Origin of the sequence: Pseudomonas sp. J380 (genome assembly GCF_009827115.1) — a bacterium.
Classification (GTDB): Bacteria; Pseudomonadota; Gammaproteobacteria; order Pseudomonadales; family Pseudomonadaceae; genus Aquipseudomonas; species Aquipseudomonas paracarnis.
Map to the genome: position 1 here is coordinate 1,775,916 of NZ_CP043060.1, position 115,343 is coordinate 1,891,258.

Here is a 115,343-nt window from a genome sequence, read left to right on the forward strand (position 1 = left end):
CCTCGACCCCGCCGGTCATGCCGATGGGTGTCACGTTGATCAGCATCTGTGGCCGCAGGCTGCCCAGATCCGCCTGCCACTGATACCCCAGGTTCCTGGCCAATGCCTGGCCCGCCACCTCATTACGCGCCACGATCACGCCATTGGCGTACCCTCCGTCACGCAAGGCGCTGGCGACCGCCTTGGCCATGCCGCCGCTTCCGCGCAGGGCGAAGCTGGAGTCCTTGGGCACCGCGTGTTTTTTCAGCAATTGCTCGATGGCGATGTAGTCGGTGTTGTAAGCCTTGAGGTAGCCGTTGGTGTTGACGATGGTGTTCAGGGAGTCGATGGCTTGAACCGAATCGTCGAGTTCGTCCATCAAGGCAATGGCGGCCTCCTTGAACGGCATGGACACCCCGCAACCCCGCACACCCAGGGCTCGGATACCGCCGATCGCGCCGGGCAAGTCCTGGCTGCTGAAGGCTTTATAGTAAAAATTCAGACCCAGCTGTTCATACAGGTGGTTATGAAAACGCAGGCCAAAGTTCCCAGGGCGCGCCGACAGCGACATGCACAGTTGGGTGTCCTTGTTGGGGTGCATCTGCATGGATAACTCCTTGAAGTAAGCAAATCGGTACAGACCTTACACAACCTTTACCCATTGGCCGTGCTGTTTTCTCGAAATACGTTGTCTTAAAAGTATCCCCGCGACAATCCTTGAGTCTATTGATTGCAGACCACAAGCGCAGGGGCTAACCGAGGAAAGACCATCATGCGTAAACTCCCCAGGATCGCCTTGCTTATCGGCGCACTCGCGATGGCCGGCCAAGCCTCCGCCCACGGTGGTGGTTGGGGTGGCCCGGCCGTGTTCGGTGCGCTTGTCGGCGCAGCGGTAGTCGGCTCTGTGGTTGCCAGCCAACCGCGTGAGGTGTACGTGCAACAACCGGTGTATGTGCAGCCGCAGCCGGTGTATGCCGCTCCGCCGCCGGTCTACTACGCGCCACCGCCACCGGTGTATGTGCAACAGCAGGTTTACTATCGCCCGGCGCCCGTCTACTACGGCCCACCGCGCGGTTATTATGGGCCGCCTCGCGGCTACTACGGCCCGCCCCACGGCTACTACCGCCATGGTTGGTAAGTTTTAATCCGTTGACAGCCACAGGCCTCGCCCACACGCGGGGCCTTTTTTTGCCTGGGAAGTCCGGATTAATCCTGCCAGTGTCGCTGTGAGAACAACGTACGAGCAGCAATCCCACATGATAAGCGTCAAATATCCTCTTGATCGATGACGGGCTGCGCTGTCATGTTTGCGTCACAAAACAGTCGCACTATCGACCCAGTCCAACCAATAACAATTAAGGACGATTGACCATGCCCACACAAAACCCGCACCGCACCGCCGGCCTTTGCACCTCCAGCAAGGTCTACAGCGCCTTGACTGAACTCAAGCACCTTGAAGGCCATCGCAGCGCCAAGTTCCTCGCATTGCTGGCAGAAAACCTGGTGCGCAAGGGCCTGCTCAGTGAGCACGAAGTGGTGAACATGCTCGACCAGGTGGTGGACTAACGCCTGACGTTGATGTCGACTATCGAGCCAGGTGATTTTTCCCAGGCACCGGCAAACCGTAAGGTGACCTCCATAACGTTTGGAGGTACTTATGCCCACTATTCAAATCATGTCCGTCATCGGCAGCGCCGTCCCCGCCCCTCTGCGCAAACTGGGCTTGCTCGCCTGCTGGTACGTTGTGCGCGATGGCGAGCCGATCAGCGGCCCGCTCACTTCGTTATCCGATGCCGAAACACAGCGCCGAATGGCAACCGACTTCAGGCTCGAGGCCTGAAAGCTAAGGCAATGGCAACTTGACCCGCGGCTTGGTTTCGACGAACAACGCCCAGCACGACATGAACAACGCTGCCACCAGCGGCCCGATGACAAAGCCGTTAAGGCCGAACACCGACAGGCCGCCCAAGGTCGAGATCAGGATCAGGTAGTCCGGCATCTTGGTGTCCTTGCCCACCAGGATCGGGCGCAGCACGTTGTCCACCAGGCCAATCACGAACACCCCGAACAGCCCCAGCACCACGCCCTGCCAGATCGAACCGCTCAACAGGAAATAAACCGCCACCGGCCCCCAGACCAGCCCGGCACCCACCGCTGGCAGTAGTGACAGGAACGCCATCAGCACGGCCCAGAGCAAGGCACTCGGGATGTCCAGGAACCAGAAGATCAAGCCTCCCAGCGCACCTTGGGTCACAGCCACCAGCACGTTGCCCTTGACCGTGGCGCGCACCACGCGGTTGAACTTGAGCTGCAGGCGACGCTTTTGCGGCTCGGCCAACGGTACTGCCGTGCGCACCTTGCGTACCAGTTCCGGGCCATCGCGTAGCAGGAAAAACAGCAGGTACAGCATGATGAAAAAGCTCACCAGGAAATCAAACGTACCCTGGCCGAAGCTGAACGCCTGAGAGGCAAAGAACTGACTGCCCTGCATCGCGCCCTTGACGACCTTTTCCCGCAGCCCTTCAAGGTTGCCCATGCCGAAACGGTCGAGCAGCTGCTGGAAATACGGCGGTAAAACGTTCTTGAATTGCTCGATATAACCCGCTACGTCGAGTTTGCCGCTCTCGATGTTTTTGTAGAGCGTGGCCCCCTCTTGCACCAGCAAAGCACTGGTGATGATCACCGGCAGAATCGCGATCACCAGGCACACCATCAAGGTGGTCAGGGAGGTCAGGTTGCGGTTCCAGCTAAAACGTTGCTGCAGGCGGCGCTGCATCGGCGCAAAGATAATGCCCAGGATCACCGCCCAGAACACCGCACCGTAGAACGGCAGCAATATCCAGATAAAAGCCACGGTGACCAAGGCCAGTAGCAGCAACAGGGTTTTGAATTGCAGGTTGGTTTGATTCATGTCCGGTCCATGTCAGAAAAACAGGGCCGATGGCGGCCCTGTTGCTTAGTCCGCAGCCAAACGTGGGAGTGCCCTTGTTTATCGAACAAGCATAGATCGCGTTATTTAGACCTGGGTCAATATCCCGTTATCGCTCCAGCACTACCCTCGCGCCTTTTTGCGACCCACACCCATGCGCCCGATAACTGCCCCCGAACTGCTCGCTCCCGCCGGCACCCTGAAAAACATGCGCTACGCCTTCGCCTACGGTGCCGACGCGGTCTACGCCGGCCAGCCGCGCTACAGCCTGCGGGTGCGCAATAACGAGTTCGACCACGCCAACCTGGCCCTCGGCATCCAGGAAGCCCATGACCTGGGCAAGCGCTTCTACGTGGTGGTGAACATTGCGCCGCACAACGCCAAGCTCAAGACCTTCCTCAAGGACCTGGCGCCCGTGATCGCCATGGGCCCGGATGCGCTGATCATGTCCGATCCTGGGCTGATCATGCTGGTGCGCCAGCACTTCCCGCAGATGCCGATCCACCTGTCGGTGCAGGCCAATACGGTGAATTGGGCCAGCGTGGCGTTCTGGCAGCAACAAGGCATTTGCAGGGTGATTCTGTCGCGGGAGCTGTCTCTGGAAGAGATTGGCGAAATCCGCCAGCAGGTGCCGACGATGGAGTTGGAGGTGTTTGTACATGGCGCCTTGTGCATGGCCTATTCCGGGCGGTGTCTGCTGTCGGGCTATATGAACAAACGCGATGCCAACCAGGGTACTTGCACCAATGCCTGCCGCTGGAAATACCAGGCCACGCCGGCCGTGGAGAATGCCACTGGCGATATCGTCCATGAATATCAACCCACATTGGGCATCGGCACACCCACCGATAAGGTGTTCCTGCTACAAGAGGCCAATCGCCCCGATGACCCCATGCCCGCTTTCGAAGACGAACACGGAACCTACATCATGAACGCCAAGGACCTGCGGGCCGTGCAGCATGTGGAGCGCCTGGCACAGATGGGCGTGCATTCGTTGAAGATCGAAGGCCGCACCAAGTCCCACTTCTACTGCGCGCGCACCACCCAGGTGTACCGCCAGGCCATCGATGACGCAGTGGCCGGCCGGGCGTTTGACCGCGGCTTGATGACCAACCTCGAGTCCCTGGCCCAGCGTGGCTACACCGAAGGTTTCCTGCGCCGCCACGTGCACGATGAATACCAGAACTACCAGAACGGCAGCTCGGTTTCCGAGCGCCAGCAGTTTGTCGGGGAGCTGACCGGCGAGCGCCGTGGCGCGTTGGCCGAGGTGAAGGTGAAGAATCGCTTTGTGCTGGGCGACCACCTGGAGTTGATGACGCCCGCCGGCAATTTTCATTTTGACTTGCCGAGCCTGCATAACGCCAAGGGCGAAAGCATTGAGGTGGCGCCGGGGGACGGGCATACGGTGTATGTGCCGATTCCGGCGCAGATGGACCTGCGTTTTGGCCTGCTGATGCGCGACGTTTAAACCCTGCCGTGGGTTGGATGGATCAGATCCTGAACTGGCCTACCAACTGCCCGAGGCGCTGGCCCAGATCTGCCAGGCTGCGAGACGTCTGAGCGCCCAACTGGGTTTCGTCCGCCACGCTGTCCACCGCTACGGCAATCTGATGCACGCTGCGGTTGATCTCTTCCGCCACGGCGGTCTGCTCTTCCGCGGCGCTGGCAATCTGGGCGTTCATTGAGTTGATGGTGCCAATCAGTTGCGCCATGGTGTCCAGGGACGCGCCGGCCTGGTTGGCCTGGGCCGAGGTGCCGTCGCCGGCATCGCTGGAGCGGCGCATAGCGTCCACGGCCGCCTCGGTGCCTTTTTGCAGGCGATCGATCATGCCCTGGATTTCCTGGGTGCTGGTTTGGGTGCGACTGGCCAGGGCACGCACTTCATCGGCGACCACGGCAAAGCCACGCCCAGCCTCCCCGGCCCGTGCGGCCTCGATGGCAGCGTTGAGCGCCAGCAGGTTGGTTTGCTCGGCGATAGAGCGGATCACGCCGAGCACACTGACGATTGACGACACATCCTGCTGCAGGCTGTCCAGGGACACGCCGCTGCTGCGAATGTCGTTCACCAGCGCATGGATCTGCGCGATGCTGCCGTCCACCACCCGCTTGGCGGCCTGGCCTTCGGCGTCGGTCTGCTGCGCAGCGACGGCCGCGCCTTGGGCACTGCGTGCCACTTCGTGGGCCGCCGAGGACATCTGGTTGATCGCGGTGGCCACCTGGTCGGTCTCGTGGCGCTGGCGTTCCATGGCCTGTTCAGAGCGCTGGGCCTGGTCGGACACCTGGCTCACCAGCCCGGTGAGTTGGGCGGTCATGTCGGTGATCTGGCGCACCAGGCCGTGGATTTTATCGACAAAGCGGTTGAATGCACCGGCCAGGTCGCCGAGTTCATCCTGGCTGGTAATGGCCAGACGGCGGGTCAGGTCGCCTTCACCCGCGGCGATGTCATCGAGGTTGGCCTTCATCAGGTGCAGCGGGCGCAGGATGGTATTGGCCAGCAGCATGCCCACGGCGGCGATCACCAGCAACACCACCACGGCCACGCCGAGGATGCTCAACAGTACGCCTTGCATGCGCTTCTCGACTTTTGCCTGCACCACCGCCACTTGGGCGTCGATGCCATCGAGGTTCACCGAGGTGCCGATCACCATGTCCCACTTGGGCAGATACTCGGTATAGCCGAGCTTGGGCACCAGCTCGGTCTGGCCGGGCTGGGTCGAGCTGTATTGCAGGTAGTGGGTGCCGTCCTTGCCGACCTTGACCAGGTCGCGGTTGACGTAGACGCCGTTGGGGTCGCGGTTGTCCTTGAAGCTTTTGCCCACGCCGTCCGGGCTGTTGCCCTTGAACAGGCGGATGGTTTCGGAGTCGTAGCCGAAGAAATAGCCGTCTTTGCCGTAGCTGGTATTGGATAACAACTTGACCACCTGCGCCCGCGCCGCGCTGTCGCCGGGGGCTGCCGCGTCGTAGAGCGGCTTGATGGTGGTCATGGCCACCTCGACATAACTTTGCAGGGTGGCCTTGGCGTCGTTGAGCAGGCGCTGACGGGTTTCATCCACCTCGTTGCGGGCCTGGCCCTGCAGAATCCACACGGTGGTCAGGCTGATGACCACGGCAAACAACAACACCGGCACGACAGCAAGGGCCAGGACTTTGGCCTTCAAACTCAGACGCATGGCTTTTCTCTCTTGTTAGTGGCGACTTGAGAGGTTAACGGCCATGTGAGCGATTACTGTAGGAGCGAGCTTGTGTGGCGAGGCAGCTTGCTGCCGCTGGGGTGCGCAGCGCCCGCACGCTTTTTTGGGGCTGCTTCGCAGCCCAGCGGGAGCAAGCTCCCTCGCCACAGAGGTTCTCGCCTGGATCAGAGCGTCATCGCGGCCAGCCAGCCGAACGCCAGCAGCGGCAGGTTGTAGTGCAGGAAGGTCGGCACCACGGTGTCCCAGATATGGTGGTGCTGGCCGTCGATGTTCAGGCCGGAGGTGGGGCCTAGGGTGGAGTCCGAGGCAGGCGAACCGGCGTCGCCCAAGGCACCGGCGGTACCAACGATGCACACGATGGCCACCGGGCTGAAGCCCAACTGCACACACAGCGGCACGAAAATCGCCGCGAGGATCGGCACCGTGGAAAACGACGAGCCGATGCCCATGGTCACCAACAACCCCACCAGCAGCATCAACAACGCGCCGACGCCCCGGCTATGGCCGATGAACGCCGCCGAAGTTTGCACCAGCGAGTTCACGTCACCGGTGGCCTTGAGCACTTCGGCAAAACCTGAGGACGCGATCATGATGAAGCCGATCATCGCCATCATTTTCATGCCTTCGGTGAACAGGTCATCGGTGTCGCGCCAGCGCACGATGCCCGACACCGAGAAGATCAGGAACCCGGCCAGGGCGCCGATGATCATCGAGTCCAGCCACAACTGGATGATGAACGCCGAGGCAATTGCCAGGCCGGCCACCAGCAGGGTCAGCGGGTTGTACTGCACCGCCACTTGCTCGACACGTTCGATTTTCTTCAGGTCGTACACACGCTTTTTGCGGTAGCTGATCAGCACCGCCACCAGCAGGCCGACCACCATGCCCAGCGCCGGCAGGCCCATGGCGTGGGTGACGTTGACCCCGCTGATATCCACCCCGCTCTTGGCGACGTTGGCCAGCAGGATCTGATTGAGGAAGATATTGCCAAAGCCCACCGGCAGAAACATGTACGGGGTGATCAGGCCGAAGGTCATCACGCAGGCGATCAGGCGACGGTCCAGTTGCAGCTTGGTCAGTACATACAGCAGCGGCGGTACCAGCAGCGGAATAAACGCAATGTGGATCGGCAAGATGTTCTGCGAGGCAATCGCCACCACCCACAACAGGCCGATCAGCAGCCATTTGACGTGGTTGCCACCGCTGGCGTCCTGGCGGTCCACCAGCAGCAAGGCTTTGTCCGCCAGCGCATGGGCCAGGCCGGACTTGGCAATCGCCACGGCGAAAGCACCGAGCAATGCGTAGGACAAGGCCACGGTTGCGCCGCCGCCCAGCCCGCCGTTGAAGGCCTTGAGCGTGGCCTCGATACCCAGGCCACCGGTCAAGCCGCCCACCAGGGCGCCGACGATAATGGCGATGACCACATGCACGCGGGACAGGCTGAGTACCAGCATGGTGCCGACCGCGGCGATGACTGCGTTAATCATGGTTACCTCAAGCAGAAACAAAAAAGACAGGCATGCCCGCGCGCGGCCCATGGGAACAGCTGCCGGCGTGCAGGCTTGAAAGAGGTCTTATTAGAGGGCGCGCACTTTGCAGGAGCTGGGCTGCCATGTCAAAAACTGTGGTGAGGCAAAGCCCTCTGCACAGATAAAGAATTACCGGCACTGGCCGATACGCTGTCTCTATGTGCTTTCAGGTAAGGATGTCCCGATGTCGCTCAGGCAGCTCTCCATTCAATGGAAAATCACCCTGCTGGCGGGCCTCTGCCTGCTGGGGATCGTGACCCTGCTGGTGGGTCTGTCGCTGTATCGCATGGCGCAGAGCTCGCAGCAGGTCAAGGCGTCCAGCATGCAGATGCTCGACGAAGCTGCCCAGTCGCGCATCGAGGCCCAAGGCGAAGTGCAAGCGCTGGGCATTCGCCAGCAGTTCATGGATGCTTACCAGTACGGCCATGGCTTTTCCCGCCAGGTGTTGTTTTTGCGCGAGCAGGCCGAGAAGCGCTTTCTCGATGCCTTCGACACCCGTGAAGACCTGACGCGCCAGGTCAAGGCCGCCCTGCAGGCCAACCCCGACCTGCTCGGCCTGTCCCTGGTGTTCGAAGCCAATGCGCTGGACGGCAAGGACGAACTGTTCGCCAATCAGGCGGAACTGGGCAGCAATGACAAAGGCCGTTTCGCGCTGTACTGGTCGCAACCGACACCGGGGAAAATCACCTCGATGGCGCTGCCCGAGAGCGACATGGCCGACACCTCCATCGGCCCCAGCGGCGAAAAGGCCAACGCCTGGTTCACCTGCCCGCGCACGACTCTCAAGCCCTGCGTGATCGAGCCCTACTTCTATGTGATCGACGGCCAGAACGTGCTGATGACCAGCATCGTGTTCCCGCTGATGGTCAATGGCAAAGTCATCGCCTCGCTGTCGGTGGATATCAACCTCAACAGCCTGCAGGCGGTCAGCCAACAGGCCAGCCAGAAACTGTACGACGGCCAGACCCAGGTCAGCATCCTCAGCGCCACTGGCTTATTGGCTGGCTACAGCCCGGATGCCAGCAAACTCAGCCAACGCCTGGAGCAGGTCGACCCGGCCAGCGGCGCACAGCTGACCAGTGCCTTGGCCAGCAGTACCCAGACCCGCAGCCTGCGCACCGACCACCAACTCAAGGTACTGGCGCCTTTTGCGCCGATTCCCGGCGGTAAGGCGTGGGGCGTATTGCTGGATGTACCTGAAAAAGTCCTGGTCGCCCCCGCCGAAGCGCTGAAAAACCAGCTGGACGCCGACAACGCCAAAGGCACCCTGCTGGAACTGGGCCTGGGCCTGCTGGCCGCCGTGGTCGGCTTGATCCTGGTGTGGCTGATGGCACGCAGCGTGACCCGGCCAATCCTCGGCGTGGCGCACATGCTTGAGGATATCGCCAGCGGCGAAGGCGACCTGACCCGGCGCCTGGCCTATGCCAAACAGGACGAGCTGGGCCAATTGGCCGGCTGGTTCAACCGTTTCCTCGACAAGCTGCAGCCGATCATTGCCGAGGTCAAACGCTCGGTGCAGGACGCTCGCGGCACCGCCGACCAGTCCGCCGCTATTGCCACGCAAACCAGCGCCGGCATGGAGCAGCAGTACCGTCAGGTTGATCAGGTGGCCACCGCATCCCACGAAATGAGCGCCACCGCTCAGGATGTGGCTCGCAGCGCCGCCCAGGCGGCCCAAGCCGCCCGAGATGCCGACCAGGCGACTCGCCAAGGCTTGACGGTTATCGACCGCACCACCGCCAACATTGGCGAGCTCGCCGCCGACATGAGCACCGCTATGACCCAAGTTGAAGGCTTGGCCGCCAACAGCGAACAGATCGGCTCGGTGCTCGAAGTGATTCGCGGCATCGCCGAGCAGACCAACCTGTTGGCGCTCAACGCCGCCATCGAAGCCGCTCGCGCCGGTGAAGCCGGCCGCGGTTTTGCCGTGGTCGCCGACGAAGTGCGCAACCTGGCACGGCGCACCCAGGAATCGGTGGAAGAAACCCGCCTGGTGATCGAACAATTGCAAACCGGTACCAGCGACGTGGTCGGCTCCATGGGCAACAGCTATCGCCAGGCCCAGGGCAGTGTCGAACAGGTCGGCCAGGCCGTCACCGCCTTGCGCCAGATTGGCGATGCGGTCACGGTGATCAGCGACATGAACCTGCAAATCGCCAGCGCCGCGGAAGAGCAAAGCGCCGTGGCCGAAGAGATCAACAGCAACGTGGCGACCATTCGCGATGTGACCGAATCGTTGTCGGAGCAGGCCAATGAATCGGCGCGGGTCAGCCAGGCGTTGAACAGCCTGGCGAACCAGCAGCAGGGGTTGATGGATCAGTTTCGGGTCTGAATGTAGCTAGGCTTTTCTGTGGGGGTCGGGCTTGCCCCAATGCCAGTCCGTTAAGGGCTTTTTGTAGGAGCGAGCTTGCTCGCGAAAAACTCACAGGCGCGGCGTTCATTCAGGATGCCCGCGTTATCGTTGACGTTTTTCGCGAGCAAGCTCGCTCCTACAGTAGGCGATGCAAACACCTCGGTATTTCAGGTAAACCGAGTCGATGCTATCGCAGGCAAGCCAGCTCCCACATTTTGAGCAGCGGTGTGCCAGTGTCAGCGGCGTGGCAACTGGATCAATACCTTGAGCCCACCCAGCTCACTCTCCTGCAGTTGCAACACCCCACCCCACACCTCGACAATGTCGCGCACGATCCCCAAACCCAGGCCATGGCCAACCCTTTGCTCATCCAGGCGTGCGCCACGGCTGAACACTTGGTCGCGCTGGGCCTCGGGAATGCCGGGGCCGTCGTCTTCCACCGCCAGCCGATAGCCCTGGGGCGTCTCGCTGACGCTCAGGCGTACCTCGGCGTCCGCCCATTTACAGGCGTTGTCCAACAGATTGCCCAGCAGTTCCAGCAGGTCTTCACGGTCCCAGGGCAGTTGCAGGCCCGGCGCCACCTGATAGCTGAGGTCCAGGTGTTCGCCGTGGATCATGCGCAGGGTGGCCAGTAAACCGGGCAGCTCTTGTTCACAGTCAAACAACGCGCCCGGCAAGGCATCGCCCGCCAGGCGCGCACGGTTGAGTTCACGGTTGAGGCGCTGCTGCACCTGCTCCAATTGCTCGCGCAGCAACTGGCTCAGTTGCGGATGATCCTTGAGGGCGTCACTGGAGGCGGCGCTCAACAACACTGCCAGCGGGGTTTTCAGCGCATGCCCCAGGTTGCCGAGGGCGTTGCGGGAGCGCTTGAGGCTGTCTTCGGTGTGCGCCAACAGGTGGTTGATCTGCGCCACCAGGGGCTCCAGCTCAAGCGGCACTTGAGTGTCGAGTTGCGAGCGCTGGCCTTGTTGCAGTTGGGCGATCTGGTTGCGTGCGGTCTCCAGGGGGCGCAGGGCACGGCGCACGGTGACCCGTTGCAGGATCAGCACCAACAGCAGCGCCGCCAGCCCCATCACCAGGCCGACCTGGCGCATCAGGCGAAAGCTTTCGCGCACAGGCGTGTAGTCCTGGGCCACGCTGATGGAAATCGATTGGCCGAAGCGCTTGTAGTCCGAGCGCAGCACCAACAGTTGCTGGCCTTCGGGCCCCAGTTGCAGGTTGCCCTTGAGCCCCGCCACCGGGAGCCGGGGCAGTTCCTGGTCCCACAATGAACGGGAGCGCCAATGCACATCGGCAAAGTCGATACGAAAGTAATGCCCGGAAAACGGCCGCTGGTACGCCGGCGACAGGCGTTGCTCATCCAACTGCACGCCGTTGGGCCCACGCACCAGCGCCACCAGCAGATTTTCGCTGTCGTTGCGCAAGCCCGCTTCAAGGTAGCGTTGCAAACCCGCCTCGAACAACCACAGGCTGGTTTGCGCCAGCACCACGCCGACAATCACCATCACGCTGATCAACCCCAGGCTCAAGCGCCGCTGGATCGACCTCATGCCGGGGTGGCGCCGAAACGGTAGCCCTGGCCACGCCGGGTCTCGATCACGCTGCGGCCCAATTTGCGCCTTAGATGGTTGACGTGCACCTCCAGCACATTGGAGTCGCGCTCGGTCTCGCCGTCATACAAGTGTTCGGCCAGGTGGCTTTTGGACAGGATCTGTTCGGGATGCAGCATGAAATAGCGCAACAAACGAAACTCGGCAGCCGTCAGCTGGATCTCGGCGCCGTCACGTAGCACGCACTGGCGCCCTTCATCCAGATGCAGGCCGGCAGCTTGCAGGGTGGGCTGGTTCGTCTGGCCATGGGAGCGGCGCAGCAGCGACTGGATGCGCAGGTACAGCTCTTCGGGGTGAAAGGGTTTGCTCAGGTAATCATCGGCGCCGGCCTTGAGCCCTTCGATACGCTCGGCCCAGGAATCGCGGGCCGTGAGGATCAGCACTGGTATGGCCAACGAGGCGGCGCGCCATTGCGCCAGCACTTCAAGCCCGGGTAAACCGGGCAGGCCAAGGTCAAGGATGATCAAGTCATACGGCTCGCTGCGTCCTTGATACACGGCGTCGCGGCCATCGGCCAGCCAGTCGACCGCGTAGCCCTGGCGCTGCAGGCCGGCCATCAGTTCGTCGGCCAGGGGCACGTTGTCTTCCACCAGGAGCAGGCGCATCAGTCTTCCTCATCTTTGATCAGGTCGCCATTGGTGGCATCCAGCTTGATCTCGCGCACCACGCCCTCGGTGGTCACCAGTTCCACTTCATAGGCGTATTGCCCGTGTTTCTTTTCCAGTTCGGCTTCCAGCAGCCGTGAGCCGGGGTATCGCGCCATGGCCTGCTGCAACAGCTGTTCCAATGGCAGGATGACGCCTTGTTGGCGCAGGGCCAGGGCTTCGTCCTGATTGAGGTCGCGGGCCTCGAGGCTGGAACAAAACACCATGAGCACCAGCGCCACGCGACTGCCGACGCGTAAATTTACCTTCATTACGTATCCTGATGATTCTTGAGAACCTGCCCGGTGAGCGCGTTCAATTCAACATCCCATTCAATGCCGTCGGTATCTCGTAGCTCGACTTCATAGACGTACTTGCCGTATTCCTCATCCAGATCGGTGTCCAGCAGCGTCGAACCAGGGTGAAGGGCCAGGGCCGTGGCTTCCAACTGATCGAAAGCGACAATTGTAACAGTGGCCGGCACGATCAGTGGCTTGTCGGGGTCCACGGCGGCGGCCGGGGTCGCCGTAACGAGGATGATAGCGGCGGCGCCCAGGGCAGTGAGGCGCTTCATGATAAGTCTCCGTTACATGATGTTTTCCTACATCGGCCACCGTACGCCCTGCAACTTAACTGAAACTGAATTGCCACCATGGCAATTCCAGTCAAGCCATTTTTCCCACTGCCTGCGAGATTTCCTATACTGCCCCGCTCGCCTCAACAGAGACCGGTATGACAGCCATCCATATCAAGTTCCCGGCCTTGACCCTCAAGGCCGGTAAACGCGCCATCACCCGCATCCGCGAGCAGGGCCTTGCGCCTGCCGACGTCGGTATCCTCCCCGGCGCGGCTGGCGGCCCCAAGGCCCTGGGTATCCAAGGGCTCGACCTGGCGCTGTTCGGTGATTGGTTGCCCCGTGCGCCGCGCGAGCGTGCGCTGATCGGCGCGTCCATTGGCTCCTGGCGGTTTGCCAGCGCCTGCCTGCCCGACCCGGTGCAAGGTTTGCTCGACTTGGGCCGGCTGTACAACGAGCAGCGCTTTGCCAAAGGCGTGACCATGGCGCAAGTCAGCCAGAGCTGCCAACGCATGCTCGACGACCTGCTGGCCGGGCGCGATGCGCGGGTGCTGGACAACCCCGACTATCGGCTGAACATCATGGTGGTCAAGAGCCACGGTTTGCTCGCCGATGACCACCGTGGGCGGCTGGGGCTGGGCCTGTCATCGGTGATTGCCGATAACCTGCGGGGCCGCGCACGGCTGTCGCGGCATTTCGAGCGGCTGATCATCCACGACCCGCGTCAGGCGCCTCCGGTACACCCCCTGAAGGATTTCCCCTCGCGCTTTCTCACCCTGGACGTGGGCAACCTGCGCCAGGCGTTGCTCGCGTCCGGGTCGATCCCCATGGTCATGCAAGGCGTACGCGACCTGCCTGGGGCCGGGGCCGGCACCTACCGCGACGGCGGCCTGCTGGACTACCACCTCGACCTGCCCTACCACGGCGATGACATCGTGCTGTACCCGCATTTTACTGACCGGGTCATCCCCGGCTGGTTCGACAAGGGCCTGCCATGGCGGCGCAGCAACCAGCAGGGCTTGCAGGATGTGTTACTGCTGGCGCCGTCCAGGGACTACCTGGCCCGCCTGCCCCACGGCAAGCTGCCAGACCGCAGCGACTTCAAGCGTTTCATGGGCGATGATCCAGGCCGCAACAAATATTGGCAAACTGCCATGAGCGAGAGCCAACGACTGGGGGATGAGTTTTTGGCATTGGCGGATAACGGCAAGCTCGGCGACCGTTTGCTCGCCCTTTAAGTGTAGGAGCGAGCTTGCTCGCGAAGGTCGTCAACGATAACGCAGGGTGCCTGGATTAACGCGGCGCCCTTGGGTTTTTCGCGAGCAAGCTTGCTCCTACAACATGAGGGGCGGTATGCGCAGAGGTTGATCAAACTGTTAAACTCGCCGCCTGCCAGACACCTGACCGAGCTGAAAACACTGTGGAAATCTTCAAAGAGTTTACCTTCGAATCCGCCCATCGCCTGCCCCACGTACCGGAAGGCCACAAATGCGGGCGTCTGCACGGGCACTCGTTCAAGGTGGCCATCCACCTGAGCGGCGATCTGGATCCCCATACCGGCTGGATTCGCGACTTCTCGGAGATCAAGGCGATTTTCAAGCCGCTCTATGAACGCCTCGACCACAACTACCTCAATGACATTCCCGGCCTGGAAAACCCCACCAGCGAAGTGCTGGCCAAGTGGATCTGGAATGAACTGAAACTCTTGCTGCCGGAACTCAGTGCGATCCGTATCCACGAGACGTGCACCAGTGGGTGCATTTATCGCGGCGAGTAAGTGATCGAGTGTTGAAAAGACCACCTGCGGGGAATGTCACTGTGGCGAGGGAGCTTGCTCCCGCTGGGTCGCGAAGCGGCCCCAAAAGATGGGACTGCTACGCAGCCCAACGGGAGCAAGCTCCCTCGCCACAGGTCACTGTTTGTTCGCTCTAGCTCTTAATTGGCTGGCATTGCCAACTGTAGGTGTTTTTTTTCGAAGCGGCGGGCTGATCCATTAGGAAAACCCGCACAGACGCCGATCGACTGAGCCAGTTTGGCTCACCGCTGCACTGCTTTTGCTCTGATTGGGAGGAGGCGGCCTTATAAAGGGCTTACTCCGTCAGCGCATACCTGCCTGCACCTGCATTGGCACGCAGGATGCACACGACCTGGGTCACCACTCAGGGAGCAGCCCCCATGACGCAACAAGACCCCGGCAACGACTACCCTCTCAGCGAAGTCCCCTTGCACGCGCGCAAGGGTCTGGCCTCTACGGCCATGGTGTTGCTGGGGTTCACCTTTTTTACCGCGACCATGTTCGCCGGCGGCAAGCTGGGGGTGGCGTTCAGCTTCATCGACATGCTCGGCGTCGTGGCCCTGGGTAACCTGTTGTTGGGTATCTACGCCGCAGGCTTGGGTTACATCGCGTTCAAGAGCGGCTTGAACTCGGTGTTGATGGGGCGTTTCTGCTTTGGCGAAGTGGGCAGCAAGCTCAGTGACTTGATCCTCGGTTTTACCCAGATCGGCTGGTATGCCTGGGGCACGGCCACGGCTGCGGTGGTATTGGGCAAGTATTTCCAATTGAGCCAGGGCAGTGTGCTGGGGCTGATGGTGATATTTGGCTTACTGTTCTGCGCCACCGCCTATGTGGGGTATCGCGGCTTGGAAATCCTGTCCTACATCGCGGTGCCGGCCATGGGGCTCCTGTTGCTGCTGTCGATGTGGGTCGCCACCGTAAAGGTCGGCGGGCTGGAGGGGCTGCTGGCGGTGGTGCCCAGCGCTGAGCTGGACTTGTCCACCGCCATCACCCTGGTGTTCGGGACCTTTGTCAGCGGGGCAACCCAGGCCACCAACTGGACGAGGTTTTCGCGCTCGGCCAAGGTTGCGGTGCTGGCCAGCCTGATCGGTTTTTTTGTCGGCAATGGTTTGATGGTGCTGATCGGGGCCTATGGCGCCATCGTCTATCAGCAACCGGATGTAGTGGAAGTCTTGCTGCTGCAAGGTTTCGCCACGGCGGCGATGGCGATGTTGCTGCTCAATATCTGGAGCACCCAGGACAACACCATCTACAACTTCGCCGTCGCCGGTTGCAACCTGCTGCGTACCCAGCGTCGCAAGAGCGTGACCCTGGCCGGCGCGGTGATCGGCACCCTGCTCGCCTTGTTCGGCATGTACGACCTGTTGGTGCCGTACCTGATCCTGCTGGGCACGGTCATCCCGCCGATAGGAGGCGTGATCATGGCGGACTTCTTCTATCGCTATCGCGGCCAATATCCGCGCTTGGCAGAGGCTCACTTACCGGCATTCAATTGGCCAGGTCTGATCGCGTATGGAGTGGGTACCGTGGTCGCGTTCAACTCGCCGTGGGTCGCGCCGTTGGTGGGAATTTTTGCCGCATCGCTGACCTATGTGCTGCTCAGCGCCATACTACGCGCCATGACCGCCTGGACATCGGTATCGTCCTGAGGATCTGGCGGCTGTCTGCCTGATTTTTTAGCCAAGAGGAACTTGCCCATGCACATCATCAATGCCCGCCTGCGCAACCGTGAAGGCCTGCATGATCTGCACCTGGAAAATGGCCGGATCGCCAGCATCACTGCGCAAACCGGAGCGCCCACACTGATGGCCGGCGACTTGGACGCCGCCGGCAACCTGGTCATACCGCCCTTTGTCGAGCCCCACATCCACCTCGACGCCACCCTCACCGCCGGCGAGCCGCGCTGGAACATGAGCGGTACGCTGTTTGAAGGCATCGAGTGCTGGGGCGAACGCAAGGCCACCATTACTCTGGAAGACACCAAGGCCCGGGCCAAAAAAACCATTCAGGCGCTCGCCGCCCATGGCATCCAGCATGTGCGCACCCATGTCGACGTCACCGACCCGGACCTCACCGCACTCAAGGCCCTGCTGGAGGTACGTGAAGAGAGTACCCACCTGATCGACCTGCAAATCGTCGCCTTCCCCCAGGAAGGCATCGAGTCCTTCCGCAATGGTCGCGAGTTGATGGAAGAAGCCATTCGCCTGGGTGCCGATGTGATCGGTGGCATCCCCCACTTCGAATACACCCGCGACCAAGGCGTGAGTTCGGTGAAGTTCCTCATGGATCTGGCCGAGCGTACTGGCTGCCTGGTGGACGTGCACTGTGACGAAACCGATGACCCCCACTCACGCTTTCTCGAAGTCCTCGCGGAAGAAGCCCGCAGCCGCGACATGGGTGCCCGCGTGACCGCCAGCCATACCACCGCCATGGGTTCCTACGACAATGCTTACTGCGCCAAGCTGTTTCGCCTGCTAGGACACTCCGGCATCAGCTTTGTCTCGTGCCCCACCGAAAGCATCCACCTGCAGGGCCGCTTCGACAACTTCCCGAAACGCCGTGGTGTCACCCGTGTGAACGAACTGCTTGAGGCCGGCATGAACGTGTGTTTCGGCCAGGATTCCATCGTCGATCCCTGGTACCCGCTGGGTAACGGCAACATTCTGCGAGTACTGGAGGCCGGTCTGCACATCTGTCATATGCTCGGTTACCGCAATTTGCAAAACGCCCTGGACCTGGTCACCGACAACAGTGCCAAAGCCATGAGCCTGGGCGATCGTTATGGGTTGCAAGCAGGTCGCCCGGCCAACCTGCTGATACTGTCGGCCGACAGCGACTACGAAGTCATACGTAGCCAGGGCCTGCCGTTGTACTCGATTCGCAACGGCAAGGTACTGATGAAACGGCAACCGGCACAGGTAGAGTTTATGTAACCGCGTGGGTTAGACGACTGAGTCGATGTCCAACGTTTGCACCCGTACCTGTTCATCGTGGGAAGGCGGCGGAACGCTGGTGAATTGGGCCGGCTCACGATTCTCACGATGGCGGAACCAACGCTTGAGGCTCGCTTGCAGATGTGCAGAAGAGGCATGGCTGCCGTAGACATCGCGGGCTTGCAGGCGACGCCAGCGCAGGCTTGCCAAGCGCTCGCGGCTGGTGTGCAAACGGTCGATCTCTGCGTTCAAGGCATCGGTAGGTTCATGGCTACGATCATTGGCAGGGCGCCGCAGAGCAAGCTCACGCCGCTTGGCCCGTAGTTGCTCGCGCATGTCTTCAAAGGCCCGGTCGAGCAGCTCGAATTCCCTCTGGGTCACCAACGAGCCCTCACTCTCCAGGGTTTGTTGCCAGCGGCGCAATGTCGCCCACGCCGCGGGGATGTAGCTGGTGGTCATGAAGTGCTGGTCGGCTTGAAACAGCTGCCTCAGCACATTATCGCGGTCGGGCATGTCGCCCTGCAGTTGCAATGCGCGGTTGCAACCCGCTTCTTGGAGGGATTCACAGCCAGGTTTCCATAACACCGAAGAATGGCTGCCATCCGGGAGCGTGATCGGCATGAAATGATATTGCTCGCCATGATGCCGATAGGGGTTGCCGCCCACGCGCACCAGCCCTGCGGCGAACAACAGGCCACCGGGTACGGGATTGCTGAATAGCGTGATGGCCCCGGGAATCCAGAGCTTGGCGGTGGTATTCATCCAGGGCGCCGGGACGCTGGGGACAGGGTCGTTGTGGTTGACGATGCGGTGGTGGACCAGGGAAGAGGCACCGGCGGTAAATTCAGAGTCGGCGGCGCGGGGGGCGCCGTAGGTGTAGAGAAGGACGTTGTAATGGGCATCCTGGGCTCGGCGCAGCCCTTCGGCCAACAGCAATGCAATGGCGCCTCCAAGGCTGTGGCCGCAAATTACGATGCGCTGGCCCACATGAAACTGATCAAGGTATTGCAATACGAAATCACGCATAGCCCGGTAGGCCTGGTAAAAACCACCGTGCGCTTTTCCAACGCCGTCGTCGAAAGACACCTGATGGGCGTCGGCGTCGCGTAATACGTCGGCACGGCTGACCGTTCCTCGCACAGAAATCAGGATGATCTGATCGTGGTGAGTGATGAAGGCCTGGGTATCAGTGCCAAATTTTTCATCATCGAAAAAGTGCAGACGTGCGGGATGCTCCTGCTCTTCGTTTCGTTCCGGGCGATTTTGGGGATACAACACGGGATCGAACGGCAGGATTTCGAAGCGTTGGGAGTAAGGAATATCTTCGTAGATCGGGTAAAAACGGTGTGATTGCTTCGGATCAATTCGCCAGGCTTCGTGATACACCGAAAGCTGTTCAGCGAATAAATTTCCAACGCTCGGATCCAACGGAAACCGGACTTCGTCTAATGGTTTTTCGGCGGGGGCCTGTCCAAAATCGCAGTAACTCAACGCAGCAAACAATGCCAGTTGGTATAGGTTAAGGGCGCAGAAGCCGTCTTCGGTGGATAAGATGGGGCGTAAGGCCCGTAGTGGTCGCACTTCCAGAACGGTGTGCTTGTTGGGGAACAGTACGATACCCACCAATGAAGGCTGAGGCGGGCCGAAGCCCAGATCGGCCAACATTTTCAGTGCATGGCGCTTGGGAGAGTGGACTCGAGGCGTTGTCGGAGGCAAATGGGCAACATGACGAACTAAATCTCTAACTTCGACTTGATAAAATCTGTTGGGTTGATGTTGAGCGGGATTGGCTTCAATACGACGTCCATCGACCGAAGCAAATCTGGTTTGCTCAGCACGAACTTGAAGCTCGGTGATAGGTAGCTGATAAGTCGGCCGCATCATTAACCGACGATATGGCTGCTCGGTTCCTGAATACAGATCGTCAAAAACGAGGACTACGGGACCGCTGTAAATATCTTTTAGCTTGACGAATCCTTCCCCGTTCAATCTACCTTTGTACTCTCGTCCAGCGCTGTCGCGGACCGTATACGACAGGCCAGCGTACGTCGCCCCAACTCCAGTTTCATCGACCAAGCAAAAACTCACCCATTGCCCTCGCAATGAACAAGCTGGCGTGCTGTCACTGAAAAAGGGTCGCTTCCTTGCGTCCAAATACATGGCTTACTCCTTATTACTCACACGATGGATAAATATTACAAATGCGGCCATCCGGCATTTTTATCGGTTTAAAGTCGGTGGTATTGCCGTTGCAATAAGCGTCCCGATCGGCAAAGTTTTTACCCCTACATCGCTTCCATCCACCTGGAACATTTATCCAATTATCGCCAAAGGCAGGTCGTTCCTCATCAGTCAAATTCAACACAACCTTAAGCTTTCTTCCCGACAGTTGATCTCTTTGTACAACGCCCCCTACCCGCGACTCTTGCAAGTTTCCCATCGAATCCAATGAATTGCAGATCAGGAGTTTTCTAATCGCATGCAAAGGCCCTACCGTCCGAAAGTGCCACTTACATTGCCCAAGTATTTCCTGCACACCCGAGTCGGGCATACCAGGCAGGTCGGCCTCCAAACGGTCTCGAATGGAAATACTCCCGAAATTCCCGCCCACATCCGTACTCCGTGTCCCCCACTTCGCATAGAAGTCAAATTCCACACTGCGCAGGACCAACGGACATCCTTCTACCGTTTCAGTCAGTGGCAACTCATAACTCACACTGCTCGCCACAGGCTTGTAGTCTGTAAAAAAGACTTTCCGCTCAGGTCTTTTGCCTCGCCGCCGAGGCAAGGTGCAAGTCTCACCCGTTGCGGGCCGGTAGTTGGCAGCCGTTTTAAGTTCAAATTGCGCTGGCAAATCCACCTCCAATGTAAAACGCTCCACCGTCCTCCCCGTACACCCCGAAAGCCACGCAGCCGCAACAACCAGCAACACCCACCCTATCCACCTATTCACCTTTCCCTACCTCCCTGCGCCACTGCTCCACCACTCGTTCAAAATGCTCCCCTGGCGCCTCGCCGGCCCTCGGCTGCCAATGGATAACACTGCTTCGGGTCGCCTCTGCCAAACGACGCACCACCAGAAATTCGAGCTTCTCCGGCTCCCGCCATTGCCAAGCGCGCGCCTGCGCCAGTACCTGGGCCAGCCAAATCCTTGGGTCTTGGAATTCGACCAATGCCGCCAGGTCTTCACTGTGTTCCGCCAACAGGTAACGCAGGATATTGGCGTTCAGGATGGCTTCGGCCTGGGGATTGGGTGTATCGAGCCAAGGCGGGAGCCGAGGCGCTGGGTAATCGCCCGGTGCAGGGTTTTCGTGATGGCACCAATGGCCTTCGTGCCAATAGCACACACTGATCAGCGGCCCGAGGTAGACCGGCCAATGCTCTTTGGCCAGATAGGCCAGGGCGCGGGCCAAGGTGCGGTTGTCGTGAATGCGGTAAAGCGCCTGCTGGCCCTCCGGCCCTGTCAGGAGCCTTTCGCGCCAATGGCGCGCCACATCCGTCAAGTCGGTAGCCGACAAGCTCGCGAGCCACCCCCAGTTTGACTCGGGGTGTTGCAACAGATCAGCCAGGGCGGGTTCATTGATCTGCTCAAGCAAGAGGATGATCGGGCCAGAACTCGCCAGCTCCGCCGCGGCGGTATCGCTATAGAGATTGCAATAGTGCGACGGGGCGCAACCTGCCAATAGAGGCTGGCGAGCCTCGTGGCCACCTTCCACTATCAGGCACAATCGGTGCCCGTTCTGCAGCTGTTGGGCCATCCAACGACGGGGCAAGCTGTCCATCAAGCCGCCCTCTGCGTGATATCGCACAGGCCTTCGCGACAGCGCTCGCACAGGGGGCAAAAGTCCGCGTCAAGTTGCCTGGCCAAGTCCATGACGACGCTTTGCACTGCCGACAACTGCGCGCCAGCGAACAAAGCCGGGCTCGCCGAACTGTTTGCGACCGACGAACCGGCCTGGGTAAGGGGCCTGCTGCTTGAGATACTGCCCGCTTGCATCACCAAGTGTTCCCCGCCAGCCATCAAGCTCAGTTGCGCACCGGCCTCAATGACCAGGCTGGCACCGGCCTTGAGGTGAACCCGCTGCCCAGCTTCGAACACCAGGCTCTGGCCAACGCGAGTCAGGCTATCGCCCTCTACCTCCAGGCGACTGTCATGACCCACCCGTTGTTCCAAGTCACGCTGGGCGTGCAGGTAGATGAGTTCTTCGCCGCGTCGATCTTCAACGTGCAGCTCGTTAGCCCCTCCGCCATCCGGTGAGCTGCGGCTACGCAGCACGCTGCGTGTCTTGTGCTGCGGCAAGGGATAGGCTGGCAGGTTTGATGCATTGGGCAGGCAACCCATGACGAGAGGGTGATCCGGGTCGCCCTCCAGAAAGCTGACCAGCACTTCCATGCCTACCCGTGGAATCACCATGGCACCAAACCCGTCCCCCGCCCAACCGGACGCCACGCGCAGCCAGCAACTGCTCGCCCCCTCGCGGTTGTCCACACGATCCCAATGAAAGCGCACCCTCACCCGACCATAGGCATCGCAATGCACGTCTTCGCCCGCAGGCCCGGTTACCGTCGCGGTCTGGCTGCCACTGATCGTTGGCCTGGGATGCTTGAGGGCCGGTCGATGCACTGCACGCCAGGGTGTCGCGGTGAATCGGTTGCGATAGCCCTGGAATCCACTGGCTTCAACCATCGACTCCTCCAACACCTGCGGCTGGTAACCCTCATGACGCACCGAAGTCAGCAGCCATAAATCGTTGCAGAGTGGGTCGGGGTGATCACATAGCTCAAGGAAGTGACCACTGCGCAATGCCGGCTGATCGCTCTTGCCCAACACCCTGTGGCGATCACGCTCGTGACGCTCCAGGCCGCGTCGCGCCAGCTGCGCGCCGCGCGCATGCCCCTTAAAACCGGCAGGGTAGGCATAGTCTTCCAAAGTTTGCGCCTGCACGGCACCGGCCTCTTTTTGCAGACGAAATGAAGGGTGCTCGAAGTCATAGTCACGACGTACAGTGCGCCGGCTGCGCGTCTCCAATCGCAGGTCGAAGCGCTGTACAACATGGCTCTGGAGCGCCGGATCAGGCGACGAACAATACCGCTGCACCGACAACCGTCGAAATACTGTCTGATCATCACCGAACACCAGCAGATGATTGTCCACGCTGTGACGAAAGTGATAGTGGATGCCCTCCTCTTCACACAGCCGCTGGATAAAATGCAGGTCGGACTCCCTGTACTGCACGCAAAACGCGCGTGGCGGATACACCACCGGCCCGAGTTCAAAGGCATAGGCGTCAGAGAAGATGCCGTGGTGTTCGAGGACCGTCGCAATGATCTGCGGTACGCTGCGCTGCTGGAAAATCCGCTGGTCGCAACGATGGGCAAGGGATGCCAGGCGTGGAGCCAGCGTGATGTGATAACGGGTGAGTCGCGCACCGGGATCGTCCCGACCGATGGCGTAGACGTACCCATGCAGGCCCTGCCCTGCTTCCCCGAAGTCCAGATAGGCGGGTTTATGAAGCAATGCCTCCAGGTCAAGAGAAGGATCTTCGCTGACTAACTGCACCTGTATGAAGTAAGGTTGATCGAGGGCTTCGCTGCCTTTGAACGCTACTACCTGAAGATCTGTATTTATTTCTGAAAGGATCAATTTGAAACATGACGAAAGAAACTTGTTAACCATCCTTTGTTACCCGCCATCAACTTTTCGATTGAACGACTCTCTTTCGCCAACGCCAACTGGATTGGAAAAAAAGCACCTGAACATGCTCAAGCTTAGCGATTTCAGGCGATTTTCGGCCCGCACCGAATAAAAAAGAAGTTTCGTACAACGAGGATGGAAGTGTCTTTTTACAAAATATTAATACTTTCCATAACAAACAGAAAACGCGGACTGTTGCTTGTCTATTTACAACTAAGCTTTAAGGAAACGACTGACACTAATTCAAGGCACCTGCTGTTCCGAGATCTACATAATTAGTCGCGCCGTCCCGAAAAGACTCACACTCAGCACATTTCCAGACTCGGTCTGCAATCGCACTGGCGCCGTGCCACCCGGCATCACCACCGTTACGTCGTCACCCTCAATCCAACCCGCGCGCCATGCCGCGCATGCTACTGCGCTGGCGCTGGTCCCCGAAGACGCCGTAGGCCCCTCTCCTCGCTCAAATACGCGCGCGATGACTCGATTGCCAGCGTCTCGAGCAACCCATTGCAGGTTGACCCCGCCAACACAGAGTTGCCCGCACCCTGCCGGCGGTGCAAAAGCGATGGCCTTCAACCGATTGAAAAGTGCCAACTGGTGCATCGTGTCATTAACCGGCAACGCCGACACATGCTCAACCAGCGTCACACAATGAGGGTTGCCTATCCGGACAAATTGGCTGTTTCCCCATTGCGCATTGATCGACGCCAATGCCGCCACGCGGCTGAATTCATGATGTGCCGCGACCACAGGGCTCACACCGACCGCCCCCACCGCCAAGGGGCCAAACTCGGGCCTGCCCAATGCCAGCCAGAAGCCTGGCACCTGTTCATGCTTCGCCGGCTCGACATAGGTGATCACGGGCGATACCGCATCCGGCTTGTCGTGATACACCCGCAACTCGCTACCGTGCACCATTAACCCCTGGTCGGTTAACGCCTGGGCAAAAATGGTCAGGCCATTACCACTGCGTTCGGCAAGAGAACTGTCGGTATTGATGATCAGCAGATCAAACGGTGGCCGTGCTTGAAATGGCCCGACTAACAAACCATCACAGCGATACGCCTTTGCACCGGTCGGTGGTGGTAATGCACCCCAGCCACATTCGGACGCAATGGCCGACGCGGCCCACATCTTGCGCGTGCTTGCAGCCAAGCGGGCGTTGTCGGGCACATCGATACCCAGACCGCGCAAATGGGCCGGGCTGACCACCCCATAGATATTTCCGCGTGCATCGTAGAACCGAGTCATGACCACGCCAGCCAGAGATTTTTCATCGGTTCGTCCGCTCACTTATCGACCATCGGGACAGCAGCGTATTACAGAACGGTCGATCTGTGGGAGGTGGGCGCAAAGGCAGTAAGCCACTGCAAGAACCTGGGGTTCAGCCACTCCTGCAGGGAGTACACACCTTCCGGACCACCTCCTACAGGTTCGACCATTCCTACGTGGTTACCCCACGCCAAAGCGTTCCATTCTTTGTAAAAAAAATGCTCGCAATCTGCGCTTTTAATCCTGATAACAAAAGGAACCCAGCTCGCTCGAGAGGGCCTGATGTGCAAGGATGTCGCGCCGGACATCGTTCGTTGAACGCCAAACCAAGGATTTTTCATGACTGCCATTCCCACCCCTGCCCCCGTGGTTCCCGGGCGGCTGGAGCAGATGTCGACCCGCATCGCTTTTTTTATCGCAGGTTTCGGTATCGCCGCCTGGGCACCTTTGGTGCCGTACGCCAAGGCGCGTGCAAATCTGAATGAAGGCACCCTTGGCCTGCTGTTGTTGTGCCTGGGGGTGGGGTCGATCATCGCGATGCCCGCTGCGGGCGTGCTGGCATCTCGCTTTGGCTGCCGACGCGTGCTCACCGCAGGGACGCTGATGATCTGCCTGGCCCTGCCGATGCTGGCCACTGTTAGTTCGATCCCGCTGTTGATCGCGGGGTTATTCCTGTTTGGCGCGGGCCTGGGCACCGTGGACTCCACCGTCAACCTGCAAGCGGTGATCGTTGAGCGCGCCAGTGGCAAAACCATGATGTCGGGCTTTCACGGGTTGTTCAGCCTGGGGGGCATTGTCGGCGCAGCGGGGGTTGCGGGGTTGCTGGGGCTGGGCCTGTCGCCATTGCAGGCGACCCTGGTGGTCGTCGTTATCACGGTGGCGGCGCTGTTAAAAGCAGCACCGCATTTGTTGCCTTATGGCAGCAAAAGCTCGGGACCGGCATTTGCAGTGCCCCATGGCGTGGTGTTGTTTATCGGTTGCCTGTGTTTCATCGTATTCCTGGCTGAAGGTGCCGTGCTGGATTGGAGTGCTGTGTTCCTCAGCGCCGAGCGCGGCCTCGATGAGGCTTACGCCGGCCTGGGGTACGCGGCATTTGCCTTGACCATGACTGCTGGACGCCTGACCGGCGATGCCATTGTTCGACGCCTGGGGCCCACTCGCGTAATCGTGATCGGTGGCGCGCTGGCCTGTGCCGGCTTGCTCCTCGCGACCCTATTGCCAACGTGGGAAACGGCGCTGCTCGGCTACGCGCTGGTGGGTGCAGGGTGTTCGAATATCGTACCGGTACTGTATACCGCCGTGGGTAAGCAAACGGTGATGCCAGAGCATATCGCAGTGCCTGCCATCACCACATTGGGCTACGCCGGGATTCTCGCCGGCCCCGCCATGATTGGCTTTATCGCCCATGGCAGCAGCTTGAGTACTGCGTTCATCCTGATCGCGGTATTGCTGGCGGCAGTAGCCATCAGTGGAAAAATCCTCAAGGTATGAGTCCAAGCTTCAACGCGCTTTGCGAGCATCGTCCTGCTCCCGCCAACGTTCGAGGCTTTTGTTGCTGAGCCAACCGTCCTTATGAGGCGGGCCAAACAGTCGTGTGCCATTGGCTCGCTGTAATGACGACAGCAAACCCGGACGGTCAAGAATATTCTTCGCTGTGTAGACACTGAGCTCGCTGTATTGGGACCTGGGCATGCCTGTAGACGTATCCAGCACAGGCGCGCCGTGTTGATCTACCTCATACGGGTCTTGCATAACCGACCGAAGCTTGGCTATTTCAACGTACTGATGCGTTTCAAAGAGATAGGTTCGATCCATGGTCTCGTCTCGCAGGTGCGCAAACTGGCTTTGCAGCGCTTGCACCACCTGTGCATTGCTTTGGGCATGAAACGGATCCTGGCTGAAAACACTTGGAGAGCTGTTGCCCTGCAAGGTCTGGGCAGCCGCACTGAGGCTGTCACGTGTGATATCGCCATCACGGCTGAAGATAGCGTCGCTTAGCCGAGGGCGTTTGAGAATTTCTCTGACGACCTGGATCGCGTTGTCCAACACCTCGTTTTCACCCGTCGGTTGAGCAGCGATCCGCTTCAAGGACGTCCAAGTCAAGCGCCCGTCATTCAGAAACGGGTGCACCGCGCCGAAGGATTTTTCCAAGGCCTTTGCCAACTGGCTATCCTTTGTAGTTGCACTTGGCAGGGAACCCCTGGCCCGCTCAACGGGGGAGTTCTGCAAGTCTCGATAGCGCAGAGCGGATAAGGTCCCACGCAAGAGAAAGGGTTTGTGCGAGCCTCCAGCCGAGGGCGCGGATGGGGCTTCATACCAGGTTTCAGATTGGCAGACCGGTGGTGGAGTGGTTGATTGTGCGGCCAGCCTGTCGGGAGGAAGCGGCCGGCCGGAAGGTACTGCACCCTTAATTGTCATGGGTTTTCTCCAACTCTTTTCAGATGCATATCCGCTGGGTGGTCTGTGCCGTGATGGGCAAAATCAACGAATAGACTCTCCTCAGGCAGGTACCTCATGTGTGGTTGGATGGGCTCGACAGTTCCGAGTAAAAGGCTAATACCAATGACAATATGTAAAACCGTGGTCAACCACCCTCATCCAGCTTTCGCCTACGCCACCAGCCTGCCAGGCTGTTGATCAAGCCGGTGTCTTTCAATGAATCGCCACCGGCCCCCGGCGTCTGCAACTCCGCCAGCAGGCCCCGGGAAAAATCATCCGAAACGGGCGCCTGGAATTTGCGCTCGCCGGCATAAGCCTTCATGCGCCGCGCCTCGGCCTCATATTCGGTCGACTCAAAGGGAAGACTTTGCGACGCTGCGCACTCCTCTGGCATTGCCAGACTCGCTTGCTGGGTGTTGCGCAAAAGCTCGAGAGGGCCAGGTTTGGGGGAATTAAACGAGGTTGAAGTCATATGTTTCCCTCATTCGAAAGCTGAAAAAACGGCATGCCAAATCACTACCGCAGATACCACCTATGTGGCAACCGGGAATAATTCGTTCCTTGAAACATATAAAACTGGCGCCACCTCAAAAAGGTGGCGCCGCAAGAGTGGTCAGCGGGACAACGAGTACAGCCCTCTACGGCTGATCTTCCCATCGCCGTCTTTACTGAGGTGGTTATCCATTTTTTCGAGCACGTCACTGCGCGTGAGTATTTCCTGGGATAACTGAATCAGATGGTCCTTGGCTGCATCGCCAGTGAGCGGCTTGCGCGCCCACTCTTTCAGTTCGCTGATTTTCAGGCTTGAGCCCCCGCTCCTTTTCTTCAACTCGTCGAAATGATCAAGCAGCTCACCGGCCAGTTCCTTGTCAGTCTTGTACTTGAAGTAGTTCTCTCCTTTGATCACCATATTCAGTTTTTGCCGGTCGATAAGACCATCCAGGGCGCCGGTGGAACTGTGCCTATCCATCGCTGCCATCAGTTCCGGACGTCGTAGCAGCTCATTGGCCAGGCGGATGTTCTCGTTCATGGCGGGGTTAGGCGACCACCCTCTTTTCGCCATCGCAAGAATGCTGTCAACGCTGACGTAGCCAGGCTTCTTCGGGTCTCTGAAGGCATTGAAGTTGTCGAGCAGTTGTTGGGCCAACTCTTCGCGGTTCTTCAACGCGTACTGCGGATCCGGCCTGCCGGGGGCGGGCGGATACGGTCGACCTGCGGTGGGGTCCGGTCGTGGTGGAGGATTGCTCTCAATAGGATTCGGTCTGGGGGGCGGGTTGCTGCAACCTGGGTTCGGCCTTGGCGGCCGATGTTCACAACCAGGATGCGTGGGCGGCCGATGTCCGCTGAAGCAATGACCGACCCACTGCTTGAATTGGCTCAGCAAACTCTGCGCCCCCTGCGGGCTGTGGTGACGCCCATGCGCGTCAGCCGCGGTGGTCGGCGCCTGAGGACTACCAAATACCGGCCCGTCCTTGTTCTCCCTGGATTGGAAATTAACATGGGCAGCATTCTGGCCATTGAAAGAGCGCGCAGCCGCAGCCTCGTTAGCGACTTTAATGTCGACCTTGGCCGGTGGAAGGTCAGACGTTGCTGAAGCAGAGACGGGTGTATCCAACATCGATACCGACATAAGTTTCTCCATGACAGTGGGCGATTTTCAGCTTGTCGCTCCAACGCAATGTCGAAGCCCACCAGCTTTCCCATGTGTGGTTTTGCGTCGGAATCAGTTCCTGATCCAGCAACAATATGTGATCAAGGTGTAGGAAACAGCTTGGACAGCGGCGATCTTCTCGCGATGAATGGGCGGTGCCCCTGGCCCGGGCCAAAAAAAAATCGCGACCTTTGAGATCGCGATTTTTCTTCATCGGCTAAAGCTCAAAACCCTACGCTTGCCTGTAGGAAGAACGTGCGAGGCTCACCCAGGTACAACCCTGCATTGTTGTCGCTAGAGCGTGTGTAATGCTGCTGGTCGAAGACATTCTTCACGCCCACGCCCAGTTTCAGGTTCGACAGTTGCGCGCCAAAGTCGTAGCCGCTGCGCAGGTTGACCGAGACATACCCGGGGATATCACCGTATTGGCCATCAGCAGAGCCTTGGGTGATATAGGTGGTGCCGGTGCCGGGCGCACGCTGGCCGGACTGGGCATAGACGTCCAGGTTGTGGGTCCAGTGGTTGACGTCGTAACGCAGGCCCAGGGTCGCCACTTGGCGGGAATACAGTGGCAGGTCACGGCCCTTGAACGGCACATCACCTTCGGAGGTGGCCTTGGTGTAGGTGAAGCCCGCGTTGGCGGTCAGGCCGTCGAGGCGCGGGTCGAGGTTGGACAGGTCGTAATGGGCGGATGCTTCGATGCCGCTGTGCTTGGTGGCGCCGAGGTTGGTCCAGCCCACGTCATTGCTGACGTATTGCAGTTCATCCGAGAAGTCGATGTAGAACAGCGTCACTTCGCCGCCCCAGACGCTGTCGTTGTAGCGCGTACCGACCTCGTAGGTCTTGGCCTTTTCCGGGTTCAGGCCGTTGGCCGTCTGGTCGCCGGTACCGCCCTGGCCGAGTTGGAAATACTGCAGGCTGCCGAAGGAGGTTTCGTAGTTGGCGAACAGTTTCCAGGCGTCAGACACGTGGTACATCACGCTCAGCGCCGGCAGCGGTTCGTTGTTGTGGACCTCGCGGCGTTTTTCCTCGGTACGCTTGCCGTTCAGGGCAACGACCGGGCGGTCATGCCATTCGGTACGGATATCTTCAAAGCGAATGCCCGGGGTGATGGTCCATTTGCCAATATCGATTTTGTTATCGATATAGAAGGCGTTGGCTTCAGTGCCCCCCGTGCGGTCCTGATACACGTGACCGTCGCTCTGCCCGCCCGGCGTCGGTACGTTGTTGACCAGGTTCAGGCTGGTGGCCTCCTCGTGCATGCCTTCTTTGAGGTAGCGATACCCCACACTGACTTCCTGGGTACTGGGCCCCAGGTCAAACACATGGGACACACGCGGCTCGATGCCGAAGGTGTAGTAGGTGCGCGGGTAGGAGCTGAGGGTCTTGAGATCGCGGTTGGCAATGTTGCTGCCACGGAAACTGTCGGAATAGTAAGTCAGCACTTCGGCCTGGGTGCGGTCGTCGATCTGGCGGATGTACTTGAACGACACGTCCTTGCGGCGCCCGCTGAAGTTGTCCCAGTCACGCACCGATTGGTACGGGTTGGCATCGAACTGCTTCTGGGTCAGGCCGCCGGGCATATCGGCGCTGGCATCGTAATAGTGGAAGTTCAGCGAGAAATCGTCTTGATCGGTCGGCGCCCAGTGGGTTTTGAAGATCACATCATCGATGTCGTTGCCGTTGTTGCTGTTGCGGTAACCGTTACCGTTGACCCCGGAGTACAGCAGCGCGGCGCCGATACCGTTGTCGGCCGTGCCACCGATAAAGGCATTCTCTACATGCTTCCAGCCACCGTGGGCAGACGTTTGCAGGGTGGTGCCGACTTCACCGGAGAAGTCTTGCGGGATCGCACGGGTCACGAAGTTGATCACGCCGCCGACGTTCTGTGGCCCATAACGCACCGAACCCGCACCGCGGACAACGTCGATACTTTCCAGGTTACCGGCAGAAATCGGCGCCATCGACAGCTGTGGCTGGCCGTAAGGAGCGAACGCAGCCGGTACGCCGTCAATCAGCACGGTGGAGCGCGGTGACAGGCGCGAGGTCAGGCCGCGTACGCCGACGTTGAGGGAAATATCACTGCCACCGGTGCCGTTGGATTCCTGCACTTGCACGCCAGGCACGCGGCGCAGGACGTCACCGATGTTCATCGCGCCCTGCTCTACCATGGCTTCGCGTCGAATGACGGTGCGTGCGCCGGGATGGTTCTGCACCACTTCGGCATCGGCGTCGGCAAGCCAGTCGCCCACCACCTTGATATCGGTGACCCCCAGTTCCAGCGGTGAGCCCGCTTCACCGGTGCCGCGGCTCACCGGACGCAAGGTCACGGAGCCGGCGTCAATCTGGTAATCCAGGCCACTGCCTTGCAGTAATTGCCGCAGGGCTTGTTCGGGCGAGAGATTGCCATCGACCGCAGGAGCTTGCTTGCCAGCAACCATATCGGGGCTGAAGAACACTTGCAGCGAGGTCTGCTGGCCCAATTGGCTCAAGGCTGCGCCGAGGGATTGCGCACGAATGTGGATACCCTCGGCAGCCTGTGCGGTACTGATGGCAACGGCCAGGGCCAAGGGCGCCCAGCGGGAAATTTTATTGTTGTGGGGGGCAAGTTTTTTCACGTCGAACCTAGTCCTGTGATCGCAAGCATGCGCGGCCGTTAATGCAAACCAGTTGCAGTTGCAGGAGAAGACGAAGAACTCGAAAAAAACCTGAATGTCAGCGCGAAATAATTTCCTGGCTACCGTCCGGCAGAGTGCGCAAGGCGACCGGCAGGATGTGGGGCAAGGCCTTGAGCAAGGCATCGGTATCGCTGGAGTTGAAGACACTGGTCAAGCGCAGATTGCCCACCGCTGCCGTACTGACCCGCAGCGGTTGCTCGCGGTAGCGCGACACTTCCCGCGCCACGTCGACCAAGGTGGCGTTGTTGAACACCAGTTTACCGTTGCGCCACGCGGTCAGTTCTTCAGGGTTCACCGCGTAGGCCGCCGCCACTTGGCCTTGGGGATCGACATGGGTGCCACGCCCGGCGGTGAGCGTGACGATGTGATCGGATGCCCGGCCCTGCACCTTGACCGTGCCGGCTTCGACCGCCACGCGGGTCTGGTCCGCCTCCCGACGTACATCAAAGCGCGTGCCGGTGACGGTCACCTGCCCTGCCCCGGCTGCGACCACAAACGGGCGCCCGGCGTCATGCTGCACGCTGAACATCGCCTCGCCCTGCTTGAGCTCTACGCCCCGACGGCCCTTTTCGTAATGAACCGCGACCACGCTGCGGCTGTTGAGGTCCATCACGGAACCGTCAGGCAAGATCACCTGACGATGCTCGCCTAACCGCGTGATGAATTCGGCATTGTAGGGCTTTGGCTGCCCCAGACCGCGGTACGCACCCAGGCCCACTGCAATGGCGACCACACTGGCGGCCACGGCATAACGCAGCAGCGCACGCCGTCCAAGGCGCTCGGTCGGCGCATCGCCCAGCGCCTGCAAGCGGGCCTTGGGCAGCAAATCCGTCGCACTCCATAGCCCTTGCAGCACATCGATTTCGTATTGATGCGCGGGCTGCGACCTGCGCCAGGCATCGAAACGTTGGCGTTCCTGGGCGCTCAATGGGCCGTCTTGCAGGCGTACAAACCACTGCGCGGCCTCATCACGGACACGGTTATCCATCGTGGAAGATCCTGTTTCAAAGCCGGTCATGGCGCGCTCGCATCCAGACGATCACGCAGATGCCGCAGGGTGCGGATCATATACTTTTCCACCATGTTTTTAGACAGCCCCAGGCGTGTGGCGATTTCCTGCTGGGTGAGCCCTTCGATCTTTTGCCAGATGAAAATCCTGCGACAGTTGAGCGGCAACTCGGCCAGCGCCCGCTCGATGGCGTCGGCCAACTGGATCGCGTGCATGTAATGCTCCGGGTCGCTACTGTGAGGCGTGCTGTGATCAGCCGCCTGCAGCGTCAACGCCTCGCGGCGGTCTTCGCGGCGGTAGGCATCCACCGCAATATTGCGCGCGGTTTGATGCAGGTAGGCGCGTGGCTGCGCTACCTCGCAGGCAGCGGACTCAAGCACCCGCACGAAGGTGTCGTGCGCCAGGTCTTCGGCTTGCTGACGGTTTCTCAGGCGGCGCGTCCAGGTGCCGATCAACTCTTCGTAGTGCTCGAAAAAGCCTGTTCTGCGGGGCGGCTGAGGAGTCATCGCGAGAGCACTGGGGAGGCGGGACGTGAATAGTAATGCTTCCTATTAAGTGGGGCAATTGCTGCTCATCGCCCACCCACTATTTGTTTGAAATGACCTCACTCATGTATTGATGCAAATCGCGAAAGTCTTTAACGCTCCAGGCATGTGGCGCGATCTTTACGCCGTTGTCTTGCAGCGTCTTGGGGATCAGGTTGCCATTGGGGCGAAGGATGACCGAGGAGACGATAACGCCCGGATAATCATGGAGTCGTTTCTTGAAGGTGGCAGTTGTCAGGTCGGGGGTTGGCGGATTACTTTTTTTTGCCAATGGCCCCGTGCCTTTGATATCGGGCCCGTGGCACACAGCACAGCGCTGTAGATACAGCGTTTTACCATTGCTGTTTTCCGCGACGCACAAGGCTGTCTGAGCCAGTGATAAAGCGGCCACTACGCCGCTGAGTAATAGTTTCATCCATCGGGTATCGGCCCACGCATGCATTCCATCGCTTCCTGTATTGCCCTTTGTTTTCAGCATCATACGATAAAGTCGCGCTTTGCCCGAGTTGGGCGTAAGCGCCAGGGGGTGAACTTCCGCTCGCCACCGCCAGTCAGCAAGAAGGACTCTCATAAAACGGTGGGTGGGCGATGCAGATTTCCTTGCAGCAACAAGTGGCCCTGGTCACCGGGGCCAGTTCCGGCATTGGCGCGGGCGCGGCCAAAGCCCTGGCCGCAGCAGGCGCGGCGGTGGTGCTTAACTACAACTCCCAGGCGGCACCGGCTGAGGCTCTCGCCGCGCAGATCAATGCCAACGGCGGCCGAGCGCTTGCGATTGGCGGCGATGTGTCCAAGGAGACCGATGTCGAACGCCTGTTCGCGCAAACCCTCGACGCCTTCGGCCACCTGGATATTCTGGTGGCCAACTCCGGCCTGCAAAAAGACGCCAATCTGGTCGATATGAGCCTTGAGGATTGGAACACCGTGATTGGTGTCAACCTCACCGGGCAATTCCTGTGCGCGCGGGCCGCGGTGCGCATCTTCAATCGCCAGGGTATTCGCGAAGGTGTGTCACGGGCCGCCGGCAAAATCATCCATATGAGTTCGGTGCATCAAGTCATCCCCTGGGCCGGGCATGTGAATTACGCCGCGTCCAAGGGCGGCGTGGAGATGCTGATGCGCACCCTCGCCCAGGAAGTCAGCGAACAGCGCATCCGTATCAATGGCATTGCTCCTGGGGCGATTCGCACGGCGATCAACCGCGCAGCCACTGAAGGCGCTGCAGAAAAAGAGCTGCTCAAATTGATTCCTTATGGTCGTGTCGGTGACGTCGAAGACGTGGCCAATGCGGTGGTGTGGCTGGCCAGCGATGCCTCTGATTATGTGGTTGGCAGCACCTTGTTCATCGATGGCGGTATGAGCCTCTACCCGGAGTTCCGTGGCAATGGTTGATTTCAAGAACGAACCTCAAAGCGCCATCGATGCCCACGGGATCATCGGCGACATGCGCAGCGCGGCACTGGTGAACGACCGCGGCAGCATCGACTTCTTCTGCTGGCCGGAATTCGACAGCCCTTCGGTGTTTTGCGCACTGCTCGACACGCCCGAGGCCGGCACGTTCCAGCTTACCCCGGACCTGCCCAACGCCCGCCGCGAGCAGATCTACCTGCCCGACACCAATGTGCTGCAGACTCGCTGGCTGAGCGATGAAGCGGTGGTGGAGATCACCGACCTGCTGACGGTCAGCGAAAACGTCGATGAACTGCCCTTGCTGATCAGGCGGGTACGGGTGGTCAGTGGCAAGGCGACTATCCACCTGAGCTGCGCCGTGCGCCACGACTATGCCCGGGCCCCCACCGAGGCGAAGGCCGAGGCTGCCAGCGTGGTGTTCACCGCCAGCGGCCAGCCCGGCCTGCGCCTGATTGGCAGTCAGCCGCTGACCCTCCAAGGCAACACCGCCATCGCCACCTTTACCCTCGCCCAGGATGAAGGCGCCGAATTTGTCCTCGGTGGCCAGGAGGATGCGCGCGTCACCAACGACTGTACCGACCTCTACCTGGAGCGCACCTTGAAGTTCTGGCGCGGTTGGATCAGCCAGTCCAACTATCGCGGGCGCTGGCGCGAGATGGTCAACCGCTCGGCCCTGGCGCTGAAACTCCTGACCTCGCGCAAACACGGCGCCATCATCGCCGCGGCCACGTTCGGGCTGCCGGAAACGCCCGGTGGCGAACGCAACTGGGACTACCGCTATACCTGGATCCGCGATGCCTCGTTCACCGTCTATGCGTTCATGCGCCTGGGTTTCGTCGAGGAAGCCAACGCCTATATGCGCTGGCTCAGGGGCCGGGTCAGCGACTGCTGCGGCCAGCCGACCAAGATCAACATCCTGTACGGCATCGACGGTCGCCAGGAACTGCCGGAAACCACCCTCGACCACTTGAGCGGCCACGGCGGCGCCCAACCGGTGCGGGTGGGCAACGAAGCGTTCGACCAGATCCAGCTGGATATCTACGGCGAACTGATGGACGCGGTTTACCTGGTGAACAAGTACGGCGAAGCCATCTCCCACCAAGGCTGGAAACACACGGTGGAAGTGGTCGACCAAGTGTGTGAGATCTGGAACCACAAAGACGTGGGCATCTGGGAAATGCGCGGTGAGCAGCACCATTTCCTGCACTCACGCCTGATGTGCTGGGTGGCCCTGGACCGTGCCATTCGCCTGGCCTCCAAACGTTCGCTGCCGGCCCCGTTCGCACGCTGGGACCAGACGCGCCAGGCGATCTACGCCGACATCTGGACTAACTTCTGGAACGAAGAGCGCAGGCATTTTGTGCAGCATATCGGCAGCACCGCCCTCGACGGCTCGATGCTGTTGATGCCGCTGGTGCGCTTTGTCGCCGCCACGGACCCGCGCTGGCTCACGACACTGGAAGCGATCCAGAAAAGCCTGGTGCGCGACGGCATGGTCTACCGCTACCGCAATGACGATAGCCAGATCGATGGGCTGCAAGGCGTCGAAGGCGCGTTTGCCGCCTGTTCGTTCTGGTACGTCGAATGCCTGGCGCGCGCCGGGCAAGTTGAAAAGGCCCATCTGGAATTCGAACAGTTGCTGCGTTACGCCAACCCGCTGGGGTTGTACGCCGAAGAGTTCGACAGCCAGGCCCGGCACCTGGGCAACACGCCCCAGGCCTTGAGCCACTTGGCATTGATCAGCGCGGCAACGTTCCTGGACCGCAAACTCAGCGGGGAGAAAACCGTATGGCAACCCTGACGTCCCCCGCCCCACTGCTGTATGTGCGCACAACCCTGCTTGATGTGGCGTACGAAACCCACGGCCCCATCGATGGCGAACCGGTGATCCTGTTGCATGGCTTCCCTTACGATCCACGGGGCTACGATGACATCGCGCCGGTGCTGGCTGAACGTGGTTATCGGGTATTGGTCCCGTATTTACGCGGTTATGGCCCGACGCGATTTATCAACACGCAAGTGATGCGCTCCGGCCAACAGGCGGCGCTGGCCAAGGACCTGCTCGACTTCATGGATGCCTTGGCCATCCCGCAAGCCACCCTCGCCGGCTTTGACTGGGGTGGGCGCGCCGCCTGTATTGTCGCGGCGCTATGGCCGCAGCGGGTGCGCGGCCTGGTGACCGGCGATGGCTACAACATCCAGGCCATCAGCCAGTCGCTCAAGCCCAGGCCACCTGAGACAGAGCACCGGCTCTGGTATCAGTATTACTTTCACACCCAGCGCGGGGTCGACGGCTTGACGGCCAACCGGCGTGAACTCTGCCAATTGCTCTGGACGCTGTGGTCACCGTCCTGGGCCGAAGGGCCAAGCCGCTACGGCCTGACCGCGCCGTCGTTTGATAACCCGGATTTTGTCGAGGTGGTGATTCACTCCTATCGCCATCGCTTTATGTATGCGCCGGGTGATCCCGCGTTGGAATACATCGAGCAGGCGCTGGTGCCGCAACCGCCGATATCAGTACCGAGCATTTCGCTGTGCGGGGCCGACGATGGCGTGGGCCCGCCGTCGCTGGAGGATGATGACGTGGAGCACTTCAGCGGTTTTTATCGCCGCCAGGTGTTGCCCGGCGTGGGTCATAACGTTTTCCAGGAAGCGCCCCAGGTCACGCTTCAAGCTTTGCTGGAACTACTGGAGCGGTGAAAAACGCTCTCGATAAGCCTGGGGCGTCACCGACAAAGCCCTTAGAAAGCTGCGGCGCAAAGTCTCTTCACAGCCAAAACCACATTGCATGGCGATACGCTTGATGGAGGTTGTGCTATCTGCCAGTTGCCGGCGTGCGTTTTCGACGCGAATCAGTTCCACGGCCCGCGCCGGGGTTTGGCCAGTCTCGGTGCGATAGTGGCGTACAAAGCTGCGCTCGCTCATGCCAGCCTGGGCCGCCAGGGTGGCGATGCTCAGATCCAACGTCAGGTTTTCGGCGATCCAGGCATGCAGCTCGGCAAAACGGCTGTCGCTCCTTTGCAGGGATAACGTCACGCTGAATTGCGACTGACCGCCAGGGCGCTTGAGGAACACCACCAAGTGGCGCGCCACCTCCAGGGCAATCGCACGCCCCAGGTCATCCTCTACCAGGGCCAGGCACAGGTCGATCCCGGCGGTCACACCAGCAGACGTCCACACCGCACCTTGCTGGATGAAAATCGGATTGGCCTCCACCGTGAGCGCAGGGAACTTGCGCGCCAGTTCTTCACAGCGCGTCCAGTGCGTGGCCACGCGGCAACCATCGAGCAAGCCACTAGCGGCCAGCAGAAAAGCCCCGGTGCAAACCGAAGCCATGCGCCGGGTGTGCAAGGATTTATCGCGCACCCATTGCACCAGCGCCGGGTCCTCGGCAGCGCCGTACACGCCCCAGCCACCGGCGATCACCAGGGTGTCGCAAGGCGCATCGATGGCGGGCAGCGGTTCAGCCAGCAGCGCCAGGCCGGCAGACGTCCTCACCGGTTCTGCCTGAGCGGCGATCACGCTCACTGCGTAGGGCAACGGTAAACCCCGTTGGCGCAGCAGGTCATTAGCCGACGCAAACACTTGCAGAGGCCCGGTGACATCAAGCACCTGAGCATTTTCAAAAGCGAGTACATGAATAATCTTGGGCATGATTGGCGCGATTAGTGGGCTCTATGGCGTACCCGCCAAAGCGTAGGCTTCTACAGTGAGGACGTCCATTCCTTTTCGGAGCTTGAACCATGACCTTGCAGATCGGTTTTCTATTGTTCCCCGGCATCCAGCAACTAGACCTTACCGGCCCCTATGATGTCCTCGGTTCGCTGCCAGACGTGAAGCTGCACCTGGTGTGGAAAGACCTCGCGCCGATCACCTCCAGCACGGGCTTGGTGTTCACGCCGACCATCACTTATGCCGACTGCCCGAACCTGGATGTGCTCTGCGTACCCGGCGGCGCCGGTGTGGGCCCATTGATGGAAGACCCGCAAACCCTGGACTTCCTCAAGGCCCAGGCCCAGACAGTGCGCTACATGACCTCGGTGTGCACCGGCTCATTGGTACTGGGCGCGGCAGGGTTGCTGCGCGGTCGCAAGGCCACCACCCATTGGGCCTACCACCACCTGCTCGCCCCGCTCGGTGCCATCCCCGTACAGGAACGTGTGGTGCGTGACGGCAACCTGTTTACCGGCGGCGGGATCACCGCCGGCATCGACTTTGCCCTGACCCTGGCCGCAGAGCTGTACAGCGAAGCGGCGGCGCAACTGGTGCAACTGCAGATCGAATACGCGCCGGCCCCACCGTTTGACTCCGGCCACCCGGAGACGGCGCCCCGGCATGTGCTGGAGGAAGCCAACAAGCGCACGGAGGAGTCACGCAAAGTGCGCGGGGAGATCGTGGCGCGGGCGGCTGCGCGGTTGGGTTGAATTTGGATTTCTCACGTCCGGTCGCTAAATTTGCAGCGACTGGGAAGGTCCGTGGGAATGAGCCGGTTTCAACGTTTGAACGTGAGGTAAGTCCTAGACCGCTGTACGAAACTCCTTTTGATTATTTCGGTGCTCAACGGCCGTGCAGTTGTAGCCGACAGTAATCACGATGCGAAGCGAGTCGCTCTTGATCTTGGGCGCCCCGTTAAACCACGCTGGCCGAACGCAGGCGAGGTGCCGAGTGGTGGGGCAAGAGCGTTTTGCTTGCCTTTGCGCTTTTTTTTCAAAAGTGAGCCGCTGTCAGAGCGGAACCCTAGGTGGCCGTTACCGCAGGAATGGATATGTACACGGTATAGCTGTGTCGACTGTCAGGCCGCCTTCGCGAGCAAGCCCGCTCTCACAATTGGATCGTGGAGTGTCAGGTAGAGAAGCGTCGGCTGTCAGGCCGTAATCGCAGGCAAGCCAGCTCCCACATTTGGATTATGGGGTGTCAGGTAGATGAGCATCGGCTGTCGGGCACCCGCCACAAAGAAACTTGCTTGGCTTCCCGCGTGTGTTCAGGCAGGACGTGACATCACCGCCAAGCGCACGGCCAACGCCGTCAGCACCGCTGCCAAGCCCCACTTCTGCAGCCAGGCGCTTTTGGTGCGTTTGGCGAAGAAACGACTGAGCGCCCCGCCAAACACGCCCAACAGCACATGAAACACACTGGCGATCAACGTCAACACACCGCCCAGCACCATCAATTGCAAGGCGATGGGCCCCGCCTCGGGCCGCACAAACTGTGGCAGGAACACCATGAAAAACAACAACGCCTTGGGGTTGAGCAAACTGTTGAGCATGGCCTGCAGAAACACTCGGCCCAACGCCACGCGGCCGACGTGAGCGGTGTCCAGGCCGGGGCGTTTCTGCAAGGTTTTGAAGGCCAGCCACAGCAGGTAGATCACGCCCGCACAGCGGATGAGGTCGAACGCTGGCGGCCAGCTGGCGACCAACGCCGTCACCCCCATGGCGGTCAACGCTGTCAGCAACAGGTCGGCCACGCCAATGCCCAGGGCCGAAGCAACGCCGCCGCGCCAGCCATGGGTGACGCCCTGACTGATGACAAATGCCATGTTCGGCCCCGGTGACAGCAACAACAGCAACACAGCGCCGGAAAAAACACCGAGTGTGACAAGGCTGATCATGGTTGAACCGTCCGCTGGAAAAAAAACAGATTAATCGGCGCTTGCAGGCCCTACAAAAAATTGTGCTGGATACATTGCTCACGCAGCGAACCGAGTGATTGCTGAATGCCACGACCAACGTCTAGAATGCGAAACATTATCAATTAAGCCTGCTGCGCCAGGATGACCATGTCGAGCGATCACCCACTGGACCCTGCTGCCATCGGCCAGCTATACCAAGCCCACCATTCATGGCTGCGAGGCTGGTTGAGCCGGCGCACGGGCTGCCATGAGCGCGCCGCTGACCTCGCGCAGGACACCTTCGTGCGCCTGCTCAACGCGCGTCAGCAACAGACTTTGCAGCAGCCGCGCGCGTATCTGAGCAGCATCGCGCGCAGCTTGATGATCGACCAATACCGGCGCCGCGAACTGGAACGCGCCTACCTGGAAAGCCTGGCGCACTTCCCGCAAGTAGAGGTGCCGAGCGAAGAAACAAAGCGGCTGATCCTCGACAGCCTGGAGCGTATTGACCGTTTGCTCGACCAGCTCAAGCCGAGGGTGCGCGAGGCGTTCCTGTTGGCCCAATTGGACGGCCTGACCTGCCCGCAGATCGCCTTGCGCCTGGGCGTGTCCAAGGCCACGGTGGAACGCGACCTGTCCAAGGCGCTGCACGCCTGTTACCGGTTGCGCTATGCCGACTCCTGACTCGCACCTGGTCGACCAGGCCATCCAATGGATGATCAAGCTGCGCTACAACACCGCCGACGACGCCAGCACCGCGGCCTTTGACCAGTGGCTGCACACCAGCGAGGCGCATCAACAGGCCTGGCAACGGGTCGCCACCCTGAATGACGATTTCAACCACTTGCCGGCGCATGTCAGTCGCCATGCACTCGACGGCGCACGCCAGCACATCAGCCGTCGTGAAAGCCTGAAACTGCTCGGGCTGTTTGCCGGCGCCGCAGGTTTAGCCTGGCTGGGCCGCGACTACACGCCCCTGCCCGCCTTGATGGCGGACTACCGCACCGCCACTGGCGAGCGGCGCTGGGTAACATTGGAGGATGGCAGCAAAGTCCAGCTCAACAGCGCCAGTGCCGTCGACATTACCTCCAGCGCCGAACAACGGCTGGTGAACCTGCGCCAGGGTGAAATATTGATCAATACCGGCGCCGACCACCGCCCGCTGTGGGTGCATACCCGCGACGGTTACCTGCGCGCCGTCGGCACGCGCTTGCTGGTGCGCGAAGAACTCCAAGGTACTCTGCTGGCCGTGCAACAGGGTGCGGTAGCGGTGTTTGCCGATCGCCATGACGGCGCCGCACGCCAGGTGATCAAGCCAGGCGAACAGGTGATGTTCAACCGTAGCGGCATTCGCCCTTCCCCCAACAACGGCCTGGACCCCTGGGCCTGGAGTGACGGCGTGATCAGCGCCCACAACATGCGCCTGGACGACTTCCTGGCCGAGCTGGGCCGCTATCGCAGTGGGTTGGTGCGTTGCAGCGAAGCCGTGGCAGGGCTGCGGGTGTCGGGCACTTACCAACTGGAGGACACCGACCAAGTGCTCAAGTTGGTCACTCAATCGCTGGCGATCGATGTGACCTACCGCAGCCGCTACTGGGTAACCGTCTCCGCTCGGGTGTGACCGGCCGAAAATAAATGAGGTGAATTCTCATTGCCATTCGACCTGTAAGGAAGGGCCGATCAACAGGCCGGTTTGTCCACTTCCTTCAGGAGCATCCCGCGGTCATGCAAGCGTTCCCCTCCAAACGTTCTCTTCTCAAACACGCGGTGCAGGCCGCCCTCCTTGGCGCCTGCCTGGGCGGCGGCGTCTTGCCGCTCGCCGTGATGGCCGACTCCGCTAGCGCTGATACCCAGGTTCGCGCATGGGCGATCGCCCCCGGCTCCCTTACCTCGGCACTGGATCAATTTGCCCGTCAGGCCGGCATCAGCTTGTCCTACGATGCCACCAGCGTTGCCGGTAAAACCAGCACAGGCCTGAGCGGCAACTTCGATCGAGAACAGGCCTTGGGCCAGTTACTGCGCGGCCAGGGCCTGCAAGCCCAGCGCCAAGGCAAGGATATCTGGCTGCTGTTGCCACAAATGGCCGACACCGGTGCCCTGAACCTGAGTGCGACCACGGTGACCGGCCAACGCCTGGGGGCCCTGACCGAAGGCACCGGTTCTTACACTACCGGCGCGGTCACCATCGGCAAAGGCCAACACAGCCTGCGGGAAACGCCACAGTCAGTGAGTGTGATGACCCGCCAATTGATGGACGATCAGAATGTCACCACCATTGACGATGTGATGGAACGTACACCAGGGATCACCACCTACGAGTCGCCCATGGGCGGCAAGTATTTCTATTCCCGTGGATTCAAGATGCTCGGCCAGTACCAGTACGACGGCGTACCGCTGGACATGGGCAAGGACTATGTGCAGGCGGACAGTTTCAGCGCCAACATGGCGATCTATGATCGCGTGGAAGTACTCAAAGGCGCAGCCGGCATGCTCAAGGGGGCCGGCACGGCCAGCGGTGCGGTGAACTTCGTGCGCAAGCGGCCACAGGCCACCCCGACCTCAAGCCTGATGCTGTCCGCCGGCACCTGGGACAACTACCGCGCCGACGTCGATACCGGTGGCCCGCTCAATGACAGCGGCACCGTGCGCGGCCGCGCGGCGTTCAGCCAACAGGATCGCGGCTCCTACATGGACATTTCCAAGCGCCAGGACCAAGCCTTCTATACCGCACTGGACGTCGACCTGAGCCCCGACACAACCCTGGGCGTGGGAGCCAGCTACGAAGACGTCGACGCCAGCCCCTGTTGGGGTGGCTTGCCGCGCTATAGCGATGGCAAGAGCGCCAGGTTAAGCCGTTCCACCTGCCTGGGCCAATCCTGGAACGACTGGCAAAGCCGACGCACGACGTTCTTCGCTGACCTCACCCATCACTTCAATGACGACTGGCAAATCAAAGTCGCCGCTGTGCACAGCCGCAACCTGCAAGACACCAAGTACGCCGCCAGCGAAGGTACCATCGCCTATGGCGCCCCAACCCCCACCGCCAACTCCTACGCAGCATTGATGGACTATGAGCACAAGGACTTCGGCCTGGACGCTTACATCGATGGCAAGTTCCAAGCCTTTGGCCTGGAACACGAACTGATCCTTGGGGCCAACGGCAGCCGAGGCACCCAGGATGACGTATTCGCGATCCAGAACCTGCCCACGCGCCAGAGCATTTATCAGCCCGACCACCACTTCCCCGAACCAGCCAATGACACCTTCTGGCCAAACATGTACCGCGGTGGCACGGTCAAGGAAACCGCTACCCAGTATGGTACTTACGCCACCTTGCGCCTGCGCCTGGCCGAGCCCTTGATGTTCATCGTGGGCAGCCGTGTGAGCTGGTACGAAAACCGTCGGCAGTCCAACACCCTGGGTTGGGGCGAGTGGAGTGTGCAAGATGCGCGCACCAAGGAATCCGGTGAAGTCACGCCGTTTGCCGCTCTGATCTACGACCTCGACGAACACCTTTCCCTGTACGCCAGCTACGCCGATATCTTCCAGCCGCAGAGCTCTTATGCCACCGCCGACGGCGCGGCACTCAAGCCCAAGATGGGGGACAACTACGAGCTGGGTATCAAGGGCGAATGGTTCGACGGGCGTCTCAACAGTTCCATAGCGTTGTTCCGGGCCACAGAGAAAAACGGTGCCGAGACTGACTTCCTGAGTTTCTGCCCAACTTCGTCCGATGGCTACTGCTATACCGACACTGCCAAGGTCCGCGCCCAGGGCGTCGAAGCCGAAGTCAGCGGCCAGTTGCTCGAACGTCTGCAAGTCTCGGGGGGCTACACCTACACTCAGACCAAATCGCTTAAAAACATTGATACCGCTATCGAAGGAGGCGCGTCCAACACCTATGTACCCCGCCACATGTTGCGCATGTGGGGCGATTACCAGCTGGATGGCGCGCTGTCCAAATGGAGCGTGGGTACGGGGGTCAATGCCCAGAGCGGCAACTATCGCATGCAGCAGGGCCTCAAGCTCGAACAGGCCGGCTATACGGTTTGGGATGCACGATTGGCCTACCGCGTAGATGACACCTGGACCGTCGCCCTTAACGCCAAGAACCTCTTCGACAAAAACTATTACCAAACCGTGGGCACAGCCTCATGGGGCAATTTTTATGGCGAACCGCGTAATTTCACGGTCAGTCTGAAAGGCACCTTTTAACCCGCTCAATCCTCTGGAGGGCAGGCGCCTGGTGCGTTGCGCCCTCTTTTCCTACGCCTCCCCGGGGCCCGTCAAAAAAGTGTTTCCTGACAAACAGGAAAATTCACACTTTTGTTCCTACACTCAAAATCACACCCCGAGACCGGGTCCTCTTGCACAAGGAATGTCAACAAAATGACACAAGAAGGAACATTTAAAGTGTCTATGATATCATCGCTGAAACAAGGTCAAATTATTGACTGAAAGAGAAAAGGAAGTCCTCCTGTAGTAGCCACTGCCCTTGCAAAATTCTTTCATTTGGAGCGATCCATTCGAAGGAAGGGATGCGTTTTACCCAGCGTAGTCCGCTGCCGTCTGGTTCAGACGACCGAATAGAACGCCTGGTGTGCAATGAGGGATGTTTGTATGCGAGAGAAGTCGTCAGTTGTCAGCTTGTTTTTGACCCGAGCAGGGTTTGTCGAGTTTTTTGTGGTTTTCGTCAAGCTGGTCCACGGTCTGACGGCCATTTTCCCACCGCTGGTCCTGGCGCTTTTCCTCGACCCGATGGCCCCTGAAATGCGTTCGCACTTTCTGGGCTTGCTGCTGTTTTTTGCGGTATTGACCATCATTCTGTTCCAGGCCCTGGGCATTTATTCCGAGGAACTGTTCAGTAATCGCTTGCGCCTGCGCACCAATATCGTGGCCTGGTCCTCCGCATTCTGCATCCTGTTGTTCATGTACCAGATCCTGCAGGTATTTCCGCAATTGAACCCGCGCAACCTGGTGGTGTGGTATATCGCCAGCTTGACGATGTTCTGTGCCGAACGCCTGGTGATGCTACGCCTGTACCGCAAACTCATGCGCAAGGGCAAATACCTGCAACGCACAGTGATCCTGGGTTTCACTGACACCGCCGTGCATGTCGCCGACCACTTGCAACGCAACGGCGACATTCGCTCCGGGCTTATCGGCTTTATTGACGACCGCACCGAGCGTATTCCCAAGGAACTGAGCAGCCTGCCGCTGTTGGGCAATACCCGCGACCTGGAAAAACTGATCCGCGCCGAACAGGTCAACCAAGTGATGATCTGCCTGCCCTGGGCTGCCGAGCAACGTATTCACGGCTTGGTCAATCGCCTGCGGCAAATGTCGGTGAACGTGATGCTGGTGCCCGACATGGCTGCCCTGCGCTACGGCCATAGCCGGATCACAGACGTGGGCGGCATCCTGATGTTCAATACCTCGCAGTTGCCGCTGCGCGGTTGGTCGCCGTTTATCAAGCGTTGCGAAGACCTGCTCCTGGCGAGCATCACCCTGGTGCTGGTGTCACCGGTGATGCTGGTCACGGCCATTGCGATCAAGCTCGACTCCAAGGGCCCGGTGCTGTTTCGCCAGAACCGCTACGGCTATAACGACAACGAAATTCGCGTGTTCAAGTTCCGCTCGATGTACACCGACCAGAGCGACTTTACCGCTGAACGCCAGACCACTCGTGAAGACCCGCGCATTACCCGGGTTGGCCGCATCATCCGCAAGACCAGCATCGATGAGCTGCCGCAGTTGTTCAACGTGCTGCAGGGCAACATGTCGATGGTCGGCCCGCGCCCTCATGCCACCGCCACCAAAGCCGCCGGTATTCCGTTCGAAGTGGCTGTGAGCGAATACAGCTCGCGCCACCGGGTCAAGCCCGGCATCACCGGTTGGGCGCAGATCAACGGCTACCGGGGTGAAACCGACACCCTGTTCAAAATCCAGAAACGCGTCGAATACGACCTGGAGTACATCTCCAAATGGTCCGTCTGGTTCGATTTGTACATCGTTTTCATGACGGTCCCAGCCGTCCTTTCCACCAAGGAAGTCTATTGATGAATACACTCAACGGATTAATCCCCTGCATTATTTCCGGTGGGTCAGGCACGCGGCTGTGGCCGGTGTCCCGGCAGAACATGCCCAAGCCATTCATGCGTATGCGTGACGGCCAGAGCCTGCTGCAGAAAACCTTTCAACGTGCCGCACGCCTGCCCGGCGTGGAAAGTGTGCTGACCGTCACTAATCGCGACTTGCTGTTTCGCACCCTGGATGACTACCGCGGAGTCAACCAGGCCAGGCTGCCTTTGGACCTGTTGCTGGAGCCGTTCGGTCGCAATACCGCAGCGGCCATTGCGGTGGCGGCACTGCATGTGCAGGAGCATTTCGGTGGCGACGCCCAGTTGTTGGTGATGCCAGCCGACCATCTGGTGCTGAATGAAACCGCGTTCGCCGACGCCGTGACCCAGGCACGCGAGTTGGCCGAAGCCGGCTACCTGGTGACCTTCGGGATTCAACCCGATCACCCGGAAACAGGCTTCGGCTATATCGAAAAAGGTGACGCCCTGAGCCTGGGTAACCGGGTCAAGCGTTTCGTCGAAAAACCCGACCTGGCCACGGCCCAAGCCTACCTCGACGGCGGCAAGCACTTGTGGAATGCCGGCATGTTCTGCTTCAAGGCCGGTACTCTGGTGGACGAGCTGGCGACCCATGCTCCCGACGTACTGGGGGCCGCTCGTGCAGCCCTCGAGCAGAGCCAGCACCTGCAAAACAGCACCTCGCGCCAGCGTGAACTGGGCAGCGAGGCCTTCGGCACCGCGCCAGACCTTTCCATCGACGTGGCGTTGATGGAGAAGTCCACGCAAGTGGCCGTGGTGCCGTGCGACATCGGCTGGAGCGACATCGGTTCCTGGGAAGCCCTGCGCCAGCTCACGCCCAGCGATGCCCAGGGCAACCAGGTCAATGGCGAAGCCATCTTGCATGACGTGCACAACTGCTATATCGACTCGCCCAAACGCGTACTCGGTGCCGTCGGCGTGCGAGACCTGATCATCGTCGATACCCCCGATGCCCTGCTGATCGCCGACGCCAACCGCAGCCAGGACGTGCGCTACATCGTCGCCGAACTCAAGCGCCAGAACCATCCGGCGTTCAGCCTGCACCGCACCGTCACCCGGCCGTGGGGAACCTACACCGTGCTGGAGGAAAGCAGCCGGTTCAAGATCAAGCGCATCGTGGTCAAGCCCCAGGCGTCGCTGTCGCTGCAAATGCATCACCACCGCAGCGAACACTGGGTAGTGGTCAGCGGTGCCGCGCAGATCACCAATGGCGAGCGCGAATTTTTGATCAACGCCAACGAATCGACCTACATCCCGGCTGGGCACAAGCACCGCTTGACCAACCCCGGCATCATCGACCTGGTGATGATCGAAGTGCAGAGCGGCGAATACCTGGGCGAGGACGACATCGTACGCTTCGATGACATCTATGGGCGCGCGCCCGCAGAGAAGAAATGACATGCGCACCTCGCTGATCATTCCAACCCGCAACGCGTCCAGTCATTTGACGCGACTGCTGCCCGCGCTGCAGATGCAGACTCTGCAACCGGACGAGATGCTGGTAGTCGACAGCGCGTCCAGCGATGACACCGTGGCGCGCTTTCGCGAATTTGGCGCGCGGGTCGAGGTTATCGACGCACGCGACTTCAACCACGGTGGCACACGGCGCTGGGCCAGTGAACACACGAGCGGTGGCGCACTGATCGTGATGACTCAAGACGCAATCCCGGCCGACCCCGAGACCTTCGCCAACCTGCTCGAAGAATTGCAACAAGACCCACTCAACGGCGTGGCCTACGGCCGGCAATTGCCGCACCCTGGCGCTGGCGTGCTGGGAGCCCAGTCACGCCACTTCAATTACCCCGCCCAGAGCCGCACCAAGAGCCTTGCCGACGCTGCGCAGTTGGGGATTAAAACCTGCTTCAGCTCCGACTCGTTTTCAGTCTACCGGCGCAGCGCCCTGCAGGCCGTGGGTGGCTTCCCCGCCGATGTGATCGGCAGTGAGGATGCCTACGTCGCGGCGCGCATGCTGCTTGATGGCTACAAAGTGCGCTACGCCGCCACGGCGCGGGTGTACCACTCCCACGATTACCGACTCATGGATGAGTTTCACCGCTACTTCGACATTGGCGTGTTCTACGGTCGCGAACCGTGGATTCGCCAAGCCTTTGGCGATGCCGGCGGTGAAGGTAAACGCTATGTACAGGCTGAACTCGCAGCGTTGCGCGCAGCCGGTGCATTGCACCGCGTACCCGAAGTACTGGTGCGCAGCGCGTTCAAATTGCTCGGCTATCGGCTGGGCCATCTGGAACGCCGCCTACCCCTCGCCCTAAAGCGGCGCATCAGCATGTTTCCCGGTTATTGGAGGTGAGCATCATGACCTACAGGAAGTCCCCCTTGATGAAAAGAACTATGCTCGTCCTGGCCATGATGGCACTGGCCGCCTGCAATACCCCTGCACGTATCGTCCCCCCCGACGGCAAGACGGTCGAGGACGGCAAGCGCGCCCTCGACCAGCTTGCGCAGCTGCCGCCGGCGGTAGAGCGTATCCGCATCGGCGATCAGTTGCGCATTGTGCGCGATGCCGGTGAGATGCCAACGCTGTCGGCGTTCAACGTCAGCACCATCTATGAGCTGACGCTGTACACCGTGCAAACCGATGGCAAGATCAACTACCCGTTCCTGGGCCCGATCCAGGTAGCCCGTCGCACGCCAGCCGAGGTGGCGAACGAGCTGAGCAACAAGCTTGCGCCGGTGTATCGCGAGCCACGGGTGACGGTGAACATCAACCAGGCACCGGGCAACTCGATCATCGTCGGCGGTGCGGTAAACAACCCGACCACGGTGCCGATCGCCTCGGCCAACACCCTGGAACAAGCCATCGTCGGCGCCGGCGGGGTGAACCCGGCGGGCAACGCCAGCATGGTCGCACTGTTGCGCGAAGACACCCAAGGCACCTACCGCGCTTACTTCCTGGACTTCAGCCAATACCTCAAGACCGGCCCCAACGGGCGTAAACAAGTGCCGCTGCAGCGGGGAGATGTGGTGTTCGTGCCCAAATCCAACGTGGGCGAGCGCATCCAGGGCGTAGATACCTACTTGAACCAGTTGATCCCATTCACCAAGTCGATCGGGGTTGGCTACAACTACACCCGAACCAGCGGCGGCAGTAACTAAAGGAGCGACATCCCATGATCGAGATCCGTTCTTTTCGCGATCTTCTGCGCCTGTTCTTCATCTTCCGGCACGAGTTCAAGCTGGCGGCCATCGCGGCGCTGGTGATCATTCTGCTGGGGGCCTTTTTACTACCAGCCAAATACGAATCCACCGCACGCTTGCTGGTCAAGCCGGGGCGCGATTCGACGCTGCCCATTGAGATCAGCAACCGCCAGGCGCTGGTCATGCCGAGCACTCAACGCGACCCGATTGTCGATGAGGAACGCCTGCTGACCGGTCGCCCTATCGTGCGGGCGGTGGCCGAGCATTACCTGGAAGTCATCGACAAAATGCCGCCACCGGAAGGCCTCTGGAAGCGCACCAAGTACTACGTCAAGAGTGGTATCGGCGCAGTGTTCGACGGTGTGCGCGTGGTGCTGGAAACCGTGGGCATCATTGAACAGACTACACCCGTGGAGCGCCTGGCCGCCAGCCTGGAGAAAAACTTCGACGTCAGCCACGCGGCCGGTTCCACGGTCATGGACATCAGCTTCAAGTGGAGCGACCCGGAAATCGCCCAGGCGGTGGTCAAAAGCTGGGTCGAGACCTACATCAACGAACGCACCCAGGCCCTGGGACGCAAGAGCCTGTATGCCTTCTATGAAGGCCAGGTAGCCAACAGCGCTACCGAAATCAAGAGCTACAAGGAGCAGATTCTTGCCCACTTGAACCAGATCGGCGCGGCAAGCATCACCGATCGCCTGGAGGATTTGTCCGAGCGCATCAACGTGCTGCGTGGCGAAACCTTCAATACCACGCGCTTGATTGCCTCGTCCGACAGCGCCCTGGAGAGCACCCGCACTCAGCTCAAGACCCAACCCAAGGAAGTGACCACGGTACGCCAGATTGCGCTGAACCCGCAGCAGCAGGACTTGCGTCGCCTGCTCAACCAGAAGTTGCTGGAAAAGGCCGACATGATGCGCACCTACACCGACAATGCGCCGCCGGTCAAAGCCCTGGATGCGTCGATCCGCGCCATGCAGGCCCAGGTCGCGAATGAAAGCAACACCGTGCAAAGCTCGGAAAACCGTGCGCCGAACACCCTGGAGATCCACTTGCAGCGCGTGCTGCTCGATGAGTCCAGCAACAACTCGGCACTGCGTACACAACTGGTGCAACAGCAGAAACAACTGGTGAACCTCGAGGCGCAACGCAAGGAAGCCCTGGAGATTGAACCGGAGCTGGCGCGCCTGTCCCGTGAACTGAGTGCCACCGAGCGTAACTATGCGCTGTATGTCGATAACCTGGAAAAATCGCGCATCGACCGTGAGCTGGATAACAGCCAGATCAGCAATATCGCGGTGATCGAGGAGGCCACCCTGAACCCTGGCCGAATCTTCCCTAAAACCCTGTTGATGCTGTTGTTGGCGATCCCGTTTTCCATCGTGGTCGGCTTGCTGGTGATCTACCTGTGCTACCTGCTCGACCAGCGCATCCATGACGGTGGCTTGGTGGAACGCAAGTTCGGCCTGCCGCTGTGGACCACCCTGCCAGAACTGGATACCAGTACCGCACAAGGCACCAACGCATTCAACGCGAGCATCTACCGGCTCTACGGTCTGCTGCAGTTGGACCGTATCACTGAACGCGGCCTGACCCTCGGGTTGACCTCCGCGCGCCATGGTGAAGGGGTGACGTTCGTAGTGGAACAGTTGCGCCAGTTGCTTCAGGAAAACGGCATTACTGTGCGTGTCGGCGGTGCGGCCCCGGCGGCGCCGGGCGAAGTGGTACTGCTGGATGCCTCGGCGCTGCTGGACAACCGCGATGCCTTCGTCAATCTGCGTCGCGCCGACCTGATCGCCCTGGTGGTGGAGGCGCAGAAAAGCACGGTCCCGGTGGTGGAGCATGCGCTGTCGATCCTCAATACCGCATTCGGCAAAGTGGACGGCATCATCATCAACCGGCGTAAATTCGAAGTGCCGGCCAAGGTGCTGCAGACCATCGCCAAATATCGGGGGGCGTTCTGATGCGCATCGCCCTGCTCGCGCCTTTGCCGCCGGAAAAAAATGGGATCGCCGACTACGCGAACCATTTCAAGACGGCACTGGAGCAGCTGGGCGTGACGGTGGCGACACCGTTGAGCGGCGTCGAGGGCACCAGCATCGCGATCAAACAGGCCATCGGTGCATTCGACTGGCAGAGCGTGGACCTGGTCCACGCCGAGCTGGGCGGCGGCCGGCTGGGGGAGTTTCTGGCGTTGCGCGAGTTGCGCAAGGCCTATCCCAACCTGCCGCTGACGGCCACCGTGCATGACCCCGAGCGCATGGTATGGCGGCGCGAGCAACTGCCCTTCCCGCTCAATCTGTTGGAGCGCTTGCCCAGCCCGTTGCCGCAAGCGGCGGTGGTGCTGGCAGACCCGCTGACCCTGCGTGAAGAGCGGCAGGTGGCCCGCGGCCTCACAAGACTGATCACCCTCACCCGCCTGGGCGCCGATTGCCTCAGCCAACGCATGCAATTGCCCGCAGGTAAAGTGGCGGTGATCAACCATGCCAACCTGGCGATTGCGGCGGTGGCGCTGCCGCCCCTGGATACGCTGCACCTGCTGTATTTCGGCTTTATCTACCGGGGCAAAGGCATTGAAGACCTGTTACAGGCCCTGGCCGCAGTTTTCCAGCAAGCCCCCCAATTGCGTGACCGTGTGCGCCTGACCCTGGCCGGTGGCACTGCCGCCGAAATGGCGTTTGGGGCGGGCGGCAATTACCTTGAACAATTGAACCGCCAGATAGCCGACCTTGGCCTGTCTGGCTCCATCGACTGGCGGCTGAACCTGCCGGCCAGCGAGATTGCGCAGACGATACAGGCGCACCACGTGATGGTGCTACCGTATCGCGAATCGAAAAAACTCGGCCTGCTGGGTCGCCAGCGCGGCACCAGCGGCGCGTTGTCCTGGGCCGCCGCGTGCGGGCGCGGGGCGATTACTTCGGATGCACGGGCATTTGCCGAAGAGGTTGCCAGCGGGAACGGCGCAATCTATCCCCAAGGCGACGTCGCCGCGTTGAGCGCGCAACTACTGCGTCTGGCGCAGACCCCGACGCTGGCCAGGGACTGGGCCGAACGCGCCGCGCACATTGGCGGCGAACGCCTGTGGCCGCTGACCGCACGGCAGTTCAAGCAGCTTTTTGAGCAAGCGATTGCGGGGGCCCCTTATGGTGCGTAAACGTACGTACTTGGCCACGCTTGCACTGGTGGCGGTCATGGGCGTTACCGTCTTTATCTGGGGGCGCCCGGCCGATGCCGAGAGCCATGTGCTCAAGGGCAACAAGGTGCTGGTGTGGAAGGATTTCCTGGGAGTGAACGCGCAGTTCCTGTGGTTCAGCCCCCAGCGTTACCAGATGCAGATCGACCGTCTCAAGGACCTGGGCTTGCAGTGGGTACGCCTGGACCTGCATTGGGATCGGTTGGAGCCGGTGGCCGATCAGTACCAGGTGGCCACGCTGGACGAGCTGGTGGCCAAGTTGCAGGACAACCAGCTCAAGTCGGTCTTCTACCTGGTGGGTTCGGCGCCCTTCATCACCACAGCGCCCGTGGGTGCGCCGTATCAGGACCAGTACCCGCCCAAGGACCCGAATGTGTTCGCGATCCGCATGGCGCTGTTGGCCCAACGTTATCCCAGCGTTGATGCCTGGCAGGTTTGGAATGAACCGAATCTGCTCGGCTTCTGGCGCCCCGTGGCCGACCCGGCCGGCTACGCCGCCCTGCTGAAAAGCAGCGCCGCGGCCCTGCGTGCGGTCAACCCGAATAAACCAGTGGTGGCGGCTGGCCTGGCGTTTTTCAGCGAGATGCCCAACGGCCAGACCATGCTCGACGCCTTCGATGCCCTCGGCGTGCCCAGCCTGAACACCGTGATGTCCTATCACCCTTACACCCAGTTGCCCGAAGGAAACGACCCCGCCAACCTGGACTTCGTCGCCAAGACAACTGCGCTCAACCAGAAACTGCGCAGCAATGGCGTCAAGACGCTGTGGAGCACCGAATGGGGCTGGTCAGCCTACACGGGGCCCAAGGAAGTCCAGGACATCATTACCCTGCAAGGCCAGGCCGACTATGTGCTCCGCCGCCTGGCCCTGATGAGCGCGATGGATTTCGACAAGATCTTCCTGTTCACCTTGAGCGACCTCGACCAGCGCGCCAGCGTGCGCGACCGTGCCTACGGCTTGCTCGACCTCGATGCCAAGCCAAAACCGGTCTATACCGCACTGAAGCATTTTCTCGACGTCAGCGGACCGCAATTGACGCCTGGCGACCCACCCGCCGCCGATCAACTGCCCGAGGGCCTGTTCAGCATCGGATGGACCCGCGCCGATGGTCGCAAGCTGTGGTTCTTCTGGTCGGCAAAAGGCGGTAATGCGCACCTGCCGGACCTCGCCAACGCCACCCTGTATGACCCGCTGCGCGGCACGCAAACCCCAGTGAGCGGCACCAACGGCTTGACCGTTGCGGTCAAGCCGAACCTGCAAATTCTGTTATGGGATTGAAACCCGTCATGCGCATTTTATGGATCCTGCCCTACTCACCCTGGCCCGCCACCAGCGGCGGCAAGACGCGTCAGTTCCACCTGCTGCGCAGCCTGGCGGCCCGGGGGCATCGGATCACCTTGCTCCTGCATGACAAACACCCGGTATCGCTGACCGATCGCCAGGTACTGGAAGCCTTTCTCGAGCAATTGATCATCTTGCCCCGCCGCCCACTGCGCAGCGTGAAGACCCTGGTGGCCGGACTCTTTGCACCCTACCCCTTGCTGGCCAGCGTGAATGGGCTGTCGGGGGCGTTGCAGGACCGATTCAACCAACTGCTCAATGAGCACTGGGATGTGGTGCAAATAGAACACAGCTACAGCTTCCAGCCGTATGAAGACGCCCTGGTGCGCAAGTCCCAGCCCTTCGTGCTCACCGAACACAACGTGGAATCGGCCCTGGGCGCGGCCACCTATGACCGCCTGCCGAGCTGGGCGCTGCCGTTCATTCGCTACGATCAATGGCGCTATATGCGCTGGGAACGCCGGGTAATGCGCCAGGCTACCCAGGTGGTAGCAGTAACCGACAGCGATGCACAGGTGATGCAAGGCATCGCCGGCAAACCGGTGCCGGTGGTGGTCAATGGCGTGGACTGCGACCACTTTGCCGCTGCACACCCAGATCCATCGACACGCCGTGTACTGTTTCTCGGGAACTATGAGTACGCGCCCAATGTGGACGCGATCGAGTGGGCCCTGGATGAAATCCTGCCCAAAGTCTGGGAGCGCTGCCCGGATGCGCGCATGAGCGTGTGCGGTTTCGGCATGCCCGGCAGCTGGAGCGAGCGGTGGCAGGACCCCCGCATCGAGTGGCAAGGCTTCGTGCCGAACCTGCTGAGCCTGCAATCGAGTTGTTCAGTGTTCCTGGCACCGTTGCGCCATGGCGGCGGCTCCAAGCTCAAAGTGCTGGAAGCGCTGGCGGCCGGCCTGCCCCTGGCCAGCACCGAGCAGGGCGTGTCGGGCCTGGACCTGGTCGACGGCTTGGACTACCTCGCAGGGCAAAGCGCCGCGGACCTGGCGAATGCTGTAGTACGCCTGCTGCAATTCCCCGCGGCCGCAGCGCCCATGGGCGAAGCCGGGCGCGCCTATGTGCGGCGCGCCCATGACTGGAGCGTGGCCGCCAGCCAATTGGAGCAGGTGTACGCCAGCCTGTCGCCGCTCACTCAAAAGGAGCCTGTATGCGTGTAGGCCTGGATTACCGCACCGTCGGCACCTCGCCGCAATCGGGTATCAGCCGCCAGGTGTATGCCCTGGAAAGCGCCTTGCGTGCCTTGCCGGGTATCGAATTGGAACGGTTTACCGTGGCCCCGCTGGGCGACCAGACACGCTTGCAGGCCCACTGCCCGACCTGGGGTTGCGCGAAGACGGCGATGCATCAGCCACAGAATCGCCTGCGTTTCGAAGCCGGCTTTTTACCCCGGGCCCTGCGCGAACAACAGATTGACCTGTACATCAGCACCTTCAATATGGGCTTGCCATTACCACCCAAGCCCAAGAGGCTGCGCACTGTGGTACTGCTGCACGACCTGTTCCAGATCACGTTGGACAACTACCACGCCAATCGCCTCAAGGCCCTGGTCTACAAGACCAGCGACCGGCTGTCGATTGCCTATGCGGTGCGCAGCGCCGACCGCGTATGGACACCCTCGCAATACAGTGCCGATGAAACCGTACGCCTGTTTCCCCAGGCGGCGGGCAAGGTGCGTGTGCTGCCCAATCAGGTGGATGGGTTCAATGAGCCGGCAGCAGACCTGTCTGATCGCCACTTACCCGAAGCCTTCTGGCTACTGGTGGGTACTCGCGAGTTGCGCAAGAACGTACCCTTTCTGGTGAAGGCCTGGCAGCAGGCGCGGCAGCAATCACCCGCTGTACCGGAATTGGTGCTGGTGGGCAGCCTTGAGCATTTGCCCGAAGCACTGCGCGGGCTACCGGGAATTCGCGCACTCAGTGGTGTCACCGATGCCCAACTGCAGGCGTTGTACCGCCAGGCGTCGCGTGTGTGGCAGCCCTCCTACGCGGAAGGGTTTGGTTTACCGGTGATTGAAGCGCTGAGCGTCGGCACACCTGTGGCCGTGGCCAGCGGTACCTCGCTGGATGAAATCACCCCGCCGTCGGCGCCGCGGTTTTCCCCGACCGATGGCCCGGCGTTGGTGCAACTGATGCTGAGCCTGGGCGAGCGCAGCGACGAGTCTTCTGCAGAACAACGCAAGCAATGGGCCGAACGCTACAACCCAAACGCCTATCGTCGGCGCCTGGCCGAACTGATCGAGGAACTGAAATGAGACTCTCCCTGGCAAGCCTCGTCGCCATCCTCTTCGGCGTGCTGTTTGGTGCAGCCGCCCTGGCGCTGTCACCGGCCAAGGCCTTTCTCGCTGTGATGGGTGTTGCGGCAGCCGTGACCATCCTGCGCTTTCCCTTCTGGGGCTTGTTGCTGTTTGCCCTGGTCGCGACCTTCATGCCCTACTCCACCCTCAACCTGGGCATCCGCAGCACGGTAAGCGAAGCCATCCTGGCGCTGACCTGGGGCGCCGTGCTGTGGCACAGCTTCCTGTCACGCCTGCCCGATGCACCGCGCCTGGCACGCCGGCCCACCGACCAGATGCTGCTGTGGCTGATGCTGTTCAGCGTGTTCCCGTTTATCGTTGGCCAGGTGAGCATCCACGCCGAAAGCAGCGGCGTAGCCAACTGGCTGCGCTGGTTGTTGAACCTGTCGGGGGTGTTCCTGGCCGCCAAGCTGCTGGTGGACTATAAACGCCGCGAAAGCCTGGTGATCGCCTTGCTGCTGGGCACTCTGGCGATGCTGGTGATGTCGATCGCCGTGTTCGTGCGCACGCGCTCCGGGGCAGGGATTGCGCCGATTCTCGCCCTTCTCAACTACGGCAACTTCGACATGTTGAAATTCGGCCTGGAAGCCATGTCGTCGCGTATGGGTTCACCGTGGATGCACCCGAACGCCATCGGCGGGATCATGGCGCTGTTGCTGCCCCTGGCGTTCTGTTACGGCATGACCGAACAAGGCTTCAAACGTGCGCTGGGCCTTGGCGTGGCGTGCCTGGGAGCGGCGGCGTTGCTGTTGGCCAGCAGCCGTGGCGCGATGGTCAGCCTGGCGCTGGTATTGATGTGGATGGCCACCCGCCGCGTGCCTTACACCGGACGCTTGTTGATGATCGGCGCGGCGTTGACCGTGGCCTTGGTAATGGCCTATCCACCGCTGCAGGAACGCTTGGCGACGATCTTTTCGTCGAGCAACGCCAGCACCGAAGTTCGTTTTGATGAATACCGCATGTTCCCCCAGGCCATGGTGGCGTATCCGTTCGGCATTGGCTTCAAGGTTGACCCTCCGGTACCGGGCACACACTTGCTGGGGATCTCCAACCTGTGGCTGAACTTTATCTACAAGACCGGCCTCGTCGGCATGCTGCTTTTTATAGCCGTTACGGTGCGTTGGTGGCGTGAAGCCAGGCCGGAAAAAGGCCCGATCCGCCTGACCAAGGACAATGCCCTGTGGCTGGGCAGCACGGCAGGAATTCTGTCGGCGCTGGTCAGTGGGTTATTTGACCACTACTTCAGTTTTGCCGTCGTGATGGTCGCGCTGTTCTGGCTGATGGTTGGGATCAATGTGCTGGAAGCACGGCGCTTGTTCCCAGCGCGCCTGCCACAGGTCAAGACTGTGGTTTTTCGCAAGCCGCTGCTTGATGGCGCGCGCCCCTGATGCTCGGTTCTGCCGTATGGCTGACCCTGGCGACCCTGCTCGGCCTGTGCCTGGGGTTCGCACGCGAATGGTTACTGGTGGCGGCCTGGGGCGCGGGGGAGCGTAGTGATGCGTTCTTGATCGCACTGTTCTTGCCCGAGGCGCTGCGAATGTCGCTGGCCGGTGGCGTGTTGAGCGCCGCCGCGTTGCCGCTCTACTTGCAGCGCAAGGACAGCGAGCGCCTCGATTGGCTGGCCGTGTTGTTCCCGGCATTGCTGTTGGTTGCCCTGCTGGTCAGTCTGCTGCTGATGCTGTCAGCCCCCTGGCTGGTGCAGGTACTGGGCCCGGGGCTGGCGACCAGTGCCACCGCCCTGGCCGCCAGCAATTTGCAGGTCGTGGCCTGGTGCGTGCCAGGCTTGATGCTGCATGCACTGTTCAGTATTCCCTTGCAGGCCAGCGAGCGTTTTGTGCTGGCAGGGCTCGGCTCGTTGTTGTTTAACCTGCCGCCGGTGGCCTATCTCGCGTTGGCCGGCACGGCCAGTCAACCCCATAGCCTCGCCTTGGCCTGTCTCACCGGTAGCCTGTTGATGCCTTTGGCGTTGTTGCCGTCGATTTGGCGTCAGGGCTGGCGGCCGTGGCGCATGCAGCTGACGGTTGCCCCCCTGCGGGAGTTGGGCCAGCGTATAGGCCCGCTGTTACTGAGCAACGGCGCCAGCCAGGGCTTGGCTTTGATAGAACGCCTGGTGGCGTCGCTGCTGGGGGAAGGTGCGGTGACCTGGGTCAACCTGGCCCGCAAGCTGATGAACCTGCCGCTGATTGCGCTGATGAGCCTCAACCAGGTGCTGCTGGGCATGATGAGCCGCCGTCAGGGCGATGAACGCCTGGCCCTGCTCAAGCGCGGCCTGGAAACCGCCAGTGTGCTGACGCTGCCGGCCGGCGTCGGCCTGGTGGCGGCGGCGCCCAGTCTGGTGGCGTTGCTGCTGCCCAAGCAATCGGTTGATTCGCCTCTGCCACTGTTACTGGCATGGTTTGCCGTGCCCTTGGTGTTTGGCGCATGGAACGCCCTGCTGGCGCGCTATGCGTATGCCGCGGGCGATACGCGCCAGCCGCTGCGCTGTGAATTATTGGGCAGCTTGGTCAACGTGCTGTTGCTCTGCGTACTGCCGTTTGCATTTGGCCTGGCCGGTATTCCGTTGGCGGCGTTGGCTGGGGTGATCTGCACCGCGCTGCTGCTGATGCAGCGCCAGGGGCTGCTCACGGCACTACCTTGGGCGCGGCACTGGCTGCTCGGCACGTTGATGCTGGGGCTGGCGGCGCTGGTGTTGTTCGGGTTGCAAGACGTATGGCTGCAATTGGGGTTGAGTACCCTGGCAGGTGCTTTGGTGTTGCTGGGCATGGGGCTGTGGCTTAGGCCGTGGCGCAAGGCGTGAATGATCGTTCGGGAAGACTTAGATGAAACATCGCTGGATTCAAATGGATATCGCCAAGGGCATTGGTATCCTGATTATTGTGTATGGCCACAGTTGGTTCGTCGCCACCTCGCTGGACTTGATGTACCCGATCCTGGCGTCGTTCGTGCTGCCGTTGTTCTTTTTCCTGTCAGGGGTGTTCTTCAAGCCCGAGCAACCGTTCGTGGAGATGGCGGTGCGCAAGGCCGATGGCCTGCTCAAACCGTTTTTTTTCACCATGCTGCTGTACGTGATCGTACGTGACGTACTGCGGGGGCAACCGCTGCTGCCGGATATAGGCGGCGTGCTGTATGCCTCGGTGGACACTATCCCATGGCAAGCGCTGTGGTTCTTGCCGCACTTCTGGGTGGCGATTCTATTCAGTTGGCTGATGCTGCGGCTGATCCAGCGCTTGAAGCTGCCCCTGTTGGCCGCCTGCATGCTGATCGGCGTGCAACTGTTGCTAGGCATCTGGACGCTGCAATGGTTCTGGCAGATACCGGTGAGCGTCGGTGACCACACCTGGACGCTGCCCGGCCTGCCCTTCAGCCTCGACGTCACGCTGATCAGCAGCACCTACTTCATCTATGGCTACCTGCTGCGCGATTGGCTGCGCCGGCATGAAGGTTCGTTGCTGACCCTGTTGATCTCGGTGGTGCTGTTCGCCGCCGTGTTCATTTACAGCCACGACACCATGGACTTGGCCCAGCGACGCTACGACCACTGGCTGTGGACCAGCCTGCTGGCAGTGATCGGCGTGTACATTTGCTGGGCGCTGGCGCGGGTGTTGATGGTGTCGGCGCTGCTCACCCGAGTGATGACCTATATTGGCCAGTCCACCCTGATTTTGTTGATCTTCCATGGCGAAATCCAGCACAAGACATTTGACCTGATGGAGCGCCTGGGCCTGCATCCGTTCATGGCGGCATGTGTAGGTTTGGTGGTGGCACTGTTGGTGCCGCTGCTGATCGGGGAAGTGATCAAGCGGGTGGCGTTCTTGCGGTTTTTCTATTTTCCGTTTCCGGTGCGCAAAGCGCCTAAACCGTAAAAGCACTACAGGACTAATGAGGAAGCGGGCTTGCTTGCCACAACAAGCCAGCTCCCACATGGGTCATGTAGTTCAATCATCAAGTTGCTGAGGCGCCGACTTGCTGACGGGTTTGCCAGGTTTGGCCCCCTTGGCCGGCGCAGCAGGTGCGGCAGGCTCAGGTTCTGCCACGGCAGCTGCTTCTTTTTCTGCCATCGGCATCTGGTCGATGGCGCTGAAGAATTCCTTCAGGTCGAGGCTGTCCGGCGGCACGGTTTTTTCGAGTTTCTTCTCGCCGTCCTTGCCGACCAGAATCACTTTGGTGCCGCTGCCGACGCCAAGCTTGAGGGCACGGATCAGTGCGTTGGTTTCAGGCGGCGTGAGCTTTTTGCTGTCTTTGGGATCCTTGGCGAACTTCTCCCCTTCGGCACCAATGCTGCCGAACTTCACGGTGTAGAACACCATGCTGCGCTCTTCGAAGGCCTGCTTGGTGGCAGCCTCTTCCAGTTGTTTCTTCAGCGTTGCCAGTGTCGGGTTTCCAGCATCAAGCTCCACGACCACCAGGGGGCGCGTCTTGCCCAATTCCTGCTTGAGCGGATTATCATCAGCGGCCAACAACGGCCCCGTAAAAGCCATCAAGGTAGCCAGGGTCAGCGACCGGATGAGCATGCGCACCTCCTTTGAATTCCATGCAGGGTTCTTGAGTTTCATGTCTGCGACAGCCAAATTCAAGGATGATTCCTACACCACTCTGAGAAGCGTAGGTCAGGAAGCCCGCTACGCAAGGGCTTGGACAGTGGCTCGGTCATTGTTTCTTCCGGTTACGAGACCTTCCACTGCGGCCAATGCCGGGCAAAAACGGGGGCCACGACAGGGTCAGCGTCTACCCGCTCCAGGCTCTGCGCAAAGCCCGGCGCCAGGTTGCCGAGCACCTCACGCGCGTCGTCCCAACGCGACACCGCCGCCGCCATGATGCCCAGTGCATTCGGCGCGTTGCCCGGGGTAAACAGCTGGCCGGCAAACTGATCGGCAAACACGACCCAAGCCTGGTGCAGGTAGCGCCGTGTGCCGCTGACCAGTTGCGCTTGTTGCGCCTCATCGGCATTGCCCAACCAGCGTTGCGGGTAATCGATGATGCCGATCGCCGAATAGCAGTTGGCGGCGATATACAGCAAGCCGCGCAGGATCTGCGTACGATCGCCAGCCAGCAATTCGGCCTTGGGATACTCCAGGCCCAAGTGGATCAGGATCGCGGCGCTTTCGGTCAGTACCTGGCCATTTGGAGTGACCAGGGTGGGGATCTGCTTGAGTGGATTGATACGTGCAAGCGCGTCGCTACCCTCGCCGTCCTGCCAGGAACTGGCCTGCACGCGATGCCACGGCACTGCGCAGCGCTGCAGGGCGATTTCGATCATGCAGGATCCGGATTCGTCGGTGCCATAAAGAGTGTACATGGGCGTTTCCTCCTGAGCGATGGGCAATATCGAGCCTGTGGTCGATTACCTAGAATAGCCCCATCTGCCCGCCTACCAGGGTACCGAAATCGTCATTCACGAACGGCAGGATTGCGTCAGCCACGGGCTGCAATTGGCGCGTGACGTAGTGGTCGTAATCGATGGGTGCCCGCCGCACTTCCAGCGGTTCCGGGCCGTTGACACTGATCACGTAGCTGATCCAGCCACCCCGCTGGTACTGGCGCGGGCGGCCCAGGCGGTCGTTGTACTCGTCTGCCAGGCGCGCGGCGCGTACGTGGGGCGGGACGTTGCGTTCGTAGTCGTGCAAGGGCCGGCGCAGGCGTTTGCGGTAGATTAACAACTCATCGAATTCGCCGCTCAAGGTACGCCGCACGTAATCGCGTATGTAGTCTTGATGGGGTTGTCGATGGAAGATGCGTTGGTAGAGTTCCTGCTGGAATTGCCGGGCCAGGGGCGACCAGTCGCTGCGCACGGTTTCCAGGCCTTTGTAGACCATTTCTTCGCTGCCATCTTCGCGCACGACCAGGCCGGCATAGCGCTTTTTGCTGCCCTCCTCGGCGCCACGAATGGTCGGCATCAGGAAGCGACTGAAGTGGGTTTCGTATTGCAGTTCCAGGGCGCTTTGCAGGCCGTACTCGTTGCTCAGGTGCGCGCGCCACCAGTCGTTGACGTGCTGCACCAGCGCCAGGCCGATGCGATTGGCGTCCTGCGCAGAGTGCGCGCTGCCCAGCCAGACGAAGGTGGAGTCGGTGTCGCCGTAAATCACCTCGTACCCTTGGGCCTCAACCAGGGCGCGGGTCTGGCGCATGATCTGATGCCCACGCAGGGTAATCGAGGACGCCAGCCGGGTGTCGAAGAACCGGCAGCCGCTGGAGCCGAGCACACCGTAAAAGGCGTTCATGATGATCTTCAGTGCCTGGGACAACGGCGCATTGCGCTCGCGCTTGGCCTCTTCGCGGCCTTCGGACACCCGCGTGACGATGGACGGCAGGCAATGCCGGGTGCGGGAGAAGCGCGCTCCGCGAAAGCCTTCCACCGAATCGCTGTCGTCGGGATGCTTGAGGCCTTCGATCAAGCCCACCGGGTCGATGAGGAAGCTGCGGATGATCGACGGGTAAAGGCTTTTGTAGTCCAGCACCAGCACCGACTCATAGAGGCCTGGGCGCGAGTCCATGACAAAACCGCCGGGGCTGGCTTGGGGCGGTTTGTCGCCCAGGTTCGGTGCTACAAAACCCTGGCGGTGCATCAACGGCATGTACAGGTGGGTGAAGGCGGCCACGGAGCCGCCGTTACGGTCGGCCGGCAACCCGGTGACGCTGGCCCGTTCCAGCAGGAACTTGAGCAGCTCGGTCTTCTCGAAAATCCGCGTGACCAGTTCGCAGTCCTTGAGGTTGTAGCGCGCGAGGGCAGGCTTGTCCTCGGCAAACATGCGGTTGATTTCGTCCATGCGCTGGTACGGCGTGGAGATGTCCTTGCCTTCGCCGAGCAGGGTTTGTGCAACGTTTTCCAGGCTGAAGGATTCAAAACTCCAAGTGGCCGAACGCAGCGCTTCGATACCGTCGATGATCAGTCTTCCTGCCGCCGCAGCAAAGTAGTGATTGCGGCTGCCGTGTTCGCGCCAGGCCATTGATTCCCCGCCACGTCCCAGCAACAGCGGCACGTTCAGGCGTTGGGCGTGTTCGTGGAGTACGCGCAGGTCGAACTGCACCACGTTCCAGCCGATGATCGCGTCGGGGTCAAAAGTGGCCAGCCATTGGTTGAGGTGTTCGATCAGTTGAGCGCGGGTGTCGCAATAGTCGAGCTTGAAATCCACGGCGTCGGTTTTGTTCGGCGGGCCGAGCATGTACACCTGGCGTTCGCCACAGCCTTCAAGAGCGATGGAGTAGAGATCGCCCTGGGCGGTGGTCTCGATGTCCAGGGACACCAGCTTCAAGGGAGGACGGTAGTCGGGGGCGGGCTTCATTTGCGCGTCGAGCAAGGTGCCGCTTGCATCAGCGGTGCCACCGAACCAGACAGGAGCGGTGATAAAACGCTCCATCATGTAGCGCTCCGGAGGGCGCACGTCACCTTCGTAGACATCGACCCCGGCAGCGCGCAGGCGCTTCTCGATGTCCATCAACTGGCGGTGCTGGCGGGCGTAGAGGCCCAGAACCGGGCGGTGATGAAAGTCGCATAGCTGCAAGGGGCGCAACTCGAGATCGCGCTCCCCCTTGAGCAGCCAATCGAGTGGCTTGCGATAGGCCTCTGGGATGAAAACCACCGAGGTCTGCACGGGTAGGCGAATGCACCGTGGCCCTTGATCGGTGGCCAGCCAGAAGCTGACCTCGGTGCCCGCCGGGGTATCGCGCCAATGCCGGGTCAGGACAAAACCCTGCTGTAAATCCACCGTACCGCACCTCAGGAATCGCTTTCAGGGCGTGATTCTACTCGGCATCCGTGCAAACGCCATCACCGACCGCTATGTGCATGAAGGCCAGCAAATCAAGAAAAGGCATCGAGCTGAACGTGCTTTGTGAGCCCGTCAGCGGCCTGTCTGCCTAGGGGAGTGAAGACTGCCCTCCGGTGTGCGCCATCACTTTGTTGGGGGCTTGCTCAGATAATTTTCGATATTGCCCATTTGCTCATCCCAGCCACGGGAGTTCATTTTGAAGGCTTTCTGACGCCGCGCTTCGGGCACCTTGTCAAAACCGGACTCAACGACCCGCAACAGAATGCCTGGAGCGCGATCTTCAATCGTGAACTCCACCAGCGTCGGCTCCTCTTTGTCGTAGTCGACGCCCTCTTCCACTGCAAAAGGATGCCACCAGAAGGAAAACAGCGTTTGGGGCAGGATACGTTCGATCCGGGCCTTCCATACGACATGTTCATAACCTGGATAGGTAATCGGCGCTTCGATGGTTTCCCCAGCCACAAAAGTTTTACCCTTAAGCGCGATACCGAACCAGTGTCCAAATTGCTCGGCCTGCGTGAGAGCCTCCCAGACCTGTTTACGTGACGCATTGAGCAGGACTTTACGTTCGATGCGATCTAATACGTGCATAAGTCACCTCCTTCATTGAACAGTAGGCGACATCAATCAATGCGCAACCTTGCGTTGTGCGCGATGATGATGACCCCCTCCTTGCCTGGCCATAGGTTATGACTGACCCACTGAATGGAAGTTGCTTGTGCAAAGGCGTGCGCTACCAAGTGGACAGCCTGGACATGCCCATCAGCCACTGCCACTGCGAAAGCTGCCGCAAGGCACACGCGGCAGCATTTGTTGCCACGGCCGGGGTGATGCGTGAGCATTTTCGCTGGACGCAGGGTGAAGAGCTGCTGTCGTCATTTGAATCTTCACCGGGCAAATTCAGACATTTCTGCTCGCGCTGCGGCTCACATCTGATCGCTGAACGTGGGCATCAGCCTCACGTGATCGTGCGGGTGGCGACGCTGGATGATGATCCGGGCGTCAGGCCCACCTCGCATATCTGGACGGCCCATGAAGTACCGTGGCTGGCCTATGACGGCGTAGCACGCTGGGATGAGTGGGAGGTTTGAGTCAAACCCTTGGATCGCCGGGCGCCTTGGCCGGCGCTGCATATTGCGGCTTGAGATGGCCTTCCTGGTCGAGCAGCCAGGCATCCATGATCTGTCGCACCACAGGCCCGGCTACACGGCCGCCGGCCTCACCGTTTTCGATCATGACTGAAATCACGATTTTCGGATGTTCGGCCGGCGCGAAACCGACGAACAAGGCGTTATCGCGATGCCGCTCCAACGTCTTGTTACGGTTGTAGCGCTCACCCTGCTTGATCGCCACCACCTGGGCGGTACCACTCTTGCCGGCGATGCGGTATTGCGCGCCTTGCGCTGCCGCTCGGGCGATACCGCGGGGATCGTGCATCACCAATTGCATGCCATGGTTGACCTGTTCCCAGTCACGCGGGTCCTTGAGGATCACGTTGGGCATTGGGTGCTCATCCACCGGTGGCACACCATTGATTGTCTTGGCCAGGTGCGGTCGGTTCCATACGCCTTTGTTGGCGATCAATGCAGTGGCCTGGGCCAATTGCAGAGGTGTTACTTGCATGTAGCCTTGACCAATGCCGAGGATCACGGTTTCGCCTGGGAACCACGGCTGGCGTCGGGTTGCACGCTTCCAGGCCTGGGATGGCATTAAGCCGGCAGACTCTTCGAACATATCCAGGGACACTTTCTGACCCAGGCCGAACTCGGCCAGATAGTCATGCAGGCGATCGATCCCGAGTTTATGGGCCAGATCGTAGAAGTAAGTGTCGTTGGAACGCATGATGGCCGCGTCCATGTCCACCCAGCCGTCACCACTGTGGTTCCAGTTGCGGTATTTATGGTCAAAGTCTGGCAACTGATAGTAACCCGGGTCGAACACTCGGGTTTGTGGAGTAACAACGCCACTGTCAAGACCGGCGATGGCCACTTCCGGCTTGATGGTTGAGCCCGGCGCATAAAGCCCGCGTAACACGCGGTTGAACAGCGGTCGGTCAATGGAGTCGTGTAGCGCAGCGTACTCCTTGAAGCTAATGCCTGTGACAAACAGGTTCGGATCGAAACTCGGTTTACTGACCATAGCCAGTACTTCACCGGTCTGCGGGTCCAGGGCGACCACCGAACCACGACGGTCACCCAAGGCCTCTTCGGCAGCTTCCTGTAGCTTGACGTCAAGGCTCAGGACGATGTTTTTGCCAGGGATCGGATCGGTGTGCTTGAGCACGCGCAGCACACGGCCCTGTGCGTTGGTCTCTACCTCTTCATAACCGACATGGCCATGCAGTTCAGACTCGTAAAAACGCTCGATTCCGGTTTTGCCGATAGATTGGGTACCGCGGTACTCCACCGAATCAAGGGTCTTGGATTCCTTTTCGTTAATACGACCGACGTAGCCAATGGAATGGGCAAAGTGCGCGCCCAGGGGGTAGTGGCGAACGAATTGTGGTTCCACGTCCACCCCAGGTAGACGGAACTCGTTGACGGCCAAAACGGCGATCTGCTCTTCGGTCAACTCGTAGAACAACGTGACGGGAACAAACGGGTGGCGGGCCTGCTTGAGCGCCTTATCAAACACCGCACGGTCTTCGGCTGGCAGATGCAGCAGATTGACGATTTCGTCCAGTTCACCCTTGAGGTCGGCTGTGCGCTCACGGGTGATGGTCAAGTTGTAACTCGGGCGGTTGTCGGCCAGGACTACACCATTACGGTCATAGATCAAGCCGCGAGTCGGTGTGATGGGCAGTACGTGGACCCGGTTGTTTTCCGAAATTGTTGAGTGGTAGTCGTACTGCACGACTTGCAAAAAATACATACGCCCCACCAAGGCGCACGTGATCCCAATTACCAGCAATGCGCAGGCAAACAAACGTTTGTTGACCAAACGGTTTTCTTTTTCGTGATCTTTGATAGGTATTGGTTCAGGCATTTCTACAGCATCTCGTTGGAAAAGGTCGACGCCGCATCCTGCGGATAAAGATCAATCCTTGTGAAAATGTGCTGCACCATAGCAAAAATGCAGAAACACTTTGTATCGAATTCCCTCAACGGCAGCTTATTTAATGTTGCTGAAAGCGCTGGAATTTTCGAGCGCCCAAAACAAAACCCCAACTGCTTTCGCAATTGGGGTTTTGGAATTTAATCTTGACGATGACCTACTCTCACATGGGGAAACCCCACACTACCATCGGCGATGCATCGTTTCACTGCTGAGTTCGGGATGGGATCAGGTGGTTCCAATGCTCTATGGTCGTCAAGAAATTCGGGTACTGAGTCGTGGCCAACTGGCCTCGCTTCAGCAAATTGGGTATGTGATAGATCGTGGTGTTTTGTGAGCGTCGAACTTTCGGTTCATTTTCGTCTTCACACACCGCAATCTGGCCTTTCGACTCAAATTGCTTGGGTGTTATATGGTCAAGCCTCACGGGCAATTAGTATTGGTTAGCTCAACGCCTCACAGCGCTTACACACCCAACCTATCAACGTCGTAGTCTTCGACGGCCCTTCAGGGAACTCAAGGTTCCAGTGAGATCTCATCTTGAGGCTAGTTTCCCGCTTAGATGCTTTCAGCGGTTATCTATTCCGAACATAGCTACCCGGCAATGCCACTGGCGTGACAACCGGAACACCAGAGGTTCGTCCACTCCGGTCCTCTCGTACTAGGAGCAGCCCCTCTCAAATCTCAAACGTCCACGGCAGATAGGGACCGAACTGTCTCACGACGTTCTAAACCCAGCTCGCGTACCACTTTAAATGGCGAACAGCCATACCCTTGGGACCGGCTTCAGCCCCAGGATGTGATGAGCCGACATCGAGGTGCCAAACACCGCCGTCGATATGAACTCTTGGGCGGTATCAGCCTGTTATCCCCGGAGTACCTTTTATCCGTTGAGCGATGGCCCTTCCATACAGAACCACCGGATCACTAAGACCTACTTTCGTACCTGCTCGACGTGTCTGTCTCGCAGTCAAGCGCGCTTTTGCCTTTATACTCTACGACCGATTTCCGACCGGTCTGAGCGCACCTTCGTACTCCTCCGTTACTCTTTAGGAGGAGACCGCCCCAGTCAAACTACCCACCATACACTGTCCTCGATCCGGATAACGGACCTGAGTTAGAACCTCAAAGTTGCCAGGGTGGTATTTCAAGGATGGCTCCACGCAGACTGGCGTCCACGCTTCAAAGCCTCCCACCTATCCTACACAAGCAAATTCAAAGTCCAGTGCAAAGCTATAGTAAAGGTTCACGGGGTCTTTCCGTCTAGCCGCGGATACACTGCATCTTCACAGCGATTTCAATTTCACTGAGTCTCGGGTGGAGACAGCGCCGCCATCGTTACGCCATTCGTGCAGGTCGGAACTTACCCGACAAGGAATTTCGCTACCTTAGGACCGTTATAGTTACGGCCGCCGTTTACCGGGGCTTCGATCAAGAGCTTCGCGTTAGCTAACCCCATCAATTAACCTTCCGGCACCGGGCAGGCGTCACACCCTATACGTCCACTTTCGTGTTTGCAGAGTGCTGTGTTTTTAATAAACAGTCGCAGCGGCCTGGTATCTTCGACCGGCATGAGCTTACGGAGCAAGTCCTTCACCCTCACCGGCGCACCTTCTCCCGAAGTTACGGTGCCATTTTGCCTAGTTCCTTCACCCGAGTTCTCTCAAGCGCCTTGGTATTCTCTACCCAACCACCTGTGTCGGTTTGGGGTACGGTTCCTGGTTACCTGAAGCTTAGAAGCTTTTCTTGGAAGCATGGCATCAACCACTTCGTTACCTAAAAGGTAACTCGTCATCAGCTCTCGGCCTTGAAATCCCGGATTTACCTAAGATTTCAGCCTACCACCTTAAACTTGGACAACCAACGCCAAGCTGGCCTAGCCTTCTCCGTCCCTCCATCGCAATAACCAGAAGTACAGGAATATTAACCTGTTTTCCATCGACTACGCTTTTCAGCCTCGCCTTAGGGACCGACTAACCCTGCGTCGATTAACGTTGCGCAGGAAACCTTGGTCTTTCGGCGTGGGTGTTTTTCACACCCATTATCGTTACTCATGTCAGCATTCGCACTTCTGATACCTCCAGCAAGCTTCTCAACTCACCTTCACAGGCTTACAGAACGCTCCTCTACCGCATCACTTACGTGATACCCGTAGCTTCGGTGTATGGTTTGAGCCCCGTTACATCTTCCGCGCAGGCCGACTCGACTAGTGAGCTATTACGCTTTCTTTAAAGGGTGGCTGCTTCTAAGCCAACCTCCTAGCTGTCTAAGCCTTCCCACATCGTTTCCCACTTAACCATAACTTTGGGACCTTAGCTGACGGTCTGGGTTGTTTCCCTTTTCACGACGGACGTTAGCACCCGCCGTGTGTCTCCCATGCTCGGCACTTGTAGGTATTCGGAGTTTGCATCGGTTTGGTAAGTCGGGATGACCCCCTAGCCGAAACAGTGCTCTACCCCCTACAGTGATACATGAGGCGCTACCTAAATAGCTTTCGAGGAGAACCAGCTATCTCCGAGCTTGATTAGCCTTTCACTCCGATCCACAGGTCATCCGCTAACTTTTCAACGGTAGTCGGTTCGGTCCTCCAGTTAGTGTTACCCAACCTTCAACCTGCCCATGGATAGATCGCCCGGTTTCGGGTCTATTCCCAGCGACTAGACGCCCTATTAAGACTCGCTTTCGCTACGCCTCCCCTATTCGGTTAAGCTCGCCACTGAAAATAAGTCGCTGACCCATTATACAAAAGGTACGCAGTCACCCAACAAAGTGGGCTCCCACTGCTTGTACGCATACGGTTTCAGGATCTATTTCACTCCCCTCTCCGGGGTTCTTTTCGCCTTTCCCTCACGGTACTAGTTCACTATCGGTCAGTCAGTAGTATTTAGCCTTGGAGGATGGTCCCCCCATATTCAGACAAAGTTTCTCGTGCTCCGTCCTACTCGATTTCATGACTAAGAGATTTTCGCGTACAGGGCTATCACCCACTATGGCCGCACTTTCCAGAGCGTTCCGCTAATCTCAAAGCCACTTAAGGGCTAGTCCCCGTTCGCTCGCCACTACTAAGGGAATCTCGGTTGATTTCTTTTCCTCAGGGTACTTAGATGTTTCAGTTCCCCTGGTTCGCCTCTTGCACCTATGTATTCAGTACAAGATAACCATCTTATGATGGCTGGGTTCCCCCATTCAGACATCTCCGGATCAAAGTCTGTTTGCCGACTCCCCGAAGCTTTTCGCAGGCTACCACGTCTTTCATCGCCTCTGACTGCCAAGGCATCCACCGTATGCGCTTCTTCACTTGACCATATAACCCCAAGCAATCTGGTTATACTGTGAAGACGACATTCGCCGAAAATTCGAATTTCTCAATTAAGAGAACTCACAAATTTTACCTTAGCCTGATCCGTTACCAGTGAAAGTAACGTTCAGTCTATCTTTCTATCACATACCCAAATTTTTAAAGAACGATCTAATCAAAGACTAGAAATCAATATTCGCTTCAGAATATTCATTTCTAAACTCTAACAGCAGAAGCAGTTAATGGTGGAGCCAAACGGGATCGAACCGTTGACCTCCTGCGTGCAAGGCAGGCGCTCTCCCAGCTGAGCTATGGCCCCATAACAAAATTGGTGGGTCTGGGCAGATTCGAACTGCCGACCTCACCCTTATCAGGGGTGCGCTCTAACCAACTGAGCTACAGACCCAATTTCGGGCTGCTTCTTTCGTCTTCTTCAATGAATCAAGCAATTCGTGTGGGAACTTATGGAGCAGCTGATGTCGTCGATTAAGGAGGTGATCCAGCCGCAGGTTCCCCTACGGCTACCTTGTTACGACTTCACCCCAGTCATGAATCACACCGTGGTAACCGTCCTCCCGAAGGTTAGACTAGCTACTTCTGGTGCAACCCACTCCCATGGTGTGACGGGCGGTGTGTACAAGGCCCGGGAACGTATTCACCGCGACATTCTGATTCGCGATTACTAGCGATTCCGACTTCACGCAGTCGAGTTGCAGACTGCGATCCGGACTACGATCGGTTTTATGGGATTAGCTCCACCTCGCGGCTTGGCAACCCTCTGTACCGACCATTGTAGCACGTGTGTAGCCCAGGCCGTAAGGGCCATGATGACTTGACGTCATCCCCACCTTCCTCCGGTTTGTCACCGGCAGTCTCCTTAGAGTGCCCACCATTACGTGCTGGTAACTAAGGACAAGGGTTGCGCTCGTTACGGGACTTAACCCAACATCTCACGACACGAGCTGACGACAGCCATGCAGCACCTGTCTCAATGTTCCCGAAGGCACCAATCCATCTCTGGAAAGTTCATTGGATGTCAAGGCCTGGTAAGGTTCTTCGCGTTGCTTCGAATTAAACCACATGCTCCACCGCTTGTGCGGGCCCCCGTCAATTCATTTGAGTTTTAACCTTGCGGCCGTACTCCCCAGGCGGTCAACTTAATGCGTTAGCTGCGCCACTAAAAGCTCAAGGCTTCCAACGGCTAGTTGACATCGTTTACGGCGTGGACTACCAGGGTATCTAATCCTGTTTGCTCCCCACGCTTTCGCACCTCAGTGTCAGTATTAGTCCAGGTGGTCGCCTTCGCCACTGGTGTTCCTTCCTATATCTACGCATTTCACCGCTACACAGGAAATTCCACCACCCTCTACCATACTCTAGTCAGTCAGTTTTGAATGCAGTTCCCAGGTTGAGCCCGGGGATTTCACATCCAACTTAACAAACCACCTACGCGCGCTTTACGCCCAGTAATTCCGATTAACGCTTGCACCCTCTGTATTACCGCGGCTGCTGGCACAGAGTTAGCCGGTGCTTATTCTGTCGGTAACGTCAAAATTGCAGAGTATTAATCTACAACCCTTCCTCCCAACTTAAAGTGCTTTACAATCCGAAGACCTTCTTCACACACGCGGCATGGCTGGATCAGGCTTTCGCCCATTGTCCAATATTCCCCACTGCTGCCTCCCGTAGGAGTCTGGACCGTGTCTCAGTTCCAGTGTGACTGATCATCCTCTCAGACCAGTTACGGATCGTCGCCTTGGTGAGCCATTACCCCACCAACTAGCTAATCCGACCTAGGCTCATCTGATAGCGCAAGGCCCGAAGGTCCCCTGCTTTCTCCCGTAGGACGTATGCGGTATTAGCGTCCGTTTCCGAACGTTATCCCCCACTACCAGGCAGATTCCTAGGCATTACTCACCCGTCCGCCGCTCTCAAGAGAAGCAAGCTTCTCTCTACCGCTCGACTTGCATGTGTTAGGCCTGCCGCCAGCGTTCAATCTGAGCCATGATCAAACTCTTCAGTTCAAACATCTTTGGGTTTTTAAGAAACCCTAAACTTGGCTCAGCAATCGTTGGTTACATCTTTGATTTCTCGCGGAGTAACTTGTGATGCTGATAATCTTGTTGACTATCAGTCTGACTCCACAAGCACCCACACGAATTGCTTGATTCAGTTGTTAAAGAGCGGTTGGTTAAGATCTTTCATCTCAACCGAGGCGCGCATTCTACAGCAGCCTCATTTGCTGTCAAGTAGTTATTTTCAGAAGCTTTCGAAGATTTCGAAGATTTCTTCAACAACTTCAACCACTTGCGCTTGCGATCTCTCGTAAGCGGGAGGCGAATTCTACAGCGTTACACGCTGCTGTCAACACCTCTTTTTCAACTTCCTTTTGGCTTCGATGAACTGAAGCAACTTGCTGCCGAAAACTGCATAACTCATTGTTTACCAAGGAGTTTTCCGTTTCGACTGCGCCGGAAGTGGGGCGAATTATAGGCTTCCAGAATCTGTCGTCAACACAATTATTCGGTTTTTCTATCAAATACCTCAAAAACCCGATATTCCCACTATATAGATAGCTACAAGTCAGTACTTGAGCAATATATTGCTCATTCACTGACAGGCAAGCATCATAGCGCCACGTATTTATCGATCATGACTTCGGAAGAACTACCGCAATGACCACTCCACCTCGCAGCCTGGCAACCGCATTGTTTCCGATCGGCCTGCTATTGATCGCCATGGCGTCCATCCAATCCGGCGCGTCATTGGCCAAAAGCATGTTTCCTATTGTTGGCGCACAAGGCACGACTGCTCTGCGTTTGATTTTCGCCAGTGTGATCATGCTGGTGCTATTACGCCCATGGCGCGCCACGCTGACAGCCAAGTCCTTGCGCACGGTGATCATTTACGGGATGGCGCTGGGCGGCATGAACTTCCTCTTCTATATGTCCCTTCGCACCGTACCGCTGGGGATTGCCGTAGCACTCGAATTCACAGGCCCGCTTGCCGTCGCTATCTATGCCTCGCGCCGAGCTGTCGACTTCCTGTGGATTGCCCTGGCTATCATCGGCCTGCTGCTGTTGATTCCGACGGGCGAGGCCAGTAGCGGTATCGACTGGGTCGGCGCGGCGTACGCACTGGGCGCAGGCGGATGCTGGGCCTTGTATATTTTGTTCGGCCAAAAGGCTGGGAACGACAATGGTGTTCAGACCGCCGCACTCGGCGTAATGATTGCCGCCCTGTTCGTCGCACCGATCGGCATCGTGCATGCGGGCGCCGCGCTGCTGACGCCCGCCCTGATCCCTATCGCCATTGGCGTCGCGATTCTGTCCACCGCCTTGCCCTACACCTTGGAGATGGTCGCACTGACTCGCCTCCCCGCTCGCACCTTCGGCACGCTCATGAGCATCGAACCAGCGTTCGGCGCCCTCTCCGGCCTGCTCTTTCTGCATGAGCACTTATCCCTGGCCCAATGGCTGGCCATCACCTGCATTATCCTGGCTTCCGTAGGCGCCACGTTGACGATGCGCAACGAATCCAAACCACTGGTGCCTGCCGACTGATCATCTTTAAAGCCAGCTCTGGTATTTGCCGCTCATTTAGGCCATGTTTAGTCCGTAACCGAATGTCATTCATGGAGAATTTCGACACGGACAGCATGAACGCTTCGCTCGAGAGCGAGTAAAGCGGCTCTGTTATTTTGCAGGGCGGCTATTAAGGATGGGAATGAAACGAATTTTGATACTGTTGCTGGTTGTGGGCATCGCTGGCTGTGCTGCAACCACAAAAACAGAAGTGAAACGGGGTAAAAAAGGGCTGCATATCAACTGTTCGGGCCTGTCCTCCTCCTGGGACCAGTGCTACACCAGTGCAGCCAATTCATGCGGTGCCAAGGGCTACCGGGTGATAGCCAAATCCGGCGACAACTCCGAGGAGCCTGGGGACTATCCCTTCGGCCTCAACCCTGCCGGCTATACCAGCCGCAGTATGATCGTCATCTGCAAATAGCTGCCCGAGCAGTCTTTCCTGACTGCTCATCTTAAATTCCGGCCAATTGCGGCACGAAGGCTAAACTCCTGCTCGATCATCGAGCCAATGGAGTTCCCATGCCGCACAACAAGAAAATCGTATTAGTAGTGGGTGCCGGTGACGCAACCGGCGGCGCCATAGCCAAACGCTTTGCCCGCGAAGGCTACATCGCCTGCGTCACCCGTCGCAGCGCCGACAAACTGCAGCCCCTGGTAGAAAGCATTCAATTGGCAGGCGGTGAAGCCCATGGTTTTGCCTGTGATGCCCGCAAAGAAGAAGACGTGATCGCACTGGTCGAGCAAATCGAAACCGAGCTGGGGCCTATTGAAGCGTTCGTCTTCAACATCGGCGCCAATGTGCCTTGCAGCATTCTGGAAGAAACCGCACGCAAGTACTTCAAAATCTGGGAGATGGCGTGCTTCTCCGGCTTCCTGAACGCACGGGAAGTCGCCAAGCGCATGGTCATGCGTAACCGCGGCACTATCCTGTTCACCGGCGCCACCGCCGGCTTGCGCGGAAGCGCGGGGTTTGCCGCCTTCGCTGGCGCCAAGCATGGGATACGCGCGCTGGCACAAAGCATGGCGCGGGAGTTAGGCCCGATGAACATCCATGTCGCCCATGTGGTGGTCGACGGTGCCATCGATACCGACTTCATTCGCGAGAACTTCCCGCAAAAATACGCCCTCAAGGATCAGGACGCCCTCCTCAACCCGGACCATATTGCCGACAACTACTGGTTCCTGCATCGCCAGCCACGGGACGCCTGGACGTTCGAACTGGACCTGCGTCCCTGGAACGAAACCTGGTGACTCCCTCTATAACAATAAGTAGTGAGTACAGACCATGAGTAAAACCCTGGAGTTCTTCTTTGATCTCGGCAGCCCCGCCACTTACCTGGCCTATACCCAGTTGCCGGCGCTGTGCGCCAAAACGGGCGCACAGGTGGTGTATCAACCGATGCTGTTGGGCGGTGTATTCAAGGCCACGGGCAATGCCTCGCCGATCATGGTACCCGCCAAGGGTCGCTACATGCTCGATGACCTGGCGCGTTACGCCAAACGCTACAACGTGCCGCTCAGGTTCAACCCACACTTTCCCATCAATACCTTGGTGCTGATGCGCGCCGTCACCGGCATTCAAATCCACCAGCCTGAGCGCTTCCTCGACTTCATCGACTGCCTGTTCCGCGCACTCTGGGTGGAGGGCCGTCACCTGGGCGACCCAGAGGTCGTGGCCAATGTGCTCACCGAACAGGGGTTCGATCCCGAGCAGGTACTGGCCCTGTCCAATGATGCAGCCGTCAAGGACGCTCTCAAGGACAAAACCGAACAAGCCATTAAGCGCGGCGTGTTCGGTGCTCCCAGTTTCTTTGTAGGAAACCAGCTGTTCTTCGGCCAGGACCGTCTGGACTTTGTACGTGAAGCCCTCAGCTAGATGTTGACTGCAGCCGAAATGCCTTGGCCGCAACCGATCAAATCGCCGCAGTGCGCACCTGCAACCATTCAAGCGCTGCCCCCTTGAGCAGCGGGCTCAAACGCTCACGCACCTGGGCGTGATACGCGTTGAACCATTCGCGCTCATCCGCCGTCAGCAACGACGGCTCCAGGCAGCGGCTATCAATCGGGCACAGGGTCAGGGTTTCGAACTTGAGAAATTCGCCAAACTCGGTCTTGCCCGCTTCACGGTTCAACACCAGGTTCTCAATGCGCACGCCCCAACGGCCAGGGCGATAAGTACCCGGCTCAATTGAAGTGATCATCCCTGGCTGCATCGCCGTTTGTGGCGCCGCAGCAGCCTGATAAGCAATGACCTGCGGACCTTCATGCACGTTGAGGAAATAACCTACGCCATGGCCTGTGCCGTGACCGTAGTCGACGCCTTCTGCCCAGATCGGCGCACGGGCAATGGCATCCAGCAACGGTGAAAGAATGCCCTTGGGGAACTGCGCACGGGACAGAGCAATCACGCCCTTGAGCACTCGCGTGCAATCGCGTTTCTGCTCCTCACTCGGTGTACCGACAGGCACCATCCGCGTGATGTCCGTGGTTCCGCCCAGGTACTGGCCGCCGGAGTCGATCAACAGCAAGCCATCACCTTCGATCAGCGCATGCTCCTCTTCGGTGGCATGGTAATGCGGCATCGCGCCGTTGGCGTTGAAAGCGGCAATGGTGTTGAAACTCAGCGATACATAGCCGGGCCGGCGGGTACGCGCAGCGGTCAGGTGCTCGTCAATCGTCAGTTCGGTAATGCGTTCACGGCCCAGGGCGCTGTCGAGCCAGGCAAAGAATTCGCACAGCGCCGCCCCATCCTGCTCCATGGCTTGGCGGATATGTTCCGCGTCCGCCAGGCTCTTGCGGGATTTGGCCAGTGTGGTGGGGTTGAGGCTTTCAACCAGCTTGACGCCCGCGTCGAGGTTTTCCAGCAAGCCGGCGGTGACGCGGGCGGGGTCTACTTGCAAGCTTGCGCCCGCCGGTACCGCTCGCAGCGCTTGCGCCACCTCGCTGTAATCACGCAGGGTCACGCCATCCTGCTCAAGCACCACCCGCAGTTGCGCATCGACCTTGCCCAACGCCACAAACAAAGTGGCCTGTTGCTGATTGATCAAGGCAAAGGACACAAACACCGGATTGAACGAAACATCAGCGCCGCGCAGGTTGAATAGCCAGGCGATGTCATCCAGCGTCGCGATGAAATGCCAATCGGCGCCCTTGTCTTTCAAACTGGCACGCAAAGCTGCCAGTTTCTCGCCACGACTGACGGTGGCTTGGGGCGGCAGGTGCTGATAAATCGGCTGGTTCGGCAACGCCGGGCGGTCTTGCCAGACTTCATCGAGCACATCGATATCGGTACGCAGACGCGCGCCACGCTCGGCTAATTTGCCACCCAGGGTACGTGCCGAGGCCACGGCCATGACCGCACCGTCCACCGCCACCACGCCACCCTCAGGGGTTTGCTCGGCCAGCCACTCCAACGGTCCAGGCTGACCCGGTTGCAGCTTCACCAACTCGATACCGCTGCCCTTGAGCTCCTTGGTCGCCTGTTCCCAATACCGGCTATCCGCCCAGACCCCGGCAAACTCCGCCGTGACGATCAGGGTGCCCACCGAACCATGAAACCCGGACAACCACTGGCGCCCTTGCCAGTAACCCGGCAAATACTCGGACAAGTGCGGGTCCGCCGACGGCACCAGCAGGGCGTGAATGCCTTCGCGGCGCATCAGTTCACGGGTATGCGCCAAGCGCTGGGGAACCGTTCCATGGGTCAAAGGCTGCGTACTCATTGTGTCTCCTGCTAACCACTAATAATTGTTATGTATTGCAAATGAAGTATCAGACAGCCCAGAACGCTGGTGCGCTGGCCTGTACCGTCTTGATCAATTGCACAGCTTCGTCGATATCCCGCTCGGTGGTGAACCGGCCCAGGCTCAAGCGAATAGTGCGACCAGCGCTGCGGGCATCATGCCCCAGGGCCACCAGGACGTGGGACGGTGCATTGCTAGCCGAATTGCACGCTGAAGTCGCCGAAAAGGCAATGCCCGCACTCAAGGCGGCAGCGTTGAATTCGCCTTCGCTGAACGTCAGGCTGAGGGTGTGGGGAATACGCTGGGTTGGGCTGCCATTGAGGCGTACTCCGGGAATCGACGCCAACTGCTCCAACAAACGTTCACGCAAGGCCACGATCTGCGCCTTTTCCTCAGCAAAGTACGCCGCCGCCAGAGCGAACGCCGTGCCCATGCCCGCAATCTGATGCGTCGCCAGGGTGCCCGAACGCAAGCCACCTTCGTGGCCGCCGCCATGAATCTGCGCCAACACTTTCTGTTGCGCACGAGGCCCAACGTACAGCGCGCCAATGCCTTTTGGGCCGTAGAGCTTGTGGGCGGAAAAAGACATCAAATCCACCGACCACTGCGCCAGGTCAATGGCAACCTTGCCCGCCCCCTGTGCCGCGTCCACGTGAAACAGCGCGCCCTGCTCACGCACCCGCGCGCCGATAGCCGGAATGTCGTTAAGGGTGCCCAGTTCATTATTGACCAGCATCAAAGACACCAGAAAGGTGTCCTCACGCAATGCCTCACTGACAGCCTGAACGCTGATCAAGCCATCGGCATCGGGCACCAGATAGGTCACAGCCACGCCGGCTTCCTGCAACTGCCGCGCGGTGTCGAGTGTGGCTTTGTGCTCGATCTGGCTGGTGATGATATGCCCACCAGCCAGCCCTCGCGCCTGGGCCACCCCTTTGATCGCAAGGTTGTTGGACTCGGTGGCACCGGAAGTCCAGACAATTTGCTCAGGCTGGGCGCCGACCAATTCGGCTACTTGCCGTCGCGCCTGCTCAACCGTTTGCCGGGCCGCCTGGCCGAATGCATGGGAACTGGACGCAGGGTTGCCAAAATTGGCATTGAAACCCAGGCACTCGACCATCGCCTGGATAACTCGCTCATCCACTGGCGTGGTGGCGGCATAGTCGAAATACAACGGACGTTTATTCATGGCGTAAAACTCGCAGAGCGTGTTCCCGAGAGCGGCGTCCCGGGGGCATCGAACAGAACAGAGGTCGTCAGGTTTAACTGATCGAGTGCCATTGAAGAAGAACCACGTGATGTAAATGTGCGTAGGAACGCTCCTGATTTTCAGCTTAACAGGCTCAAAGGCGATTGGGTGCAAATGCAAAAAGCCGAAAAATCCGCCATACGGAATTTTCGGCTTTTAGTGCAGCGCCAGGCGACTCAAACGTTAGTAAACAACCCGCTCACAGGATCGATGTTTCCGTTGTAGGGCACAACGGTTCCGGCTGCCCGGGCGATGGTGGCCCAGATTCGCTGCATATCGACCATTTTATTGCCAATGACCGGGTTGCCTTCTTGTTGACGATCACCCTGGGCCGTGATGTTGAAATAGCGTCCTGCGCCATCGCCGCTCTTCAACAACCCGCTGGCCCCGCCCATCAGTACCAGCGGCATATCCTTCGTATGCTCCGGGGCACCATCGGCCATCTCGCTGGTGAATACCACAAGCGTGTGTTCAAGCAGGCTGTCACCCGGCACATCGGGATCGGCATGCTTCGCCAACTCGTCCATGAACAACTTGGCTCGCTGGGTATACCACTGCCGGGATCGTTTCCATACGTCCAGCCCAGCATAACGATGGGCGCAGTCATGGGGGTTGGTCACATTACTGACGTCCAGGATATTGAGCGACTCCGCCGAGCGCCCGACTTGAATCGTCGCTACACGCGTGATGCCACACCCCAGCGCTGTGGCAACCACCTGATGGTGGTGATGCTGTACCTGGTTACGAAATTCCGCAGATTTGAACGGCAACGTGTCCATCTGCAAAGGCGAACATTCGCCAATGGGTGGCAGAGTTTCTTCCATGTCTTTCATGACCTGCTCAACCGAATCAAGCTGCATATCTAGCTTCTGCTTTTGCGCCCCCGCAAGCCTGCCTCGCAGCTCGTTGATATCCGCCAGCACCGGATCAAATACATGCATGTTTCGCACCTGCTGCTCGCGCACCTCACGACTGACCGCGCCAAAGATTTTCTCGTACATCAACACCGGGTCCTGCTCAGGCCTGCGCATTGCGCCGCCATTTTCCGGCCCTTCCCAGGATACCTGCCAGGCGGTCCCGTCAATGCCTGAATGCGGTCCGGCAAAAAGACTCCGCTGGGACGGATCGGTCCCCGGCATATGCCGGCCAAGCAACACATCAATCGACGCCATCTTCTTCTCACGGTCGCGCAACGCCCAAGTCCAGCCGTTATGGCCTTCATTGCCAGGGCCCAGAATCGTGCCACGCAGGTACAAGGACTGGTCTTTATAGGCCGCAAGCTCCTGGCTGACCTCGTTGAGCTGGAAGTCGGAAGTGTCCAAAGCTTCGGCAGCAGGATGCCAGAGGCCTCGACCATCACTGGAATAGGCGGTTGCAGAGTCGACTGCCAGGCCATCAGGTACCACAAAGAAAACCACTTTTAACTTGGCCTGCTGGTTTTGCCCGGCCAAGGCCATGCGCGCCAGGCCACACTGGGTGAGCGGGCCGAACACACCTACCGCAGCCAGGCCGGCCAGAAAGCGACGACGACTTTTCAAGATATCCATGATCAATCCCTCTGCGTCTTGAATTGGAACGCGCTGGAGGTACCCAGCGTGCGCAGCATCCCTGGTAATGAGCCATTGCCCTTCAGCCCGTCGACCAATGCCTTGACCGTTGCGGAAGTGGACTCGTCGGATTTGTTGCCCGAAGCGAAACGGAAATAGCTATCCGCCATGCAGAACAGAGACGCCGAGTTGTGCGCGATCAGCTTGGAAATACCTCGCACATCGTCGATAGGCACCGCGCCATCAACCCCAATGAACGGACCGGACGCTTTGATCGGCAACTGCACAGGGAACTGCGCGTAGTTATAGGCAGGCTCCTGCTGGCGATAGCGCCCGGCAGCGTCGTAATGCTCCATCGATGCGCCGGTGTCGTTCATGTACTGATGGCACTGCCAGCAACGCCCTCCCGAAGCCTGCTCACCATTAATCAGGTCCCAGCGTTCACGGGTACTGATCGCACGTGCAGGGTAGGCCGGCTCTGTGGGCTCGGCTTCGACCGGCGCCCCAAACTCCCGGCAGAAAAGCTGCTCGCGAATGGCAATGCCGCGCTTGACCAGTGAGGTGACCTGATAGTCAGAGGTAGAGGCCTGAAAAAGCCCCAAGTGCAACAAGCCACCCCGTTTCTCATCCACGGCGACTTTGTGCAGCGTGTCACCGGTTACGCCGCCGATACCGTAGTGTTCGGCCAGAGCCTTGTTGAGGAACGTCACACCGGGGTTGAACAGCTCGTCCAACGTCCCCTTGCCGTCGAGCATCACGTGACGGGTCAACAGGGCCTGCTCCTGGGTCATCAACTGGATCATCTGTGCGCTCAGGCCGGGCTTCTCCTGCACCCCGCGCTGAGTCTTGATGTAGTAACTGATGAACCGATTGAACTGCTCAAGCCCGCGCTCACTGCGCATCATCCGGTCTATTTCTGCGCTGATTTGCTGCACTGTCTGCAACTCGTTGCGCTCTGCCTTGGCCAGCAGTTGCGCGTCCGGAGTGGTGCCTTGATAGGTGTAGGACAATGCGGTTGCGGTCTCATAAGGGGTCAGTTTGTAGACCTCGGCCTGCCGTGCGACAGCCTGGCCCAACTCCGAGCGATACAGGAAGTTGGGCGACAACAGCAGCGCAGCGATCAGCGCCCGCTCTCCGTGCTCATCCAACACCGCCTGATAACGCGACAACTCAGACGGGCTCAGAGGACGGCGGAACACTTGATAACCCAGGGCACTGACCTCAAGGGTACCGGCAGTGGATTTGAAGCGTTTTACACGTTGAGGTGCCACCTGCTCGGCGATCGACACCGCCATGCCATATAGCTGCTTGATGTCTTCAGCCTGCAGCAGCCCTTTGCTGGCTTCACCTGGGAACTTGAAGTCTTTCTCGGATTTATCTGCCGGCAGCTTCTGGGTATTGACCTCCACGCCGAGTATGTCCTTGACACTGGCCGCGTATTCATCGCGCGTCAGCAAGCGCAACTGGCGCTGACCGTGAGCCTCGTTCGGGCTCAGGTAAGGCGCCCACACCACCTCAAACAAATGCTTGCTGATTTCGGTCGCACAGGTGGTGTCGCAATGCCCGGCCACCGGCATGCTCTGGATTTGCCGCACCAACGCATCCTGGCCAGCACTGCTCCACGCCACCGCCATGCGCAGGTTGTTGAAAAACTCCACCGCGTGGCATTTGGTGCAGGATTCGGCAAGCACTGTTTCGCCCAACTTCGCTTCATGACGGTAACTGATAGGTGTCAGTTGCTCGTCCTGGCTGTCCTCGTTGATACGCAGCGCTACCTGTTCCGGCTGTGGCAGCTCCTGTGGGTAAAAGGGATAGATGACCTCGTAATCCCCATAGTCCAGAAGCTCGGTGACACTTTCGCCCCAAGGCACCTGCACCACTTTGGGCTCGGTGCTCGTAGAGCCCTTGAGCTTGAGGGTGAAATGCCAAGTGGAATCCGTTACTGACGCAGGCTTGGGCGGCGCCAACACCGTGATGTTGATATCCAGCTTGATCGGCCGCTCACGGTACTGCATGTTCAACACGTGCTTGTTGTCGTCGGCAGACAAGGTAAGTGAAGTATTGCGCGTCTGTGGAATCCAGTTTTTCACATCATTGAGCCGAACCTGGTAAGTCCCGTAGGGCAAACCCTTGAGCACCAATGCGGCATAACTGTCAGCAGGGTTGAAGGATGCATGGAACTGGCGGGTATTACCGCCCGGCGCAATCAGCGTGCCACTGATCATCTCATTCTCCAGCTCAGGTGCCGGTGCGAGCGCCGGCCGCAGGGTCAACTCTGTGTTCGGCAACCCTGCTGGGTCATAACTGACGCGATAAATCACCCCGGCGACGTCATCGGAGATCAGCAGGCTGTTGTCCGGTAGCGCCAGGAAGTCAGCCGGCCGACCAATGCAGGAGTCGTCCAGGCAATACACATCGAAACGCAGGGGGTCTTGGATAAACCCATTGATCAACGGGATCTGATTGACCACTCGCGTTCCGTCCTGGATCGAGACGAGTCGCACATCCATACCCGGCCGCTCGGCCGTGCCCGCTCCATGCACGGCAACCAGCATATTCTGCGAACGTGTGCGAGCCGGGTAACCACTCCAGAACTTCAGCCCCAGAGGTGCGGTGTTGGTACCCAGCTCGAAAGCGGCAGGCACGTAGTCTTTCGGGTCGATCTGCTGCCGGGACTTATCGGAAACAATCGCTCCCTGAACCAAGGGCGGCTGGATCACCGCCGGGTTGCCAAACTCCTCATCGGTGAAACCCGGCGTGCCTTTGCCAAACAGATAGGGCACACCGAAGTGCTGGTTTGGGCCGCTGATGCGGTTGATTTCGTCGGGGTTGGGGTAGCCCTGGCGGTTGTTGTCGGTGAACCAGATTTCACCGGTCTGCGGGTTCCAGTCGAACCCCACAGAGTTGCGCACCCCTTTTGCAAGAATCTGCGCTTTACCGGTCACGGTGTCATAACGCAGTAACGTGCCGTAACGCGGGTCAGGCGGGATCATGCACAAGTTGCAAGGAATGCCGACGGCGGTGTACAGGCCAGTGTCGGCGGGGTCCAGCGGGTTGAAATGCAAAGGGTGCTTCATATGCCAGAAGCGAGTGCTGGAGCCAGACGCCACGGAAGGCAGAGGAAATGGCGCATCGTCGGCGGGGAATTTGAACACCCGCTCAGGCGAAGGATCCTTGTAATGCGCATCGGCATCGCGCAAACGATAGAGGCCGCCAGTGGTCGAGTAGTACAAATCACCGTCGCGATACACCACTCCGTGCGGCTCCTCCAACCCACTGGCAATCACGTAGATGCCGGTGGGTTTGCCGGCATTGTCCAGGGGCAAGGCATAGATCATATCGGCGATTTTCCCGTCATAGACGTAGGATGGAATCGCACTGGAGCCCACATAGAGCACTTCTTTGCCCATCGCCATCTGCCGAGGCTGTATCAGCCCCTGGGCAAACAATTCAATCTTGACCCCTGGCAGGCCGCTGAGCCTGCCCACCTGCACCGGTGGCCGATACTTCAGGGTGACCGCCTGTTCCTCACCCTCCTCTCGCTGGAAGGAAACGATACGTGGTGTGTTCAAGGGCACAAACCCACCAGCGGGGTTCATCACCAGTTGGTAGTCGCAGGCCTTCAGGTTATCGAGGTGAATGGTTTCGCCGGACTTGGCACTGATCGGGATCTCCTCGGCTTTGCAGCGCAATACGCCAGTGACTACCTGATCGGCCCGCGCCACGCCCGGGGTTGGCTGGCTGATCGGCCCCCGGCCGCTTAACGTGCTGAAGTTCAGGGTCAGACGGTTACCCTGGAAGCCACCGCATTCCCCCAGATCCTTCCAGGCATCGCCCCAAATCTCGACACCATGAGAGGATGGCTGCCCGGGGTTGTAATCGGGCTGGTTGCACCATTGCCAACTGCCCGGCCCGTGCGGCGATTTGTCAGTGTCTTTCCAACATTCAAACTCGTGGGTTTTGTCCTGCTGGTTTTTGTTCTGCACCTGGTCGCCTTGTCCGTAGACGGTCCCAGCTTGGTAGGCAGGTGCCGTACAGGCCGCCGCCGAAACCTCCACACTCAGCAACGCGAAGAACACGCCAGGCAAACTCCAACCACAGCGCGAAACAAGCAAACCCCACCCGATCGACATCCTCATGATCACCAGCCTCAATGGCAGGCCAGGCGTATTTCTATCGAAGAAAGACTGCGCAGTTTCACGATCCCGTCAGAAAGCACCCGGCACGGAGTCACGCGCCGCGAACGGCTGACGCAACCCGAAGTACATTCAATTTGGAATGTCTTGCAATGCTATTCCACAGCGAAACTACGACATGGCACGAAGCCAAAGAGACAGGAAAAATCAGACACTCGACTCAACCATCCGCCTGCATCATGCAGCCGTGATGCGTTGCTAAGGCTAAGTTCTAGCCGACAGATATCAGCTCGTCAAACCGGAAGACGTACCTGTCGTCACCCGGCTCTCAACTCGCACGGCCGCTGCGCTGTGCAGCGCGCTGTGCGTTCATTTCAGCCTGCTGATCAAAGCCAAAGGTTTTCCGTGGCTGGCCAGTCAGGGCAGCACGCTGCTGTTGGTATTCATCAAATGACAACCCGCGACGACTCAACGCTTCCAACGCCAACTGTTTGGTTTCTTCTGCCGTGTAAGGGCGCATCTCAGGCGATGGGTGAGTCGCGCACCCGGCGAGAACAGAGATGACAGACAGTAACGAAATAGCGAGTAGACGGTTCATGGCGGCGGTCCTGCTGGGGAGGTTTCGAGTCAATGAGCACAGGCTACTCCCGCCCCCCTGCCATGAAAAATCAACGCCCGTGATAGTCGCTATCAACCGTTACAGCAGGTTCGATAGCGCTACCTACATATTCATTTTCGATCTATAAATATTTAAATGCATTCGTTTACGGAATAAATTCAACCCTCTATAAATGGCGTCACGTAGCCCGACTGTTCGCTACGCAACCGTTGCCCTGGCGACAGCCCTTCAACGAGGTGCCCATGCAGTTGTTGACCCTACCGCCCTCCTCCGCACTCGCGACCTCGATCCGCGCCACCGCTCAGGTCTTTGAAGACCCTAAATCCCAGGCCTTGCTCAACCACATCCAGCAAGTAGCGCCCAGCGACGCAAGCGTGTTAATCATCGGCGAAACCGGTACCGGCAAAGAGCTGGTGGCGCGCCATATCCACAACCTCAGCGCGCGGCGCAACCGGCCATTCGTGGCGGTGAACTGCGGGGCATTCTCCGAATCCCTGGTGGAAGCCGAGCTGTTCGGCCATGACAAAGGTGCCTTTACCGGTGCCCTGAGCGCCAAGGCCGGCTGGTTCGAAGAGGCTGACGGCGGTACCTTGTTCCTCGATGAGATCGGCGATCTGCCAATAGCGATCCAGGTCAAACTGTTGCGGGTGTTGCAGGAGCGTGAAGTCGTACGCCTGGGCTCGCGCAAAAGCATTGCGATTGATGTGCGCGTGCTCGCCGCGACCAACGTACAACTGGAAAAGGCCATCAACGCCGGGCATTTCCGCGAAGACCTCTACTACCGTCTCGGCGTGGTCGGCCTGGAACTCAGCCCACTGCGCGAGCGCCCTGGCGATATCCTGCCGCTGACCTGGCACTTTATCGAAGTCTACAGTCGGCGCCTGGGCTACGGCCCGATCACCATCAGCCGTGAGGCCGAGCACAAGCTCAAGAGCTACAGCTGGCCAGGCAACATCCGCGAATTGGAAAACGTCATCCATCACACCCTACTGATCTGTCACAAGGGCGTGATAGGGCGCGACGATTTGCGCCTGTCGAACATGCGTATCGAGCGCCAGGACGACAACCCGCGCCACATTGATAACAGCGCCGAAGCCTTGCTGGCGCGGGCGTTTCAAACGCTGTTCGAGGAACATACCGGCGCCCTGCATGAAAAGGTCGAAGACGCACTCTTACGTGCGGCCTACCGCTTCAGCCATTACAACCAGGTGCATACCGCCAACCTGCTGGGCCTGAGCCGCAACGTCACGCGCTCACGCTTGATCAAGCTCGGCGAGCTGGCGGTGAACAAACGTCGACCTGGCGAAAACGTGCAGGGCGGGCGGATGCTGCATTTATCCATTTAGGCGACAGTGCAGCGCGTTGTCATGGCTGCGCTCGAAGCTTTGCAGCACCTGGAACGAACCGAAGGTCACCGCCGTTGCCTGGTGGGCGCGAATCAGCGTCCAGAAATCTTCGCCGCGCTGCTCGAAGAACTTGAACGCCGCCTCGCCATCTGCGCGCGATTGCCATTGCAAGTAATTGAGCACCCGCCGGCCGTCCTCGCTGACCTGCACGCTGGCACTCAGAAAACCATCGTGGCCCTCGGCCAGTCGTTCGCTTTGAGTGGACAAGGCCGCCACCAGGGCATCTTGCTGCTGGGGGTTGATCTGAAACTCGATCAATTGAGTGAAGCCGCGACACTTCTCCGATACCTGCATGAACACTCCCCTCTCGTTGTAGGCAGAATCTTGCGATTCGATGCCACGCAGGGTAAAACCTCTAGTTAAGTCGAGGTCAAGCACTGTTTGGGAGATGTTCATGCTCAATAAGGAACTCAGCGTCGGGCAGCTCGCTGCTCGCAGCGGCGTAGCGGTTACTGCCCTGCACTTCTACGAGGCAAAAGGGCTGATCAAGAGCAATCGCAATGCAGGTAACCAGCGGCGTTATCCACGGGATGTATTGCGGCGCGTAGTGGTGATCAAGATCGCCCAGCGCCTGGGCATTCCGCTGGCTACCATTGGCGAGGCATTACGCACCTTGCCCGATGAACGCGCACCCAATGTTCACGACTGGGAGCGCCTATCGGCGTTGTGGCGTGAAGATCTGGATGAGCGCATCAACAAACTGGTGCTGCTGCGCGACAAGCTCAATGGCTGCATCGGTTGCGGGTGCTTATCGATGGAGGCGTGCCCGTTGCGCAATCAGGACGATAAGCTCGCTGAGTATGGGCCGGGCGCCCAACTGCTGGAGCCCACCACACCGCCTTGATAAAAGCACCTCGTCGGTTGCCCGCAGGCCACGCATTACGTGGCCTATAGTGAAATGTTCATACCTCGACTCAGGGAGAATGTCATGAACGTTAAAGCTATTCCCGACGGTTATCACAGCCTCACACCTTATATGGGCATCGACAAAGCGGGCGAGGCCATCGAGTTCTACAAAAAAGCCTTTGGCGCCACGCAAGTCATGCGCCTGGACATGCCCGACGGCAGGGTGGGTCATGCCGAACTGCGGATTGGTGATTCATCGCTGATGCTCGGTACGCCCTGCGATCAAATGGCCCTGCGCAATCCGGATGAGCACACCAGCATTGGTCTGCATCTGTATGTGGAAGATGTGGATGCACAATTTCAACGAGCGGTTGATGCCGGCGCCACCGTGGTGTCCGAGCCGAAGGATCAGTTTTATGGCGACCGCTCTGCGAGCGTGAAAGATCCGTTCGGTCATCTCTGGTTCCTGGCCACACACAAGGAAGACCTCACCGAGGAGCAGATCCGCCAGCGCGCCATGGAGTTGTTCAAGCAAGGCTGATAGTTGCAGCGCAATGCACCTCCCATGTAGGAGCTGGTTTGCCTGCAATGAGACGACTCGGTGCATCCGTTGGATCGAGTCGATGTCATCGCAGGCAAGCCAGCTCCCACAGGGTTACGCCATAACCCTGAATGCAATCCTGAAACATTTTCTTTCATATACGCCTTAGGGATTTCTCATTCTCATCCGTCTTAACTTAGATACAGCCTGTCGCGTCAGCAAAAGCTACGACTGGCCTTTTCCGGGCCTCCATCGCCCCCTCCGATCAAGACCCTCATTCATATGTCGAAGAAGTCACGCTCCAAACTCTGGTTTCTCGTTCATAGCTGGCTGGCGTTGCCCATCTGGTTCTTTGTGCTGATCGTCTGCGTCACCGGCACCCTGGCCGTGGTGAGCCAGGAAATCGTGTGGCTGGCCAACCCGGATATCCGCGCCAGCAAGCCGTCGGATGAAGCCCAGCCGTTGAGCTTTGACCAGGTGATCGCGGCCATCAAGCGCGATGAACCCAAGGCTATCGTCCAGTCCATTATCCGCCCGGATGAGTCGCACTTCGCGCTAAGCGTCGGCCTCAGCTACCCGGATGGGCGCTCCGTGGAGGTGTATGCCAACCCCTACACCGGCGCGATCCAGGGCATCAGCCCCTCGTTCAACTTCCAGCAATTCACCCGCGCCCTGCATGGCTGGTGGCTGGTACCGTTCACCAATGGGTACAGTTGGGGCTGGTACCTGGTGTCCGCGCTGGGCTTGCCGCTGCTCGCCTCGTTGGTCACCGGCCTGGTGGTGTACAAGCGCTTCTGGAAAGGCTTCCTTCGTCCTACCCTGCGCATCCGCCATGGCGCGCGAATCTTCTGGGGCGACTTTCACCGCCTGAGCGGCATCTGGTCGATCTGGTTTATCGCGGTCATTTCAATCACTGGCACCTGGTTCCTGATCGAGGCTGTCCTGGGCGACAACCAGATATCCATTTCCAGTGAACCCATCGTGCCAGTGATCGCACGGGATAAGGTGCCGCTGTCGGCGCCGGGCGTGCCGGCACCGATGATCCCTATCGACAAGGCGATCGACATCGCCGCCGAGCGAATCCCCGGCCTGGACGCCAGCTTTGTGTTCATGCCAAGCAACGCCTACAGCCACCTGCAGATCGGCGGGCGTGGCTGGTACCCGTTGATGTTCCAGACCGCACAGCTGAACCCCTATGACGGTGAAATCGCGGTCTCCAACCTGTTGTCCGACCGTACCCCGCTGGAATTCGTCACCGAGTCGATGCGCCCACTGCACACCGGGGACTTTGGCGGTTTGTGGATCAAGCTGATCTGGGCATTCTTCGGCCTGGTGCTGAGCATGATGGTATTGAGCGGCTTGCTGATCTGGACCAAGCGCACCGCCCTGGCCACCCTCAACGCCCTCAAGCGCGAGGCCAAGACGCAACGTCAGCACGTGCCCATCCCGGCCATGCACGCCGACACCTCGGAGGCTCAGCGATGAGCAAGGTCGCAACCGTACCCCCGTCCCCGCTGCGCGCCTTTTGGCTGAAATGGCGTTTCCATATCAACATCCTGCTGTTGCTGGTGCCGCTGGGGTTCATGCCCAAATACTTTGCCGACGCCGCGTTGTTTCGCGGGGATACCGGCATCGGCGAGCGCGTGGCCGGGCAAGTGCAAGTCGGCCCCTGGAGCCTGACGCTGGCTGAGTTTCGCAACGAAGGCCCGAGCCCGAACCCGGCTGGCCCGATGAAGTTCTTCAACGCTGCCCTGTGCGATACCTGTGCCGAGCAGGTCAAGGCCACTTACCTGCGTATCGGCAAACCCCGCAGCCTGCGCGCCGCCGGAGTGATCTTCTTCGGCACGCCGTACCGTATGGGCGCCGCCCTGCCGATCCCCGAACGCACCCCGGCGGACGCCGAAATATGGGTGACCATGGAAGGGTGGGACGGCAGCATGCACCAGGGTTCCATCCCGCTGAGCCAGGCCTCGCCTGCCACCATTGCCTGGCTGAACAAGCAAGGAGTCAAACCATGACGTTCAAGCGCTTCACCCGCGCCGCGCTGTTGCTGTGCGCCGGCCTGAGCACCGCCGCCTTTGCCCACAACCCGATGTGCGAATGCAAGGAAATCCCCGGCGAGCAGATCCAGTGCAAAGGCGGCTTCTCCGACGGCAGTGGCGCCCCCGGCGTTACCCTGGATGTGATCGGCTACGACGAAACCATCCTGGTGCCGGGCAAGCTCGGCGAGGATTCGACCCTGACTTTCAAGAAGCCCGCCGCCGAGTTCTACGTGCTCTTCGATGCCGGCCCCGGCCACGTGGTGGAAATCGACCAAGCGGATATCCCGTCGCAATGAGTATCACACAGGTTGTACGCCCCGCCGGCGCGGGCCACGAAACCCTTTATGTGTTGCTGTTGTGTCTGATCATCCTCGCGGTGGCGGGCACGGTCGTGGCGCTGCATGGGGAAACCCAGGAAGTCGCGGCGGTGCCAAGCCATCAGTTGGACGCCCGCCGCGACCTGAGCGCGGCCGAGCAAGGCATCTACGCCGACCTGCGGGTGACTCTGGATGAAATCCACCTGTTGCAGCAGGAACACAGCGCCCTGCCGACGCCTGAACAACTGGCCGAAGAAGGCTTCGCCCCCTTTGCCCAGGACGCTAGCTCAGTAAGCCGAGGCGGCCACCGCTGGCAGTTGCTGGCACCGGCTGCCTACCTGGGCTTGAGCCAGGCGCCGGCCACCAGCGGTTCGCTGCTGATGCGCGTGCAAGGCAGTGAGCCGGATATCTGGCTCAACCGCAGCGCCAACCTTGCCGCTCCATCCGACCTCACTGACCAGGCGCTGATCGCGGCCGGCTGGCAGCAGGTGGTCGCGCAATTCGATGCCGGCGTTACCCGCCAGCACCGTCACTGAACGAGAAGACCGATTGCCCATGTCCATGTCATCGCCCCTGTTGCGCCTGTTGCTGGTTGGCCTGTTCAGCCTGATGCTCGCCCCCCTTGCCAATGCCGAGGCGGCCAAGCGCCTGCGTATCGGCATTACCTTGCACCCCTATTACAGCTACGTGGCCAATATCGTGGGCGACAAGGCCGAAGTGGTGCCGCTGATTCCCGCCGGCTTCAACCCCCATGCCTACGAGCCGCGCGCCGAAGACATCAAGCGCATCGGCACCCTGGATGTGATCGTGCTCAACGGCGTCGGCCATGACGACTTCGCCGACCGCATGATCGCCACCAGCGAGCGCCCGGACATCCCGGTGATCGAAGCCAACGCCAACGTGCCGCTGCTCGCCGCTACAGGTAACGCGGCACGCGGTGCGGGCAAGGTGGTCAACCCGCACACCTTCCTGTCGATCAGCGCGTCGATTGCCCAGGTCAATAACATTGCCCGTGAGTTGGGCAAGCTCGACCCGGACAACGCCAAAACCTACACCCAGAACGCCCGCGCCTACGGCAAGCGCCTGCGCCAGATGCGCGCCGACGCCCTGGCCAAGCTGACCAGCGCGCCCAACCCGGACCTGCGCGTCGCCACCGTACACGCGGCCTACGACTACCTGTTGCGCGAGTTTGGCCTGGAGGTCACCGCCGTGGTCGAGCCGGCCCACGGTATCGAGCCAAGCCCCAGCCAACTGAAAAAGACCATCGATGAACTGCGTGCCCTGGATGTGAAAGTGATCTTCTCGGAGATGGATTTCCCGTCCACCTACGTCGATACCATCCAGCGTGAATCCGGGGTCAAGCTGTACCCGCTGTCGCATATTTCCTACGGCGAATACAGCGCCGAGAAGTACGAAGTGGAGATGACCGGCAACCTCAACACCGTGGTACGGGCGATTCAGGAGTCGGGAGCATGACCGCCGCACAGCAACTGAACCCCGTCAGCGTCGGCCCCACCCTGAACTTCGACCAGGTCTCGCTGACCCTGGGGCGCACCGTGATCCTTGATGGCGTGAGTTTCCAGGTACAACCGGGCAGCATCCATGCGCTGGTCGGCCCCAACGGCGGCGGCAAAAGCTCGCTGATCAAGACCCTGCTGGGGCAGACGCCGCACCAGGGGCGTTTGAGCCTGGAATGGCCAACCACACCCGGCACCATCGGTTACGTGCCCCAGGCGCTGGAATTTGACCGGGGCTTGCCGATGACTGTGGACGATTTCATGGCTGCCATGTGCCAGCGTCGCCCGGCGTTTCTGGGCCTGTCCAGGCATTACGCAGCAGCGATTGGCGATGCCCTTGAGCGCGTCGGCATGCAAGACAAGCGCAAGCGCCGCATGGGCGCGTTGTCCGGCGGTGAGCGCCAGCGCGTACTGCTGGCCCAGGGGCTGATTCCGGGGCCGCAGTTGCTGGTGCTGGATGAGCCGATGTCGGCCCTCGACGAGGCGGGTATCCAGGTGTTCGAACGGCTATTGAACGACTGGCGCCTGGCAGGGATTACGGTGCTGTGGATCGAGCACGACCTGGAGGCCGTTGGCCGCCTGGCCGACCGTGTCACCGGTCTGAACCGCCGCGTGCTGTTCGACGCCACACCGAAAGAGGCGCTGACCCCGGACCGCCTGCTCACTCTGTTCTCCACCCACCCTCGGAGCCCGGCGCCATGAATTATGAAGCCTTTCGCTTGATGGTCCAGGGCTGGGCCTCCTCCGGTTACCTGCCCGAAGCCCTGGCCTACGGGTTTGTGGTCAACGCCCTGCTCGCCGGCTTGCTGATCGGCCCGGTACTCGGCGGCCTGGGCACGCTGGTGGTGGTCAAGCGCTTTGCGTTTTTCTCCGAAGCGGTCGGCCATGCCGCGCTGACCGGCGTGGCCGTGGGCATCCTGCTGGGAGAACCCTATACCGGGCCTTATGGCAGCCTGTTTGGCTACTGCCTGCTGTTCGGCATCCTGCTCAATTACCTGCGTAACCGCACCGGCCTGGCGCCCGATACCTTGATCGGCGTGTTCCTGTCCGTGTCCCTGGCACTGGGGGCAAGCCTGCTGCTGATCCTGGCCGGCAAGATCAACGTGCACATTCTCGAGAACGTGCTGTTTGGCTCGGTGCTGACGGTCAACGGCAACGATCTGCTGGTACTGGCCATTGTCGGCTCGCTGGTGATGGCCCTGGCATTGCCGTTGTACAACCGCATCATGCTGGCCAGTTTCAACCCGCAATTGGCGGCAGTGCGCGGGGTGGCGGTGAAAAGCCTGGACTACCTGTTCGTGATCCTGGTGACCCTGATCACCGTTGCCGCGGTCAAGGTCATCGGCGCAATCCTGGTCGGCGCCTTGCTGGTGATTCCTGCCGCTGCGGCGCGCCTGTTGAGCCAGTCACTCAAAGGGTTTTTCTGGATCTCGGTGTTGATCGCTACCGTCAGCACCCTGTGCGGCATCCTGCTGCCGATCATCTTCGACCTGCCCATCCCATCCGGCGCCGCCATCATTCTGGTTGCCGGTATCGCCTTCGCCTTCGCCGCCATCGCCCGTGGCGTTGTGCCCAGCCTCAAAGGGAATCTTGGATAATGCGCCCTGTCTTTCGCCCACTGGCCCTGACCATCGCTTGCTTGCTGAGTACGTCGGCGCTGGCCGTCGACGGTTTCGACGCCAAGGACTTCAAAGTCAACCAGGGCCTCGGTCACGCAGCCCTGACCAAGACCAAGCAGCCGGTCAAGGTGCTGGCCTCGCTGCCGATTACCTACGGCTTGGCCGAGGCGCTGCTCAAAGGCACCAACGTAGCGCTTGAACGCGCCGCGCCGGCCAATCTGCCGGGTTCGCGGCAAGTGTCCTACTTCACCGGCCGCGGTGCTGCGGCACTGAACAAGTTGGCGCTGGACGCCGACGCGGCCATCGGCCTGCGCTCACTGTGGGCCGATGACCCGCTGTACCCCGTGGCGCGGCGCAGCAATATCCGCATCGTCGAAGTCGATGCCGCACGCCCGGTGGACGGCGGCTTGCCGGGTATCGCAGTACAACCGGGTGTCACCGATGGCTTGAACAGCCAACCCTGGCAATCGAGCAACAATATGGGGCGCATGGCCGACGTGATGGCCGCCGACCTGAGCCGCCTGGCGCCGGCTGCCAAACCCAGGATCGACGCTAACCTGGCCGCGCTCAAACAGCGTTTACTCAAGCTCACCGCCGACAGCGAGGCGCGCTTGGCCAAGGCCGACAACCTGAGTGTGCTCAGCTTGAGTGATCACTTCGCGTACCTGGTCAGCAGCCTGAACCTGGAAGTGCTCGGCACCGATGCACGGCCCGATGCCGAGTGGACGCCCGAGGCGCTGCAAAAACTCAGCAGCACGTTGAAGGACAACGATGTGGCCGTGGTGCTGCATCACCGTCAACCCAGCGATGCAGTCAAAACCGCCATCACTGCCGGCGGCTCCAGACTGTTGGTATTGAATGTGGACGGCGCCGACCCGGTGACGGAGTTGGAAACCAATGTGGACCAAGTGATCAAGGCACTCACACCCTAGGCAAGCCACCGATCCGTCAGAGATAAACTCGGTTCATTGTGGGAGCTGGCTTGCCTGCGATGCGGACGCCTCGGTTTATCAGGCGCACCGAGTCGATACCATCGCAGGCAAGCCAGCTCCCACATGGGTTCGCGGTGCACCAGCCGCTACACCACATCCACACCCACATGAATCGCATCATGCCGCCAGAACTCCAGGTCACAGTCGATCAGGCGTTGATGCTGGTCGTAATTGACCCGGGCGATGCGCAAGCCCGGGCTGCCTACCGAGACCCGCAGCGCAGCGGCCGCTTCCACCGGCAGTGAGGTCGGCACAATCTCGAAGCGCACCCGCCCGTAGCGCAAGTCATATTTGCTGGCATACAGCTCAGTCATCGACTGATTCAAATCACACGCCAGGATTCCCGGAAAATACTGCGGGTTCAGATAGTGCTCCACATACAACACCAGGCGCCCGTCAATCCTGCGCCCCCGGCAAATCTGGATCACGCTCGACAACGCCGGCAACTGCAACCACGCGCACACCGCCGCCGACGCCGGTTGCAAGCGTGCTGAGATGACCTGCGTGGAAGCCTCACGCCCCTGGTCGCTGACCATCGCGTGAAAATGGCTGCGCTGCATCAGGTTATAGGCCAGCCGTGGCGGCGAGACGAACCAGCCCCGACGCTCTTCGCGGTAAATCTGCCCTTGGGCCTCAAGCTGTAACAAGGCTTCCCGCACGGTAATCCGAGTGGTACCAAACAACTCGCTGAGCTTGCGTTCGGCGGGCAGTTTGCTGGCAGGCGGCAACAGGCCATGGTCGATCTGCTCTTGCAGCGCCAGGCCGATGGAGGTTACCGCCTTGATTGCCTCATCACGCATCAACGTTACCTATCTGGACTAGACCAGCACCGTTCAGGTGCACAAAACGCGCTCTATCTGGGCTTCTGCTGCTGTGTGCCAGCCTAGGCACTCCACATGACCGACAGATGACAAAGGCTGTCGACTGCCTCTACCACCCCCTGCAATACATCGGCCAAGTCCAGAGCCTGCGGGCACTTGGACATGGTCTACGCTAAGTCGGAGCTGAGCGACATCAGCGCTTCAAAAACGACATCGACATGAAACTGTCATCCAGGGGGCCTAGATTGGCTCAGGTATTGCTGACCTAGACCAAACCACCGCTAACGTTCAGATAAAACGCCGCGTTGAAAACGCCCAAAGGAGCTTCGGATGAAACAGCTTTTCCTGGCATCACTGTTAGGCTCGACCATTGCCATGTGCACCGCCGCCATGGCTGCTGATACCGATCTAAAAACCTTGGAAGCCGCCGCCAAAGCGGAAGGCGCCGTCAACAGCGTCGGCATGCCCGATGACTGGGCCAACTGGAAAGGCACCTGGGAAGACCTGGCCAAGACCTACGGCCTCAAGCACATCGACACCGACATGAGCTCGGCCCAGGAAATCGCCAAGTTCAAAGCCGAAAAAGACAACGCCAGCGCCGATATCGGTGACGTGGGCGCAGCCTTCGGCCCGATCGCGGTGAAACAGGAAGTCACCCAGCCGTACAAACCGTCCACCTGGGCGCAGGTGCCGGATTGGGCGAAAGACAAGGACGGTCACTGGGCCCTGGCCTACACCGGCACCATTGCCTTTATCGTCAACAAGAAGCTGCTGCACGGCTCCGAAGTGCCCACCACCTGGGCTGACCTGCAAACCGGTAAATACAAGGTCTCGGTGGGTGACGTGAGCACCGCCGCCCAAGCCTCCAACGCGGTCCTCGCCGCGGCCATCGCCAACAAGGGTGACGAGAAAAACATCGCGCCGGGCCTGCAATTTTTCACCAAGATCGCCCAGCAAGGTCGGCTCTCGCTGTCCAACCCGACCATCGCCACCATGGAAAAAGGCGAAGTCGAAGTGGGCCTCGTCTGGGACTTCAACGGCCTGAGCTACAAGGCCAAGATGGCCAACCCGGATGACTACGTGGTGCTGATCCCCTCGGATGGCTCGGTGAAATCCGGCTACACCACCATCATCAACAAATACGCCAAGCACCCGAACGCCGCCAAGCTCACCCGCGAATACATCTTCAGCGATGCCGGCCAGCTCAACCTGGCACGCGGCAATGCGCGTCCGATCCGGGCTGAAACCGACTTGAAACTGCCGGCAGATGTTGCCAAAAACCTGATCCCGGGCGAGCAGTACACCAAGGCCAACCCGCAGCCGATCAAGGATGCCGATGCGTGGGAAGCGACGTCCAAGAAGCTGCCACAGATGTGGAACGAGCAAGTCATCGTAGAAATGAAGTAATCGGTCTCTCTGATCCAAAGGCGGTCAGTGTGGGAGCTGGCTTGCTGTGGCGAGGGAGCTTGCTCCCGCTCGACAGCGTAGCTGGAGCCGGCTTTTTGGGGGTGCTCCGCACCCCAGCGCAAGCAAAGTTGCTCGCCACAACAAGCCAGCTCCCACATTTGATCCCATCCCAAGTTGATACTGAGCCATACCCTCTGTTGCGGAGCCCCAGCCCCCATGAAGCACACTGTCATCCTTGTGGTGCTCGACGGCCTCAACTTCGAGGTTGCCCGGCACGCCATGGGGCACTTGCAGGCCTACGTCGGCGCAGGACGCGCAGCCCTCTACACACTGGAATGTGAACTGCCTGCCCTGTCCCGCCCGTTGTATGAATGCATCCTCACCGGCGTGCCGCCGATCCAAAGCGGTGTCGTGCACAACAACGTCTCGCGCCTGTCCACCCAGCGCAGCATTTTCCATTACGCCACCGACGCCGGCTTGAGCACCGCGGCGGCGGCTTACCACTGGGTCAGCGAGTTGTATAACCGCACGCCCTTTCTCGCCGCCCGCGATCGTCACACCGACGACAAGGCGCTGGCGATCCAGCACGGGCATTTCTACTGGAATGACCACTACCCCGATTCCCACCTGTTCGCCGACGCCGAAAGCCTGCGGCTCAAGCACGCGCCAAACTTTTTGCTGGTGCACCCGATGAACATCGACGACGCCGGCCACAAGCATGGCCTCGACACCTCGCAATACCGCAACAGCGCACGCTCGGCTGACATTATCCTGGCCGACTACCTGCAAGGCTGGCTCGATGGCGGCTACCAGGTACTGGTCACCGCCGACCACGGCATGAACAACGACCGCTCCCACAACGGCCTGTTGCGCGAAGAACGGGAAGTGCCACTGTTTGTCATCGGTGACGCCTTCAGCCTAGACAGCGACGCTGCGCCGAAACAGACCGACCTGTGCGGCACCGTCTGCGAACTGCTCGGCGTGCCCCACGACAAACCTGTGTGCCGGGAGTTGCTCAAGTGAATGCATTGACCCGCGGTAAATGGCTGGCCCTGCTATGCCTGCTGCCCTTCGCACTGTTCTTTATCGTGTTCGAGATCGCACCGCTGGTGTGGGTGCTGATCAGCAGCCTGCAAACCGAAGAGGCCGGCTGGAGCCTGGAAAACTTCACCCGCATCTTCACCTCGAAGTTCTACCGGCAGGCCATCCAGTTCAGCCTGGAGATCAGTTTCTACTCCAGCATCTTCGGCATCATCATCGCCACTCTGGGCAGCTACTCGCTGCGCCGGGTGGATTCGCCGCTGCGCAACTTCGTCACCGCGTTCGCCAACATGACCAGCAACTTCGCCGGAGTCCCGCTGGCCTTCGCGTTCATCATCCTGCTGGGGTTCAACGGCAGCATCACCCTCATGCTCAAGCAGGCCGGGATCATCGAGGACTTCAACCTGTACTCGAAAACCGGCTTGATCATCCTCTATACCTACTTCCAGATTCCCCTCGGCGTACTGTTGCTCTACCCGGCCTTTGACGCATTGCGCGAAGACTGGCGTGAATCGGCCGCCCTGCTAGGTGCGAATGGCTGGCAGTTCTGGCGCCATATCGGCCTGCCGGTGCTCACCCCGGCCCTGCTCGGCACCTTTGTGATCCTGCTGGCCAATGCCCTGGGCGCCTACGCCACGGTCTATGCGCTTACTACCGGCAACTTCAACGTGCTGCCAATTCGCATTGCCGGCCTGGTCTCCGGCGATGTGTCGCTGGACCCGAACATGGCCAGCGCCCTGGCCGTGGTGCTGGTGGCGCTGATGACCGTGGTCACGGTGGTGCATCAACTGCTGCTCAAGAGGAGCTACCATGTCTCGCGCTGAAGCCGGTACGGCCTCCCTCTACCATCGGGTGGTGGTGTACCTGTTGTTCCTGATCCTGGTGCTGCCGCTGGTGGGCACTTTTGTCTACTCGATTTCCAGCAGTTGGTCGGCAACCATCCTGCCCGCCGGCTTCAGCGTGAAATGGTATGTACAGCTGTGGAGCGACCCGCGCTTTCTGATGGCCTTCGGGCAATCGTTGCTGGTATGCGTGGGCGCACTTATCCTCTCGGTGGTGTTGATCTTGCCGCTGCTGTTCGTGGTGCATTACCACTTTCCCAAGCTCGACGCGCTGATGAACATCCTGATCCTGCTGCCCTTTGCGGTGCCGCCGGTGGTGTCCTCGGTAGGCTTGCTGCAACTGTACGGTTCCGGGCCGCTGGCGATGGTGGGCACGCCGTGGATTTTGATCGGCTGCTACTTCACCGTCGCGCTGCCGTTCATGTACCGAGCGATCACCAACAACCTGCAAGCCATCAACCTGCGCGACCTGATGGACGCTTCGCAACTGCTCGGCGCCAGCACCTGGCAGGCCGCGATCCTGGTGGTGCTGCCCAACCTGCGCAAGGGCCTGATGGTGGCGCTGCTGTTGTCGTTCTCGTTCCTGTTTGGCGAGTTCGTGTTCGCCAACATCCTCGTCGGCACCCGCTACGAAACCCTGCAGGTGTACCTCAACAACATGCGCAACAGCAGTGGCCATTTCACCAGTGCCGTGGTGATCTCCTATTTCTTCTTCGTGCTGGTACTGACCTGGGCCGCCACTCTCTTGAACAAGGACAAAAGCCAATGAGCTTCGTCAGCGTCCAACACCTGCAAAAAGGCTACGCCGGCACCCCGGTGTTCAGCGATATCAATTGCGAGGTCGCCAAAGGCGAGTTCGTCACCCTGCTCGGCCCGTCCGGTTGCGGCAAATCCACTTTGCTGCGCTGCATCGCCGGGCTTACGCCGGTGGACAGTGGCCAAATCCTCCTGGATGGCCAGGACATCGTGCCCCTGAGCCCACAGAAACGCCAGATCGGCATGGTGTTCCAGAGCTACGCGTTGTTCCCCAACATGACTGTGGAACAGAACGTTGCCTTCGGCCTGCGCATGCAAAAGGTCAATGCCGACGACAGCCACAAGCGCGTGCAAGAGGTGCTGCAACTGGTGGAGCTCAAGGACCTGGCCGGCCGCTATCCGCACCAAATGTCCGGTGGCCAGTGCCAGCGCGTCGCCCTCGCCCGCTCACTGGTGACCCGCCCGCGCCTGCTGCTGCTGGATGAACCGCTGTCGGCATTGGATGCACGGATTCGCAAGCATTTGCGCGAACAGATCCGCCAGATCCAGCGCGAACTGGGGTTGACCACGATCTTCGTGACCCATGACCAGGAAGAAGCCCTGACCATGTCCGACCGCATCTTCTTGATGAACCAGGGCAAGATCGTGCAGAGCGGTGATGCCGAAACCCTCTATACCGCGCCGGTGGATGTGTTCGCTGCTGGGTTTATCGGCAACTACAACCTGCTCGATGCCGACAAGGCCAGCCAACTGCTGCAGCGACCGATCAGCGGGCGCATCGCGATTCGCCCCGAAGCCATCGAGTTGAGCCGCAGTGGCGAGCTCGATGCGTTGGTGCGTAGCCACAGCCTGCTGGGTAACGTAATTCGCTACCGCATCGAAGCCCGTGGCGTCGAGCTGGTGGTGGACGTGCTCAATCGTTCGGCCGACGACCTGCACCCGGACGGCCAGCGCCTGGCACTTTCCATCGACCCCAGCGCACTGTGTGAAGTAGCCTGACAGGCAGCGACCTATTGAGAGAGAGCATCACCGATGGCATTGGTAATTTTTGATCTGGACGACACCTTGATCCACGGCGACTGCGCCACGCTGTGGAGCGAACAGATGGGCCGCCTCGGCTGGGTAGACCCTGAGTCATTCATGCGCAGGAACAACGAGCTGATGGATGCCTACAGCCAGGGCAAGCTGTTGATGGAAGATTTCATGGATTTCAGCCTGGAGCCGATGATCGGCCGAACCCCGGAAGAAATCGAGCACCTGGTGGAGCCGTGGGTCGAGGACGTGATCGAGCCGCTGATCTACAGCGACGCCACCAAGACCATCGCCCGCCACCGCGCGAACGGTGACCGGATCCTGGTGATTTCCGCTTCGGGCACTCACCTGGTCACGCCGATTGCTGCGCGTATCGGTATCGAGGAAGTGCTGGGGATTAACCTGAGCGTCAGCCATGGGGTATACGACGGCAAGACAGAGGGTGTACTGACTTACCGTGAAGGCAAGATCACGCGGTTGCTGGAATGGCTGGAGCAGGAAGGCGAAACCCTTGAAGGTGCCTATTTCTATTCGGACTCGCGCAATGATTTACCGCTGCTGCTCAAGGTGGATCACCCGCAGGTGGTGAACCCGGACCCGGTGTTGCGCGCCAATGCCGAACAGGCCGGCTGGCCGATCCACCACTGGACCTGAATCAATAGACATCAACCTGTGGGAGCTGGCTTGCCGGCGATAGCGGTGCAACAGTGAAGAATTCTTCATCTGGCGCACCGCTATCGCAGGCAAGCCAGCTCCCACACTGACTGCATTTCAATCTAGGATTCGGTCAGGCTATTGGCAATATGGACTACACCGGACGTAGGACGAGGTTGTTCTAGCCCCCCACATCACCGTCAACGCCTTGCAATGCTTTCACAGTGCCTCCATAGTGAGTCTGGACTGAGCCCGGTGCTGTAGCGCCGGGCTTTTTGCATTATGCGACCGGACCATATGGAACCGGCTCCCTCAAAGACGGCCTAATATGCGTTATCAATTGCCCCCGCGTCGAATCAGCATGAAGCATCTGTTCCCCAGCACCGCCCTCGCTTTTTTCATTGGTCTCGGCTTCGCGTCGATGTCGACCAATACGTTCGCAGCCAATAGCTGGGACAACCTTCAGCCTGATCGCGATGAGGTGATTGCCAGCCTTAACGTCGTCGAGTTGCTCAAGCGCCATCACTACAGCAAGCCGCCGCTGGACGACGCTCGCTCGGTGATCATCTACGACAGCTACCTCAAGCTGCTGGACCCCTCGCGCAGCTACTTCCTGGCCAGCGATATCGCTGAGTTCGACAAGTGGAAGACCCAATTCGACGACTTCCTCAAGAGCGGCGACCTGCAACCCGGCTTCACCATCTACAAGCGTTACCTGGACCGCGTCAAAGCGCGTCTGGACTTCGCGTTGGGTGAGCTGAACAAGGGCGTCGACAAACTCGATTTCACCCAGAAAGAAACCCTTCTGGTAGACCGCAAGGACGCCCCTTGGCTGACCAGCACCGCAGCCCTGGACGACCTGTGGCGCAAACGCGTCAAGGACGAAGTGCTGCGCTTGAAGATCGCCGGCAAAGAGCCCAAGGCCATTCAAGAACTGCTGACCAAGCGCTACAAAAACCAGCTGGCACGCCTGGACCAGACCCGTGCCGAGGATATCTTCCAGGCCTACATCAACACCTTTGCGATGTCCTACGACCCGCACACCAATTATCTGTCGCCAGATAACGCGGAAAATTTCGATATCAATATGAGTCTGTCCCTGGAAGGCATCGGTGCCGTCCTGCAAAGCGACAATGACCAGGTGAAGATCGTACGTCTGGTGCCGGCAGGCCCTGCTGACAAAACCAAGCAAGTGGCACCGGCCGACAAGATCATCGGCGTGGCCCAGGCCGACAAAGAGATGGTCGATGTGGTCGGCTGGCGCCTGGACGAAGTGGTCAAGCTGATCCGTGGGCCTAAAGGCAGCGTGGTGCGCCTGGAAGTGATTCCGCACACCAATGCACCGAACGACCAGACCAGCAAGATCGTGTCCATCACCCGTGAAGCGGTGAAGCTCGAAGACCAGGCCGTGCAGAAGAAAGTCCTCAACCTCAAGCAGGATGGCAAGGACTACAAGCTGGGCGTGATCGAAATCCCGGCCTTCTACCTGGACTTCAAGGCGTTCCGCGCCGGTGATCCGGACTACAAGTCCACCACCCGCGACGTGAAGAAAATCCTGACAGAACTGCAGAAAGAGAAAGTCGACGGCGTGGTCATCGACCTGCGCAACAACGGCGGCGGCTCCCTGCAGGAAGCCACCGAGCTGACCAGCCTGTTTATCGACAAGGGCCCGACCGTATTGGTACGCAACGCTGACGGCCGTGTCGACGTGCTCGAAGACGAGAACCCGGGTGCCTTCTACAAAGGGCCGATGGCGCTGCTGGTCAACCGTCTCTCGGCCTCGGCCTCGGAGATTTTCGCCGGCGCCATGCAGGACTACCACCGCGCACTGATCATCGGCGGCCAGACCTTCGGCAAAGGCACCGTGCAGACCATCCAACCGCTGAACCATGGCGAGCTCAAGCTGACACTGGCCAAGTTCTACCGGGTATCCGGGCAGAGCACCCAGCATCAAGGCGTACTGCCGGATATCGATTTCCCTTCGATCATCGACACCAAGGAAATCGGCGAAAGCGCCCTGCCTGAAGCCATGCCGTGGGACACCATCCGCCCTGCGATCAAGCCGGCGTCGGATCCGTTCAAGCCCTTCCTGGCTCAGTTGAAGGCTGACCATGACACCCGCTCTGCCAAGGACGCCGAGTTCGTGTTTATCCGCGACAAGCTGGCCCTGGCCAAGAAGCTGATGGAAGAGAAGACCGTCAGCCTCAACGAAGCGGATCGCCGTGCACAGCACTCCAGCATCGAGAATCAGCAACTGGTGCTGGAAAACACCCGCCGCAAGGCCAAGGGTGAAGACCCGCTCAAAGAGCTGAAGAAAGAAGATGAAGACGCGCTGCCGACCGAGGCGGATAAAACCAAGCCGGAAGACGACGCTTACTTGGCCGAGACTGGCCGGATCCTGCTGGATTATCTGAAAATCACCAAGCAGGTGGCCAAGCAGTAAATGATGGCGATTTAATGTGATCGCTCCTCGGAGTGTCATCATATAGACATCATTCTGTCGTGAAATAAAAGGACCGCAGGTTTACGCCTGCGGTCCTTTTTTTTGATCGAGACCGCCATGACCATGACCGAACAGCTGAATGCATTGGGCTCAATCCTGGCTCAAGGCAGTTTGCACAGCCTGTTCCAACCGATCATCTGCCTGTCGGAGCGGCGCATCCTCGGTTATGAAGCTCTCAGTCGTGGCCCGTCCAACAGCCCGCTGCACTCCCCCGTCGCACTGTTCTCGGTGGCCAGCCACGCCGGGCGCCTGAGCGAATTGGACATGGCGTGTCGAGAGAGTGCATGCCGGCGCTTCAGCGAGCAGAAACTGCCCGGCAAGCTGTTCCTCAATATCTCTCCCGAATCCTTGATGGAGAACGCACATCAGCCAGGGCGCACGCTGCAACTGTTGCGCGACTTCGGCATTTCTCCCAGCCAAGTGGTGATCGAGCTAACCGAGCAGGCACCCACCGACGATTTCGCGCTGCTGCAAACTGCCTTGCACCACTACCGCGACATGGGCTTTGCCATCGCACTGGATGACTTGGGCGCCGGTTATTCCAGCTTGCGGTTGTGGTCCGAGCTGCGCCCGGACTACGTGAAGATCGACCGGCACTTTATTGACGGCATTCACCAGGACGCCCTCAAGCGTGAGTTTGTCGGCTCGATCCTGCAGATCGCCAGGGCGTCCCGCGCCCAAGTGATTGCCGAGGGCATCGAGTTGCCGGAAGAACTGGCAGTGTTGACGGAGATGGGCGTCGACCTGGTCCAGGGCTACCTGCTCTGCCGCCCTCAGGAAAAGCCGCCGCAGGAAGCGCGCCTGATGCTGCCCAAGCCGGATAACGCCACGCTGGCCCTCAATGACGAAGGCAGTGACTTGAGCGCCCTGCTCAATGAGCAGCCCGCCGTGGATCAAGACACCGCCACCGCTCAAGTGCTGGAATCGTTCCGCCGCCAGGCCAACCTCAACTCGCTGGCGGTATTGGACGGCCGCGGTTGCCCGGTCGGCATTGTGCACCGGCACTCGTTGTCGGACGCGTTGCTCAAGCCGTTCGCGACCGATCTGTTTGCACGTAAACCCATCAGCCGCTTGATGAGCGATGACTTTTGGCGGTGGAACTGAGCCAGTCCTTGCAGCAGGTCAGCCGCTTATTGACCAGCCGCGCGCGGCAACGCATCGAAGAGGATTTCATCATCACCCTGAACGGTGATTACCTGGGACTGGGTCGGGTCATCGACGTGCTCAAGTTGATCACGGAGCTGAAAATCCAGCAGGCCCGCTATGCCAACCCGTTGACCTTGTTGCCTGGCAATGTGCCGATCCAGCAGTGCCTCACCCGGCTGCTGCAGCAACAGCGCGAGTCGGTGATCTGCTATGTGGATATCGACAGTTTCAAACCGTTCAACGATATCTACGGCTACGGGCGCGGGGATGAAGTGCTGCTGTGCCTGGCGCAGTGCCTCAACGACCGGGTAGACCCCAGCCGCGACTTTGTCGGGCATATTGGTGGGGATGATTTTTTGCTGGTGCTGGGCCCGCAGGATTGGCGCAAGCGGCTCAACCAGTTGCTGGATGACTTCCATACCCAATGCCGACGCTTCTACCGCGCTGAACATCTGGAGGCTGGGTGCTTCGTGGCCCTCAATCGCCAGGGCGTGCGCCAGGAGTTTGCGTTGCTGTCGCTGTCCATCGGTGTAGTGCACTTGTATCCTCAGGCCTGCGCACAACTCGATGCCAGCCAGTTGGCAGAGCTGGCGTCACAAGCCAAGCACCATGCCAAGGATGTGGCGGGCTACAGCATCCACGTGATCGACAGCATGGACACCTGCCCCCAGGCGCTTTAGGCCTCGGCGGACTCCGGATACTCGTACTCGAACACCCGCACCACTTCGGATGCATGCCAGGACGCGGCGGCGACGCCATCGGACGGCCCGCTGAACCGCCCCAGGCGCTCCACACATTCGAAAAAACCGGTGCGCGGCAGGCGGCTGGCGCCCTGGCTGATCACCAGGGAACTGCGCAGCGGCTGCTCGGCCTTGGCATCCAGTGCCGCCAGGTGCTCCAGGGCCGCCGCCAGGGTCTGCATGGCCGGCGTGGGGAATTGCAGGCGCTCAAGCAGTGCACGGTAGGTGAGCAAATGGCGCTGGCGCCGCGCCTGATCCAGTTCGTTGAGCAACCCATCCCAGTGTTGACGGCTAATACGTAGGCTCAAGACTCATCCCTCCAACCTGCTACGCCCAATTCCCAAGCCAGGCTGCGGCGAATGGCGGCATCCGGCTGGCGTTCACCACTTTCAATCAATCCAAGGTATGAGGGGCTGATCCCCACTGTGCGTGCCAGGGTCTCGATAGCCAGCCCCTTGGCTTCACGCAGGCCGCGCAGGGCTGCGAGCGGGCGCAGGTCCTGATCAATGGCGGTAGAGGCGGCAGGGGAAGAAGCGGGTGTAGGTTGCTGCTGACCGGCAGCTTTTAGCAGCGCCTGGTACTGGTCCCATGGCAACACCGCGTATTCGGGTGCGCCATCGCGTGAAATGATCTGAATATCCATGACTGCCCCGTAGGATAAAAACACTTACTAAGTAAGTTCTTTCCTTAGAAGTGTAATCCTAACAGCCACGAAGGTCGCAGGGGATACCGGGCAACATTAGTTTTTTTGCGGGTTTTCCCGAGCCAGCAGCTCAGGCGTCGCTGGCAGGCGCTCAACCACCGCGAGTTTTTCCGGGCGTTGCGCATCGCGCCAGGCGCGAAAGGCGCTCAGTTCGCCGCTCAGGGTCTTCATGACCCATGCCAGCACGGCGATGTCATCCAGCATGCCGAACATCGGGAGGAAATCCGGAATCGCATCAATCGGGCTGAGAAAATACATCAGCCCCGCCACCACCGAGATCAGCGCCTTAGGGCTGATCGCACGGTATTCGCCGCGCCAGTAAGCCAGGCACAGGGCCTGCAGTAACTTGAGATCATCCTTGAGCTGGCCGAGCCGATTGCCTTGGCTTGAACCTTTGGCAGCGACGGCAAACAGCAAGGTTGGCAAACGCCCCCGACCGAGCAAGCGTGCGGCCATGGGCAGGAAACGGGTGAAATTGAACGGTGGTTTCATTGGGCACTCCAGTTCCAGGCGACATAAAAGGTTATCCACACAAATTGTGGATAACCTTGTGAACAGAGCCTGTTTTATCGGCTGAAAGCCACGGACTACAAGGCCTACAGTCAGATCGGGCGTTTTTTGCGCACATAAAAAAAACCCAAGAATTCATTGACTTGGCATGTATGTGCGGCTACCCGTGCTCGAGTCTTATATCAGACTGTGTCCGGTTGCGGACGTTCGTTTGGATTTGCAGAGGCTTCAACGTAGGGGCTGGCTGGCGTGCGATAGCCATAGACATCTACACGACCCGGTACGACGTGGCAGCCTGCCAGCCGATGCCTATCTCCCAGACACCCCCGGCTCCAAATGTGGGAGCTGGCTTGCCTGCGATTGCCTTAGGCATCAACACAACTTTACAGGCCGTAGCAGCCAACGCTAACCACGATGCGAAGCGAGCCGCTCTTGATCTTGATCTGCTTTTGATCTTAGGCGCCCCGTTAAACCACGCTGGCCGGAATTCGACAGGGATTTGGGGGGTAAACCGGCAGGGATGCCGGTTTAGCCGCCCCGCGCCATGGATGGCGCGTGGCGGCGGCCCCCCAAATCACTGGCGGATTACGGGCACACCGAGCCTGAGCGAGGTGCCGAGTGGTGGGGCAAGAGCGTTTTGCTTACTTTGCCGCTCTTGCAAAGTGAGCCGCCGTCAGGGCGGAACCCTATGTGGCCGTTACCGCAGCAATGGATATGTACACAATCCAACTGTGTTGATTGCCAGGCCGCCTTCGCGAGCAAGCCCGCTCCCACAGGTTGATCGTGGTGTGTCAGTTAGTAGGTGTAGGCTGGCAGGCCGTCATCGCAGGCAAGCCAGCTCCCACATTTGGAGTGCTGAGCGTCTGGCGGTCATCACAGCGATGCGGCGACCCGACAAGCCAGCTCCCACAGAAGATTTTTGCATCCTTTGATACAGCCCCGAAAACAACAACGCCCCGTCGAGACGGGGCGTTGTGTGTTCAGGCGCCGATTACTTCTTGGCGGCTGGTGCAGCAGGTGCGTCCGCTGCTTCTGCCTTGGCTGGGTCCTTGATGGCCAGCAGCTCCAGGTCGAATACCAGCACGGAGTTGGCCGGGATCGCCGGGCTCGGGCTCTGGGCGCCGTAGGCCAGGTCGGACGGGATGTACAACTCGACCTTCTCGCCAACATGCATCAGTTGCAAGCCTTCGACCCAACCCGGGATCACGCCGCTGACCGGCAGGTCGATCGGGCTACCACGATCTACAGAGCTGTCAAAGGTAGTGCCGTTGGTGAGCTTGCCGGTGTAGTGAACAGTCACCACGTCGGTTGGCTTAGGCTGGGCGCCGTCGGCCTTCTTCACGATCTTGTACTGCAGACCGGAAGCGGTGGTGACGACGCCGTCTTTCTTGGCGTTGTCTTCGAGGAATTTCTTGCCGGCAGCTGCCGACTCTTCGCTCATTTTAGTCATGCGCTCTTCGGCACGCTTTTGCAGCGCGGCGAAGGCTTCAACCAGTTCGTCATCTTTGAGCTTCTGCTCTTTCTTGCCGACAGCATCTTCAATGCCTTGGGCTACCGCTTTGGAGTCCAGGTCATCCATGCCTTCTTGGGCAAGGCTCTTGCCCATGTTCAGGCCGATGCCGTAGGAAGCTTTTTGCGCCGGGGTTTTCAGCTCTACGCTGGTTTGCGAATCACAACCCGCAAGTACCAGGCTAACCAGGGCCACCGCCGCCGCCAACCGATGCTGTTTCATGCTATTTCCTTGTTCATGCGCCAAAAGGGCATTCGAATAAAGTCGCGAGCTTATCAGGCGGCCCCGACCAATGGCTACCGGCATGTGAGCAGGAAACTTCTGATAAGTTCACGTGTTTAAAAGCATTTCCATTTATCATGGGCCACCGCGACGGATCGCGGGACCGCCTGCCAGCAGGCTAATCGCTACTTGCCGCACCTGTGGCGCAGTGGCATAACAACGCGACAATTCGACAAGGATAGTTATCTTGCGCATTTTTTCCCGAGTTTTACTCCTGATACTGATCGCACTGGGCCTGATCCTGGCCGTGGTGCTCTATTACACCCTCAACCCCAAGCTGCCGGATTACGTGCCCGTGAAACAGGTGCACTATCAGGAGCAATGGAGTGCCGCCGACCGCCAGACCTACTACTTCACGCCCCAGGGCACTCAAGTAAAAGGCCTGCACTACGACTGGTTCACCGCCCTGGAGCTGCCGTTCTCCGAGCAACGCTTTGCCGCGCCGCAGTACCTGGCGCGCTTTGGCTTCCTGGTCGATCCCAAACAGGTGCCCACCGCGCAAAACCCTGGCAACCTGCCGGTAGGGTTCGCCCGGCACCAGAACGCCGACAGCAAGGCTCAGTACCTGGATATCACCTGTGCGGCCTGCCACACCGGCGAATTGCACTTCAAGGGTCAGGCCCTGCGTATCGACGGCGGCTCGGCGCAACACGTACTGCCCTCCAGCGTTCCCACGTTGCGTGGCGGCAGTTTCGGCCAGGCCCTGGTCGCCAGCCTGGCCGCTACCTATTACAACCCATGGAAGTTCGAGCGCTTTGCCCACAAGGTCCTGGGGGATCAGTACGACGCCCAGCGCGATCAACTGCGCAAGGACTTCAAGCAATCGCTGAACCAGTTCCTCAAGGTTGCCTGGAATGACACCCACCGCGGCCTTTACCCCACCGAAGAAGGCCCGGGCCGCACTGACGCCTTTGGGCGCATCGCCAACGCCAGTTTTGGCGACGCTATTTCCCCAGACAATTATCGCGTCGCCAATGCGCCGGTGGACTACCCGCAGTTGTGGGATATCTGGACCTTCGACTGGGTGCAGTGGAATGGCTCGGCCCAACAGCCCATGGCGCGCAACATCGGCGAAGCCCTTGGCGTAGGCGCGACCCTGACGTTCTTCGACACTGCCGGGCAACCGCTCAAAGGCGATGCCCGCTACCCGTCCAGCGTACGGGTGCGCGACCTGCACCTGATCGAAGAAACCCTGCAACGGCTCAAACCGCCGACCTGGCCGCAATACTTGTTCGGTGCCATCGACAAGCCCCTCGCCGCCCAGGGTCGCGCACTCTTTGCCGAGAACTGCGCCGGCTGCCACCTACCCACCGTCACCCAAGAAAACGGCCGTCCGGTGCAGCAGTTGAAAATGCTGCCGGTGAACTACATCGGCACCGACCCCGGCACGGCCAACAACATTGCCGACCAACGCTATGACCTCAGCGCGTTGCAATGGGACCCGGCCGAACTGGCCCGGCTCAATGTCGAACTGCACCCCACCCCCACCGCGCCGCTGGACCTGAAAAAAATGTCGGTGGCCCAGGGTTTAGCCTATGTCACCGCCTTCGTCGAAGAGCATGCCTACCGTGCGGCGGGCGTTACCGCGGCCGAGCGCCCAGGCCTGGACGGGTTCGGCCTGCCCATCGGCGTGCGCGAATTGCGTGCCTACAAGGCGCGGCCACTGGCCGGCGTATGGGCCACCCCACCGTTCCTGCACAACGGTTCGGTGCCGACGATCTACCAACTGCTCTCGCCCCAGGACGAACGCAGCACTACCTTCTATAAAGGCACCTTCAACTACGACCCGCGTCACCTGGGGTTTGAGACCATCGCCTTCAAGAATGCCTTCCTGTTCGATACCAGAATCACCGGCAACCACAACAGCGGCCACGAATTCCGTGCCGGCGAACGTGGCAATGGCGTGATCGGCCGTGGCCTGCTGCCGCAGGAACGCTGGGCGCTGCTCGAATACCTCAAGGTGCTGGGCGGCCCGCTGGAGCAACAACTGCCATGATTATCCGCTCGCAAAACAAGGACCGCTCCATGCTTGCTCGTCTCTGGCTACGCCTTGGCGCCTTTGTTGGCAAAACCCTGCTGTGGCTGCTGGGCCTGGGCCTGCTGGGGTGGGTGTTGGCCACGGCCTGGTTCGCCTGGCAACACAGGGGCCCGGTGTCGGTGAAGGAACAGATCCCGCCCGGTGAAGCGGCGATGACCCAAGGCATCATCCAGACCGCCGTGCGCATCGTTGATCAGCATCGCGAAGGCACTCGCTACCTGCGTGATGCCCATGCCAAGGCCCATGGGTGCGTGAAAGCCGAGGTCAGCGTTCTGACAGATCTCGACCCGGCCTTGCGCCAGGGTGTATTTGCCGAGCCGGGCAAGACCTGGCAGGCGACGATGCGCCTGTCCAACGGCAACGCTTATCCGCAATTCGACAGCATCCGCGATGCCCGCGGCATGGCCATCAAGCTGTTGGATGTGCCGGGCAAGCAACTGATGGCAGATCAGCAAGCGCGCACCGAACAGGATTTCGTGATGTTCAGCCACCCGAACTTCTTTGTCAGCGATGTCGCGGAATACGCGCAAAACATCGGCGCGCAAGCGGATGGCAAGAAGGTCCTGGCTTTCTTTCCCAAGCTCGACCCGCGCAGTTGGCAAGTGCGTCACCTGTTTATCGCCCTGGCAACCCTGGCGCCCGCACCGGCCATCCCGACGCAGACGACTTACTTTTCAGTGTCGCCCTACAAGTTTGGCGCGGCCAACGCCAAGTTTCGCGTCGCGCCAGATCCGCAAAGCTGCCCGGATTATGTGTTGCCCAAACAGAACCAGGCCCTGCCCAACTTCCTGCGCAGCGCGCTCAACCAGCAACTGTCCACCGACCGTGTAGATGCGTGTTTTGTGCTGCAGATCCAGCGGCAAAACCCGCAGGCGTTCATGCCGATCGAAGACACCAGCATCGAATGGAAGGAAAGCGACGCGCCGTATGAAACCGTGGCCAAGGTCAGGATTCCCGCCCAGGACTTCGACACGCCGGCGCAGAACCTGGCGTGCGATAACCAGTCGTTCAACCCCTGGTTCGGGCTGGAAGCGCACCGCCCCATCGGCGGCATCAACCGGCTGCGCAAAGCAGTGTACGAGGCCGTCAGCGATTACCGCCACAGCCGCAACGCACCGTAAGGCGCGTTAAATCGCAGGCGAAAAAAAACCCGCTCATTGAGCGGGTTTCTTGTGGCTGCCTGGCGTTCAGTGTTCCAGGTGACCGAATATGGCGCAGCGGACGGGACTCGAACCCGCGACCCCCGGCGTGACAGGCCGGTATTCTAACCGACTGAACTACCGCTGCGCGTAACACTTGAAGCGAATGGTGGGTGATGACGGGATCGAACCGCCGACCCTCTGCTTGTAAGGCAGATGCTCTCCCAGCTGAGCTAATCACCCTTCGTTTCGGTGTGGGCGCATCATACACCAAAAAATCGTAATGTCTTGATTTAAATGCAATTTATTTAAAAAAAGTTTAGCGCACGATTTTTTGCCATATTTCGGACAGAAAAAAACCCGCTCAATGAGCGGGCTTTCTTTGGTTACCTGGCGTTCAGCGTTCCAGGTGACCGAATATGGCGCAGCGGACGGGACTCGAACCCGCGACCCCCGGCGTGACAGGCCGGTATTCTAACCGACTGAACTACCGCTGCGCGTAACACATGAAGCGAATGGTGGGTGATGACGGGATCGAACCGCCGACCCTCTGCTTGTAAGGCAGATGCTCTCCCAGCTGAGCTAATCACCCTTCGTTTCGGTGTGGCGCGCATTCTACGGAGCGACCCTAAGTCTGGCAAGCACTTTCTTAAATCTTTTTTTTCAGCCCTTCCAATGGCTTAGGCAGGGTTGGCCTGCGGCGTGATCAAGAGAATAATGCCCCCCTTTGTATAGAGGAGAGACTCACCCCATGTGGTTCAAGAACCTGCTTATCTATCGCCTGACCCAAGATCTGCCTGTTGATGCCGAGGCGTTGGAAGCGGCCATGGCCACCAAGCTGGCGCGCCCTTGTGCAAGCCAGGAGTTGACCACTTACGGTTTCGTCGCGCCTTTTGGTAAAGGTGAAGACGCTCCCCTGGTTCACGTCAGCGGCGATTTCCTGCTGATCGCCGCTCGCAAGGAAGAACGCATCCTGCCGGGTAGCGTGGTGCGTGATGCACTTAAAGAGAAAGTCGAAGAGATCGAAGCCGAGCAAATGCGCAAGGTCTATAAGAAGGAGCGCGACCAGATCAAGGATGAAATCATCCAGGCCTTCCTGCCGCGTGCCTTTATCCGTCGCTCGTCGACCTTCGCTGCAATCGCGCCGAAACAGGGCCTGATCCTGGTCAACTCGGCCAGCCCCAAGCGTGCCGAAGACCTGCTGTCGACCCTGCGTGAGGTGATCGGCACCCTGCCCGTCCGCCCTCTGACGGTAAAAACCGCACCAACTGCAATCATGACTGACTGGGTCACCACCCAGAAACCGGCTGATGACTTCTTCGTCCTCGACGAATGCGAACTGCGCGACACCCACGAAGACGGCGGCATCGTGCGCTGCAAACGCCAGGACCTGACCGGCGAAGAGATCCAGCTGCACCTGACCACCGGCAAGGTCGTAACCCAACTGTCCCTGGCGTGGCAGGACAAGCTGTCCTTCATGCTCGATGACAAGATGACCGTCAAGCGCCTGAAGTTCGAAGACCTGCTGCAAGACCAGGCGGAACAGGACGGCGGCGATGAAGCTCTGGGCCAACTGGATGCCAGCTTTACCTTGATGATGCTGACCTTCGGCGATTTCCTGCCGGCGTTGGTCGAGGCACTGGGCGGCGAAGAGACACCACAGGGCATCTAAGCAACACCGATCCAATGCGGGCACAGTCAGTGTGGGAGCTGGCTTGCCTGCGATAGCGGAGTGTCAGCCAGAGGAGTGCCGACTGATACACCGCTATCGCAGGCAAGCCAGCTCCCACATTTGATTGCATCGACAACTCGGAAATCGAATAAAAAAGGACATCCCCATGCGCGCACTCGCCGCCTTGAGCCGCTTCGTCGGTAACACCTTTGCCTATTGGGTGTTGATCTTTGCCGTTGTCGCCTTTCTCCAACCCGGCTGGTTCATTGGCCTGAAAAGCGCCATCGTCCCACTGCTGGGCCTGGTGATGTTCGGCATGGGGTTGACCTTGAAGCTGGAAGACTTCGCCGAACTCGCTCGCCACCCGTGGCGCGTGGCCTTGGGCGTGGTCGCGCATTTCGTGATCATGCCGGGCGTGGCATGGTTGCTGTGCCAGGCGTTCCATTTGCCTGCGGAAATTGCCGTTGGCGTGATCCTGGTCGGCTGTTGCCCAAGTGGCACGTCGTCCAACGTCATGACCTGGCTGGCCCGGGGTGACCTGGCGTTATCGGTGGCGATTGCCGCGGTCACCACCCTCCTCGCCCCGCTGCTCACACCGGCGTTGATCTGGCTGCTGGCCTCGGCCTGGCTGCCAGTGTCGTTCATGGAACTGTTCTGGTCGATCCTGCAAGTGGTGCTGCTACCCATCGTACTGGGCGTGGTCGCGCAGCGTTTGCTCGGTGATCGGGTAAGGCATGCGGTGGATGTGCTGCCACTGGTGTCGGTGGTCAGCATTGTGATCATCGTCGCGGCCGTGGTTGCCGCAAGCCAAGGCAAGATTGCCGAGTCGGGCCTGCTGATCATGGCCGTGGTGATGCTGCACAACAGCTTCGGTTACCTGCTGGGCTACTTCACCGGGCGCCTGTTCAAGTTGCCCTTGGCGCAACGCAAGTCGCTGGCCCTGGAAGTGGGCATGCAGAACTCCGGGCTGGGTGCCGCGCTGGCCAGTGCGCACTTTTCGCCACTGGCGGCGGTGCCCAGTGCGTTGTTCAGCGTCTGGCACAATATTTCCGGCGCATTGCTGTCGACCTATTTCCGCCGCATGAGCGAAAAGGAAGACCGCCGCGCCCTGGAAACCACGCCGTAACTTGATCGCCCGGTCCAATTTCGGCACTCTACCGAACTTCGCGGGGACGACCTCGCGACGCTATCAAGCGCTCACCCGGGGACGACCCCACTTTGATAGAAGCGAGGTCATCATGTCCTGGATCATTCTGTTTTTTGCCGGGTTGTTTGAAGTGGGCTGGGCCGTCGGCCTGAAGTACACCGACGGGTTCAGCAAGCCGCTGCCCACCGTCCTGACGATTGCCGCGATGGCCGTCAGCCTTGGGTTGTTGGGGCTGGCCATGAAGGAATTGCCGCTGGGCACCGCCTATGCCATCTGGACCGGCGTGGGGGCCGTGGGCACCGTGATTGCCGGGATTATCCTGTTTGGAGAATCCATGGCGTTGTTTCGGTTGGCGAGTGTGGCGTTGATTATTTGTGGGCTGATTGGGCTAAAGATTTCCACTTAAGCCACTACCGCTATCGCAGGCAAGCCAGCTCCCACCTTTTGAATTGTGAATACAGTCAAATGTGGGAGCTGGCTTGCCTGCGATGATGCCCTGACAAACAACGACAAACTACCTGGCACTCCCCCGCAAACCGCCCACCACAGAGTGCAACTGCTCAGGCGTTGCCGCTTCCACAGCCACCGGCTCGCCCGCCACCAACACCACCCGCGACCAGATCCGATGAAACAAACCCTTGTTCGGATCACGGCTGAAGAAACTCCCCCACAACCCCTGCAATGCCATCGGGATCACCGGCACCGGCGTCTCCTCCAGGATGCGCGTCACCCCACCGCGAAACTCATTCATCTCGCCATCGGCTGTCAGCTTGCCTTCCGGGAAGATGCACACCAGCTCGCCATCCTTGAGGTACTGGGCAATGCGCGCGAACGCCTGCTCGTAGATCTGAATGTCTTCATGGCGCCCGGCAATCGGAATCGTCCCGGCGGTGCGGAAGATAAAATTGAGCACCGGCAAGCGGTAGATCTTGTAGTACATGACAAAGCGAATCGGCCTACGTACTGCGCCGCCAATCAACAGCGCATCGACAAACGACACATGGTTGCACACCAGCAACGCCGCGCCTTCATCCGGGATGGCTTGCAGGTTGCGATGCTCCACGCGGTACATGGAATGGCTGAGCAGCCAGATCATGAAGCGCATGGTGAACTCGGGGACGATTTTAAAGATGTAAGTGTTAACCGCGATGTTGAGCAGCGA

At 59.7% G+C, this 115,343-nt stretch carries 96 protein-coding genes, 6 tRNA genes, 3 rRNA genes and 3 pseudogenes (2 of these 108 cut by a window edge); 59 read left to right on the forward strand and 49 right to left on the reverse strand.

What is annotated here, in order from left to right; translation table 11 throughout:
- Positions 1–586: the 5' portion of a shikimate 5-dehydrogenase gene (locus FXO12_RS07830; protein ID WP_054922283.1), read on the reverse strand. The gene continues 233 nt to the left of window position 1, outside the view; the window shows 586 of its 819 coding nt (coding positions 1–586); the start codon lies at positions 584–586; the stop codon falls past the left edge of the window.
- Positions 587–751: 165 nt separating this feature from the next.
- On the opposite strand from FXO12_RS07830, the gene FXO12_RS07835 reads away from it, so the two are divergent.
- The 3 genes from FXO12_RS07835 (at position 752) to FXO12_RS07845 (ending at position 1,819) form a co-directional block, all read left to right on the forward strand.
- Positions 752–1,117 (forward strand): hypothetical protein, encoded by a 366-nt coding sequence (locus FXO12_RS07835; protein WP_003190286.1) that lies wholly within the window; start codon positions 752–754, stop codon positions 1,115–1,117.
- A gap of 233 nt (positions 1,118–1,350) precedes the next feature.
- Complete coding sequence (locus FXO12_RS07840; protein WP_003190284.1) at positions 1,351–1,545, forward strand: hypothetical protein; 195 nt, start codon at positions 1,351–1,353, stop codon at positions 1,543–1,545.
- Between the two features lie 91 nt (positions 1,546–1,636).
- The gene (locus FXO12_RS07845; RefSeq protein ID WP_034125803.1) at positions 1,637–1,819 is read left to right on the forward strand and encodes a hypothetical protein; all 183 of its coding nucleotides are present in this window, start codon (positions 1,637–1,639) and stop codon (positions 1,817–1,819) included.
- Positions 1,820–1,822: 3 nt separating this feature from the next.
- On the opposite strand, the gene FXO12_RS07850 is transcribed toward FXO12_RS07845, so the two are convergent.
- Positions 1,823–2,890, reverse strand: coding sequence for an AI-2E family transporter (locus tag FXO12_RS07850; protein ID WP_019818663.1), 1,068 nt, complete (start codon positions 2,888–2,890; stop codon positions 1,823–1,825).
- Between the two features lie 172 nt (positions 2,891–3,062).
- On the opposite strand from FXO12_RS07850, the gene yegQ reads away from it, so the two are divergent.
- Positions 3,063–4,376, forward strand: coding sequence for a tRNA 5-hydroxyuridine modification protein YegQ (gene yegQ, locus FXO12_RS07855; RefSeq protein ID WP_057976626.1), 1,314 nt, complete (start codon positions 3,063–3,065; stop codon positions 4,374–4,376).
- A 22-nt stretch (positions 4,377–4,398) separates the two neighbouring features.
- Here the strand turns inward: yegQ and FXO12_RS29360 are convergent, their stop codons facing one another.
- From FXO12_RS29360 to FXO12_RS07865, 3 genes and pseudogenes are all read right to left on the reverse strand, one after another.
- Complete coding sequence (locus FXO12_RS29360; protein ID WP_370874666.1) at positions 4,399–5,220, reverse strand: methyl-accepting chemotaxis protein; 822 nt, start codon at positions 5,218–5,220, stop codon at positions 4,399–4,401.
- A gap of 84 nt (positions 5,221–5,304) precedes the next feature.
- Positions 5,305–6,078: pseudogene (locus tag FXO12_RS29365) on the reverse strand (cache domain-containing protein); the annotation flags it as partial.
- Positions 6,079–6,263: 185 nt separating this feature from the next.
- On the reverse strand, positions 6,264–7,583 hold the full coding sequence (locus FXO12_RS07865; RefSeq protein ID WP_164919368.1) for a Na+/H+ antiporter family protein: 1,320 nt from the start codon (positions 7,581–7,583) through the stop codon (positions 6,264–6,266).
- A gap of 1,414 nt (positions 7,584–8,997) precedes the next feature.
- Here FXO12_RS07865 and FXO12_RS29370 point away from each other — a divergent pair.
- Together FXO12_RS29370 and FXO12_RS29375 are read left to right on the forward strand one after the other, a co-directional pair.
- Positions 8,998–9,054, forward strand: a pseudogene (locus tag FXO12_RS29370) (hypothetical protein); the annotation flags it as partial.
- Between the two features lie 201 nt (positions 9,055–9,255).
- A complete protein-coding gene (locus tag FXO12_RS29375) occupies positions 9,256–9,960 on the forward strand; it encodes a methyl-accepting chemotaxis protein (protein ID WP_372241990.1) in 705 nt (234 codons plus the stop codon).
- Between the two features lie 257 nt (positions 9,961–10,217).
- Here FXO12_RS29375 and FXO12_RS07875 read toward each other — a convergent pair whose 3' ends face one another.
- From FXO12_RS07875 to FXO12_RS07890, 4 genes are read right to left on the reverse strand one after another with little or no spacing between them, the layout of a single operon-like run.
- Positions 10,218–11,531 (reverse strand): sensor histidine kinase, encoded by a 1,314-nt coding sequence (locus FXO12_RS07875; RefSeq protein WP_014717944.1) that lies wholly within the window; start codon positions 11,529–11,531, stop codon positions 10,218–10,220.
- Positions 11,528–12,196, reverse strand: coding sequence for a response regulator transcription factor (locus FXO12_RS07880; protein ID WP_034125807.1), 669 nt, complete (start codon positions 12,194–12,196; stop codon positions 11,528–11,530). The genes FXO12_RS07875 and FXO12_RS07880 overlap by 4 nt, the downstream gene beginning before the upstream one ends.
- Positions 12,196–12,507, reverse strand: a complete 312-nt coding sequence (locus tag FXO12_RS07885; RefSeq protein WP_057976624.1) for a PepSY domain-containing protein — start codon at positions 12,505–12,507, stop codon at positions 12,196–12,198. Before FXO12_RS07885 ends, FXO12_RS07880 begins: the two co-directional genes overlap by 1 nt.
- A complete protein-coding gene (locus FXO12_RS07890) occupies positions 12,507–12,809 on the reverse strand; it encodes a PepSY domain-containing protein (RefSeq protein ID WP_054898803.1) in 303 nt (100 codons plus the stop codon). Before FXO12_RS07890 ends, FXO12_RS07885 begins: the two co-directional genes overlap by 1 nt.
- Positions 12,810–12,967: 158 nt before the next feature.
- On the opposite strand from FXO12_RS07890, the gene FXO12_RS07895 reads away from it, so the two are divergent.
- From FXO12_RS07895 to codA, 4 genes are all read left to right on the forward strand, one after another.
- Positions 12,968–14,047 (forward strand): hypothetical protein, encoded by a 1,080-nt coding sequence (locus FXO12_RS07895; RefSeq protein ID WP_054898802.1) that lies wholly within the window; start codon positions 12,968–12,970, stop codon positions 14,045–14,047.
- A gap of 182 nt (positions 14,048–14,229) precedes the next feature.
- Positions 14,230–14,586: a 6-carboxytetrahydropterin synthase QueD gene (queD, locus tag FXO12_RS07900; protein WP_057976622.1), complete on the forward strand. Its 357-nt coding sequence runs from the start codon at positions 14,230–14,232 to the stop codon at positions 14,584–14,586.
- A 398-nt stretch (positions 14,587–14,984) separates the two neighbouring features.
- A complete protein-coding gene (gene codB, locus FXO12_RS07905) occupies positions 14,985–16,253 on the forward strand; it encodes a cytosine permease (RefSeq protein ID WP_057976620.1) in 1,269 nt (422 codons plus the stop codon).
- A gap of 48 nt (positions 16,254–16,301) precedes the next feature.
- Positions 16,302–17,537, forward strand: a complete 1,236-nt coding sequence (codA, locus tag FXO12_RS07910; protein ID WP_057976618.1) for a cytosine deaminase — start codon at positions 16,302–16,304, stop codon at positions 17,535–17,537.
- Positions 17,538–17,546: 9 nt separating this feature from the next.
- Here the strand turns inward: codA and FXO12_RS07915 are convergent, their stop codons facing one another.
- From FXO12_RS07915 to FXO12_RS07935, 5 genes are all read right to left on the reverse strand, one after another.
- Positions 17,547–19,697 carry a lipase family protein gene (locus FXO12_RS07915; protein ID WP_057976616.1) on the reverse strand — a complete coding sequence of 717 codons (2,151 nt, stop codon included), beginning with the start codon at positions 19,695–19,697 and terminating at the stop codon, positions 17,547–17,549.
- A 13-nt stretch (positions 19,698–19,710) separates the two neighbouring features.
- Positions 19,711–20,490, reverse strand: coding sequence for a hypothetical protein (locus tag FXO12_RS07920; RefSeq protein WP_372241982.1), 780 nt, complete (start codon positions 20,488–20,490; stop codon positions 19,711–19,713).
- Positions 20,483–21,319 carry a DUF4123 domain-containing protein gene (locus FXO12_RS07925; RefSeq protein WP_054898234.1) on the reverse strand — a complete coding sequence of 279 codons (837 nt, stop codon included), beginning with the start codon at positions 21,317–21,319 and terminating at the stop codon, positions 20,483–20,485. The genes FXO12_RS07920 and FXO12_RS07925 overlap by 8 nt, the downstream gene beginning before the upstream one ends.
- Positions 21,319–23,214, reverse strand: a complete 1,896-nt coding sequence (tssI, locus tag FXO12_RS07930; RefSeq protein WP_054898233.1) for a type VI secretion system tip protein TssI/VgrG — start codon at positions 23,212–23,214, stop codon at positions 21,319–21,321. Before tssI ends, FXO12_RS07925 begins: the two co-directional genes overlap by 1 nt.
- Before the next feature lie 285 nt (positions 23,215–23,499).
- Positions 23,500–24,486 carry a diaminopimelate epimerase gene (locus FXO12_RS07935; RefSeq protein WP_057976614.1) on the reverse strand — a complete coding sequence of 329 codons (987 nt, stop codon included), beginning with the start codon at positions 24,484–24,486 and terminating at the stop codon, positions 23,500–23,502.
- A 360-nt stretch (positions 24,487–24,846) separates the two neighbouring features.
- Here FXO12_RS07935 and FXO12_RS07940 point away from each other — a divergent pair, with 360 nt between their 5' ends.
- Complete coding sequence (locus tag FXO12_RS07940) at positions 24,847–25,998, forward strand: MFS transporter (RefSeq protein ID WP_034125817.1); 1,152 nt, start codon at positions 24,847–24,849, stop codon at positions 25,996–25,998.
- A 9-nt stretch (positions 25,999–26,007) separates the two neighbouring features.
- Here FXO12_RS07940 and FXO12_RS28745 read toward each other — a convergent pair whose 3' ends face one another.
- The 7 genes from FXO12_RS28745 to FXO12_RS07975 form a co-directional block, all read right to left on the reverse strand.
- Entirely contained in the window at positions 26,008–26,670 is a 663-nt protein-coding gene (locus FXO12_RS28745) for a type III secretion effector protein (protein WP_230633825.1), read from the reverse strand.
- Positions 26,671–27,091: 421 nt separating this feature from the next.
- A complete protein-coding gene (locus tag FXO12_RS07950; protein WP_080757665.1) occupies positions 27,092–27,268 on the reverse strand; it encodes a type III secretion effector protein in 177 nt (58 codons plus the stop codon).
- A gap of 291 nt (positions 27,269–27,559) precedes the next feature.
- Positions 27,560–28,576, reverse strand: coding sequence for a type III secretion effector protein (locus tag FXO12_RS28750; protein WP_173647474.1), 1,017 nt, complete (start codon positions 28,574–28,576; stop codon positions 27,560–27,562).
- A gap of 245 nt (positions 28,577–28,821) precedes the next feature.
- Positions 28,822–31,215 (reverse strand): TonB-dependent receptor, encoded by a 2,394-nt coding sequence (locus FXO12_RS07960; RefSeq protein ID WP_034125820.1) that lies wholly within the window; start codon positions 31,213–31,215, stop codon positions 28,822–28,824.
- 97 nt (positions 31,216–31,312) lie between these two features.
- On the reverse strand, positions 31,313–32,263 hold the full coding sequence (locus FXO12_RS07965) for a FecR domain-containing protein (protein ID WP_057976611.1): 951 nt from the start codon (positions 32,261–32,263) through the stop codon (positions 31,313–31,315).
- A 26-nt stretch (positions 32,264–32,289) separates the two neighbouring features.
- Entirely contained in the window at positions 32,290–32,790 is a 501-nt protein-coding gene (locus FXO12_RS07970; RefSeq protein WP_054898227.1) for a sigma-70 family RNA polymerase sigma factor, read from the reverse strand.
- Between the two features lie 79 nt (positions 32,791–32,869).
- Positions 32,870–33,271, reverse strand: coding sequence for a cytochrome c (locus FXO12_RS07975; protein WP_080757661.1), 402 nt, complete (start codon positions 33,269–33,271; stop codon positions 32,870–32,872).
- A 146-nt stretch (positions 33,272–33,417) separates the two neighbouring features.
- On the opposite strand from FXO12_RS07975, the gene FXO12_RS07980 reads away from it, so the two are divergent.
- From FXO12_RS07980 to FXO12_RS07990, 3 genes are read left to right on the forward strand one after another with little or no spacing between them, the layout of a single operon-like run.
- Positions 33,418–34,218, forward strand: a complete 801-nt coding sequence (locus FXO12_RS07980) for a glucose 1-dehydrogenase (protein WP_057976609.1) — start codon at positions 33,418–33,420, stop codon at positions 34,216–34,218.
- Complete coding sequence (locus tag FXO12_RS07985; RefSeq protein ID WP_057976607.1) at positions 34,211–36,037, forward strand: glycoside hydrolase family 15 protein; 1,827 nt, start codon at positions 34,211–34,213, stop codon at positions 36,035–36,037. The genes FXO12_RS07980 and FXO12_RS07985 overlap by 8 nt, the downstream gene beginning before the upstream one ends.
- The gene (locus FXO12_RS07990; RefSeq protein ID WP_057976605.1) at positions 36,025–36,936 is read left to right on the forward strand and encodes an alpha/beta fold hydrolase; all 912 of its coding nucleotides are present in this window, start codon (positions 36,025–36,027) and stop codon (positions 36,934–36,936) included. The genes FXO12_RS07985 and FXO12_RS07990 overlap by 13 nt, the downstream gene beginning before the upstream one ends.
- Here the strand turns inward: FXO12_RS07990 and FXO12_RS07995 are convergent.
- Positions 36,922–37,890: a GlxA family transcriptional regulator gene (locus tag FXO12_RS07995; protein ID WP_057976603.1), complete on the reverse strand. Its 969-nt coding sequence runs from the start codon at positions 37,888–37,890 to the stop codon at positions 36,922–36,924. The genes FXO12_RS07990 and FXO12_RS07995 overlap by 15 nt on opposite strands.
- An 89-nt stretch (positions 37,891–37,979) precedes the next feature.
- On the opposite strand from FXO12_RS07995, the gene inhA reads away from it, so the two are divergent.
- Positions 37,980–38,660, forward strand: a complete 681-nt coding sequence (gene inhA, locus FXO12_RS08000) for an isonitrile hydratase (RefSeq protein WP_057976601.1) — start codon at positions 37,980–37,982, stop codon at positions 38,658–38,660.
- Between the two features lie 557 nt (positions 38,661–39,217).
- Here the strand turns inward: inhA and FXO12_RS08005 are convergent.
- Positions 39,218–39,847, reverse strand: coding sequence for a LysE family translocator (locus tag FXO12_RS08005; RefSeq protein WP_034125828.1), 630 nt, complete (start codon positions 39,845–39,847; stop codon positions 39,218–39,220).
- Between the two features lie 168 nt (positions 39,848–40,015).
- On the opposite strand from FXO12_RS08005, the gene FXO12_RS08010 reads away from it, so the two are divergent.
- The 15 genes from FXO12_RS08010 (at position 40,016) to FXO12_RS08080 (ending at position 59,822) form a co-directional block, all read left to right on the forward strand.
- Positions 40,016–40,531 (forward strand): sigma-70 family RNA polymerase sigma factor, encoded by a 516-nt coding sequence (locus FXO12_RS08010; RefSeq protein ID WP_034125829.1) that lies wholly within the window; start codon positions 40,016–40,018, stop codon positions 40,529–40,531.
- On the forward strand, positions 40,518–41,468 hold the full coding sequence (locus FXO12_RS08015; RefSeq protein WP_054898220.1) for a FecR domain-containing protein: 951 nt from the start codon (positions 40,518–40,520) through the stop codon (positions 41,466–41,468). Before FXO12_RS08010 ends, FXO12_RS08015 begins: the two co-directional genes overlap by 14 nt.
- A gap of 104 nt (positions 41,469–41,572) precedes the next feature.
- Positions 41,573–44,062, forward strand: coding sequence for a TonB-dependent receptor (locus FXO12_RS08020; protein ID WP_054898219.1), 2,490 nt, complete (start codon positions 41,573–41,575; stop codon positions 44,060–44,062).
- Positions 44,063–44,467: 405 nt separating this feature from the next.
- Complete coding sequence (locus tag FXO12_RS08025) at positions 44,468–45,907, forward strand: undecaprenyl-phosphate glucose phosphotransferase (RefSeq protein WP_054898218.1); 1,440 nt, start codon at positions 44,468–44,470, stop codon at positions 45,905–45,907.
- A complete protein-coding gene (locus FXO12_RS08030) occupies positions 45,907–47,364 on the forward strand; it encodes a mannose-1-phosphate guanylyltransferase/mannose-6-phosphate isomerase (RefSeq protein WP_034125833.1) in 1,458 nt (485 codons plus the stop codon). The genes FXO12_RS08025 and FXO12_RS08030 overlap by 1 nt, the downstream gene beginning before the upstream one ends.
- Position 47,365: 1 nt before the next feature.
- On the forward strand, positions 47,366–48,277 hold the full coding sequence (locus FXO12_RS08035) for a glycosyltransferase family 2 protein (protein ID WP_057976599.1): 912 nt from the start codon (positions 47,366–47,368) through the stop codon (positions 48,275–48,277).
- A 29-nt stretch (positions 48,278–48,306) separates the two neighbouring features.
- On the forward strand, positions 48,307–49,083 hold the full coding sequence (locus FXO12_RS08040) for a polysaccharide biosynthesis/export family protein (RefSeq protein ID WP_034125835.1): 777 nt from the start codon (positions 48,307–48,309) through the stop codon (positions 49,081–49,083).
- Between the two features lie 14 nt (positions 49,084–49,097).
- Positions 49,098–51,089, forward strand: a complete 1,992-nt coding sequence (locus FXO12_RS08045) for an exopolysaccharide transport family protein (protein ID WP_034125836.1) — start codon at positions 49,098–49,100, stop codon at positions 51,087–51,089.
- Complete coding sequence (locus tag FXO12_RS08050; protein WP_057976597.1) at positions 51,089–52,279, forward strand: glycosyltransferase; 1,191 nt, start codon at positions 51,089–51,091, stop codon at positions 52,277–52,279. Before FXO12_RS08045 ends, FXO12_RS08050 begins: the two co-directional genes overlap by 1 nt.
- Entirely contained in the window at positions 52,269–53,597 is a 1,329-nt protein-coding gene (locus FXO12_RS08055; RefSeq protein ID WP_034125838.1) for a cellulase family glycosylhydrolase, read from the forward strand. Before FXO12_RS08050 ends, FXO12_RS08055 begins: the two co-directional genes overlap by 11 nt.
- An 8-nt stretch (positions 53,598–53,605) precedes the next feature.
- A complete protein-coding gene (locus FXO12_RS08060) occupies positions 53,606–54,823 on the forward strand; it encodes a glycosyltransferase family 4 protein (protein ID WP_057976596.1) in 1,218 nt (405 codons plus the stop codon).
- Positions 54,814–55,917, forward strand: coding sequence for a glycosyltransferase family 1 protein (locus tag FXO12_RS08065; RefSeq protein WP_057976594.1), 1,104 nt, complete (start codon positions 54,814–54,816; stop codon positions 55,915–55,917). Before FXO12_RS08060 ends, FXO12_RS08065 begins: the two co-directional genes overlap by 10 nt.
- Positions 55,914–57,347 carry an O-antigen ligase gene (locus FXO12_RS08070; protein ID WP_034125841.1) on the forward strand — a complete coding sequence of 478 codons (1,434 nt, stop codon included), beginning with the start codon at positions 55,914–55,916 and terminating at the stop codon, positions 57,345–57,347. Before FXO12_RS08065 ends, FXO12_RS08070 begins: the two co-directional genes overlap by 4 nt.
- Complete coding sequence (locus FXO12_RS08075) at positions 57,347–58,756, forward strand: lipid II flippase MurJ (RefSeq protein WP_057976592.1); 1,410 nt, start codon at positions 57,347–57,349, stop codon at positions 58,754–58,756. Before FXO12_RS08070 ends, FXO12_RS08075 begins: the two co-directional genes overlap by 1 nt.
- 22 nt (positions 58,757–58,778) lie before the next feature.
- The gene (locus FXO12_RS08080) at positions 58,779–59,822 is read left to right on the forward strand and encodes an acyltransferase family protein (RefSeq protein WP_060772669.1); all 1,044 of its coding nucleotides are present in this window, start codon (positions 58,779–58,781) and stop codon (positions 59,820–59,822) included.
- A 72-nt stretch (positions 59,823–59,894) separates the two neighbouring features.
- On the opposite strand, the gene FXO12_RS08085 is transcribed toward FXO12_RS08080, so the two are convergent.
- From FXO12_RS08085 to FXO12_RS08100, 4 genes are all read right to left on the reverse strand, one after another.
- On the reverse strand, positions 59,895–60,470 hold the full coding sequence (locus FXO12_RS08085; RefSeq protein WP_034125844.1) for a DUF4174 domain-containing protein: 576 nt from the start codon (positions 60,468–60,470) through the stop codon (positions 59,895–59,897).
- A 152-nt stretch (positions 60,471–60,622) separates the two neighbouring features.
- Entirely contained in the window at positions 60,623–61,255 is a 633-nt protein-coding gene (locus FXO12_RS08090) for a glutathione S-transferase family protein (protein ID WP_057976587.1), read from the reverse strand.
- 49 nt (positions 61,256–61,304) lie between these two features.
- Positions 61,305–63,662: a DNA polymerase II gene (locus FXO12_RS08095; protein WP_057976585.1), complete on the reverse strand. Its 2,358-nt coding sequence runs from the start codon at positions 63,660–63,662 to the stop codon at positions 61,305–61,307.
- 186 nt (positions 63,663–63,848) lie between these two features.
- Entirely contained in the window at positions 63,849–64,316 is a 468-nt protein-coding gene (locus tag FXO12_RS08100; protein WP_054898207.1) for an SRPBCC family protein, read from the reverse strand.
- A gap of 98 nt (positions 64,317–64,414) precedes the next feature.
- On the opposite strand from FXO12_RS08100, the gene FXO12_RS08105 reads away from it, so the two are divergent.
- The gene (locus tag FXO12_RS08105; RefSeq protein ID WP_054898206.1) at positions 64,415–64,816 is read left to right on the forward strand and encodes a GFA family protein; all 402 of its coding nucleotides are present in this window, start codon (positions 64,415–64,417) and stop codon (positions 64,814–64,816) included.
- 1 nt (position 64,817) lies between these two features.
- Here the strand turns inward: FXO12_RS08105 and mrdA are convergent, their stop codons facing one another.
- The 6 genes from mrdA to FXO12_RS08135 all read right to left on the reverse strand — a co-directional run bounded on the left by mrdA (position 64,818) and on the right by FXO12_RS08135 (position 72,101).
- The gene (gene mrdA, locus FXO12_RS08110; protein WP_054898205.1) at positions 64,818–66,710 is read right to left on the reverse strand and encodes a penicillin-binding protein 2; all 1,893 of its coding nucleotides are present in this window, start codon (positions 66,708–66,710) and stop codon (positions 64,818–64,820) included.
- Between the two features lie 213 nt (positions 66,711–66,923).
- Positions 66,924–67,039, reverse strand: a 5S ribosomal RNA gene (rrf, locus tag FXO12_RS08115).
- A gap of 152 nt (positions 67,040–67,191) precedes the next feature.
- Positions 67,192–70,083: ribosomal RNA gene (locus tag FXO12_RS08120) — 23S ribosomal RNA — on the reverse strand.
- Between the two features lie 237 nt (positions 70,084–70,320).
- Positions 70,321–70,396 (reverse strand) — tRNA-Ala (locus tag FXO12_RS08125).
- Between the two features lie 10 nt (positions 70,397–70,406).
- Positions 70,407–70,483 (reverse strand) — tRNA-Ile (locus tag FXO12_RS08130).
- Positions 70,484–70,564: 81 nt separating this feature from the next.
- Positions 70,565–72,101 (reverse strand): 16S ribosomal RNA (locus tag FXO12_RS08135).
- The 16S, 23S and 5S rRNA genes sit together here with 2 tRNA genes alongside, the layout of an rRNA operon.
- A 651-nt stretch (positions 72,102–72,752) precedes the next feature.
- Here FXO12_RS08135 and rhtA point away from each other — a divergent pair.
- The 4 genes from rhtA (at position 72,753) to FXO12_RS08155 (ending at position 75,540) form a co-directional block, all read left to right on the forward strand.
- Positions 72,753–73,640 (forward strand): threonine/homoserine exporter RhtA, encoded by an 888-nt coding sequence (gene rhtA, locus FXO12_RS08140; protein ID WP_034127259.1) that lies wholly within the window; start codon positions 72,753–72,755, stop codon positions 73,638–73,640.
- A gap of 163 nt (positions 73,641–73,803) precedes the next feature.
- Complete coding sequence (locus tag FXO12_RS08145) at positions 73,804–74,085, forward strand: hypothetical protein (protein ID WP_003190182.1); 282 nt, start codon at positions 73,804–73,806, stop codon at positions 74,083–74,085.
- Positions 74,086–74,183: 98 nt separating this feature from the next.
- Positions 74,184–74,915 (forward strand): SDR family oxidoreductase, encoded by a 732-nt coding sequence (locus tag FXO12_RS08150; RefSeq protein WP_057978097.1) that lies wholly within the window; start codon positions 74,184–74,186, stop codon positions 74,913–74,915.
- 34 nt (positions 74,916–74,949) lie between these two features.
- Positions 74,950–75,540, forward strand: a complete 591-nt coding sequence (locus FXO12_RS08155) for a 2-hydroxychromene-2-carboxylate isomerase (protein ID WP_032901924.1) — start codon at positions 74,950–74,952, stop codon at positions 75,538–75,540.
- A 37-nt stretch (positions 75,541–75,577) separates the two neighbouring features.
- Here the strand turns inward: FXO12_RS08155 and FXO12_RS08160 are convergent, their stop codons facing one another.
- The 5 genes from FXO12_RS08160 to FXO12_RS08180 form a co-directional block, all read right to left on the reverse strand.
- Positions 75,578–77,386, reverse strand: coding sequence for an aminopeptidase P family protein (locus FXO12_RS08160; RefSeq protein WP_057978099.1), 1,809 nt, complete (start codon positions 77,384–77,386; stop codon positions 75,578–75,580).
- A 49-nt stretch (positions 77,387–77,435) separates the two neighbouring features.
- Positions 77,436–78,596, reverse strand: a complete 1,161-nt coding sequence (locus FXO12_RS08165) for a cysteine desulfurase family protein (RefSeq protein WP_057978101.1) — start codon at positions 78,594–78,596, stop codon at positions 77,436–77,438.
- A gap of 236 nt (positions 78,597–78,832) precedes the next feature.
- A complete protein-coding gene (locus tag FXO12_RS08170) occupies positions 78,833–80,203 on the reverse strand; it encodes a DUF1552 domain-containing protein (RefSeq protein ID WP_057978103.1) in 1,371 nt (456 codons plus the stop codon).
- Positions 80,204–80,205: 2 nt separating this feature from the next.
- On the reverse strand, positions 80,206–84,282 hold the full coding sequence (locus tag FXO12_RS08175; protein ID WP_232458711.1) for a DUF1592 domain-containing protein: 4,077 nt from the start codon (positions 84,280–84,282) through the stop codon (positions 80,206–80,208).
- Positions 84,283–84,667: 385 nt separating this feature from the next.
- Positions 84,668–84,937, reverse strand: a complete 270-nt coding sequence (locus FXO12_RS08180; RefSeq protein ID WP_057978106.1) for a hypothetical protein — start codon at positions 84,935–84,937, stop codon at positions 84,668–84,670.
- Between the two features lie 263 nt (positions 84,938–85,200).
- Between FXO12_RS08180 and FXO12_RS08185 the strand changes: the two genes are divergently transcribed.
- Complete coding sequence (locus FXO12_RS08185; RefSeq protein ID WP_057978108.1) at positions 85,201–86,304, forward strand: sigma-54-dependent Fis family transcriptional regulator; 1,104 nt, start codon at positions 85,201–85,203, stop codon at positions 86,302–86,304.
- Here FXO12_RS08185 and FXO12_RS08190 read toward each other — a convergent pair.
- On the reverse strand, positions 86,293–86,658 hold the full coding sequence (locus FXO12_RS08190) for an antibiotic biosynthesis monooxygenase (RefSeq protein ID WP_034127271.1): 366 nt from the start codon (positions 86,656–86,658) through the stop codon (positions 86,293–86,295). The genes FXO12_RS08185 and FXO12_RS08190 overlap by 12 nt on opposite strands.
- A 100-nt stretch (positions 86,659–86,758) precedes the next feature.
- On the opposite strand from FXO12_RS08190, the gene soxR reads away from it, so the two are divergent.
- From soxR to FXO12_RS08240, 10 genes are all read left to right on the forward strand, one after another.
- A complete protein-coding gene (gene soxR, locus FXO12_RS08195; RefSeq protein WP_034127251.1) occupies positions 86,759–87,208 on the forward strand; it encodes a redox-sensitive transcriptional activator SoxR in 450 nt (149 codons plus the stop codon).
- A gap of 84 nt (positions 87,209–87,292) precedes the next feature.
- Positions 87,293–87,751 (forward strand): VOC family protein, encoded by a 459-nt coding sequence (locus FXO12_RS08200; RefSeq protein ID WP_054897881.1) that lies wholly within the window; start codon positions 87,293–87,295, stop codon positions 87,749–87,751.
- Between the two features lie 282 nt (positions 87,752–88,033).
- Positions 88,034–89,236: a PepSY domain-containing protein gene (locus FXO12_RS08205; RefSeq protein ID WP_034127249.1), complete on the forward strand. Its 1,203-nt coding sequence runs from the start codon at positions 88,034–88,036 to the stop codon at positions 89,234–89,236.
- Positions 89,233–89,769 carry a hypothetical protein gene (locus FXO12_RS08210; RefSeq protein ID WP_019817260.1) on the forward strand — a complete coding sequence of 179 codons (537 nt, stop codon included), beginning with the start codon at positions 89,233–89,235 and terminating at the stop codon, positions 89,767–89,769. The genes FXO12_RS08205 and FXO12_RS08210 overlap by 4 nt, the downstream gene beginning before the upstream one ends.
- The gene (locus tag FXO12_RS08215; RefSeq protein WP_034127248.1) at positions 89,766–90,089 is read left to right on the forward strand and encodes a hypothetical protein; all 324 of its coding nucleotides are present in this window, start codon (positions 89,766–89,768) and stop codon (positions 90,087–90,089) included. The genes FXO12_RS08210 and FXO12_RS08215 overlap by 4 nt, the downstream gene beginning before the upstream one ends.
- Positions 90,086–90,646 carry a DUF6162 family protein gene (locus FXO12_RS08220; protein WP_057978110.1) on the forward strand — a complete coding sequence of 187 codons (561 nt, stop codon included), beginning with the start codon at positions 90,086–90,088 and terminating at the stop codon, positions 90,644–90,646. Before FXO12_RS08215 ends, FXO12_RS08220 begins: the two co-directional genes overlap by 4 nt.
- Positions 90,647–90,665: 19 nt before the next feature.
- Positions 90,666–91,586: a metal ABC transporter substrate-binding protein gene (locus tag FXO12_RS08225; protein WP_054897879.1), complete on the forward strand. Its 921-nt coding sequence runs from the start codon at positions 90,666–90,668 to the stop codon at positions 91,584–91,586.
- A complete protein-coding gene (locus tag FXO12_RS08230) occupies positions 91,583–92,329 on the forward strand; it encodes a metal ABC transporter ATP-binding protein (protein ID WP_054921674.1) in 747 nt (248 codons plus the stop codon). The genes FXO12_RS08225 and FXO12_RS08230 overlap by 4 nt, the downstream gene beginning before the upstream one ends.
- Entirely contained in the window at positions 92,326–93,225 is a 900-nt protein-coding gene (locus FXO12_RS08235; RefSeq protein WP_054897877.1) for a metal ABC transporter permease, read from the forward strand. Before FXO12_RS08230 ends, FXO12_RS08235 begins: the two co-directional genes overlap by 4 nt.
- Complete coding sequence (locus FXO12_RS08240) at positions 93,225–94,178, forward strand: metal ABC transporter solute-binding protein, Zn/Mn family (protein WP_057978112.1); 954 nt, start codon at positions 93,225–93,227, stop codon at positions 94,176–94,178. Before FXO12_RS08235 ends, FXO12_RS08240 begins: the two co-directional genes overlap by 1 nt.
- Positions 94,179–94,324: 146 nt before the next feature.
- Here the strand turns inward: FXO12_RS08240 and FXO12_RS08245 are convergent, their stop codons facing one another.
- Complete coding sequence (locus FXO12_RS08245) at positions 94,325–95,038, reverse strand: UTRA domain-containing protein (protein WP_054897875.1); 714 nt, start codon at positions 95,036–95,038, stop codon at positions 94,325–94,327.
- Positions 95,039–95,389: 351 nt separating this feature from the next.
- On the opposite strand from FXO12_RS08245, the gene FXO12_RS08250 reads away from it, so the two are divergent.
- From FXO12_RS08250 to FXO12_RS08285, 8 genes and pseudogenes are all read left to right on the forward strand, one after another.
- Positions 95,390–96,466, forward strand: coding sequence for an ABC transporter substrate-binding protein (locus FXO12_RS08250; protein ID WP_003190150.1), 1,077 nt, complete (start codon positions 95,390–95,392; stop codon positions 96,464–96,466).
- A gap of 216 nt (positions 96,467–96,682) precedes the next feature.
- Positions 96,683–97,489, forward strand: a complete 807-nt coding sequence (locus FXO12_RS08255) for an alkaline phosphatase family protein (protein WP_057978114.1) — start codon at positions 96,683–96,685, stop codon at positions 97,487–97,489.
- The gene (locus FXO12_RS08260; protein WP_003190145.1) at positions 97,486–98,331 is read left to right on the forward strand and encodes an ABC transporter permease subunit; all 846 of its coding nucleotides are present in this window, start codon (positions 97,486–97,488) and stop codon (positions 98,329–98,331) included. Before FXO12_RS08255 ends, FXO12_RS08260 begins: the two co-directional genes overlap by 4 nt.
- Complete coding sequence (locus FXO12_RS08265; RefSeq protein WP_032892564.1) at positions 98,318–99,118, forward strand: ABC transporter permease; 801 nt, start codon at positions 98,318–98,320, stop codon at positions 99,116–99,118. Before FXO12_RS08260 ends, FXO12_RS08265 begins: the two co-directional genes overlap by 14 nt.
- Positions 99,115–100,104: an ABC transporter ATP-binding protein gene (locus FXO12_RS08270; RefSeq protein ID WP_034127242.1), complete on the forward strand. Its 990-nt coding sequence runs from the start codon at positions 99,115–99,117 to the stop codon at positions 100,102–100,104. Before FXO12_RS08265 ends, FXO12_RS08270 begins: the two co-directional genes overlap by 4 nt.
- Positions 100,105–100,137: 33 nt before the next feature.
- The gene (locus FXO12_RS08275) at positions 100,138–100,791 is read left to right on the forward strand and encodes an HAD family phosphatase (protein WP_054897873.1); all 654 of its coding nucleotides are present in this window, start codon (positions 100,138–100,140) and stop codon (positions 100,789–100,791) included.
- A 361-nt stretch (positions 100,792–101,152) separates the two neighbouring features.
- Complete coding sequence (locus FXO12_RS08280; protein ID WP_223816873.1) at positions 101,153–103,234, forward strand: carboxy terminal-processing peptidase; 2,082 nt, start codon at positions 101,153–101,155, stop codon at positions 103,232–103,234.
- Between the two features lie 117 nt (positions 103,235–103,351).
- Positions 103,352–105,120: pseudogene (locus tag FXO12_RS08285) on the forward strand (bifunctional diguanylate cyclase/phosphodiesterase).
- On the opposite strand, the gene FXO12_RS08290 reads toward FXO12_RS08285, so the two are convergent.
- The 4 genes from FXO12_RS08290 to FXO12_RS08305 form a co-directional block, all read right to left on the reverse strand.
- Complete coding sequence (locus FXO12_RS08290) at positions 105,117–105,488, reverse strand: hypothetical protein (RefSeq protein ID WP_005786715.1); 372 nt, start codon at positions 105,486–105,488, stop codon at positions 105,117–105,119. The pseudogene FXO12_RS08285 and the gene FXO12_RS08290 sit on opposite strands and share 4 nt — an antisense overlap.
- Positions 105,485–105,823: a helix-turn-helix transcriptional regulator gene (locus FXO12_RS08295; protein ID WP_034127238.1), complete on the reverse strand. Its 339-nt coding sequence runs from the start codon at positions 105,821–105,823 to the stop codon at positions 105,485–105,487. The genes FXO12_RS08290 and FXO12_RS08295 overlap by 4 nt, the downstream gene beginning before the upstream one ends.
- Positions 105,824–105,919: 96 nt before the next feature.
- Positions 105,920–106,375 (reverse strand): YkvA family protein, encoded by a 456-nt coding sequence (locus tag FXO12_RS08300; RefSeq protein WP_056788425.1) that lies wholly within the window; start codon positions 106,373–106,375, stop codon positions 105,920–105,922.
- A gap of 1,009 nt (positions 106,376–107,384) precedes the next feature.
- Complete coding sequence (locus FXO12_RS08305; protein ID WP_003190133.1) at positions 107,385–108,125, reverse strand: FKBP-type peptidyl-prolyl cis-trans isomerase; 741 nt, start codon at positions 108,123–108,125, stop codon at positions 107,385–107,387.
- Between the two features lie 247 nt (positions 108,126–108,372).
- On the opposite strand from FXO12_RS08305, the gene FXO12_RS08310 reads away from it, so the two are divergent.
- On the forward strand, positions 108,373–110,181 hold the full coding sequence (locus FXO12_RS08310) for a di-heme-cytochrome C peroxidase (RefSeq protein ID WP_087716063.1): 1,809 nt from the start codon (positions 108,373–108,375) through the stop codon (positions 110,179–110,181).
- A 29-nt stretch (positions 110,182–110,210) separates the two neighbouring features.
- Positions 110,211–111,344: a catalase family protein gene (locus FXO12_RS08315; RefSeq protein WP_057978144.1), complete on the forward strand. Its 1,134-nt coding sequence runs from the start codon at positions 110,211–110,213 to the stop codon at positions 111,342–111,344.
- Between the two features lie 89 nt (positions 111,345–111,433).
- On the opposite strand, the gene FXO12_RS08320 is transcribed toward FXO12_RS08315, so the two are convergent.
- From FXO12_RS08320 to FXO12_RS08335, 4 genes are all read right to left on the reverse strand, one after another.
- Positions 111,434–111,510, reverse strand: a tRNA-Asp gene (locus tag FXO12_RS08320).
- Positions 111,511–111,529: 19 nt separating this feature from the next.
- A tRNA-Val gene (locus tag FXO12_RS08325) sits at positions 111,530–111,605 on the reverse strand.
- Between the two features lie 177 nt (positions 111,606–111,782).
- Positions 111,783–111,859, reverse strand: a tRNA-Asp gene (locus tag FXO12_RS08330).
- Between the two features lie 19 nt (positions 111,860–111,878).
- A tRNA-Val gene (locus FXO12_RS08335) sits at positions 111,879–111,954 on the reverse strand.
- Between the two features lie 159 nt (positions 111,955–112,113).
- Between FXO12_RS08335 and rdgC the strand changes: the two genes are divergently transcribed.
- The 3 genes from rdgC (at position 112,114) to sugE (ending at position 114,587) form a co-directional block, all read left to right on the forward strand.
- On the forward strand, positions 112,114–113,034 hold the full coding sequence (rdgC, locus tag FXO12_RS08340; RefSeq protein WP_005786703.1) for a recombination-associated protein RdgC: 921 nt from the start codon (positions 112,114–112,116) through the stop codon (positions 113,032–113,034).
- Positions 113,035–113,200: 166 nt separating this feature from the next.
- Positions 113,201–114,160 carry a bile acid:sodium symporter family protein gene (locus FXO12_RS08345; RefSeq protein ID WP_057978118.1) on the forward strand — a complete coding sequence of 320 codons (960 nt, stop codon included), beginning with the start codon at positions 113,201–113,203 and terminating at the stop codon, positions 114,158–114,160.
- A 112-nt stretch (positions 114,161–114,272) separates the two neighbouring features.
- The gene (sugE, locus tag FXO12_RS08350; protein ID WP_054897869.1) at positions 114,273–114,587 is read left to right on the forward strand and encodes a quaternary ammonium compound efflux SMR transporter SugE; all 315 of its coding nucleotides are present in this window, start codon (positions 114,273–114,275) and stop codon (positions 114,585–114,587) included.
- A 108-nt stretch (positions 114,588–114,695) separates the two neighbouring features.
- On the opposite strand, the gene FXO12_RS08355 is transcribed toward sugE, so the two are convergent.
- On the reverse strand, positions 114,696–115,343 hold the end of the coding sequence (locus FXO12_RS08355) for an MFS transporter (RefSeq protein ID WP_057978120.1). The gene runs 1,227 nt beyond the window's last position; only the last 648 of its 1,875 coding nucleotides appear in the window; its start codon lies off the right edge, out of view; its stop codon occupies positions 114,696–114,698.

What these genes read in the sequence shown, in the direction of transcription:
- FXO12_RS07835 (WP_003190286.1), top strand. Translation starts at nt 752, where the DNA reads ATGCGTAAACTCCCCAGGATCGCCTTGCTTATCGGCGCACTCGCGATG.
- FXO12_RS07840 (WP_003190284.1), top strand. Translation starts at nt 1,351, where the DNA reads ATGCCCACACAAAACCCGCACCGCACCGCCGGCCTTTGCACCTCCAGC.
- FXO12_RS07845 (WP_034125803.1), top strand. Translation starts at nt 1,637, where the DNA reads ATGCCCACTATTCAAATCATGTCCGTCATCGGCAGCGCCGTCCCCGCC.
- FXO12_RS07850 (WP_019818663.1), bottom strand. Translation starts at nt 2,890, where the DNA reads ATGAATCAAACCAACCTGCAATTCAAAACCCTGTTGCTGCTACTGGCC.
- yegQ (WP_057976626.1), top strand. Translation starts at nt 3,063, where the DNA reads ATGCGCCCGATAACTGCCCCCGAACTGCTCGCTCCCGCCGGCACCCTG.
- FXO12_RS29360 (WP_370874666.1), bottom strand. Translation starts at nt 5,220, where the DNA reads ATGACCGCCCAACTCACCGGGCTGGTGAGCCAGGTGTCCGACCAGGCC.
- FXO12_RS29375 (WP_372241990.1), top strand. Translation starts at nt 9,256, where the DNA reads ATGAGCGCCACCGCTCAGGATGTGGCTCGCAGCGCCGCCCAGGCGGCC.
- FXO12_RS07875 (WP_014717944.1), bottom strand. Translation starts at nt 11,531, where the DNA reads ATGAGGTCGATCCAGCGGCGCTTGAGCCTGGGGTTGATCAGCGTGATG.
- FXO12_RS07880 (WP_034125807.1), bottom strand. Translation starts at nt 12,196, where the DNA reads ATGCGCCTGCTCCTGGTGGAAGACAACGTGCCCCTGGCCGACGAACTG.
- FXO12_RS07885 (WP_057976624.1), bottom strand. Translation starts at nt 12,507, where the DNA reads ATGAAGGTAAATTTACGCGTCGGCAGTCGCGTGGCGCTGGTGCTCATG.
- FXO12_RS07890 (WP_054898803.1), bottom strand. Translation starts at nt 12,809, where the DNA reads ATGAAGCGCCTCACTGCCCTGGGCGCCGCCGCTATCATCCTCGTTACG.
- FXO12_RS07895 (WP_054898802.1), top strand. Translation starts at nt 12,968, where the DNA reads ATGACAGCCATCCATATCAAGTTCCCGGCCTTGACCCTCAAGGCCGGT.
- codB (WP_057976620.1), top strand. Translation starts at nt 14,985, where the DNA reads ATGACGCAACAAGACCCCGGCAACGACTACCCTCTCAGCGAAGTCCCC.
- codA (WP_057976618.1), top strand. Translation starts at nt 16,302, where the DNA reads ATGCACATCATCAATGCCCGCCTGCGCAACCGTGAAGGCCTGCATGAT.
- FXO12_RS07915 (WP_057976616.1), bottom strand. Translation starts at nt 19,697, where the DNA reads ATGTATTTGGACGCAAGGAAGCGACCCTTTTTCAGTGACAGCACGCCA.
- FXO12_RS07925 (WP_054898234.1), bottom strand. Translation starts at nt 21,319, where the DNA reads ATGGACAGCTTGCCCCGTCGTTGGATGGCCCAACAGCTGCAGAACGGG.
- tssI (WP_054898233.1), bottom strand. Translation starts at nt 23,214, where the DNA reads ATGGTTAACAAGTTTCTTTCGTCATGTTTCAAATTGATCCTTTCAGAA.
- FXO12_RS07935 (WP_057976614.1), bottom strand. Translation starts at nt 24,486, where the DNA reads ATGACTCGGTTCTACGATGCACGCGGAAATATCTATGGGGTGGTCAGC.
- FXO12_RS07940 (WP_034125817.1), top strand. Translation starts at nt 24,847, where the DNA reads ATGACTGCCATTCCCACCCCTGCCCCCGTGGTTCCCGGGCGGCTGGAG.
- FXO12_RS07950 (WP_080757665.1), bottom strand. Translation starts at nt 27,268, where the DNA reads ATGAAGGCTTATGCCGGCGAGCGCAAATTCCAGGCGCCCGTTTCGGAT.
- FXO12_RS28750 (WP_173647474.1), bottom strand. Translation starts at nt 28,576, where the DNA reads ATGTCGGTATCGATGTTGGATACACCCGTCTCTGCTTCAGCAACGTCT.
- FXO12_RS07965 (WP_057976611.1), bottom strand. Translation starts at nt 32,263, where the DNA reads ATGGATAACCGTGTCCGTGATGAGGCCGCGCAGTGGTTTGTACGCCTG.
- FXO12_RS07970 (WP_054898227.1), bottom strand. Translation starts at nt 32,790, where the DNA reads ATGACTCCTCAGCCGCCCCGCAGAACAGGCTTTTTCGAGCACTACGAA.
- FXO12_RS07975 (WP_080757661.1), bottom strand. Translation starts at nt 33,271, where the DNA reads ATGCATGCGTGGGCCGATACCCGATGGATGAAACTATTACTCAGCGGC.
- FXO12_RS07980 (WP_057976609.1), top strand. Translation starts at nt 33,418, where the DNA reads ATGCAGATTTCCTTGCAGCAACAAGTGGCCCTGGTCACCGGGGCCAGT.
- FXO12_RS07985 (WP_057976607.1), top strand. Translation starts at nt 34,211, where the DNA reads ATGGTTGATTTCAAGAACGAACCTCAAAGCGCCATCGATGCCCACGGG.
- FXO12_RS07990 (WP_057976605.1), top strand. Translation starts at nt 36,025, where the DNA reads ATGGCAACCCTGACGTCCCCCGCCCCACTGCTGTATGTGCGCACAACC.
- FXO12_RS07995 (WP_057976603.1), bottom strand. Translation starts at nt 37,890, where the DNA reads ATGCCCAAGATTATTCATGTACTCGCTTTTGAAAATGCTCAGGTGCTT.
- inhA (WP_057976601.1), top strand. Translation starts at nt 37,980, where the DNA reads ATGACCTTGCAGATCGGTTTTCTATTGTTCCCCGGCATCCAGCAACTA.
- FXO12_RS08005 (WP_034125828.1), bottom strand. Translation starts at nt 39,847, where the DNA reads ATGATCAGCCTTGTCACACTCGGTGTTTTTTCCGGCGCTGTGTTGCTG.
- FXO12_RS08010 (WP_034125829.1), top strand. Translation starts at nt 40,016, where the DNA reads ATGTCGAGCGATCACCCACTGGACCCTGCTGCCATCGGCCAGCTATAC.
- FXO12_RS08015 (WP_054898220.1), top strand. Translation starts at nt 40,518, where the DNA reads ATGCCGACTCCTGACTCGCACCTGGTCGACCAGGCCATCCAATGGATG.
- FXO12_RS08020 (WP_054898219.1), top strand. Translation starts at nt 41,573, where the DNA reads ATGCAAGCGTTCCCCTCCAAACGTTCTCTTCTCAAACACGCGGTGCAG.
- FXO12_RS08025 (WP_054898218.1), top strand. Translation starts at nt 44,468, where the DNA reads ATGCGAGAGAAGTCGTCAGTTGTCAGCTTGTTTTTGACCCGAGCAGGG.
- FXO12_RS08030 (WP_034125833.1), top strand. Translation starts at nt 45,907, where the DNA reads ATGAATACACTCAACGGATTAATCCCCTGCATTATTTCCGGTGGGTCA.
- FXO12_RS08035 (WP_057976599.1), top strand. Translation starts at nt 47,366, where the DNA reads ATGCGCACCTCGCTGATCATTCCAACCCGCAACGCGTCCAGTCATTTG.
- FXO12_RS08040 (WP_034125835.1), top strand. Translation starts at nt 48,307, where the DNA reads ATGAAAAGAACTATGCTCGTCCTGGCCATGATGGCACTGGCCGCCTGC.
- FXO12_RS08045 (WP_034125836.1), top strand. Translation starts at nt 49,098, where the DNA reads ATGATCGAGATCCGTTCTTTTCGCGATCTTCTGCGCCTGTTCTTCATC.
- FXO12_RS08050 (WP_057976597.1), top strand. Translation starts at nt 51,089, where the DNA reads ATGCGCATCGCCCTGCTCGCGCCTTTGCCGCCGGAAAAAAATGGGATC.
- FXO12_RS08055 (WP_034125838.1), top strand. Translation starts at nt 52,269, where the DNA reads ATGGTGCGTAAACGTACGTACTTGGCCACGCTTGCACTGGTGGCGGTC.
- FXO12_RS08060 (WP_057976596.1), top strand. Translation starts at nt 53,606, where the DNA reads ATGCGCATTTTATGGATCCTGCCCTACTCACCCTGGCCCGCCACCAGC.
- FXO12_RS08065 (WP_057976594.1), top strand. Translation starts at nt 54,814, where the DNA reads ATGCGTGTAGGCCTGGATTACCGCACCGTCGGCACCTCGCCGCAATCG.
- FXO12_RS08070 (WP_034125841.1), top strand. Translation starts at nt 55,914, where the DNA reads ATGAGACTCTCCCTGGCAAGCCTCGTCGCCATCCTCTTCGGCGTGCTG.
- FXO12_RS08075 (WP_057976592.1), top strand. Translation starts at nt 57,347, where the DNA reads ATGCTCGGTTCTGCCGTATGGCTGACCCTGGCGACCCTGCTCGGCCTG.
- FXO12_RS08080 (WP_060772669.1), top strand. Translation starts at nt 58,779, where the DNA reads ATGAAACATCGCTGGATTCAAATGGATATCGCCAAGGGCATTGGTATC.
- FXO12_RS08085 (WP_034125844.1), bottom strand. Translation starts at nt 60,470, where the DNA reads ATGCTCATCCGGTCGCTGACCCTGGCTACCTTGATGGCTTTTACGGGG.
- FXO12_RS08090 (WP_057976587.1), bottom strand. Translation starts at nt 61,255, where the DNA reads ATGTACACTCTTTATGGCACCGACGAATCCGGATCCTGCATGATCGAA.
- FXO12_RS08100 (WP_054898207.1), bottom strand. Translation starts at nt 64,316, where the DNA reads ATGCACGTATTAGATCGCATCGAACGTAAAGTCCTGCTCAATGCGTCA.
- FXO12_RS08105 (WP_054898206.1), top strand. Translation starts at nt 64,415, where the DNA reads ATGACTGACCCACTGAATGGAAGTTGCTTGTGCAAAGGCGTGCGCTAC.
- mrdA (WP_054898205.1), bottom strand. Translation starts at nt 66,710, where the DNA reads ATGCCTGAACCAATACCTATCAAAGATCACGAAAAAGAAAACCGTTTG.
- rhtA (WP_034127259.1), top strand. Translation starts at nt 72,753, where the DNA reads ATGACCACTCCACCTCGCAGCCTGGCAACCGCATTGTTTCCGATCGGC.
- FXO12_RS08145 (WP_003190182.1), top strand. Translation starts at nt 73,804, where the DNA reads ATGAAACGAATTTTGATACTGTTGCTGGTTGTGGGCATCGCTGGCTGT.
- FXO12_RS08150 (WP_057978097.1), top strand. Translation starts at nt 74,184, where the DNA reads ATGCCGCACAACAAGAAAATCGTATTAGTAGTGGGTGCCGGTGACGCA.
- FXO12_RS08155 (WP_032901924.1), top strand. Translation starts at nt 74,950, where the DNA reads ATGAGTAAAACCCTGGAGTTCTTCTTTGATCTCGGCAGCCCCGCCACT.
- FXO12_RS08160 (WP_057978099.1), bottom strand. Translation starts at nt 77,386, where the DNA reads ATGAGTACGCAGCCTTTGACCCATGGAACGGTTCCCCAGCGCTTGGCG.
- FXO12_RS08165 (WP_057978101.1), bottom strand. Translation starts at nt 78,596, where the DNA reads ATGAATAAACGTCCGTTGTATTTCGACTATGCCGCCACCACGCCAGTG.
- FXO12_RS08170 (WP_057978103.1), bottom strand. Translation starts at nt 80,203, where the DNA reads ATGGATATCTTGAAAAGTCGTCGTCGCTTTCTGGCCGGCCTGGCTGCG.
- FXO12_RS08180 (WP_057978106.1), bottom strand. Translation starts at nt 84,937, where the DNA reads ATGAACCGTCTACTCGCTATTTCGTTACTGTCTGTCATCTCTGTTCTC.
- FXO12_RS08185 (WP_057978108.1), top strand. Translation starts at nt 85,201, where the DNA reads ATGCAGTTGTTGACCCTACCGCCCTCCTCCGCACTCGCGACCTCGATC.
- FXO12_RS08190 (WP_034127271.1), bottom strand. Translation starts at nt 86,658, where the DNA reads ATGCAGGTATCGGAGAAGTGTCGCGGCTTCACTCAATTGATCGAGTTT.
- soxR (WP_034127251.1), top strand. Translation starts at nt 86,759, where the DNA reads ATGCTCAATAAGGAACTCAGCGTCGGGCAGCTCGCTGCTCGCAGCGGC.
- FXO12_RS08200 (WP_054897881.1), top strand. Translation starts at nt 87,293, where the DNA reads ATGAACGTTAAAGCTATTCCCGACGGTTATCACAGCCTCACACCTTAT.
- FXO12_RS08205 (WP_034127249.1), top strand. Translation starts at nt 88,034, where the DNA reads ATGTCGAAGAAGTCACGCTCCAAACTCTGGTTTCTCGTTCATAGCTGG.
- FXO12_RS08210 (WP_019817260.1), top strand. Translation starts at nt 89,233, where the DNA reads ATGAGCAAGGTCGCAACCGTACCCCCGTCCCCGCTGCGCGCCTTTTGG.
- FXO12_RS08215 (WP_034127248.1), top strand. Translation starts at nt 89,766, where the DNA reads ATGACGTTCAAGCGCTTCACCCGCGCCGCGCTGTTGCTGTGCGCCGGC.
- FXO12_RS08220 (WP_057978110.1), top strand. Translation starts at nt 90,086, where the DNA reads ATGAGTATCACACAGGTTGTACGCCCCGCCGGCGCGGGCCACGAAACC.
- FXO12_RS08225 (WP_054897879.1), top strand. Translation starts at nt 90,666, where the DNA reads ATGTCCATGTCATCGCCCCTGTTGCGCCTGTTGCTGGTTGGCCTGTTC.
- FXO12_RS08230 (WP_054921674.1), top strand. Translation starts at nt 91,583, where the DNA reads ATGACCGCCGCACAGCAACTGAACCCCGTCAGCGTCGGCCCCACCCTG.
- FXO12_RS08235 (WP_054897877.1), top strand. Translation starts at nt 92,326, where the DNA reads ATGAATTATGAAGCCTTTCGCTTGATGGTCCAGGGCTGGGCCTCCTCC.
- FXO12_RS08240 (WP_057978112.1), top strand. Translation starts at nt 93,225, where the DNA reads ATGCGCCCTGTCTTTCGCCCACTGGCCCTGACCATCGCTTGCTTGCTG.
- FXO12_RS08245 (WP_054897875.1), bottom strand. Translation starts at nt 95,038, where the DNA reads ATGCGTGATGAGGCAATCAAGGCGGTAACCTCCATCGGCCTGGCGCTG.
- FXO12_RS08250 (WP_003190150.1), top strand. Translation starts at nt 95,390, where the DNA reads ATGAAACAGCTTTTCCTGGCATCACTGTTAGGCTCGACCATTGCCATG.
- FXO12_RS08255 (WP_057978114.1), top strand. Translation starts at nt 96,683, where the DNA reads ATGAAGCACACTGTCATCCTTGTGGTGCTCGACGGCCTCAACTTCGAG.
- FXO12_RS08265 (WP_032892564.1), top strand. Translation starts at nt 98,318, where the DNA reads ATGTCTCGCGCTGAAGCCGGTACGGCCTCCCTCTACCATCGGGTGGTG.
- FXO12_RS08270 (WP_034127242.1), top strand. Translation starts at nt 99,115, where the DNA reads ATGAGCTTCGTCAGCGTCCAACACCTGCAAAAAGGCTACGCCGGCACC.
- FXO12_RS08275 (WP_054897873.1), top strand. Translation starts at nt 100,138, where the DNA reads ATGGCATTGGTAATTTTTGATCTGGACGACACCTTGATCCACGGCGAC.
- FXO12_RS08280 (WP_223816873.1), top strand. Translation starts at nt 101,153, where the DNA reads ATGAAGCATCTGTTCCCCAGCACCGCCCTCGCTTTTTTCATTGGTCTC.
- FXO12_RS08295 (WP_034127238.1), bottom strand. Translation starts at nt 105,823, where the DNA reads ATGGATATTCAGATCATTTCACGCGATGGCGCACCCGAATACGCGGTG.
- FXO12_RS08300 (WP_056788425.1), bottom strand. Translation starts at nt 106,375, where the DNA reads ATGAAACCACCGTTCAATTTCACCCGTTTCCTGCCCATGGCCGCACGC.
- FXO12_RS08305 (WP_003190133.1), bottom strand. Translation starts at nt 108,125, where the DNA reads ATGAAACAGCATCGGTTGGCGGCGGCGGTGGCCCTGGTTAGCCTGGTA.
- FXO12_RS08315 (WP_057978144.1), top strand. Translation starts at nt 110,211, where the DNA reads ATGCTTGCTCGTCTCTGGCTACGCCTTGGCGCCTTTGTTGGCAAAACC.
- rdgC (WP_005786703.1), top strand. Translation starts at nt 112,114, where the DNA reads ATGTGGTTCAAGAACCTGCTTATCTATCGCCTGACCCAAGATCTGCCT.
- FXO12_RS08345 (WP_057978118.1), top strand. Translation starts at nt 113,201, where the DNA reads ATGCGCGCACTCGCCGCCTTGAGCCGCTTCGTCGGTAACACCTTTGCC.
- sugE (WP_054897869.1), top strand. Translation starts at nt 114,273, where the DNA reads ATGTCCTGGATCATTCTGTTTTTTGCCGGGTTGTTTGAAGTGGGCTGG.